The organism is Levilactobacillus lanxiensis (assembly GCF_016861655.1).
In the GTDB taxonomy this organism is placed as follows: domain Bacteria; phylum Bacillota; class Bacilli; order Lactobacillales; family Lactobacillaceae; genus Levilactobacillus; species Levilactobacillus lanxiensis.
On sequence record NZ_BOLN01000003.1, the window covers coordinates 1 to 115343 of the forward strand.

General features: G+C 49.9%; 99 protein-coding genes (1 of these 99 running past the window's edge). 59 read left to right on the forward strand and 40 right to left on the reverse strand.

The annotated features are described in order from the left end of the window. Positions 1-159: 159 nt before the first annotated feature. Complete coding sequence (locus JUF22_RS04090) at positions 160-582, reverse strand: helix-turn-helix domain-containing protein (protein WP_203643701.1); 423 nt, start codon at positions 580-582, stop codon at positions 160-162. Next, positions 583-954, reverse strand: coding sequence for a hypothetical protein (locus tag JUF22_RS04095; RefSeq protein ID WP_236000712.1), 372 nt, complete (start codon positions 952-954; stop codon positions 583-585). It abuts the gene before it with no gap. Positions 955-1222: 268 nt separating this feature from the next. On the opposite strand from JUF22_RS04095, the gene JUF22_RS04100 reads away from it, so the two are divergent. Next, positions 1223-2335: an AAA family ATPase gene (locus JUF22_RS04100; RefSeq protein ID WP_203643703.1), complete on the forward strand. Its 1113-nt coding sequence runs from the start codon at positions 1223-1225 to the stop codon at positions 2333-2335. Between the two features lie 67 nt (positions 2336-2402). Here JUF22_RS04100 and JUF22_RS04105 read toward each other — a convergent pair whose 3' ends face one another. Beyond that, positions 2403-3161, reverse strand: a complete 759-nt coding sequence (locus JUF22_RS04105) for an NADPH-dependent oxidoreductase (protein ID WP_203643705.1) — start codon at positions 3159-3161, stop codon at positions 2403-2405. After that, complete coding sequence (gene nrdI, locus JUF22_RS04110) at positions 3158-3628, reverse strand: class Ib ribonucleoside-diphosphate reductase assembly flavoprotein NrdI (protein WP_203643707.1); 471 nt, start codon at positions 3626-3628, stop codon at positions 3158-3160. The genes JUF22_RS04105 and nrdI overlap by 4 nt, the downstream gene beginning before the upstream one ends. 652 nt (positions 3629-4280) lie before the next feature. On the opposite strand from nrdI, the gene JUF22_RS04115 reads away from it, so the two are divergent. Both JUF22_RS04115 and JUF22_RS04120 read left to right on the forward strand, forming a co-directional pair. Then, the gene (locus tag JUF22_RS04115) at positions 4281-5795 is read left to right on the forward strand and encodes an ABC-F family ATP-binding cassette domain-containing protein (RefSeq protein WP_203643709.1); all 1515 of its coding nucleotides are present in this window, start codon (positions 4281-4283) and stop codon (positions 5793-5795) included. 134 nt (positions 5796-5929) lie between these two features. Beyond that, positions 5930-7363 carry a DHA2 family efflux MFS transporter permease subunit gene (locus JUF22_RS04120; protein ID WP_203643711.1) on the forward strand — a complete coding sequence of 478 codons (1434 nt, stop codon included), beginning with the start codon at positions 5930-5932 and terminating at the stop codon, positions 7361-7363. A gap of 53 nt (positions 7364-7416) precedes the next feature. Here the strand turns inward: JUF22_RS04120 and JUF22_RS04125 are convergent, their stop codons facing one another. From JUF22_RS04125 to JUF22_RS04135, 3 genes are all read right to left on the reverse strand, one after another. After that, entirely contained in the window at positions 7417-8346 is a 930-nt protein-coding gene (locus JUF22_RS04125) for an AEC family transporter (RefSeq protein ID WP_203643713.1), read from the reverse strand. 723 nt (positions 8347-9069) lie between these two features. Further along, positions 9070-9912, reverse strand: a complete 843-nt coding sequence (locus tag JUF22_RS04130) for an SDR family oxidoreductase (protein ID WP_203643721.1) — start codon at positions 9910-9912, stop codon at positions 9070-9072. A gap of 13 nt (positions 9913-9925) precedes the next feature. Beyond that, complete coding sequence (locus JUF22_RS04135) at positions 9926-10906, reverse strand: zinc-dependent alcohol dehydrogenase (protein WP_203643723.1); 981 nt, start codon at positions 10904-10906, stop codon at positions 9926-9928. A gap of 119 nt (positions 10907-11025) precedes the next feature. Here JUF22_RS04135 and JUF22_RS04140 point away from each other — a divergent pair, with 119 nt between their 5' ends. Continuing rightward, positions 11026-11895 (forward strand): LysR family transcriptional regulator, encoded by an 870-nt coding sequence (locus JUF22_RS04140; protein WP_203643725.1) that lies wholly within the window; start codon positions 11026-11028, stop codon positions 11893-11895. Between the two features lie 42 nt (positions 11896-11937). On the opposite strand, the gene JUF22_RS04145 is transcribed toward JUF22_RS04140, so the two are convergent. Beyond that, positions 11938-13317 carry a hemolysin family protein gene (locus JUF22_RS04145; protein WP_203643727.1) on the reverse strand — a complete coding sequence of 460 codons (1380 nt, stop codon included), beginning with the start codon at positions 13315-13317 and terminating at the stop codon, positions 11938-11940. A gap of 591 nt (positions 13318-13908) precedes the next feature. On the opposite strand from JUF22_RS04145, the gene JUF22_RS04150 reads away from it, so the two are divergent. From JUF22_RS04150 to JUF22_RS04160, 3 genes are all read left to right on the forward strand, one after another. Then, positions 13909-14271: a hypothetical protein gene (locus JUF22_RS04150; RefSeq protein ID WP_203639725.1), complete on the forward strand. Its 363-nt coding sequence runs from the start codon at positions 13909-13911 to the stop codon at positions 14269-14271. A gap of 151 nt (positions 14272-14422) precedes the next feature. Continuing rightward, a complete protein-coding gene (locus JUF22_RS04155) occupies positions 14423-14758 on the forward strand; it encodes a type II toxin-antitoxin system Phd/YefM family antitoxin (RefSeq protein WP_203643729.1) in 336 nt (111 codons plus the stop codon). Further along, positions 14755-15078 carry a type II toxin-antitoxin system RelE family toxin gene (locus JUF22_RS04160; protein WP_236000713.1) on the forward strand — a complete coding sequence of 108 codons (324 nt, stop codon included), beginning with the start codon at positions 14755-14757 and terminating at the stop codon, positions 15076-15078. The genes JUF22_RS04155 and JUF22_RS04160 overlap by 4 nt, the downstream gene beginning before the upstream one ends. Before the next feature lie 490 nt (positions 15079-15568). Here the strand turns inward: JUF22_RS04160 and JUF22_RS04165 are convergent, their stop codons facing one another. Next, positions 15569-15751, reverse strand: coding sequence for a YlcI/YnfO family protein (locus JUF22_RS04165; protein ID WP_203643731.1), 183 nt, complete (start codon positions 15749-15751; stop codon positions 15569-15571). Positions 15752-16031: 280 nt separating this feature from the next. Here JUF22_RS04165 and JUF22_RS04170 point away from each other — a divergent pair, with 280 nt between their 5' ends. The 16 genes from JUF22_RS04170 to yjeM all read left to right on the forward strand — a co-directional run bounded on the left by JUF22_RS04170 (position 16032) and on the right by yjeM (position 31156). Then, positions 16032-16604 carry a hypothetical protein gene (locus JUF22_RS04170; protein WP_203643733.1) on the forward strand — a complete coding sequence of 191 codons (573 nt, stop codon included), beginning with the start codon at positions 16032-16034 and terminating at the stop codon, positions 16602-16604. Between the two features lie 28 nt (positions 16605-16632). Next, on the forward strand, positions 16633-19143 hold the full coding sequence (locus tag JUF22_RS04175; protein WP_203643742.1) for an AAA family ATPase: 2511 nt from the start codon (positions 16633-16635) through the stop codon (positions 19141-19143). A gap of 18 nt (positions 19144-19161) precedes the next feature. Beyond that, entirely contained in the window at positions 19162-19590 is a 429-nt protein-coding gene (locus JUF22_RS04180) for a hypothetical protein (RefSeq protein WP_203643745.1), read from the forward strand. Between the two features lie 172 nt (positions 19591-19762). Beyond that, a complete protein-coding gene (locus tag JUF22_RS04185; protein ID WP_203643747.1) occupies positions 19763-20623 on the forward strand; it encodes a hypothetical protein in 861 nt (286 codons plus the stop codon). Between the two features lie 45 nt (positions 20624-20668). Further along, positions 20669-21190: a hypothetical protein gene (locus JUF22_RS04190; protein ID WP_203643749.1), complete on the forward strand. Its 522-nt coding sequence runs from the start codon at positions 20669-20671 to the stop codon at positions 21188-21190. A gap of 37 nt (positions 21191-21227) precedes the next feature. Next, on the forward strand, positions 21228-21671 hold the full coding sequence (locus tag JUF22_RS04195) for a hypothetical protein (protein ID WP_203643751.1): 444 nt from the start codon (positions 21228-21230) through the stop codon (positions 21669-21671). Positions 21672-21682: 11 nt separating this feature from the next. Further along, positions 21683-22198, forward strand: coding sequence for a hypothetical protein (locus JUF22_RS04200; RefSeq protein WP_203643753.1), 516 nt, complete (start codon positions 21683-21685; stop codon positions 22196-22198). A gap of 147 nt (positions 22199-22345) precedes the next feature. Beyond that, on the forward strand, positions 22346-23407 hold the full coding sequence (locus tag JUF22_RS04205; RefSeq protein ID WP_203643754.1) for a hypothetical protein: 1062 nt from the start codon (positions 22346-22348) through the stop codon (positions 23405-23407). A gap of 94 nt (positions 23408-23501) precedes the next feature. Next, positions 23502-23966, forward strand: coding sequence for a hypothetical protein (locus tag JUF22_RS04210; protein ID WP_203643756.1), 465 nt, complete (start codon positions 23502-23504; stop codon positions 23964-23966). A gap of 27 nt (positions 23967-23993) precedes the next feature. Continuing rightward, complete coding sequence (locus tag JUF22_RS04215) at positions 23994-24557, forward strand: hypothetical protein (RefSeq protein WP_203643758.1); 564 nt, start codon at positions 23994-23996, stop codon at positions 24555-24557. Between the two features lie 46 nt (positions 24558-24603). Next, positions 24604-25983, forward strand: a complete 1380-nt coding sequence (locus JUF22_RS04220; protein WP_203643760.1) for a zinc metalloprotease — start codon at positions 24604-24606, stop codon at positions 25981-25983. An 18-nt stretch (positions 25984-26001) separates the two neighbouring features. Next, the gene (locus JUF22_RS04225; RefSeq protein WP_203643762.1) at positions 26002-26364 is read left to right on the forward strand and encodes a hypothetical protein; all 363 of its coding nucleotides are present in this window, start codon (positions 26002-26004) and stop codon (positions 26362-26364) included. 70 nt (positions 26365-26434) lie between these two features. After that, complete coding sequence (locus tag JUF22_RS04230) at positions 26435-27004, forward strand: hypothetical protein (RefSeq protein WP_203643764.1); 570 nt, start codon at positions 26435-26437, stop codon at positions 27002-27004. Between the two features lie 71 nt (positions 27005-27075). Continuing rightward, positions 27076-28818, forward strand: coding sequence for a putative glycosyltransferase family protein (locus tag JUF22_RS04235; RefSeq protein ID WP_203643766.1), 1743 nt, complete (start codon positions 27076-27078; stop codon positions 28816-28818). Positions 28819-29027: 209 nt separating this feature from the next. Beyond that, positions 29028-29453, forward strand: a complete 426-nt coding sequence (locus JUF22_RS04240; protein WP_203643768.1) for an Hsp20/alpha crystallin family protein — start codon at positions 29028-29030, stop codon at positions 29451-29453. Positions 29454-29662: 209 nt separating this feature from the next. Continuing rightward, a complete protein-coding gene (gene yjeM / locus JUF22_RS04245; protein WP_203643770.1) occupies positions 29663-31156 on the forward strand; it encodes a glutamate/gamma-aminobutyrate family transporter YjeM in 1494 nt (497 codons plus the stop codon). A 665-nt stretch (positions 31157-31821) separates the two neighbouring features. Here the strand turns inward: yjeM and JUF22_RS04250 are convergent. Further along, positions 31822-32673 (reverse strand): aldo/keto reductase, encoded by an 852-nt coding sequence (locus JUF22_RS04250; protein ID WP_203643778.1) that lies wholly within the window; start codon positions 32671-32673, stop codon positions 31822-31824. A 111-nt stretch (positions 32674-32784) separates the two neighbouring features. Then, positions 32785-33006 carry a hypothetical protein gene (locus JUF22_RS04255; RefSeq protein ID WP_203644347.1) on the reverse strand — a complete coding sequence of 74 codons (222 nt, stop codon included), beginning with the start codon at positions 33004-33006 and terminating at the stop codon, positions 32785-32787. 565 nt (positions 33007-33571) lie between these two features. Between JUF22_RS04255 and JUF22_RS04260 the strand changes: the two genes are divergently transcribed. The 3 genes from JUF22_RS04260 (at position 33572) to mazE (ending at position 36877) form a co-directional block, all read left to right on the forward strand. Further along, entirely contained in the window at positions 33572-35917 is a 2346-nt protein-coding gene (locus JUF22_RS04260; protein ID WP_203643780.1) for a cation-translocating P-type ATPase, read from the forward strand. 89 nt (positions 35918-36006) lie between these two features. Next, positions 36007-36531 carry a DUF1836 domain-containing protein gene (locus JUF22_RS04265; protein ID WP_125765267.1) on the forward strand — a complete coding sequence of 175 codons (525 nt, stop codon included), beginning with the start codon at positions 36007-36009 and terminating at the stop codon, positions 36529-36531. Positions 36532-36640: 109 nt separating this feature from the next. Then, positions 36641-36877 (forward strand): type II toxin-antitoxin system PemI/MazE family antitoxin, encoded by a 237-nt coding sequence (gene mazE, locus JUF22_RS04270; RefSeq protein WP_203643782.1) that lies wholly within the window; start codon positions 36641-36643, stop codon positions 36875-36877. 126 nt (positions 36878-37003) lie between these two features. Here the strand turns inward: mazE and JUF22_RS04275 are convergent, their stop codons facing one another. Further along, complete coding sequence (locus tag JUF22_RS04275; protein ID WP_203643784.1) at positions 37004-38797, reverse strand: glycerophosphoryl diester phosphodiesterase membrane domain-containing protein; 1794 nt, start codon at positions 38795-38797, stop codon at positions 37004-37006. Positions 38798-39802: 1005 nt separating this feature from the next. Here JUF22_RS04275 and adhE point away from each other — a divergent pair. The 6 genes from adhE (at position 39803) to JUF22_RS04305 (ending at position 47705) form a co-directional block, all read left to right on the forward strand. Next, on the forward strand, positions 39803-42421 hold the full coding sequence (gene adhE / locus JUF22_RS04280; RefSeq protein WP_203643786.1) for a bifunctional acetaldehyde-CoA/alcohol dehydrogenase: 2619 nt from the start codon (positions 39803-39805) through the stop codon (positions 42419-42421). Between the two features lie 566 nt (positions 42422-42987). Next, complete coding sequence (gene apf, locus JUF22_RS04285) at positions 42988-43602, forward strand: aggregation-promoting factor (protein ID WP_203643788.1); 615 nt, start codon at positions 42988-42990, stop codon at positions 43600-43602. 759 nt (positions 43603-44361) lie between these two features. Beyond that, the gene (apf, locus tag JUF22_RS04290; protein WP_203643790.1) at positions 44362-44988 is read left to right on the forward strand and encodes an aggregation-promoting factor; all 627 of its coding nucleotides are present in this window, start codon (positions 44362-44364) and stop codon (positions 44986-44988) included. 226 nt (positions 44989-45214) lie between these two features. Continuing rightward, complete coding sequence (locus JUF22_RS04295) at positions 45215-45565, forward strand: aggregation-promoting factor C-terminal-like domain-containing protein (protein ID WP_203643792.1); 351 nt, start codon at positions 45215-45217, stop codon at positions 45563-45565. Positions 45566-45756: 191 nt separating this feature from the next. Continuing rightward, the gene (locus JUF22_RS04300; RefSeq protein ID WP_203643794.1) at positions 45757-46944 is read left to right on the forward strand and encodes an acetate/propionate family kinase; all 1188 of its coding nucleotides are present in this window, start codon (positions 45757-45759) and stop codon (positions 46942-46944) included. Between the two features lie 293 nt (positions 46945-47237). Continuing rightward, positions 47238-47705 (forward strand): hypothetical protein, encoded by a 468-nt coding sequence (locus JUF22_RS04305; protein ID WP_203643796.1) that lies wholly within the window; start codon positions 47238-47240, stop codon positions 47703-47705. 354 nt (positions 47706-48059) lie between these two features. Here JUF22_RS04305 and JUF22_RS04310 read toward each other — a convergent pair whose 3' ends face one another. Both JUF22_RS04310 and JUF22_RS04315 read right to left on the reverse strand, forming a co-directional pair. Then, positions 48060-49682: an ABC transporter permease gene (locus tag JUF22_RS04310; RefSeq protein WP_203643798.1), complete on the reverse strand. Its 1623-nt coding sequence runs from the start codon at positions 49680-49682 to the stop codon at positions 48060-48062. 6 nt (positions 49683-49688) lie between these two features. Continuing rightward, a complete protein-coding gene (locus tag JUF22_RS04315; RefSeq protein WP_203643800.1) occupies positions 49689-50582 on the reverse strand; it encodes an ABC transporter ATP-binding protein in 894 nt (297 codons plus the stop codon). Positions 50583-50800: 218 nt separating this feature from the next. Here JUF22_RS04315 and JUF22_RS04320 point away from each other — a divergent pair, with 218 nt between their 5' ends. The 3 genes from JUF22_RS04320 (at position 50801) to JUF22_RS04330 (ending at position 53616) form a co-directional block, all read left to right on the forward strand. Continuing rightward, the gene (locus tag JUF22_RS04320; protein ID WP_203643802.1) at positions 50801-51436 is read left to right on the forward strand and encodes a TetR/AcrR family transcriptional regulator; all 636 of its coding nucleotides are present in this window, start codon (positions 50801-50803) and stop codon (positions 51434-51436) included. 1 nt (position 51437) lies between these two features. Continuing rightward, positions 51438-52097 (forward strand): HD domain-containing protein, encoded by a 660-nt coding sequence (locus JUF22_RS04325; protein WP_236000714.1) that lies wholly within the window; start codon positions 51438-51440, stop codon positions 52095-52097. A gap of 121 nt (positions 52098-52218) precedes the next feature. Beyond that, the gene (locus JUF22_RS04330) at positions 52219-53616 is read left to right on the forward strand and encodes an MFS transporter (protein WP_203644320.1); all 1398 of its coding nucleotides are present in this window, start codon (positions 52219-52221) and stop codon (positions 53614-53616) included. 48 nt (positions 53617-53664) lie between these two features. Here the strand turns inward: JUF22_RS04330 and JUF22_RS04335 are convergent, their stop codons facing one another. Together JUF22_RS04335 and JUF22_RS04340 are read right to left on the reverse strand one after the other, a co-directional pair. After that, entirely contained in the window at positions 53665-54195 is a 531-nt protein-coding gene (locus JUF22_RS04335; RefSeq protein ID WP_203643804.1) for a DUF3278 domain-containing protein, read from the reverse strand. A gap of 2 nt (positions 54196-54197) precedes the next feature. After that, on the reverse strand, positions 54198-54386 hold the full coding sequence (locus JUF22_RS04340) for a helix-turn-helix transcriptional regulator (RefSeq protein ID WP_203639935.1): 189 nt from the start codon (positions 54384-54386) through the stop codon (positions 54198-54200). 157 nt (positions 54387-54543) lie between these two features. On the opposite strand from JUF22_RS04340, the gene JUF22_RS04345 reads away from it, so the two are divergent. Next, complete coding sequence (locus JUF22_RS04345; protein WP_203643806.1) at positions 54544-55347, forward strand: chitosanase; 804 nt, start codon at positions 54544-54546, stop codon at positions 55345-55347. Between the two features lie 113 nt (positions 55348-55460). Here JUF22_RS04345 and JUF22_RS04350 read toward each other — a convergent pair whose 3' ends face one another. The 8 genes from JUF22_RS04350 to JUF22_RS04385 form a co-directional block, all read right to left on the reverse strand. Further along, on the reverse strand, positions 55461-56312 hold the full coding sequence (locus tag JUF22_RS04350) for a metallophosphoesterase (protein ID WP_203643808.1): 852 nt from the start codon (positions 56310-56312) through the stop codon (positions 55461-55463). 15 nt (positions 56313-56327) lie between these two features. Continuing rightward, positions 56328-57200: a histidinol-phosphatase HisJ gene (gene hisJ / locus JUF22_RS04355; RefSeq protein ID WP_203643810.1), complete on the reverse strand. Its 873-nt coding sequence runs from the start codon at positions 57198-57200 to the stop codon at positions 56328-56330. Beyond that, positions 57190-58227: an ABC transporter ATP-binding protein gene (locus JUF22_RS04360; RefSeq protein WP_203643812.1), complete on the reverse strand. Its 1038-nt coding sequence runs from the start codon at positions 58225-58227 to the stop codon at positions 57190-57192. The genes hisJ and JUF22_RS04360 overlap by 11 nt, the downstream gene beginning before the upstream one ends. Continuing rightward, on the reverse strand, positions 58227-59042 hold the full coding sequence (locus JUF22_RS04365) for an ABC transporter permease (protein WP_203643814.1): 816 nt from the start codon (positions 59040-59042) through the stop codon (positions 58227-58229). The genes JUF22_RS04360 and JUF22_RS04365 overlap by 1 nt, the downstream gene beginning before the upstream one ends. Beyond that, positions 59042-59866 carry an ABC transporter permease gene (locus tag JUF22_RS04370; RefSeq protein ID WP_203643815.1) on the reverse strand — a complete coding sequence of 275 codons (825 nt, stop codon included), beginning with the start codon at positions 59864-59866 and terminating at the stop codon, positions 59042-59044. The genes JUF22_RS04365 and JUF22_RS04370 overlap by 1 nt, the downstream gene beginning before the upstream one ends. Positions 59867-59870: 4 nt before the next feature. Further along, the gene (locus JUF22_RS04375) at positions 59871-60953 is read right to left on the reverse strand and encodes an ABC transporter substrate-binding protein (RefSeq protein ID WP_203643817.1); all 1083 of its coding nucleotides are present in this window, start codon (positions 60951-60953) and stop codon (positions 59871-59873) included. Between the two features lie 313 nt (positions 60954-61266). After that, entirely contained in the window at positions 61267-62070 is an 804-nt protein-coding gene (locus JUF22_RS04380) for a hypothetical protein (protein WP_203643819.1), read from the reverse strand. 3 nt (positions 62071-62073) lie between these two features. Then, a complete protein-coding gene (locus JUF22_RS04385; protein ID WP_203643821.1) occupies positions 62074-62577 on the reverse strand; it encodes an aminoacyl-tRNA deacylase in 504 nt (167 codons plus the stop codon). A gap of 185 nt (positions 62578-62762) precedes the next feature. On the opposite strand from JUF22_RS04385, the gene JUF22_RS04390 reads away from it, so the two are divergent. From JUF22_RS04390 to JUF22_RS04400, 3 genes are all read left to right on the forward strand, one after another. Beyond that, positions 62763-63488, forward strand: a complete 726-nt coding sequence (locus tag JUF22_RS04390; protein WP_125765250.1) for a GntR family transcriptional regulator — start codon at positions 62763-62765, stop codon at positions 63486-63488. Positions 63489-64021: 533 nt separating this feature from the next. Next, on the forward strand, positions 64022-66406 hold the full coding sequence (locus JUF22_RS04395; RefSeq protein WP_203643823.1) for a phosphoketolase family protein: 2385 nt from the start codon (positions 64022-64024) through the stop codon (positions 66404-66406). A 174-nt stretch (positions 66407-66580) separates the two neighbouring features. Next, the gene (locus JUF22_RS04400; RefSeq protein ID WP_203643830.1) at positions 66581-67255 is read left to right on the forward strand and encodes a matrixin family metalloprotease; all 675 of its coding nucleotides are present in this window, start codon (positions 66581-66583) and stop codon (positions 67253-67255) included. A 561-nt stretch (positions 67256-67816) separates the two neighbouring features. Here the strand turns inward: JUF22_RS04400 and greA are convergent. Continuing rightward, a complete protein-coding gene (greA, locus tag JUF22_RS04405; protein WP_203643832.1) occupies positions 67817-68302 on the reverse strand; it encodes a transcription elongation factor GreA in 486 nt (161 codons plus the stop codon). A gap of 731 nt (positions 68303-69033) precedes the next feature. On the opposite strand from greA, the gene JUF22_RS04410 reads away from it, so the two are divergent. The 5 genes from JUF22_RS04410 (at position 69034) to JUF22_RS04430 (ending at position 75039) form a co-directional block, all read left to right on the forward strand. After that, positions 69034-69462, forward strand: a complete 429-nt coding sequence (locus JUF22_RS04410) for a hypothetical protein (RefSeq protein WP_203643834.1) — start codon at positions 69034-69036, stop codon at positions 69460-69462. 508 nt (positions 69463-69970) lie between these two features. Beyond that, positions 69971-70726 carry a response regulator transcription factor gene (locus tag JUF22_RS04415; RefSeq protein WP_203643836.1) on the forward strand — a complete coding sequence of 252 codons (756 nt, stop codon included), beginning with the start codon at positions 69971-69973 and terminating at the stop codon, positions 70724-70726. Between the two features lie 13 nt (positions 70727-70739). Further along, complete coding sequence (locus tag JUF22_RS04420; protein ID WP_236000715.1) at positions 70740-72056, forward strand: GHKL domain-containing protein; 1317 nt, start codon at positions 70740-70742, stop codon at positions 72054-72056. Between the two features lie 4 nt (positions 72057-72060). Further along, entirely contained in the window at positions 72061-73386 is a 1326-nt protein-coding gene (locus tag JUF22_RS04425) for a sensor histidine kinase (protein WP_203643838.1), read from the forward strand. 912 nt (positions 73387-74298) lie between these two features. Next, complete coding sequence (locus tag JUF22_RS04430) at positions 74299-75039, forward strand: glucose 1-dehydrogenase (protein WP_203643840.1); 741 nt, start codon at positions 74299-74301, stop codon at positions 75037-75039. A gap of 495 nt (positions 75040-75534) precedes the next feature. On the opposite strand, the gene JUF22_RS04435 is transcribed toward JUF22_RS04430, so the two are convergent. The 3 genes from JUF22_RS04435 to JUF22_RS04445 form a co-directional block, all read right to left on the reverse strand. Continuing rightward, a complete protein-coding gene (locus JUF22_RS04435; RefSeq protein WP_203643842.1) occupies positions 75535-76425 on the reverse strand; it encodes an RluA family pseudouridine synthase in 891 nt (296 codons plus the stop codon). Between the two features lie 64 nt (positions 76426-76489). Then, positions 76490-76945 carry a universal stress protein gene (locus JUF22_RS04440; protein ID WP_125765236.1) on the reverse strand — a complete coding sequence of 152 codons (456 nt, stop codon included), beginning with the start codon at positions 76943-76945 and terminating at the stop codon, positions 76490-76492. Positions 76946-77111: 166 nt separating this feature from the next. Continuing rightward, a complete protein-coding gene (locus tag JUF22_RS04445) occupies positions 77112-78080 on the reverse strand; it encodes a cation diffusion facilitator family transporter (protein WP_203643844.1) in 969 nt (322 codons plus the stop codon). A 420-nt stretch (positions 78081-78500) separates the two neighbouring features. Between JUF22_RS04445 and JUF22_RS04450 the strand changes: the two genes are divergently transcribed. Then, positions 78501-79178 carry a hypothetical protein gene (locus JUF22_RS04450; protein WP_203643846.1) on the forward strand — a complete coding sequence of 226 codons (678 nt, stop codon included), beginning with the start codon at positions 78501-78503 and terminating at the stop codon, positions 79176-79178. Between the two features lie 19 nt (positions 79179-79197). On the opposite strand, the gene JUF22_RS04455 is transcribed toward JUF22_RS04450, so the two are convergent. From JUF22_RS04455 to JUF22_RS04475, 5 genes are all read right to left on the reverse strand, one after another. Beyond that, entirely contained in the window at positions 79198-81006 is a 1809-nt protein-coding gene (locus tag JUF22_RS04455) for an oligopeptide ABC transporter substrate-binding protein (RefSeq protein WP_203643848.1), read from the reverse strand. Between the two features lie 140 nt (positions 81007-81146). Next, positions 81147-82097, reverse strand: a complete 951-nt coding sequence (locus JUF22_RS04460) for an ABC transporter permease (protein ID WP_203643850.1) — start codon at positions 82095-82097, stop codon at positions 81147-81149. A 14-nt stretch (positions 82098-82111) separates the two neighbouring features. Continuing rightward, entirely contained in the window at positions 82112-83077 is a 966-nt protein-coding gene (locus tag JUF22_RS04465; protein WP_125765231.1) for an ABC transporter permease, read from the reverse strand. Further along, positions 83077-84051, reverse strand: a complete 975-nt coding sequence (locus JUF22_RS04470; protein ID WP_203643852.1) for an ATP-binding cassette domain-containing protein — start codon at positions 84049-84051, stop codon at positions 83077-83079. The genes JUF22_RS04465 and JUF22_RS04470 overlap by 1 nt, the downstream gene beginning before the upstream one ends. Continuing rightward, positions 84048-85061 carry an ABC transporter ATP-binding protein gene (locus JUF22_RS04475; RefSeq protein ID WP_203643854.1) on the reverse strand — a complete coding sequence of 338 codons (1014 nt, stop codon included), beginning with the start codon at positions 85059-85061 and terminating at the stop codon, positions 84048-84050. Before JUF22_RS04475 ends, JUF22_RS04470 begins: the two co-directional genes overlap by 4 nt. A gap of 441 nt (positions 85062-85502) precedes the next feature. Here JUF22_RS04475 and JUF22_RS04480 point away from each other — a divergent pair, with 441 nt between their 5' ends. The 8 genes from JUF22_RS04480 (at position 85503) to JUF22_RS04515 (ending at position 93810) form a co-directional block, all read left to right on the forward strand. Continuing rightward, positions 85503-85967, forward strand: coding sequence for an RrF2 family transcriptional regulator (locus tag JUF22_RS04480; RefSeq protein WP_203643856.1), 465 nt, complete (start codon positions 85503-85505; stop codon positions 85965-85967). A 948-nt stretch (positions 85968-86915) separates the two neighbouring features. Next, the gene (lplA, locus tag JUF22_RS04485) at positions 86916-87929 is read left to right on the forward strand and encodes a lipoate--protein ligase (RefSeq protein WP_203643863.1); all 1014 of its coding nucleotides are present in this window, start codon (positions 86916-86918) and stop codon (positions 87927-87929) included. A gap of 131 nt (positions 87930-88060) precedes the next feature. Beyond that, entirely contained in the window at positions 88061-88483 is a 423-nt protein-coding gene (locus tag JUF22_RS04490; RefSeq protein ID WP_203643865.1) for a hypothetical protein, read from the forward strand. An 11-nt stretch (positions 88484-88494) separates the two neighbouring features. Beyond that, positions 88495-89139, forward strand: a complete 645-nt coding sequence (locus tag JUF22_RS04495) for a hypothetical protein (protein ID WP_236000717.1) — start codon at positions 88495-88497, stop codon at positions 89137-89139. A 376-nt stretch (positions 89140-89515) separates the two neighbouring features. Next, positions 89516-90070: a TetR-like C-terminal domain-containing protein gene (locus tag JUF22_RS04500; protein ID WP_203643867.1), complete on the forward strand. Its 555-nt coding sequence runs from the start codon at positions 89516-89518 to the stop codon at positions 90068-90070. 121 nt (positions 90071-90191) lie between these two features. Continuing rightward, positions 90192-91991: an oleate hydratase gene (locus JUF22_RS04505; protein ID WP_203643869.1), complete on the forward strand. Its 1800-nt coding sequence runs from the start codon at positions 90192-90194 to the stop codon at positions 91989-91991. Positions 91992-92134: 143 nt separating this feature from the next. Further along, positions 92135-92725, forward strand: coding sequence for a TMEM175 family protein (locus JUF22_RS04510; protein WP_203643871.1), 591 nt, complete (start codon positions 92135-92137; stop codon positions 92723-92725). 14 nt (positions 92726-92739) lie between these two features. Beyond that, the gene (locus tag JUF22_RS04515) at positions 92740-93810 is read left to right on the forward strand and encodes a YdcF family protein (protein ID WP_203643873.1); all 1071 of its coding nucleotides are present in this window, start codon (positions 92740-92742) and stop codon (positions 93808-93810) included. A gap of 627 nt (positions 93811-94437) precedes the next feature. Here JUF22_RS04515 and JUF22_RS04520 read toward each other — a convergent pair. The 3 genes from JUF22_RS04520 to JUF22_RS04530 all read right to left on the reverse strand — a co-directional run bounded on the left by JUF22_RS04520 (position 94438) and on the right by JUF22_RS04530 (position 98395). Next, entirely contained in the window at positions 94438-95289 is an 852-nt protein-coding gene (locus JUF22_RS04520) for an SAM-dependent methyltransferase (protein ID WP_203643874.1), read from the reverse strand. A 78-nt stretch (positions 95290-95367) separates the two neighbouring features. Beyond that, complete coding sequence (locus tag JUF22_RS04525; RefSeq protein WP_203643876.1) at positions 95368-95787, reverse strand: helix-turn-helix domain-containing protein; 420 nt, start codon at positions 95785-95787, stop codon at positions 95368-95370. Positions 95788-96586: 799 nt separating this feature from the next. Further along, positions 96587-98395 (reverse strand): M3 family oligoendopeptidase, encoded by a 1809-nt coding sequence (locus tag JUF22_RS04530; RefSeq protein WP_203643878.1) that lies wholly within the window; start codon positions 98393-98395, stop codon positions 96587-96589. Positions 98396-98600: 205 nt separating this feature from the next. On the opposite strand from JUF22_RS04530, the gene JUF22_RS04535 reads away from it, so the two are divergent. From JUF22_RS04535 to rny, 3 genes are all read left to right on the forward strand, one after another. Then, positions 98601-99545, forward strand: coding sequence for an alpha/beta hydrolase (locus JUF22_RS04535; protein WP_203643880.1), 945 nt, complete (start codon positions 98601-98603; stop codon positions 99543-99545). 883 nt (positions 99546-100428) lie between these two features. Further along, on the forward strand, positions 100429-101121 hold the full coding sequence (locus JUF22_RS04540; RefSeq protein WP_203643882.1) for a YoaK family protein: 693 nt from the start codon (positions 100429-100431) through the stop codon (positions 101119-101121). A gap of 100 nt (positions 101122-101221) precedes the next feature. Continuing rightward, entirely contained in the window at positions 101222-102832 is a 1611-nt protein-coding gene (rny, locus tag JUF22_RS04545; protein ID WP_203643890.1) for a ribonuclease Y, read from the forward strand. Positions 102833-103165: 333 nt separating this feature from the next. Here rny and JUF22_RS04550 read toward each other — a convergent pair whose 3' ends face one another. After that, a complete protein-coding gene (locus JUF22_RS04550; RefSeq protein ID WP_203643892.1) occupies positions 103166-104743 on the reverse strand; it encodes a bifunctional metallophosphatase/5'-nucleotidase in 1578 nt (525 codons plus the stop codon). A 1386-nt stretch (positions 104744-106129) separates the two neighbouring features. Continuing rightward, a complete protein-coding gene (locus JUF22_RS04555) occupies positions 106130-108205 on the reverse strand; it encodes a cation:proton antiporter (protein ID WP_203643894.1) in 2076 nt (691 codons plus the stop codon). 538 nt (positions 108206-108743) lie between these two features. Here JUF22_RS04555 and spx point away from each other — a divergent pair. Further along, entirely contained in the window at positions 108744-109142 is a 399-nt protein-coding gene (gene spx, locus JUF22_RS04560; RefSeq protein WP_125765213.1) for a transcriptional regulator Spx, read from the forward strand. Between the two features lie 167 nt (positions 109143-109309). On the opposite strand, the gene JUF22_RS04565 is transcribed toward spx, so the two are convergent. Continuing rightward, a complete protein-coding gene (locus tag JUF22_RS04565; protein WP_203643896.1) occupies positions 109310-109594 on the reverse strand; it encodes an ATP cone domain-containing protein in 285 nt (94 codons plus the stop codon). 181 nt (positions 109595-109775) lie between these two features. Further along, on the reverse strand, positions 109776-110705 hold the full coding sequence (locus JUF22_RS04570) for a ketopantoate reductase family protein (RefSeq protein WP_203643898.1): 930 nt from the start codon (positions 110703-110705) through the stop codon (positions 109776-109778). A gap of 762 nt (positions 110706-111467) precedes the next feature. Between JUF22_RS04570 and JUF22_RS04575 the strand changes: the two genes are divergently transcribed. Beyond that, positions 111468-113438, forward strand: a complete 1971-nt coding sequence (locus tag JUF22_RS04575) for a S9 family peptidase (protein WP_203643900.1) — start codon at positions 111468-111470, stop codon at positions 113436-113438. A gap of 728 nt (positions 113439-114166) precedes the next feature. Beyond that, positions 114167-115343 carry the 5' portion of a polysaccharide biosynthesis protein gene (locus JUF22_RS04580; protein ID WP_203643909.1) on the forward strand. The gene runs 434 nt beyond the window's last position, so the window shows 1177 of its 1611 coding nt (coding positions 1-1177); its start codon is at positions 114167-114169; its stop codon lies beyond the right edge, outside the window.

Here is a 115343-nt window from a genome sequence, read left to right on the forward strand (position 1 = left end):
AAACTGGAATCCTCGTTCTAGCATTGAATATCCTCAAGTTAGTCTCCACCAGGAGAAGACGGCTTGAGAATCAAGAGCATGGAAATAAGGCACGAAACCAAAGTTCGGTTTCGTGCCTTATTTTTGTTCTACAGAGGCTAGTTATGTCACAGCCTCTTTTTACGCACGTTTTTGTTTTTTAGAGACGGCGGTGAAACGTTCTCCCTGAGCCCAACGAAAAAGGTTATCTTGATACTTCGTTTGAATGCGCTCGTTATTTTCAATTTGTGAAACGGTCGAGATACCTAATCCTAAGGTATCTGCGAATTCACGAACGGTTAAGTGAAGCTGTTGCCTAATGTGAACGATTTCCGTCGGGGTTAAAAATTTTTTCCGCTGACGATACGCTTGAAAATCCAGGTGAATATTTTCCATGGGAGAGTTGAAGTCCCCCCATAGCTCGCCGTCCGGGGCTTCCCAGTAATGATGGCGGATGGTCAAGTCGGTGATGTCTTTGACGGTACAAGTTTCCTCTAACCATTTTTCAGTGTAAAGCTCAGTTAATGCCTTTTCAGGATTGAAAAATTTTTGTTGGTTAGGCATTTAGAAGACCTCCTTAGAATTTTGATAGGGGAATTTCAGATTAAATTCAGCGATGTGAAGGGAAATCCACATCACAATGCCATCAGGACGATCTTGAAACTTCAAGTAGCACGGTTGTTTTAAAATAGTTAAACCAAATATCCAAATCGCCCCAGGAATAGGTGGTTGATGGTTGTCCGCTAGAGGTCCGGAAATATAATCCTGCCAGGTAAGCTGGCGATTGATGATATCTAGAACAGGTGTCGCTCCGAGCCCTAACTGAGAAAGTGTGAGTAGATTTTTTTGGGGGTAACTCAATCGCCATTGGGAGCGTCGGTGCTTGATGGTCATGAGAAAAGAGTGAACAGTTTTAGGATCACAAATCTTGGACAAGTGGCCAGCTCCTCAAAATATCTATTTGCTAGAAGTCTAACACGTTTGTATCTCAGGAGAAACAAAAATGGCTTACGATTTTTTTAATGTTGGGGTAGTGCTGCAATTTGGGTACCATTAGAAACCTTATGAAATCGGCATTTTCACAACAATGTTTTTTTTTGAACGACTTATTAAAATCGCAATGACGGATTTACTGATTTGGAGTGAAATTCGTTGTGAAATTGATGAAGTGGCGTAACCTGTTAGAAAAAGGGGAGGTCTCGCCATGCTTATTGCATTCACGCTCCAGAATTTTCGGTCGTACAAGGAAGCTGCTACGCTCTCACTCGCTGATTTGAAATGGGTGGCCCTGTCAGGACTCAACGGTGCTGGGAAAAGTGCTGTGCTCGCAGGCTTAACCCTGTTACAGCAGATGGTGGTGGCCCCCACGGAACAAATTACGGATCGACTGCCCTATCAGCCATTCGCCTTCGACACGACCAGTGATGGCCTTCCCACGCGGTTTGCAGTGACGCTAGAGCGTGGGGGCAGTCGCTATCGGTACGCGCTGAGTTACGATGCCACACGGATTTTGAGCGAGGAGTTAGCGGTTCTCCTGCCGGGTGGTCAGTCACAGCGGCTGTTCTTACGGCAAAATGGCGGCATCGTTTGTGTGCCAGCCGGGCAAAAACAAGCGGCCGCTAACACACGGCCCAACGCGCTCTTTCTACAGACCCTTCAGGCAGCCAATTACCAACCAGCAATCGCCGTTTTCAGCTGGTTTGCGGAAGATTTGGTGGTCCTAGGCGACCGTCCACGGACGGATTTGGTGCTGGATGACTGGCTGATTCCCCAGTTGACACAGTTCTTACACGCCGTGGGCAGCGAAGTGGCAGGTGTGACGCAACGGCAGATGGCCCTTCAGTTTCTGGATGGGTCGCGGTTTACCCGGCCAGACCTGGCTTTGCTCTACGAAAAATACGATGAAGAGGGTGAGGTCGTCGATGTGGCCGAATTCCCGCTGCGTCAGGCCTCAACCGGGACCCAGCAATTAGTGGCTGCCGGGCTAGCTTTCATCATCGCCCAGGTTGCCAAGAATCCGCAAACGGTGATTGCCGATGAGTTTGCAAGCGCCGTCCGGCCAGAGGTGGCGACGGCCCTGTTGGCCCTGGTTGCGGCCGACGTGAACCATAGTCAGTTGCTCTTCTCAACGGGCCACGAGGTCCTGTTAAGTAGCCAGACGGACCCGCAGCAACGGTGTCTAGCGGAGAAAAACTATCGGGGTGAAAGCACCCTGCGCCAAGGCATTCCGGCGATGACGGCGCACCCCACGATTTTTACCCATCAGCGAATTGACGGTGAGACGCTGCGGACGGCGTTTACGACCGATATGGCATGACTTAAAGCTGGACACTAAAAAGGGGGCTGAGAAGGTGTCTCAGTCCCCTTAATTTACAGGATAGTGGTTAGTGGGCAGCTTCCAGGGAAAAGCCTTGCTGGATGAGGGCCACTAAGATTTCTTCACGCTGTTTCGGGTCACGGCTCATTTCGCGGACGATGTGGTGCGTAAACGTTTCATCGCGCTGGTTAGAGCCACGGTCATGATAGTAGGACGTAATCAACTGATCGTAAGTTTTTAAAATTGGATCAGTGGCGACAATCGGTTGATAGGCATTGGTGAAATGAATCAATTCTTTGGGAAGTCGGGGCTTTTGCTCTGGCTTTTCAGCGGGATGCCCCACGGCTAGGCCCAAAACTGGGAAGGTCAGCTCGGGTAAATCGAAAAGTGAGATGACCCGCAACGTATCGTTGAGGATACTCCCCATAACGGTGCTTCCCAGACCCAAGCTTTCACCGGCCGTGACCATGGCCTCGGTGGCAATGGAGGCGTCAAAAATGCCGGCCAGTAGCTTATCCGTGCTGCGAAGATTGATTGCAGTTCGCTCATTTTTGGGGGCCAACTGTTCGTTACGATATTGGTCCGCAACCATCAGGAAGAAGTGCCCCGCCTTTTCTAACCAGTGGTGCCCGGTAATTTCACCCAGGACGGCCAGCTTCTGTGGGTCGGTAACACTGATGATGCTGTATTGCTGGGAAAAGGTGCTGGTTGCGGCGTGTTGCGCGGCGTTGACGAGCGTTTCAACTTCGGCGGCGGTCAGCTTCTCATCGGTAAATTTGCGAATGCTGCGGTGGTCAAGCAGCGTGGTTAATGTCGGGTTGATCATGCTTGAGCCACCTCCCGTGCGCGAGCGACCAGGGCATCGTAGACCCGGGTCTCATCACGGGGAACGCCCCGGAGTTCATAGTTCGCCACGAAGGGTGCGTTAAATTGAGCGGCATATCGTTTAGCCGTTAAGCAATACTGCTCGTTAAAATTACGGTTCCCGCTACCGACGACGCCGATAAGCTGTTGCGCGTTGTGGTTGTAGGCAATGTACTCGCCCATAACGTTGGTCATCAATTCCTTAACGCCATTATCAATACCGTTGCCGCCATTCAGGTAGGTGGGCACGAAACAGAAGTAAGGTTGGGTTTCATCAACAAAGTCGCTGACCTCACTGATTTCCAAGGCGTCAATGGTTGGCAGGCTAGGGTCAGTGGCATGCTGTTGCGCCGCATAGGCGGTCAAATTTGTGACAAAGTTGCGGGTATTTCCCTCGATAGAAATGAATAAAATACGTAAGGGTTGCATAAAGGAGCCTCCGTTCAAAACAGTCTGATTACTCCCAGTGTACTCGAAATGAAGCAGAAATGTTGTGATTTTTTCGTGTGAATTTGGGGTGAGTCTGTATGAGAAGGCGAGGATTGGGCTTAGTTATTTCGAACGAAGATGATTGTGATGGCACAGGTTGGAAAGCATAGGCAATTAAATCGTTATTTATGGATAACCTGCTTATTTGGTTTGATCTAAACAAGTGTCGGCAGCCGGACTGGTGAAAATGAACGCAGTGCGATCAGTGTTAGTGACCAGAGGCGAATCAAAGTGACCAGCTGTGTCGGTGCTCTAGGCTGGGACCGTTCCCCACAGCAGGGCACCTTGAATCCGCCGCCGGAAACGTCAGCAATAGGCAAGGCCAAAAGAAAAACACTTGTCAAAAAATAAGGCCTGTGCTATTCTGTTGGTAATCTAAGAAAGAACGAGGTATTCAGCCGATGCGTAACTAATCAATCCACAAATGTCAGTCAGCTTCACCACCTGCAAGGGGTGGAGTGGGCCTGCAATTGGGATTGATGGTGCATTGACTGAGTTGCCAAACGCAACCAGTGGGCGCCATTTCCGGACGGGAAATGCGGCCACTATTTTTGTGCCCTTCAATCCCTGCTTTCAAAAGGGGGACGACTTTTTGACACAACTTACCTTAAACAATTTAACGAAAACAGTCGCGGGAGAAACGTTATTTACCGCGGAACATTTAACCGCCCAATCTGGTGACCGGGTTGGGATTATTGGCGCTAATGGGACCGGGAAGAGTACGCTGGCCCACATTATTTGTGGCACGGACACGGACTTTACCGGCCAACGGGCCGTGACGGATACAGCCATTTTAGTGCCGCAAATTGCGCCGAACGCGGGTCGTTCTGGTGGGCAAAGCATGCTGGACCGGATTCGTCGAGCGATGGCGCAACGGCCAGAATTGTTGATTCTAGACGAACCATCCGCCAACCTGGATGACGAGCATCAAAGCTGGTTAATTGGCCAGCTGCAACACTTCTCTGGCCTGCTAATCATCATTTCCCATGACCGGGAGCTGTTGGCAGCCGTGGCGACACAAATCTGGTCCCTCGAGGATCATGTGTATACCCAATACAACGGGAGCTTCACCAAGTTTGAAACGTACCGGGAACAGCGGCGAGAGAATGCGCGGAGTCAATATCAAAACGAACAGAATGATCGGCGTAAACTTCGCCTGGCTGTGCAAGCCCGGCACGAAAAGGCCGACCGTATCCGTAAGGGCAGCCGCAGCATGAGCGCCGCGGAACGCGCAAACTCGCAATCGGTTCGTGAACAGAACGCCGGCAAGATGGAGCGTGGGGCCCGCGCCTTACGCGACCGGGCCGAACGGCAGACAACGACGGTCAAGCCTCACGAGACCGCTGCATTGAAGCTGGTGGCCACGGACTTACCGCCCGTTACCGGTAAACGCCTGATTGCGGTGGAAGACCTGCACCTCAAGCGTGGGAAGCACAACCTGTTGCAGCACGCCCGTTTCAGTGTGACGCCTGGCGAACGGGTGGCACTGGCCGGCCCTAATGGCTGTGGCAAGTCGACGTTGATTGAAGCCATTTTGAGTCACGCGCCCAACACCCGCTTAGCGCCCAGCGCGCGGGTCGGATACTTTCATCAGGACATGACGGAGTTGCCCGCGGCGAAGACCGTGTGGCAGGTGATGTCGGCAGCAACCGCGCTCGATGGTAACCGGACGCGTCAGGTGATGGGCGCCTTTGGGTTAACGGCCCGGTTTTACGACCGGCTAGTTGGCGACCTCAGTGGGGGCGAGCAGGTTAAGCTGCAACTGCTAGCCATCCTGGTCAGTACCAGCAACCTGTTGATTCTGGACGAACCCACGAACTATTTAGACTTACCCGCCTTACGGGCACTGGAAGACTATCTGATTGGCTATCCCGGCACTGTCTTGTTCGTGGCGCATGACCAGGAATTCCGGCAACACGTGGCGACACGGACGTTGGTCATGGCAGATCATCAGCTGACGGACCCGGCTAAGACGGCTAAAGGCGTCCCAGCTAGTGATCTACCACGGCTCCAGTTTGAATATGACCAGGCGATGATGGCTCCGGAACTCGATACCCAACGGTTGAAGGAACTCCGAGAGCAGATTGCGGCCATTAAGGGGAAATAGGCTACTTGTTGCGGGGAATTGTCACCGCGAAAAATGAGAATTTAAAAAAATATTAAAAGTTTTACTTACGAAGACGCTTTTTTTCTGGTAGAGTAATCCATTGTGACTATTCGTGAAAGAGAGTGTGAAAACAAATGGATTCAGTTCAAAATGACCAACCAGAAATGGCGAAGCATGCGCGGGTACAGGTTGCCCACCCCATGCTTGCAATTATGGGGATGCTCATTGGGGGATTTGTGGGGATGTTTTCTGAAACATCTTTGAACATTGCCTTACCCCAGTTGATGACGCAGTTAAACGTGTCAACGGCCACGATTCAATGGCTGGTGACCGGATATATGTTAATGGTTGGGGTGGTTCTGCCACTCTCCAGTATTATTACGAAATGGTTTACGACGCGGCAGGTTATCCTGTTTGCTTTGATTGATTTCATCGTCGGGGCGGTTATTTCTGCCTCGGCACCCGGATTTGGCGTCTTGTTATTTGGGCGGATGATCCAAGGGATTGCGACCGGGTTAATCCTACCCCTGATGTTTACGGTGGCGATGCAAATCTTCCCACCTTACAAACTTGGGGCAGCCATGGGAATGGTTGGACTGGTTATCATGTTCGCGCCAGCACTGGGACCGACCCTGGCTGGTTTGATTTTGGGTGTTGCTTCCTGGCGCTGGATTTTCTGGTTATTTGTGCCACTACTGGTGATTGCCTTTATTTTTGCAGTGACCTCACTGAAAAACATTGCTGAAGTCACCCGCCCCAAAGTAGATTTTCTCTCAATTATCCTGTCGACGATTGGTTTTGGGAGCTTGGTTTTGGGGGTTAGCTTTGCGAGTGATCGCGGCTGGGACTCAGGAATTGTGATTGGTGCCTTGGTTCTGGGGATTGTCGTCTTAGCGTGGTATACGCATCGTCAACTAACGGTGGAAAAGCCCATTTTGAATTTGCGGGCATTTGCCATCCCTGGTTTTCGTATTGGGACCATCCTGGTCATGATTGACTTCGGTATCATTCTTTCCGCAATGTATCTATTACCTATGTATATTCAAAAGGGTCTGTTGGTGCCGGTTGCGTTGACGGGGATCATTATGTTCCCAGGTGGTATCGTCAACGCAATCGTTTCGGCTCTTTCTGGGCGGCTGTATGACCACATCGGTGCACGAATTCCCGTCAGAATCGGCTTTATTATTCTGATGATTGGTGCCTTAATGTTAGCCTTAACTTCAACGCATTCAGCCATTTGGTACGTTATCTTGGCTCACGTGACGTTGATGGTTGGGGCACCGTTAGCGATGTCACCATCCCAGACACACGGGTTAAACGCCCTGACCGGCCCAATCGCCGCCGATGGGAGTGCCATCATGAACACCTTTGAGCAGGTCGTTGGGGCCATTGGCACCGCGATTGCTACCAGCTTACTGGGTATCGGCCAAGCCGCTTACCTGGCTAAGGGGACGACCAATGCTGCCGGTGCATTTGTGAATGGGGCCCACTATGGGTTCTACTTCACGTTTATCCTGGCCTTGATTGGTTTCCTGATTGCCTTACGTTTACCAAAGGCAGAACGTTAAATAAACGCTAAATAAAATGGTGTCCGACCAAGCTGGTCAGGCACCATTTTTCATTAGAGAAAATTACTGAGGGCAAAGACTAAGGGAATCGTGCCCATGCACAAAATCGTTGAGAGGCTCATCAGGGTAACGGCCGGCGTGGTATCGCCGTGGGCCTTGAGTGTAAACAGGACCACGTTACCGGCAACCGGGCAGGCGGCCATCAGCACAGTCGTGTAGAGTGGAATCCCGCTGACGCCAAATGCCCGCAAAATTAAAATGTTGGTAATTGGAAATAATATATTGCGTAACAGCAGGGGCCACCAGAGGCGGGGGTCCAGCGTTTGCCGGTTGAGTTTAACCGCGGCTAGGCTGTTCCCAATGACAATCATTGATAGCGGCGTGTTGATGGAGCTGACGTCGGTGATAGTTTGGTTGAGCAGACTTGGCAGGTGGACGGCACTGATGAAGATAATCAGCCCCACAACAATTGCAATGATGTTGGGATTGAGCAGAATTTGGCGCCAATTGACGTGGCGGTCTCCCGGTTGTTTCGGGGTGAAGAGGGCAATCCCGTGCGTCCAACAGAACAGGTTGAAGCCGGCTAGTGAGGCCACAGCGAAGAACACACCGGTGCTGCCAAAGAGGGCGCTGGCCAGTGGCACGCCCATGAAGCCAGCGTTGGAATACACGGATCCGAAGCGCATGATGCGTTGCAGGTTGGTGTCCGCTATCCGTTTGAAGACTAGGTTGGTCACCAGGACCATGACGGCGTATGTCAGAAGAATGCCCAGCATGACCATGGCGAGGGCCTGCAGGCGGCTAGCGGAGAAGCGCTGTTCAAACGCGTTCACGATGAGGCAGGGCGACACGATGTAGAGCAAGATGTTGGTGAGGTCGGTCGCCGTTTGTCCGTGCATGAAGTCGAGTTTGTTCGTCAGCAGGCCGACCGCCATGAGGATGAACATGAGGATGATTTGGTTCGATAGCTGCGCAATATCCACGCGATTAGCTTCCTTTCAGAATGGGGTTGTTGTCAGTGCCTGATCAGGCCGATAAAAATAGTGGATGTGAGTCGGCATTATTTGCCAGTGATGGTTCGGTCAATCAAAAAATTCCGTGCCAGAAATAACGACATACGTTCATCTTCGGCCTAACTAGCCAGCGTGTCAATGATTGCTAGTTAATCCCCTGTCCATTAGTGCTAGAATAAGAGCTAATAGTCAGTGGAAGGCGGAATCAGCGTGACGTTTAATAAAGAATTTTATCGTTCATCGAATTTTTGGGGCGGCATCGTGGCCCTGGTTTTGAGTGGGTGGGGGTTCTCACCTTTGACCGGGAATAGCGTATTTGAGTGGATTATCTCGGGTATTCTAGTCATTGTCGGCGTTTATGAGTTGTCGCGGGGGATGTTTGTCAGCCCTAGTCGGCAGAAAAAGTAGGAGGAGCCATGCAATTTAATCGACGTTTTGTGCATTCATTGGATTTTTGGAGCGGACTCCTGATTATGTTTTTAATGATTTGGAATATCCTGCCATTTCGGCTAACCAGTGTTTTCTGGTGGGTCTGCTTCCTGCTGTTTTGGGGCGGCGTGTTTTACTTTGTTAAGGGGTTAGTGCGGTTGCGGTAAATCAGCGTTGACTAGGCCTGATTCCTGTCAGCGTACATAGTGTGGTAAACAAAAACGTCCCTGCTGCCAAGTTGGCAACGGGGGCGTTTATTTGTGCTTAAGCTTTAACGGCTAAAACCTCATCGACGTATTCGCTAAAGGTTTTCGCTGGCCGACCCATCAGGGCGTTGAAGTCCAGTGGGTTACCCTTATACGGGTGGTTGCCATGATAGGTGGCAATCCGACCGAATTGATCGTTGGCGTGCACGGATGGAAAATCAGGCACCGGAATCAAATTGATTTTGAGCTGTTTCCCGGTCTTGTCACAGATTTCCTGCGCGTACTCGCGGGTCGTTCGGTTGCCCTTAGAGCAGAGATCCAGGGAGCAGGCGTAGTATTCGTCATCACTCAGCAGGACCTTGACGTTGGCGGCTGCGATATCATTAAGACTGATCAGGTTAGAAGGCTGGTCGACCTTGATGAAAGTGGTCAGCACGCCAGTCTCAAAGACGCTGTCGGCACCGGCGGGGAAGTGGCCTTCCAGGTAACCACTGGGCTTGGTAATGGTGTAATTTAGGATTGACCCCATCAGTCGGTCTTCGATTTCGTATTTTTCCCAGTGTTGGGCCAATTCCATGACCGTGTTCAGGCAGGAGGAGAAGACGAAGTGGGTGACGTTGGCCTTTTCGGCGGCACTAATGAGCCGTTCGGCCATGGGAACCATGCCATCGAGGGCGTCTGGCAAAATTAACAGGACCTTGTCGACGCCGGCAACGGCCTGGTCGATGATTTCGTCACGACGCAGGTCACCAATGATGACTTGACTAGCGCCTAGTTTTTTCAAAGCCGCCTCGTTAGCGGGGTCTGGGTCGACTGCCACGACGTCGACGTTGTTTTGAGCCAATAAGGGAATCACCTTTTGACCGATGTGACCAAATGATGCGGTAACTAGTACTTTCATGAGTATTTCCTCCTTAACGCCATTTGAAGATGGGGTTATTAATCGTATTGTCGTGTTTCAGAACCTTACCGTAAAGCATCTTAATGTTTTCGTCGGTTGGGTCGTAAATGGTATCGCTGTGGGCAGGCGCGATAATCTTCTTGGTCGACAGGAGCCACAGGAAGTTCTTGATGGCCTTGCGTTGCCGGTCCATTTCGGTATTCACGAAGTCGCCCAGAATGGTCAGGTTTTTAATGAAAAATTCGCCGTAATTCAACGTTTGTGGATCATTGTTGGCCGTGCAGAAGACGACCTTACCCAGTGGCCGAGCGAGGTGAATGGCCAGGTTCATGCCGGGATTACTACCGGACACGTCCAGCGCCGCATCGACGCCACCGTTCAGTTTACCGATGAGGGCTTCAATGGCTGCCGAATCATTCGGATCAAGAACGATGTCGGCGCCAGCCTTCTTGGCAGCTTGCCGCCGTTGTTCCTGAATATCAAAGGCAACGATGGGATGCAGGCCGTTTGCCTTGGCCGCCTGAATGGCAATTTGGCCCACGACGCCGGCCCCAATGATGGCCACGGACTGGCCTAAACGCAAGTCGGCCTTGTCCAGCGTAAAGAGGGCGGTCATGCCTAAGTTGTAGAAGACGGCATCGTCTAGTTGAACGTCGTCGGGAACCGGGTAGACGGCATTCTCTTCAACGTAAGTGTAGTTGGAGTGGGCGCCGTAGACGGGCGCACCGATGACGCGGTCGCCGGGCTTAAATTTTGTGACGTCTTCGCCAACTGCTTCGACGACACCGGCAGAACTGTATCCGGGGATGAAGGGAAAAGTGGTGCCCAACACAACGTGGGCTTTATCATTCACAAACCAACTGTTTTCACTGCTTTGACTGATCAAAGAATATTGCGTGGCAATCAACACGGTTTTGCCAGTGGGTTCACTGATTTCTTCCTCGTGATACTCCGCAACACCGGCGCTAGGCCAATAAACTGATTTCCGTAACATCTTCGTTGCCTCCCTTAATTTGCTTACAAACCCATTGTAGAAGCGTTTACATTCAAACGGAAATAGCGGATAATTGTGATGAATGATAAGTGAAACTTATAACAAGGTGGTGCCATGAAATGGATTTAGAGTCGTTAAAATACTTCGTTGACGTGGTCGACCTGGAAAATTTTACCCGGGCGGCCGAACGGAATTTTATTTCGCAACCGGCTATTAGTGCCCAAATCAAACAGTTAGAAGAGACGGTCGGGAAGCCACTCTTGGTGCGTGACCACCATCACGTGACGGTCACACCCGCTGGTCAGCAACTCTATCGTGCGGCCCAGCGCATGCTGGCAACGTATCACGGCGCGCTGCTGGATATCTGGCGGGAACAAACGACTGTACCGACGCGGTTGCGGGTCTCCTTCTATATTGCCCAGCAGTTTCAGCCCTACATCAATCAACTGGTGAAATTCCGTGCTGAGTTTCCGAACGTGACCGTCGATTTGGTGGAGCGTGATTCGGAACAGGCGGTGCAGGATGTGCTAACAGGGGCAGCTGACCTGGGATTTGGCATCGTCGACCATTCCGACCGGCAACTCGTCTGGAAGCAGGAGCTAGCGGACCATCTGGTCGTCGTTGGCGGCAAGAGTACGTTAGCGGCATTGCCCCGGCGGGTGACTCTGGATCAGTTGGTGGGGCTGACCTATCTGACGTTGACCAGTGTGCCAGCGACGCAGTTTGGCCAGCTGACGGGGCAGCTCCTGCACGGCCATGATTTTGAAACGACCCAATTGGCGGGGCTGGACCTCTTGTTCACCCAGCTCCAAATGACGCCGACGTTTGCCTTACTGCCTGCCTCACAAGTGCCTAGTAACCTGACTGGGCTGGCAACGCGGGAGCTACAAACGCCGCTCCCCAATGCGATGGGAGTTGGTTGGTGTTACCGGCGGCACCCCTTGGATCCGACAGTGGGGGCATTTCTCGCCTTTGAAAATTTACTGTAAACAAAAAGCCATCACTCAAAACGAGCGATGGTTTCTTTCGTATTACTTATCTTTTTTCTTGTCGTCACTTTCGGTGTCATCCGTCGTGGTGATCTGCTTCTGTGGCGGATTGACCGTGACCTCTAACCAGTTGATGAAGGAGTTCTCGTAATCCAAGATCTTCAAGTCGAAGTTCTTCAGTTGGATGACATCGTTGACCTTGACGTCGGGGTAGTTATCAATGATAAACCCGGCCATCGTAACCGTATCTGAGGCCTCAAAGCCCTTGATATCGGTGTTGAAGTAGCGTTCAAAGTCGTAGGTGGTCATCTTCCCGTTGACCTGGTAAGTGCCATTGGGTTGCTTGAAGATGTACTGGTCGTTGGCGTCATCGATTTCATCGCGGACGGTCCCGAACAGTTCTTCATAAATATCCTTATCCGTAATGATCCCGGACGTCCCACCGTATTCGTCAACCACGACAACGATGGGGGTCCGTTTCTTGATCATTTGTTGGAGGACTTGGGTGATAGGCGTCGTTTCGGGGGTCGTGGAAATGTCGCGAATTAATTTATCGATTCGGACGTGAGAATCCACTTGCTGTTGCCGAATCAAATCATAATTGTAGACGTAACCCAGAATCTTATCCTTATCACCGTCGGCCACGACTGGTAACCGGCTAAAGCGTTCTTGCAGGTAAACGTTCAGGGCTTCCTTGACGTTGGCGGTAATGTCGATGACAACCAGTTGGGTCCGGTCAATCATGATATCTTTGGCCACTTTATCGTTCAGCTCGAACGCCCGTTGCATGTAGATCAAGTCGTTCTTTTCCAGTTCACCACCGGCAACGGCGCTTCTGGAAAGGTTTAAAATTTCAGCTTGGGAAAAGACTTCATCACTTTCGTTGGCCACTTTCAGGCCCATCAATTTGACGACCCCGGAGGCACTGTTGTTCAGTAACCAGACGAACGGGTAGAAGATGACGTGGCAGTAATGTAGGGGTGTCACCACTAACATTAACACCTTCATTGGCATGTCGATGGAAATGTTCTTAGGCACAATTTCTGTGAAGACCACTTCGAGGTACGTCAGTAAAAGGACACCGACAATCACGGCGATGGTGTGGGCCGTTGCGTTGTTCAGGTGGGCGGGCGCAATCCCGCCGAGCAGCAGGTCAACGAAGAACGTTTCCCCGATCCACCCTAAGATGATTCCGGCGAGGGAAACCCCCACTTGAGTCGTTGATAAATATTCATTCAAATTGGTGACCATTTTCATGGCCCGATTCAGCTTGGTCGATGGCTTGTCTCTTTCGGCAATTTTTTCCTCCAGGGCACTAGGCCGGGTTTGGACCAAAGCAAACTCGCAGGCAACAAAGAAAGCTGCAAAAAAGAAGGTAATTAAAATAATAATTAGATTTACAACTATCTGACCGCTATCCACACATCATTCCTCATTTCATATAGTTCTATCTCTTCATTATAGCGCGTCTCACCGCCTTTTCACAGGGGGTGAATTGAAGCAAATTTTACCCTTTATAGCGGTCCGACGCAACCGAACATCGCAAAATAAGTGGAATTTTACCAAAAATTGCGTGGGCCGGGGATTTGGGTGGGGGTGGTGGTTGACAGGCAAAGGGATCAGCGAGGCGTTCTCACTGATTATTCGGCGGGGAAGTCAGTGTTGATGCGGATTCTGGCTAAAAATAGACTGACGAACGAAGTTACTCGTGTGGCTAGGTATTTACATAGAAGAAAAGTGGTGAGTAGAGACAAATACGCCGCGGACTGTTTTGATGGCAGAACCTAGACGTTGGGGTCAGAAAAATAGACGGTGACCACCGCAAACCAGTTTTATTTTTACCATCTCAGAGGTGGTTGCGAACAGTCTACCTCGCATCGAACCGATTAGCGTGAAATTCACCCTGCTGGCGGACCATTTAACCGTCTAACTAACACAAGTCACATGGAATACTTAACGTTTGCCCGAAAAAGGACTAGACTAAAGTCAGAAACATCAAAGGAGATTTTGATTATGGCAGATACACCAAAGGAAGAAACAAAGAAACCGACCGTAGTAATTCCTGACGAGGACGTTGAAAAGGCGTCAAAGTTGGTTCTTGATCCGGGGTATGTGACGAAGAAAGATTTACCAAAGATGGCAGATTTAGAATGGGCGACCGCTTTATCTGATGCTGTAACGAAGCATTTCTTAAACGACGACGAAGACCACGATCCTTACGTCTACTTCGAACAATTTGACTTTGCTGGTGGCGATATTGATTCCATCATCTTTAACATGGACATTATCAAAACGCGTGATGCCGGCTTACACAAGCTGTCAGAAGCGCTCGATGAAAATATCATCGACAACGATGTGCAACAAGAAACTTACTAAATTTAACTTGGAGAGCAACTGGTGTGAGCTGGCTGCTCTTTTTTTATGGCAATGAAACATTTAAAAAACTTTGTTAAGACGGATAAAAGCCATTTTCTTAGGAGGTCTCTGGTGAACATGGTACTATATGCTAAAAGAGAAGGTGCTTGGAATGCAAACGATGAACGTGCCAATCAGTAATATCACTGATTTAAAAAAGTCTCCTAAAAAACTGTTTGATGAAGCGGGCGACAAAAAAACCGGCGTTTATGTTTTTAATCGTGATCAACCGGCGGGGGTTGTTTTTGCAGTGGCAGATTATGAAAAGCTGGTTAATCAAAATGAGGAACTTCAAGAGAAGCTATTTGAAATGGAACAAGATTATCTGGTCTCGCAGCGTTTGCTGAAGCAGGCACAAGCCCCGACACCTTTGGTTGATGATAAAACGGTTCGGGGTTCCGTAGCTGATGAAAAGCCAGTGATTGATGAAAATGATGGTTGGGAATGATGCCGGATAAGACTGAAACATATGCAATTGTCTATTTAGCAGAAGCGCGGAATGACTATCAAAAATTAGACGGTTCCCAGAAAGTCTTTGTCGATAAAGGCTTAAACAGAATTAGAAAGCTCGGGATGCAGGCTGGTCAGCCGTTAGCGGGAAGCTTGATTAATTGCCGTAAGCTAAAGAACCAGCGTATGGGGTTACGAATAGTTTTCAGACAGGCTGATCAAGGAATTCAAATCATTCAAATACTACCCATTGGCAAGCGAGAAGATAAAGCGGTCTATCGTGACGCTGCACAGCGCTTGTCCCAATTTAAAAATTAGTCTCGAGATAATTAGTGAGGGATTTGGAGCAACTGGTGTGAACCGGTTGCTCCTTTTTTGCAAAGATTTTTAAGAATCTGGCTCTTAAATTGTGGGTGAGTCAGTCACTATCCCAAAATGGGCCACGTGGTAGTTAGCTTGCTCAAATTTTGTTTTCATTAGTGAAAAGAATGCAGAATTACGCGAAAGATTTGTCGAAAAAGCCGAAATAATCATCCGCCAAATATTTTTGATTAATGACTTTTTAACAGATTGGCGTTTTTGATAACAGTTCGGCTATTTCCGCGAATTGTAACCTATCCGTTGGGAGTTACTGATTAAGCAAAGACGTATGTAAAAAGCCATCTAGTTTTGATTTAGATGACTTTTTGTCGGAATTACTACACAAGACAAAGATTTAGAATATAAAGCAAAAAAGTGAATCGTAATACATATTGCATTGCTAAATGTATTGCGATATTATTTGTATAAGCCTTTAAACAATTGACTTTCACCTCTTATCTTTATCATCTTCCATATTGTCGAGCGCATATTCACAAGCTTGAATCACAAAGGTTGAAAAGGTGACGTCCTCACCTTCAATCGCGTGTTCAATCTTTTCTACCAGTTCCAGCGGAAACCGAACTGTTTTGTTGACGGTTTCTTTACGATCATGTCGAATCTTGAATGCCATTTGCAATCACCTCCTGGAAGACAAGTTTAAGTAAAAATGTCCCGATAATATGCACTGCATAAAGCACTGCATTTTGTCTTAGATGTGAGGAGGGTTCTTTGAAAGTTGGACTGATTTTTAAGCAGTTAAGGGTCAGTGGATAAGGTCAGTGAATAAAAAGAGGCTGATAGGTCACTGAGAATGGGATAGCTTTGGTGGATTAAGGCGACGATGGTAATTATTGAAATATTTTGAAAGTAATGTCTATACATAGGAATTTGAAATCAGGAGGAATTTAGTTATGGATGATAAGCCAAAGTTTGGGGTCAATAGTGTTAGCGATGATACCAAATCAACCAATGATGAAACAGATACGACGACTGAAAAGGTGACAGCTGAGAATGAGACAGAAACCCAGCAACCGCAGTTCGGTACCCAGGCGGCAGTTAACGAGCCGAAGGACCTAGAACACTACGGACATTATGTGACGCGGGTTTTTAAACTCCAACCGGCATCGTTCTGGATAACTCAGTACATTTTCTCGTTCATTGGTCTACTACTCTTTTCGGGCGGTTTTTCAGCGTCAGCAATGAGTCAGTGGGGTTGGTGGTTCATTTTGGACTTTATCCTCTATCCAGTGACGGTTACCGTCTTCAAGGAAATTGGCGGACTCTTTCATAAAGAACCGGGTGCAGTTGCCCGGATCCTATTTGCGACGCCCAACAATAACTCTGATGAATCAAATGGTTCAATGGTGATGATTTACTGGTTCTTCCGCTTCATTTTTTTCATGGTGAAATGGTTAGGCAGCATCATCATTGGGCCAGTGGGATTAATTTACATGAATCATGAAGCAAAAAAGATGAATCTATAAAACGTGTCGGAGTTAGGAGTGTGGCGATGTGAGAAAGCCGATTTTAGTGGGTAAGGGGTTTGGCAAGCATACCTTTGATGAAGCTGTCAAGATGGTAGAAGCCGGTGGCGTGATCGTTTTTGATCCAGGTACCTATACGAACACCGATGGCTACAATATTCAGAATATTCGGATGAGGGGGGATGGCAAGCAGCCCCAAGACGTGCAAATTAACTCACATTTCAGTGTCGCAGAAAATGGCAAGTTTGAGGTCGAGAATATGCAAATTAATTTCACGGCCAATAACAATGTCATCAACGTTCAAGCAAACGGAGAGTTTATTGCTTCTAGAACGATCTTCAATTTAGACACGACGGGTGACGTTCCAACCATCTGGAACCATAACGGCAGTGTGACATTACTGAGCTCTGAGGTTAGACGAAACAGTACGGATAAATATGAAGCCCTAGATGGTGATGGTGGACATTACTTAGTTAAACAATCAATTGTCGATGGTATTTATGTCTTGAATAGTTATCTTAAGGTTGAAACCAGCCAAATCAACGGAAAAATATGGTTGTCAAATGAGGCTGAACTTGAGGGAACCGACGTGTATTTTGATGGTGCTGTTACAGACAATCCATCCGTTAAAGTCTTTGATGGGTCAAAGCTAATCGTAGAGAGCCTAGTTCTCCAATCTGACAGAACGGATGTCTTTGTTGTTCATGGATTCTTAACTAACCAGAAAAATAATATTCAACCGGAGTCTAAACCAGTAATGGTTGTAGCGATGGATGAACAGTCAGAAGTTAGTGTGCCGGATGCAGAAGTGACGGTGGCGACAACTGACGGTGAAGATGACCAGACAAACTCCTACGAGTCAGCAGTCCCCTACGACGCAGAAACTAATGACGACGCAGAGTCGGAACCAACTGAAGAACCAAAGCCAGTCGTCAAAGCCATTGATCAACTGGATGGCATGATTGGGTTGACCAAGGTGAAGGAAGCCGTTCACCGGTTCATGCGAGTTGCTATCTATAATAAGAAGCGCGAAGAACAGGGCCTGCCCAGTGTCAGTCAGTCTTACCATTCGATTTACCTGGGGAATCCTGGGACTGGGAAAACGACGGTCGCGCGGTTGGTTGCCCGCGTCATGCATGATGAGGGAATTCTTCCCAATGATAGTTATCACGAAGTTGCGCGTCAGGACTTGGTCGCCCAAGTTGTTGGGGGAACGGCCAAGCAGACACAGAAAATTTTGCAGGATTCTTTAGGTGGCGTGCTTTTCATTGATGAAGCCTATACGTTGTACCAAGAGGGTGGCGGGACAAACTGGGGTCAAGAAGCCGTGGATACGATTCTGAAATTTATGGAAGACCACCGCAATGACCTCATGATTATCTTCGCCGGCTATACCAAAGAAATGAAAGATTTCATCAATATGAATCCGGGCTTAGAATCGCGCGCACCAAACGTATTTGATTTCCAGGACTATACGCCCAAAGAAATTAGCACGATTGGGGTCAAGCAACTAGAGAGCAAGCAGTTTAAATTCAACCACGAAGCTTACACGGATGCCGTAGAAACAGCCTACAAGAGTAGTGTTGAGAATAGCAATGGTCGTTGGGTTCGTAACTTTAACGAACAATTGGTTCAAATCGTGGCCAATAACTGTATTGATGACCCTGAGCGCGACGTTACCCTGATTTTGGATGATGATATCCATGAACTGGTTGGCGGGGATGATAACGCTAAGGCTGATAAGGTTCAGGCATTACTAGACCAGCTGGACCAATTAGTTGGGCTGGATGATGTCAAAAGCTACATCCATGACTTGGTCGAACGGGTCGCTGTGGAGCGAAAACTGGCTGACAAGTTGCCGGATTCTAAGAAGCCGACGTATCACATGGTCTTCACGGGAAATCCTGGAACTGGGAAAACAACCGTTGCCCGAATCTTGGCACAATTGTTCTATAACCTGGGAATTTTGGAAAAAGACACGGTCATGGAAGTCAGTCGGGCCGACCTAGTGGGTGCGTACATCGGGCACACGGAAAAGAAAACGCGTACAGCTGTCCGGGATGCATTGGGCGGCGTGTTGTTTGTTGATGAAGCTTACCAGTTAACGGCGCAGAATGGTAATGATTTCGGAAAACAGGCTGTGGAAACTTTGATTACAGAACTGGAAAATAATCGGGATAAATTCATTGCGATTTTTGCCGGGTATACGGATCAAATGGAGACCTTCTTAAGCGCTAATCCTGGCTTACGGTCACGCATTCCACTGACACTGAACTTTAGTGATTATACCCCGGACGAAATTGGTGAAATTGTGTATCGGCGTATTTCTCAGAACTGGAAGATTGATGAGTCATTGTTGAAGCATTTGGTGGCGAATAAGTACCAGGGCTTGCCAGCCAATGAGCAGGCGAATGGGCGTTGGGCCCGGAACTTTACGGACAAGCTCATCAGTAACTACAAGAACTGGTTAGTTGATCACCTGGACCGGCCTGATTTGACCGTGATTCCGGATGAGATTTTGCTTGAAGCGATTCGTTAAAGTGAAGGAGCTAAGCTTATGAAGAAGTTGTTAGCACTGGCTGCGATAAGTCTATCGATTGGCCTGCCACTGGCATTGAATGCGCCAACCACGGCTCATGCAGCCAAGTGGCACCAGGGGACGCCCAAGGTGTTGCGTGGCACTTGGGAACGTAACAAGCGGGCAGGTCAAGGTAAGTACGCGTTTAATGCCAAGCTTGGTGTAAAAATCACTAAGAAGGGTCTTAATTCATATTGGATTGGTGATCCGCTTGTATTGGGAAAGATGAAGTACCGCAAGACTAGTCAACATGTCTACGTTCTTAAAGGAATTGAAATGATAAATTCTTTGAAGCCATACCAGGTCCGAATCAGGCGGGTTGGTAATCGATTGAAGTATCAAGAATATCAATTGATTAAAGGCCATGGTCACTATACCAAGGCCACTGCTTGGTTGCCGAAAAAGTAGACTTAGTAAAAAAGCGTATTAATTCAGCTAGCGAATAAGGGAGTGATTGCGTCCGGACGGCGCAGTTTGGAAATCGCTGGTTGATTTTACATAGTGTATGAGTGGATAACTTGTTGATTATATTTACGAAGTTGTTGGGAATAGTTGAAGCCAATTTTTGGAGGGAATAGTTATGAATAAATTTATCGTAAGAACAGCCTTAACTTCAGTCACTGCGCTGGCCTTATTTGGTGGGGCAGACTTGTTGACCAATGGTAATGTGCCCTTGACACAAACGGTGGTTGCCCAGGCGAAGACGGTTAGTCGGAAGCAATTTTTAAGTGATGTGAATGCCGTTCAAAAAGCTGGGTTGATGTCTACTGATACCATTAAGGGAGAGCTGGGGATTTCAACAATCAAGGCCTTTTTAGCAGATCCATTAGCTGCTTATGGGGAGACAAATCCTGAAACGCCAACGATAGCTGGAGCAGTGCTAGACTATCAGAACTTGAATACACCAGGCTATTTTAGAGATCAGGATGCATTTGATCAAGACTACGCCGCGGTCATGTCTTTATACAACCATTTTAAATCTCGGTTGACGAAGAGTGATCAGATTGCCCTGGATACGTATAAGGGTGATGTAGATGCTGTTAAAAATACTGAGAGAGATAATGATTTTAAGTTAAACGATTTTTGTGAAAACTTCTTCTCGGCTCTTGAAGATTATGATGAAAGTGTCACCAAAGTCCAACCAGCAGCCAAAGCTAACAAGGTTTACAGCGTTAAAGCGCGTAAGCAAGGCAAATACGTTGTGGTAACGGGAAAGGTCACCCATAACCGATTGACCAAGTCAGCATTAGCGAAGACTAAGAAGCTGAACCGGGTGAAAGTCACGTCTTACCGTGGTGCTAAGTACCTGAAGATCAGTAAGAATACGTTCAAGATTAAGCTTTATGCGCCTAAGGCCAAAAGTGTTAAAGCCAATGCCGGTGGACTGAACGGTAGCAAGTACGCCTCTATCACCAAGACTGTTAAAGTGGCGGTTCGTTAGTCAGTGATAGCATATGACGATAAGAACAGGTAAGGAGCGCACACGATGAAACGATTTGTTCTACAAATTGGCTTGGTTTTAGCTAGCCTAGGTTTGGGCGGCGTATTCACTGCGAATATAACGCCAACAGCCCAGGCGGCCACAACGCCCAAAAACATGAAAACCTTCCCCAAGAAAATGCGGGGAACTTGGTACTACCGTGATGGGAACAATAACACTAACAGGATGATCTTTACCAAGCACACCCTGAAGAAAGCTATTTTATATGACGGTAAGGTGCAACGCAAATGGACTTATAGATTGGTTGTAAAGAGTAAGAAAATGGGTGATGTGTACTTGAACAAAAATGGTCACGGTTGGTATACGGTCAGTGTGGCCTACACCGATGCATGGACCGATTACAAGCGCGGCACCTACACAATCAAAGGACATAAGTATGCAGCTCTATACACCGGCGCAGTCAGTGTATTAGACCCTGTGCGGAAGAAGGTATCTTTTGACATGGCCATGCACAAAGACCATGGACGCGCTTATACTAAGAAGGTTTCTATTAAAGGCTTACTTTAGTCAAGTCAGCGATAGGTTTTAATTGGAGGTCATAATCATGAGAAAAGTATTTGCTACAGCAGCCGCCGTTGTGTTGGGCCTGACCCTTGGAGCCGTTGCACAACCACAAACTAGTGCTCAAGCAGCTAAGTATCATCAAGGAATGCCTAAGGTTCTGCGCGGTAAGTGGATCATGCCTAAAAACGAGCGTTGGAAATTATCCAATGAAGATGGGGTTTTAAAGCATTTTAAAATCTCAAACAGTAAATTCATTGTGAAACAACCTGATACGAACGACACGTACTTATCACCACGTTACAAGAAGACTTCTAAGGGGCACTACACGGTCTTAACTCACTACAAAAACATTAGTACCATTGTAAAGGGACGGGTATTCAGGGATAAAAAGAACGTTAAAATGCACTTCGTTCTGAAGAAAGGTCTATTGAGTATTAAAGGTAACAATAGTCTCTCTGGGTTCCATTATCAGCGTGTTAAGTAAGGGGCAAGCACATGAATCGATTAGTGATTAAGGGTGGACTCATTTTAGCCAGTCTAAGCGTTGGTATGGTGGCGATGCAGACGCGCATTTCAACACCTGCTGCGGCCGCTAAAACGGTGACAACGTTTCCTAAGAAGATGCGTGGCACCTGGTATTACCGGGATGCCGAGCACTATCGCTACAAGACGACCTTTACCAAGCGGGCGATGAAACTGACTACTTGGCACTACGGCAAGTCTCAAGGCACGTCGACTTACAAGCTGGTTAAGAGTTTCACAACGAAACATGCGGTAAACCTGACTAGCAATGGTCACGGATGGTACACCGTTTCCTGGACCAACAGTAATATGTGGAAGAGCTACAAGCGCGGTACCTACACCCTCAAAGGTCATAAGTACGCGGCACTGTACACCGGGATGGTCGGTGTGGCGGGACCGATGGGTAAAAAGGCCTCATTTGCTGCGGCCATGCATCAAGACCGGGCCCACGTGTATACCAAGAAGGTTGCCATTAAAGGATTACGTTAAGCAAGACACAAAGAGTTGGTGGATGACAGTCGAGTTGTCCCCAACTTATTTGTGTGAAAGATAAAGCCGCAAAGATAGTGACTCTGGTTTTAGATGACTATTTTTGCGGCTGACATTACCGAATAGAAAAGGATAAGGAGTCATCTTATGAAGAACACACGAGGTCTATCTATTAGTAAGATAGTGGGCCAGCTGCTGATTATTGGCGTTACCTTTGGTGTAGTTGGGGCTGGTTCTGTTGGTAACAAGCATGAAACGGTGGTCGCACAAGCTAAGAGCGCCACTTTCCATAAGGGCGGCCACTTGTGGTATCGCGGTTCAGGGAAACATGGCATGAATGTTGAGGTCATGCCCAAGAAAGTTCACGCCAATAGTCATGGTAGTTATAAGATTCCAAAGAATAAGACAAGCCACTTTCGGTTATACACAGTTACCGGGATGCCGGTAATTCCTGCTAAGAAGACAGGCTATGCTGCCCCTGCATTTACTGGTCAGTGGGATCAGATTACCACGGGTGCTTGGGGAAATGATCAAGACTTTAAGCACTTACCTAAGATTATTCAAAAGTTTTGGGGTAAACGCTATATGGCAACGTCTCGAGGGGATACGTTGGTTCAGTATCAAGGGACACCAATCAAGACGTTTAACTTACCGACTGTTCACGGGACTGTGCTCAAGTATCAAACCGATGATGGGTTCGGAGGTAATACGATTGTCGTGCCTTCCAGCCAGGCTGATACAGATCTGACGAAAAACACGGTTCAGCCGCTAGTGACTGCAAAGTCATTTAAATATATGGACAAGCAATCGTTCTACTATACGTGGGGTGTTGCCGATAAGTTACAGAAAATGGCTAAAGGATATCATTATCCGATCATTAATGCTTTCGCGCGAACGCATCCAAAAGGTTTTAAATCATTGTGGCCTAAAAATAGTCAATGGGTTCAAAACAGCAGCGATGGCTTAGCTGATTTATATTATCACGTAGATGAGAAGACACAAACCGTTAAATTTAGCGTTTATCCGGAGAAGCCTGGGCATTATGTTTTTAAGTTTTATATTATGGCAACGGATAGTCGTGGTGAGTTATTAGAAGGCCAATCACCTATTGAACAAATTGGCAAACAAGAAGTGGACATTACCCGTGGAAAAACCACGACTGTTAGTGAAAATCAGTATGACAAATTACTTGATGCTGACAGTTATTGACTGAGTAACGCAGGTTTTTTAACAATTAATCGTTATTTGTGAAGATGCCAGGATAATGAAAATTATTGTGGCGATGTGAAGGGGAGTTAAACACATGAAAAAATTTTGGATAACTTTGACGTTGTTACTGACGATGGTTGGTGGGTTAACGCTGATTAATACTAATCCGGTGACAGCGCAAGCGGTGACGAAGCATTATACGGTCGTTCCAAAGACCTTGCGAGGCCATTGGCGGCATTACGATAAAAAGAAGAAATCCTACGATAAAGTTATTTTTACCAAGTGGGAGGTTAAGAGCCAGACAGCCGGTAAAAAGAACTGGTTTAGTCTATCGGGTAAGACGTTTAAGGTGGCTAAACGAGCTAAAGAGAAACGTCTGTGGCATAGCGACTTATCAGTTACAAAACTTGGTAAGCATCAGACCTATGCTGTAGGTCAGAGTTATACAGATATGTTGGCAAGCTGGCAGCGAGTCAAGCGGAACGGTAAAACTGCATTACGCTGCACACCAGCTTCACCGGCTCAAAAAGTCTCGTCTACTTACTACTATGGCTATTAGTCGTTTGAGAAGACAGGAGGACAAGTCATGAAGCATTTAAAATGGTTCGTACTTATGGTCGCGTTGGTGGGTGGATTATATCTGTTTCCACAAACGGCGTCGGCCAAGGTCTACCACTATAATCCCAAGTCCATTCGCGGGACGTGGTACAACAATACGAACGGGAAAAACTATCGTCAGTATTACATTAAGACACGTGTGACCAAGTATCACGTGTACGTGTCGGATGGGCCTAAAGGGCAAACGCCAGATTATCGTTTTCACACCAAGAAGCACACCTACAGTTTTAATCATGGTAAGAAGAGTCAGCGACTACACGTTTATAAGGTAGAACAAGGATTTTATGAAATTACGGCCGGAAAGGCTAAATACCTCAAGTTCCCATCGCAAAAGTATCATTACAAAAAGATTATTAAATACTGGGTTTTCATCGGCCGCCCAACGTATCACAAGCTACGGGGCAAGAACTACCGGGTCATGGAACAGTTCGTACACAACGCGTCCGCGCCCTATCAACGTTGGTACTCCTACCAATACCCGAAAATCATTAAGTCACCTGGGACGTCATACAGTAACCAGAGGAAGCTTTAAGCGACAGTGATTAGCGAGATTATTCAGTAATGGGAGATGCTTAGAAATGAAACGAAAGACAATTACAACCGTCGGCATCATTACAGCCACGCTATCAGTTGGTTTGGTTACCTTGAACGCTAGTGAAAATACGGGAGCAGCTTTAGCCAAGACTAAGGCTGTGAAAATCGTAAAGACTAAGAAACTGAGTGGAAAAGCTTACCGGGCCAAGAAGGGTTATCTCTATAAGAATAAGCAGTTGACCAAGAAGTCCTGGTCGTTGAAGCATCACCGGAAGACCACATTCTATGCCAAAAAGCAGGTCACTGTGAAGAAGCCTAATGGAAAAAAGGCCATTTACTTCTACGTGGTCACGAAGAACCATCGGACTAAGGGATACGTTTGGCGAGGAAATCTGAAACGGTATGTGGTAAAGAAGTCCAAGAAAGCCACTACAACCAAGAAAGTCGTTGCCAAGCCAACGGTGACCAAGACTGAATTGCAGTCACTGATTAATCAGTCGCCGGATTTAGATCCAACTGGCAAGCTGTTGTCTTTGAGTAAGAAAGACTATCAGACATACGATGACCTTTTTGATACGAATTTTAATTTGACGAACTTTAGTGATACTGGCGTTTTTAAACACCATCAAGCCAAATTATATGTAAAAGATTCCGCAATGAATGCAAGTGTTGCTGTTGCTATTAAGAAATGGAACGATGCACTTGGTAAAACGGTATTTACATTAGGGACACAGGGGAACCATACGATGACGGTCAAGCTGGGTAACAACCAGGAAAACGACCAGGAAGATAATTGGATAGGACTGTATGATAGGAAAACGGTTCTTATCGATCAAACGGACTTTAATGACGTTGATGTTGGCAACTCAAGCACGGCTGACCCAGACTTGAAACAACAATATGAGTCCCTGGGAGATCAAGTAAAGCAGAATAAGGATAAGTATGACGCGCAGAAGGCTAGCATTTCTGCAAGTTACCAATCGCAATTTAGTGAAATAAATCAGAAGGTTAGTCAGGCTACGGCGGCGGAAAGAACGGCTTTGACGGCTCAACGTAAGCAATTAGCGGTACAGAAACGGGCGGCATTGCGAACACTACAGGATGCTTATAGTCAAAAGGATACGGTTTTAAGAAGTCAAAGAAGTAAAGTCTTAAAGCAACTGATTAGTAAGCAGCATACCAACTTTATTGGTGCTGTAATCATGCATGAATTGGGTCATTCGTTAGGATTGGATCATACGCCCTATTTAGCAGATATGCTTTTTGCTAATGGTAACTTACAGGGTAAGTACACGTCGGCCAACGTTAAATATCCTTGGGAGGAATTCAAGGGTCCAGAGGTCAAACAGGGGATAGACACTGGAATCCTGTCGCAACGAGACATTGACCGGGCAAAGCTGACGGAACAGTTAGGATACTGGTAAGTGAAAGGAAGCACGACAATGAAAAAAATGAAATGGTTACTGACTGCGTTACTAATGTTAGGCGTCGCAGTGTTACTAATTAATGCAACCCCAACCACGGCCAATGCGGCTACAGTTAACGGGATGCCTAAAGCGTTGCGGCACGTCTGGATTCGGGGTCGGTATAAAACCAAGATTACGAAATATCATATTTACTGGGCACCTAAGGGCACGCGTTACGTTAGTCAGATTTCGTTTAAAAAGGTTCTCAAGAGCGGCAATAAGTATACCGTTAAGCGGTTGGATTTATTCGAGCAGACCCCGTACTGGATTAAAGGGCACAAGATGTATCACGGCCTACCAGGAGATAGTAATGATCCGGTGACTGTTTGGCATCGGTAATTTCTGAGGGATGGTTGTGAAATACTTAAGCTTTTTTCTTCAAAATAATGAGGTGGAAATTGTGAAACAAATGGTTAAAAAACTATTGCTGACCAGTCTCGCTGTCATGGCAGGATGCTTCTTGATCGTGACGACGGCCTCGGCCAACACGCATACGTACAAGGATAAAACGACGCGTGCCACGGTGACAGTTACCAAGAAGAAAGGCAAGGTCACCGCAATTGTTTATCAGTTGAAAGACACTAGCAAATTCAGCAAGCGTTATCGGAAGCGGACAAAATTTTATACCAAGATGACGATTAAGAAAGGGTCACAGCCCTATTTGATTCGGAAAAATCATAAAGGAACGGTGACTTTCAATCGTAAGATGTCCAAATGGGACTCAAAGTACCCAACGGAACAGACTAATCCAGTGCGTGGGATGACGTCCGATGGAACCACAGCCATTTTTATGAATGTGAGTTATTTTGGCAAGCTGAAGGCCAAAAAATATCACAACGTTGCGGCGCATTTTAGTTGGTGGTGGAATACGCTTCCCGGCTACCTCCCTAAGGATAATCCGGATGGAGATGCAATCGTCTTGAACAATGGCAAAGTGTTGTTTGAAGACTACAAGCTGAGTAAAAAATTACCAGACTAAAAATATAGGTGAAGGGGGTTCAATGGACCCTCTTTTTCTTTGCCAACAGTCACTTAACAAGGAGGATTTCTATGTCAGAGTCACCAGCCCAACATCCGGGACGAACCTGGTTGTGGCAACACGCGTTTCTTTTAATTGTGATTGCGCTGTCTTTTTTAGCGGCGCTACCGCAGCTTACCAGTCACTCGGTTATTCTCGGTGTCGATGGGCTCTTTCACTTTAACCGGTTCTACGACGTTGCCACGCAGCTAAAACAGCTGAATTTCCATTACTTTGTCGCGCCCTATGAGTATCAGGGGATGGGTCGGATGGTCAATGCCATCTATGGGCCGTTTGCCGCGGGATTCAATGGCGCCTTACTTCTGCTGGCAGGTAACTACGTGAAATACCAAGTCCTGTCTCGCGTCGTCCTCAGCGCAGTCGCCGCCGAATGCATGTACGTGGCGCTCCGCCGGTGTCGGGTCACTAACCTGACAGCACAGGCGATTGCCATTCTTTATCCGTTTACTTATCAAATTATTATGTGGAACATCCGTCAGTCCTTCATGAGCTGGGGCGCGGCGTTGATGCCTTTAGGCGTGATCGTTGGGGTACGGATGATTGAAAATCGCGAGCACCCGGTCAACGTTTGGCAGATGGCAATTGTGATGGCGCTGTTAACACAGACCCATTTGATTTCAGCCGCGCAAATTGCACTGATGCTGTTCGTTTACGCGATTATTGCCCTGTTTCGTCTACCAAATCGGCGTGATTTTCTCTTGAAAATTGGGCAGGCCATCCTGCTGTACCTGGTTCTATGTGCCAACGTGATTGCCGGCATGGTAGAAGTCTTTATGGGCAACCGAATCTTGGGCGTCGGTCAGGTCAAAGACCCCAGCAGAAAGGCGTTTAACGTCCTGGTCCTGCATCGCTCACGCTATCTGATTCTGGTGGTGCTGGTCGCCAGTGTGATCATTCTCTTGATTGGTTGGCGCAAATTAAGCTTCTCGACCAAGGTGACGGCGAGTCTCGGTGCTGGCTTCTATGTAATCTCGTCGGTGCTCTTGCCCTGGAATGCCATTTTTCATTTACTGCCAGCCATCAGTTTTATCCAGTTTCCCTCGCGGTTTATGGCGGTGGGGACGGTGCTATTGCTGGTCGCTGATGGTCAATTGCTATCAACGACAATCCTGGGTCGTGGGTGGAATGGCCTGCTGCGACTAGGGATTGCCGGGTTAGGTGTTCTCCTAATTGCCGTCAATGGCTACTCAACCCTGCGGCATACGCAACAACTTTTTGCGGTTCCACGTGCCATTTATCCAGCACGGACGTACTCCGCTAAGGAACTGGAAAACCTGCGGACAGCCTTTAACAGCTCTAATCTCGCTAAGCCATTAACGCTCGCGACTAAATCAACACCGGACTATTTGCCCCTTCAGCCGAACTACAAACCGACTGATAATGTTTTCGCGGCGTATGAGGAACTAGATCACGTGCTTTACCACCGTAATGGTCCGCACCTGTACCAAACGATTGGGCGGCAGACCACAACGCTTCGGTGGACGGGCACGAAAGCCCAGTCATTGACGTTACCAGTCGCCATGTACCGCAACACGCAAGCGACGCTAAACAGGCACGCTTTTCAGTACCGCAACAATCCCAAGCAGACGTTACGTTTGGCAACGGTTCAGAGTCGTGCTGGTCAGAATACGTTTACCTTTCATTATCAGCCGCGCTTGCTTTCCCGGTTGCTGTTGTGGGTTGCGACACTTGGCTGGATAGGGACTTTGGTTTGGTGGTGGCGGTCACGATTGACCAACAGCAAAAAGTTCTGACCTTTTAACCAATCTTTTGACCTTTAATCAAATTAATTGACCTTTCTGCTGATGAGAACTATTATATTTTCAATATAAAAGCCGGTATTAAAGCGATAAGACGAATAAATTAGCACTCTATCATCGTGAGTGCTAATTACTTGCAATCCTGACTAATCCTGACTATTATAGATAATGTAATCAAGCAAAGCAGAAAGGGGTTATTGATTATGACTAATGATGTTATGAACCGGAACTTTGATTTCTTTGATCCAATGAATTTCTTTAACGAAGTGGGGAACCTGGGACGCGACATGTTTAGCGGCGATGGCTCTATGAAGACGGATGTTGTGGAACACGATAAGGACTACGTGGTTACGGCCGAAATGCCTGGCTTCAAGAAGGAAGACATTCACGTCGATTACCGCGACGATACCCTGAGAATTTCTGGGAAGTCCGAGGTCAACCAGTCAGCTAAGGATGACGATGGCCGGATTCTCCGTCAAGAACGTAGCAGTCAAAACGTTGCGCGTTCCTTCTACCTGCCAAGCATTGACTTGGATAACGTTCAAGCCAAGTACGTTGAAGGCGTTCTGACCTTGACGTTGCCAAAGCAAACCAAGGTTGAAGACAATCATAAGATCAGCATCGACTAATTTAATCGACATTAATGAAGCCCACTGGCCACGATTGACGTGGTTGGTGGGCTTTTTGCTGGGTAGCCAATTTCTATGAGAAAAAGCCAACTTATCACACGAAAAATTTAGCCTCCTGTTAGGGAATTACCACGGGAATGTATTGTCTCTCATCTAAAATAAATAAAGCGCCTACAATTGGGCAGTCTATAATAATTGGGGAGACAATAATGGCTGATAATAATAACACTAAAATCACCTTAATGGCCTTAGTCATGATGATCTTTACGACCGTCTTCGGCTTTGCCAACAGTACGGTGGCCTATTTCTTAATGGGTTACTCGTCGATTCTATTTTACTTAGCAGCGGCAATCCTATTCTTTATTCCATTTGCCTTAATGATGGCGGAATATGGGGCCGCCATCAAATCCGACGAAGGGAGTGGGATGTACCAGTGGTTGGACCGCAGTGTGAACTCAGAGTTCGCCTTCATCGGGACCTTCATGTGGTTCGCGTCCTACATCATCTGGTTGGTTTCCACCTCTGCGAAGGTTTGGATTCCCTTTACCACGACCTTCTTCGGGCGTGATCAAACGCAAAACTTCGCCTTCGCCGGCTTAAATGCCACGCAGGTCATCGGGATTCTATCCTGCCTGTGGATGGTGCTGGTGACCTGGGTCTCCATCAAAGGGGTCAAGGGAATCGTGCGGATCACCAGCCTCGGTGGCTTAGCCGTCATGAGCTTAAACGCCATCTTGCTGGTCGTTTCCGGTGTCGTCTTGGCGTTGCAGCACGGTCAGTTTGCACAACCACTGAGCACCTTCTTACATTCACCACATCCCAGCTACCAACAGCCAATGGGCATCATGAGTTTCGCCGTATTTGCCATCTTCGCTTATGGGGGACTGGAAGTCTTGGGGGGCATGGTTGATAAAACCAAGAACCCAGAAAAGACGTTCCCGAAGGCCATTGTCATCTCGGCCGTCGTAATCACGTTGGGCTATGCGATTGGGATTCTTTGCTGGGGAATTAGCACGAACTGGCAAAAGGTGCTGTCCGACCCAACCACGAACATGGGAAACATTAGTTACGTTATGATGCGGAATCTGGGGGATACCTTGGGTGAAGCCATGGGCCTGAGCGCTGCCACGAGTACCACGATTGGTCTGTGGTTCGCCCGTTACACTGGTTTGGGCATGTTCTTAGCCTACTCTGGGGCCTTCTTCACGTTGACCTATTCACCGCTGAAGACGCTGATCATGGGGACGCCAAAGTCCATGTGGCCGAAGAAGTTTACCAAATTGAACGATAACGACATGCCAAGCTACGCCATGATGTTGCAATGTGCCGTCGTTATCGTCATCATTCTGGTGGCCTCCTTTGCCTCGAGCGATGCCTCAGCCTTCTACAATATTTTGACGCTGATGGCGAACGTTTCCATGACGTTGCCATACCTGTTCCTGGTCTACGCCTTTCCAAAATTCAAGCACAACCGCGACATCGTCAAGCCATTTGAAGTCTACAAATCACCGGCCTGGACGACCGTCATCAGTTGGGTCGTCTTCCTCGTGGTCTTGGGGGCCAACGTCTTCACGCTGCTCCAACCAATCTTGGAAAATGGCGACGTTCAAAGTACGATTTGGATGCTGGTTGGGCCAATCCTGTTCGGCCTAATGGGTGTCATCTGGTACCAAGTCCGTAAACACAAACAAGCGGAGAACTAAGTTAGTTTGTGCTGGTCGCCACTGGCCGCCAGGAACTCCGTCTGCTGTGGGGACCGCCTCCAGCCAAGGAGCGGTCTTCCGGCTCGCTTTGAAGCCGCGAAAGGCACGCGTCTCCAAAGTCGTCCCATGCTGTAGGTCGGCCAAAAACGCCAACCAACACCATCGACACAGCTGACTCCGTTCCTGGCTGCCTGCAGCTGATAAGGTGTGCTAAAGGCACCGCTAGTTTATCTTTACGGACTCGTTATGCTAAGGTTTGTGGCACGGGTTAAAACTTAAAAGTGTAAAAGAAAATGCAATCAACGTCCTCATCAATTGAGAACGCTGATTGCATTTTTAGCATACATGATTAAGTCGCCACCGAAGCGCTACTAGGTTTAAACGCGTGTGAGCCGCAGGGTTGGTGAAAATGGATCGGTTGTGGGAGTGACCAGAGGCGAGCCAAGGCGACCAGCTGTGTCGATGGTCTTAACTGAGCGATTTTCTCAGTTTAGAGCATGGGACAACCTTTGAGACCGCACCTCAGGCTCAAAGTTGAGGTGGAAGCCCGCTTCTCAGGCTGGAACCGGCCCCACAGCAGGGCTCCTTGAGCTCACCGCCGGGAACGGACGCAACACGGCCCAGTTTTCACCAGCCCGGAGGCGCAGCACCCACGCAGTTTAACCCTAGTACTGCTTGCCGGTTTCGTAGACGATTTCGGGTTCGTTCCCCGTCCGCTCATTCTTATTCAGAATGTCGATCATGGTCATTTCGTCAATGTCTAAGTCGAAATCAAAGATATCGGCGTTTTCCTTGATGCGGTCGGGATGGGTGGACTTGGGAATCGTCACCAATTCGTGTTGGAGTTCCCACCGCAAAACGATTTGGGCGACGGACTTGTTGTGGTGCTTGGCCATCTTGGTCAGCATTGGGTTGTCTAAAACCACGCGCCGGCCTAATGGGCTCCAGGCTTCCGTGACGATTTTCTTTTCTTGGTCGTAGTCGAACAGTGCCTGTTGGTTTAAGTAAGGGTGGTATTCCACCTGATTAACGACGGGCATTTCCTTGGCCTGGGTGGCGAGCAACTCCAGGTGGGCAATGGTGTAGTTGGAGACCCCGATGGATTTGACCTTGCCGTCAGCCTTCAGTTGTTCCATGGCCTTCCAGGTGTCAAAGAAGTGTTCACGAACGGGCCAGTGAACCAGTAAGAGGTCCAAGTAATCAGTCTGTAAACGTTTGAGTGAGCCTTCCACGGCCTTCATCGTCCGGTCGTAACCCTGAACGACTTCGGCGACCTTGCTGGTCAGGAAAAAGCCTTCACGGGGCAAGCCAAGTTGGTGCAGGGTGGGGCCGAGGATGTCCTCGTTGCGGTAGAGCATTGCCGTGTCAAACATGCGGTAACCGGCGTTCCAGGCCGCGTCAATCGACTGGTTCATGGTTTCTTGATCGCCGATTTTGTAGGTCCCAAACCCCATGACCGGCATGCGGTTGCCATCGGCCAGTTTGAGTGTATCCGTAATCTTGGTGGGTGGTGTCATAAAATAGTTCCTCCTTGACGGCAGATACCGTCAGTCATTGTTGGTGTGAGGCACTGGGCCAGACACGCGTATACCTTCCATTTTAGGCTATCTAACGCTAAATGACAACGCTTACTGCTGGCGGTGAAAGACGTCGTACAGATTGATACTAGCTTCCAATAACATCCCAAACGTCATGAGCCACATGGCCAGCATATCTTGGTGGGCTAACATACAGCCAAGCAGGATAATGTAGAGAATAAATAGAATAACCGCTGATGATTTGTGATTCAAAATATTACTCCCTTTGAAGAATTTAAGTAAAAATGCGTTAACGAATGCTACCAATTTCATTGTAGTCTTCCCCGGCACAAAAGGTTACTATCGTTCCCATTAGAAATGCTTGCGTTTCTCTAAAAGATTGCGTAGAACTGAACGAATTAGGCGCCTGAACCCCCTAATTTCTAGTACAATGAAGGTGTATTCGTAAACGCGTGTGAGTGCCTTCGGGTCGGTGAAAATGAGCCGGTACGCGGTGGGCGCCCGGCTGGAGCCAAAGAGCGGTCTCCAGCCTTACTTTGAGCCGGAAATCGCGTCTCAAAGATAGCAGTTATCTAAGCGGCAAATCCGCTAAGATAACTCCCACGGCTGAGCTCATTTTCACCGACCCTGCGGCTGACACTGGTTTAGCCCGTAGAGTCGTTCAGCCAGCTGTGATGAAACAGAAAATATGTGTCCTTGTTAGTAGTCAGGGATACGGTGATAGCAAGTGGGCACCACTAAGAATTTATGATTTCTCGGAATACGTAAACGTAGAAGTAAGTGCAAAAGATTGTGCGCCCACAGCGTTCCGGTCTATTTTCACCGGCCTGGAGACGCCAAAGAACGAGTAACCCAAAGAAAGGGAGGTTGCGGGGAAATGACCACAACAGAACGTTATGAAACGCCGTTAGATCAAGGATTAACGGCGGATGAAGTTGCGCAGCGGGTGGCTGCTGGTCAGCAGAATGACCCCTTACCCCCGCTGACCCGAAGTGTGAAACAAATCTTTCGGGATAATCTATTAACCCTCTTTAATTTAATCAACGTACTGCTGGGAGCCTTAGTCTTGGTTACCGGCAGCTATAAAAATCTCCTCTTCTTGGGCGTTGTCGTGGTCAACACCGGAATCGGTATTTTCCAAGAAATCCGGTCCAAACGGCAAGTCGACAAGCTGGCACTCCTGTCTGAGGGCACGATTGATGTGCTGCGGGATGGGCAACTGACGGCGCGGCACCAGGATGACATCGTGAGTGACGACCTGCTCGAACTCCACCGCGGGGACCAGATTCCTGTCGATGGCCTGATTCGGGAGACCGCTGGACTAGAGGTCGATGAATCCCAAATTACTGGGGAGTCCACGCCAATTTTAAAGGCGACGGGCGACTCGTTGATTTCCGGCAGTGTCCTCCTCGGGGGCCGTGCCATGGTGCAGGCCACCACGGTCGGTCACGGTAGCTTTGTGAAACAGTTGGCGCATTCGGCCAAGCAAAAGCGGCGGAGTGCCAGTCAGTTGCTCATCATTATTAATCGTATTATTAAAGTATTGACGTTTGCCATTATCCCTTTGGGGGCGGCCTTATTCGTGTCCGCCATGTTGCGGGGACAGAGCCAGAACCGCGCCATCCTGGGAACTGTCGCCTCAATGGTCGGCATGATTCCGGAGGGCTTGGTCCTATTGACCTCGGTAGCGCTCGCGGCCGGGGCCTTCACCCTGGGGCGTCACAACGTGTTGGTGCGGGAATTACCCGCCATCGAGGCGCTGGCCAGGGTCGACGTGCTGTGTTTGGACAAGACCGGGACCATCACCAATGGCCAACTACAGCTTGACCGGGTGGAACCGCTGGCCAATGTGCCAGCAGCAGACCTCCAAACGCGGTTGGCTCAGCTAGTGGCAGCGACCGGCGACGATAACGAAACGGCGCAGGCGGTCCAGCAGGCGTACGGCTCACCAGAAGTCGCGGCGCAGGATGTCTTACCGTTCTCCTCCGGGCGTAAATGGAGTGGGGCGGTCATTGACGGCCACGCAACGCTCATGGGCGCACCGGAATTCATTTTCGACACGGTGCCCAGTGACGTCCAGCAACGTATTCAGAGCCTGGCGGCTGAGGGCTACCGGGTCCTGTTACTGGCGGAAGCGGAACAGCTCACGACGCCCAAGCCAACGAAACCGCGGGCCATCGGGCTGATTTTGATTACCGATGAACTGCGGCCGCGTGCCAAGGATACGTTCGGTTTCTTTGCCAATCAGGACGTGGCCTTGAAGGTCATTTCCGGGGACAATCCCGTGACGGTGGCCAGTATTGCCGGCCGGGCGGGCATCGCGGGGGCCCAACAATTGGTCGATATGAGCCAGGTGGGCGCCAACCCAGACTATGCCCAACTTGTGGCCGACTATAATGTGTTTGGTCGGGTCACGCCGCAACAAAAGGAACAGCTGATCAAGGCCTACCAGGAAGCCGGGCACACGGTCGCCATGACCGGTGACGGGGTCAACGACCTGTTGGCGCTACGTCAGGCCGACTGCAGCATTGCCATGGCCTCCGGGAGTGAAGCCACTAAGAGTCTGGCCGACTTTGTCCTGGTCAACTCGAACTTTGACGCCATGATCAACGTCTTAAATGAAGGTCGCCGGGTCATCAACAACATTGAGCGGGTGGCCTCGCTGTTCCTGATCAAGACCATGTACTCGGTCGCGCTCACGCTGATTTTCATCTTCATGAGTCGCAGCTACCCGTTTGAACCAATTCAGCTGACGCCCATTTCCTCCCTAATGGTGGGGATTCCCACGTTCTTCCTGGCCCTGCAGCCCAACTACGCGCGGATTGCCGGCCGCTTTATGAAGCAAGTTATGGAAATTGCGGCGCCGGCAGCCATCTGCGTGGTCGGCTACATCCTGGTCATTATGGCGATTGGCACGCAATTTCATCTGAGTTTTGCGACGACCTCCACGTTGAGCGTGTTGATCACGGGGCTGATCAGTCTCAATGCCCTGGTCATGGTCGCACGCCCGCTGAACCGATTCAAGGTCGGTCTGGTCGCGTTGATGGCGGGGTTGTTTGCGGTCATCTTCATCTTCTTTGGCCCCATCTTCTCGCTGGTCAGCCTGTTGAATTGGCAATTAGCGCTGATTTACCTGCCCCTGATGATTAGTGTGATTCCAGTGTTCATCCTGGTTCAGGACGGACTGGGGCACCGAATTCTCAGTAAGATTCGTTGGCGCTAGATGAATTGTCGTTTTTAGCCTTTAGCTAGTCACTAAGACTAGATTATATGTTATAATCGGAACTAGAAACGGAAGGGTAGGGAAAAGACATGGCTGATTTTAATCAATATACGCGGTGGGAACACCAGATGCACGGAGTTAAATTACCTCGGTGGGACGATTTACCCAAGTTTGACCTCTATATGGACCAGGTAACGGCGCTGATCAATGATGTTTTGGGCCCCTTGGGTGTCGACACGATTACCCCGGCGATGATCAATAATTACGTGAAGCATAACGTGATTTTGGCCCCCGTCAAGAAGAAGTATCAGACCATGCAGCTGACCGATATTTTAATGATCAGCCTCCTGAAGCCCATGTTCCAAACGGATACGGTCCGTTCGGGGATCGACCAGATTACGGCGGGTGATTACCCCAAGCAGGCCTATGACAACTTCATTGACAGCCTGGAAGACCGGCTCCACCATTTAGGTGAGGACCAGGTTCAACCGGCAGCCAAGGATTTGAACGAAAAACTCATGCAGGTTGCCGTCGACGCGGTCGTTGCGCGCCTGCAATCAGAAAAGCTGCTACATCTCATCAAGCGACCTTTACGAAAAATTGAAAAGAAATAATCAAAAAATGCCATCCTGGATATTAGTGGGATGGCATTTTTATAGCTGAGCATGAAAATTGTCTTTCATTGCCATGACAGATATGATGACTGAAACGGAGGTGGTAGGCATGATTGTAGAAGCTCAAAAGCAGGGGGATTCACTTATGGTACCGATTCCAGCCGGTATTGATGTCCAGGAAGAAACCGAATTTGATGTTGTCCAGGAAAAGAGTGGCGTCATTTCTTTAGTTCCGGTACATGAGAACTTTTTTGCGCAAAGGCCCGAATATGATTTACGTGCGGAAATTGCGAAATTGAAGCTTGGTGATAATGGCCAATCAGTGGGAAAGGAAAATACCTGGTAATTTTTCAAGACAGATGATTCAGTCCGGTGTGATCCAGAATTGCATTCAAGGTATTGAAGCTAGTAATGAATAAAACCACCAAGCATCAGGAGAATTCCTGGCTACTTGGCGGTTTTAGCATTCAGTCTATTGCGTCTGCGTCTCCAACGACAAATCATTCATAAACGTCAAAAGCAAGTTGGCGTAGCTCGGATGATCCGTATTGTCCTTGATTTCCTGTTGAATCAGCGACAGGTTGTTGGTGATGACGCCGTTGACGCCCATGAACATCATCTGGTCCAAATTGGTGATGGTATCAATATCCCAAGCATAAACCTTCTTGTGTTCATGAGCGGCCTGATCGATAAAGGTATCGTTCAGGGTCGTCGATTCCATGGTGTAGGCGTTGGCCCGAGTCTGTGGGAACGTCAGGTTGTAGGGCATGATGTAGCTGACAAACAGCTGCGGGTGCTCTTTTTTCAGCCGGTTCATAATTTTGTAACTCAGTGTGTGAACCTGCTCATGGTTTGCCATAATTCGTGACCCAAATTGCCGGTAGAAGCGTTCGGGGAGGTCCTTGGTGTCGGCCCCGCCCGTCTTGATTTCGATCAGCAGTTTCTGGTGATGGGCAATAGCCGTGTTCAGGTAATGATTGAAGCTCGGAATCTTCGCCTGGTAGCCATTTTCCGTGACCGTGATCTGAGTCAATTGCTTCAGCGTCAGTTTGGAGACGGATTTCTTAATATTAGCGAGCGCCTTCAGATTGGCGTCGTGCATGACCACAAACTGATGATCCTTAGTCATGCGGACGTCCATTTCCACGTAGTCGGGCCGCTCCTTGCTGGTCTTGACCATGGCGGGAATCGTGTTCTGCACGCCGTTGCCGTTATCGACACCCCGGTGGGCAATCGTCAGCGGCTTGCTCATGGCGAGACCGTTTAGATAAATCAGGTTGAACCCGACCAGAGCGGCACTGATGACGACCAAACCGCTCGTAATCAACAGGCGCGTCCGGAACTTAGTCTTCGCCGGTTCGCGGAAGCTAAACAGGGACAGCGGCGTGCGGCGATGGGCCTCGTGACTGCTGAGGATGACCATCATGAACAGTACGGTGGCGTAGCAGACGATAAACTCCGTAATGACCTCCATCAAAAAGAGGTTCACGGTGGCCGCAACTAGTCCGAAGCTGGTCTTGTCGAAGAGCACTTGTCCGATATAAAGTGCGGCATAGATGACAAAGACGGCCGCACTGACCAGGGCCAGCGTCACAATAATTTTGCTAAAGTAGTTCCAAAAGTTGCGGCGCGTCTGTTGCCAGCTGAGGCGAATGGCCTCACGGCTGTGGTAGTGGTCGATCATCATCAGGGGCAACACGGCAATCAACCGAATCCCCAGGTAGGCAGCGGCAACGTAGAAGATGCCTAGCAGAACCGTCCACACGGGATTTTCCATTAAATAACTAATGATAAATGCCGGAATCTTGGCCTTGTTGAGTAGTGGCGTGGTAAATAGTTCGCTCCCAAACGGGATGATGACGATGAAGTACCCAATAAAGAAGAGAAATGTGCTAGGGGAGGCGCCGGCAATGCTGCGGACGGTGTCGCTCAGTAGTGCGCGCGTGGAATCCGGTCGCCCGGTCCGGATATTGGTGATTCCCAACAATAGATAGGCGAATTGCCAGTAAATTAGGGTGACCACCGCCAACAGGATCAGCAGGAGACCAATAATGGCCAGGGGATGCTTCAGCGTGATGGCGGCGATATTGGTGTAAGACACGTAAGGGACGTGCTGCCATTTCAACAGTGCTGCGGTCAGCCAGGTAAAGGCCGGCACCGCTAAGTAGCTAATGACCAGGTTGGTGATAAAGACTAGGGTGACGTAGCTGCCCCAGTGTTGGAAAAAATGGCGGGTTGATTCTCGCCAGAACTGCCATGCCTGCACAGTCCTCAACTCCTCTCAATAACAAATATTATGTATTGCTTTGAACCTGTGAAATTGTGGTGCCGTCGCCTCCGGGGCGGGGAAAATAGGTCGTGACGCTGTGGGGAGGACGCCTGAAGCCTGAGAAGCGGTCTTCAGACTTGCTTTGAGCCGCCAAAGGCGCGTCTCAAAGTCACCATTTCCTGAGGTTCCCTCAGGAAATCCCACGGCTGAACCTATTTTCCCCGCCCCTGCGGCTGACACAGTGACTCTGATTGTACGGTGGTGATATTTGTTTCTGGTCGTTTTCTGGTTTTGTTTCTCCAGTATGGTGTTGATTTGAAACGCTGTGGGTAAGACGCCCCGAGCCAAAGGGCGGTCTCGGGACTTGCTTTGAGCCGCCAAGAGCGCGTCTCAAAGTCACCATTTCCTGAGGTTCCCTCAGGAAATCCCATGGCTGAGCCCATTTCTGGCGCCCCTGCGGCTGACACGGTGACTCTGATTGTACGGTGGTGGTATTTGTTCCTGGTCGTTTTCTGGTTTTGTTTCTACCAACGGGTTGCTGGCTTGAGACACTGTGAGATGTGATTAAAACGTCATTACTGCCATTCTACATATAGTCAGTCGGCAAACAATTATTCCCTTAAACGGCTTCCATATCTACTACTTTAGCATAATCTCTAGAGAACAACCGGAGAAAATAGTTGGTTACTTCAGGGTATTTCAGCTAGTGGGGGATGCGGGGAGGGAGAGCGGGCTAATTTAGGTGGTTTTCATAAAAATCATGAAAACAAAACAGTTAGATAGTGATCTAATTCACAGACTTATTTAACCAGAATTTTCTTTTGTAAGTTTGTATGCGCTTTCATTCTTGACGAGCCTAACCCCTGTCACTAATGGGTTAACTAGCTAAACAAATTAATTGTGATATTTTTAACAAAAAGGGCTTGCGTAATTTTAAAATCATGATATGATATATCTCGTGAAGAAGTTAACAAGGATGTTTTCAAAAATGGAGGCATAAGAATGTTAAAAGACGTGAAAGAGAAAACTACTACTAAAAATCAAGAAAGCACTGAAACCGTTGATCAAATGATCGACCGGCTCACTGCTAAAGCCCACGATGCTTTATGTGCTATGGACAGTTTCGACCAAGAAAAGGTTGACCACATCGTCCACCAAATGGCCATCGCTGGCCTGGACCACCACATGGAGTTGGCTAAGGCTGCCTTCGACGAAACCGGTCGGGGTGTTATGGAAGACAAAGCCATCAAGAACATGTTCGCTACTGAAGAAATTTGGCACTCGATTAAAAAAGATAAGACGGTCGGCATCATTAAAGATGACCACGAACGTCAACTGATTACTGTCGCTGAACCACTGGGGATCTTGGCCGGGGTTACCCCCGTTACCAACCCAACGTCCACGACGCTGTTCAAGTCATTGATCGCTGTGAAGACGCGGAACCCAATCATTTTCGCCTTCCACCCACAAGCCCAAAAGTCATCCGTGATGGCCGCTAAAGTCGTTCGCGACGCTGCCATCGCTGCTGGGGCCCCAGAGGGTGTGATTTCCTGGATTGAAACGCCAAGTATCGAAGCGACGACTGCTTTGATGAACCACCCAATGGTTGCCAGTGTTCTAGCTACCGGTGGTCCTGGCATGGTCAAGGCCGCTTACTCAACCGGTAAGCCAGCCTTAGGGGTTGGTCCTGGTAATGGTCCAGCTTACATCGAAAAGACTGCCAACATCAAGCGGGCCGTCTACGACATCGTCTTATCCAAGACGTTTGATAACGGGATGGTTTGTGCTTCTGAAAATAGTGCCGTCATCGATCACGAAATCTACGCGGAAACGAAGAAAGAAATGCAAGACCGCGGCGTCTTCTTCATTAAGAAGAGCGACGAAAAGGCCTTGGCCGACGCAATGTTCAAGCCTGAAGGCGGCGTTAAGGGACCTATTCCTGGGATGTCTGCGCAAAAGATCGCTGACATTGCCGGTATCAAAGTTCCTGCTGGCACTAAGGTTTTAGCTGCTGAAATCACGGGCGTGGGACCTAAATTCCCATTATCACAAGAAAAATTGAGTCCAATGATTTCTGTTTACAAGGCTACCAGCAAGGAAAACGCCTTTGATCTCTGTGACCAATTGCTCCACTTCGGTGGGCTGGGCCATACGGCTGCCATTCACACCATGGATGACGATTTAGCGACCGAATTTGGGATTAAGATGAAGGCCAGCCGGGTTCTGGTTAACACGCCATCCGCCATTGGTGGGATTGGGAACCTCTACAACGAAATGGTCCCTTCATTAACGTTAGGTACTGGTTCATGGGGTAAGAACTCCGTGTCCCATAACGTTTCCTCATTTGACCTGTTGAACATCAAAACGATTGCAAAGCGGCGAAATAATATGCAGTGGATTAAATTACCTCGAGTTTACTTTGAAAAGACGTCCGTTCGTTACCTCGACGACATGCCTGGCATCAAGCGTGTCTTCCTCGTGACCGACCCAGCCATGGTTGAATTGGGTTACGTTGACACGGTTCTGAACGAATTGAAGCGCCAACCAAATGGCATCGAATACTCGCTGTTCTCTGACGTTGAACCTGACCCAACGACTGACACCGTCAACCGTGGGGTTACGCAGATGCGGATGTTCAAGCCAGATACCATCGTGGCTTTAGGTGGGGGCTCCGCAATGGATGCCGCCAAGAACATGTGGTTATTCTACGAAGACCCATCCGCAAGCTTCTTCGGCGCCAAGCAGAAATTCTTGGACATCCGGAAGCGGGCTTACAAGTTTAACAAGCCACACAAGGCGCAATTCGTTGCGATTCCAACGACTTCAGGGACTGGTTCTGAAGTGACACCATTCTCTGTCATCACCGATTCCAAGACCCACGTGAAGTACCCATTGGCCGACTACGCTTTGACGCCAGACGTTGCCATTGTGGACTCACAATTTATCGAAACGGTGCCTAAGAAGACGGTTGCTTACTCTGGACTGGATGTTCTGACCCACGCCATCGAATCCTATGTGTCAAACATGGCGTCCGATTACACTCGTCCATGGTCATTGCAAGCAATCAAGTTAGTCATGGATAACCTGACCAACTCTTACAACGGCGATATTACCGCCCGCGAAGAAATGCATAACGCCTCAACGTTAGCCGGGATGGCCTTTGCGAACGCCTTCCTCGGGGTCGACCACTCTATCGCCCACAAACTGGGTGGGGAATTCGGTCTGCCTCATGGGTTAGCCATTGCCATCACCTTGCCACACGTTATCCGGTACAACTTCCAAGAACCAACGAAGCTGACCATGTGGCCTAAGTACGAATACTTCCGGGCTGACGAAGACTACGCACAAATCGCGCGTTACCTTGGCTTGCCAGGAACGACCAAGGAAGAACTGAAGGAAGCCTTAGTCAAGAAGATCATCGACTTGGCGCACTCAGTTGACGTGACCTTGAGCTTGAAGGCGAACGGCGTGGACAAGGCCCACTTCGATAAGGCTGTCGACAAATTAGCCGAACTGGCCTTCGAAGACCAATGCACGACCGCTAACCCACGGGAACCACTGGTTTCTGAACTGAAGCAAATTATGATTGATGAATACGACGGGAAGAACGTTGAAAAATAACAGTTGAAATTCTTGTCGGTAATTTGAAAAATCCGCTTGGCCTGAGGGCTGAGCGGATTTTTTGTACTTGGCAAAAGGTGTGATCAATCGGCAGAACTTTCCGCTTAATTGATCGGTTTCTACTATAATATAACAAAATTTATTTAACCGGTTAGTGGTGGAAATTTATGATTGATGATCGGGTTATTTTAAGTGGCTGGCCAAAATATTGGGAGATTTAGGACGGCTGGGATAGTTCAAAACGACGGATTTTACTTAACTGTTAATAAGCAGAACTATGAAAATGGCCGCAAATGGACCGAAATTTCATCAAATTTTCATGAAAACAGGCAAAAAAAACGCGATTTTAGGTGCAAAAAGCACTCAAATACCGACCTCGTTTCGCCTCATCTGGGCAAAAACAGGGGCAAAAAAGCGGTTTATGTGACAGCAGAGTTACAAATATTACGGAATGTCATACTGTAATATTTTTCTTAATGCTGGCGTAACGTAACGCCAATCTAACTGACACAACCATCAGTTATTCTAATAGCCGTTAAGCAAACAAAGGAGGACGTTCATTTATTATGAATATCAAAAAAGCTTTAGTTAATACTTTGGGTACGGTTGCCATTGTCGGTGCCGGCATCTTCGCCACTAACGTAACGGCCAACGCCGATACGAATGTTACGGTCAAGCAGGGGGATTCTGTTTGGTCATTAGCCAACAAGTACGACTCATCCGTTAACGCTATCGAAAGTGCTAACAGTTTGAGCAACAGCAACTTGATCTACGTTGGCCAAACGCTGAGCGTGCCTTCAAGTCAACAAGCTACCACGACTACTACTAATAACGTTGCTAGCCAAAACACGACTACGACTGCTAACCAAACTAGCCAATCCACGACTAGCCAAAGCAGCCAAGCAACCACGAACACCCAAACTAGCAGCAACAAGAATGCTTCAACGGGTGTGTCTGGTTCAGAAGCCAGTGCTAAGGCTTGGATCGCCAACAAGGAATCTGGCGGTTCATACTCAGCAACTAACGGCCAATACGTTGGTAAGTACCAACTGAGCTCTTCCTACTTGAACGGTGACTACTCAGCCGCCAACCAAGAAAAGGTTGCCAACTCATACGTATCTTCCCGTTACGGCTCATGGTCAGCTGCGCAAGCCTTCTGGCAAGCAAACGGCTGGTACTAAACTAGAAATAGCTTAGATAAGCCAACAAATTAACGTTTAAATTCAAGTGGCGCCCACAGATGCAGGTCTGTGGGCGCTTTTTTTAGAGTGCGGAGCGGGGCGGTTAGGCTCTGAGCATTAGGGAGTAAAAGGGTTTCTGTTCGGCAGTCGCCGGACAGGAGCCCTTTTACTTTCTAAGCGCAGGGGCCTGCCCCGCGTAGCACGTTTCAGAGGCTGCCAGTCTCGGGATAGATCCGTGGAGAACCAGTCAAACGGTCTAAAGCAAGTCAGATTGAACGAAAGTCCAGACCTAAATTCCTGCCTAACACTATGTGGTGTCAGCAATCATCAATAGTCCTGGTGAAAATCATTTCTAATTAGTATAGAAGAAATGATGATTAACCATACGACAACAATCATTTTTTAACGTGGATCAAAGGCAGTCCACAACGACTGCTTCGCCATTATTAACGGCAATTTCAAACAAAAGCCCAAATTTAACAACAACATTTCTGAGCTCCAGACAATCTCAACCGCTAAGTTCAAGCAAATCAGAATCGTTACCCCGTTCGTAGCCGTCACACGACCGCAACGTAAGGACCGTAAACCCGGTTAATGTTGCAACGGGATTAACCACGTTACGGTTTGTCATTTAAGCCGGTTTTTCTTAATGTGGGCGTAACTTAGGAACAATGGGTATGTAACCTCCGCGGGTTATGATAGGTCTCGTTAAGTAATTGATAGACAGATTCACTAATCAAAAGGAGGACATTCATTTTTATGAATATCAAAAAAGTTTTAGTATCTACTTTAGGAACTGCAGCCGTATTAGGTGCCGGGTTATTTGCTGGTACCACTTCCGCTAACGCCGACGTCCGGGTAACGGTGAAGTCGGGAGACACGGTTGCCAAGATTGCTAACCAGTACAAATCTAGCGTCTCCTCAATCGAAAAAGCCAACAACTTAAAGAACGTTAACTTGATTTACGTGGGTGAATCCTTAGAAATCCCTGACGCCACTAGCACCACGACGTCAACGACTAGTGCCGCTACCACCACGCCTAGCCAATCCACGACGGCAACCAGCAACACGACTAACAATACCGCTTCAACCAGCAACTACAGTAGCCAAGCCACCACTGGAACGACCAGCAGCGCTTCTACGGCCACTTCAACGACGTCCACCTCTGGCTCTTCAGCTAAGGCTTGGATTGCTAACAAGGAGTCTGGTGGCTCTTACACGGCATCTAACGGTAACTACTACGGAAAGTACCAATTGAGCAAATCTTACCTGAACGGGGACTACTCAGCCGCCAACCAGGAAAAGGTTGCCAACTCTTACGTTACCTCCCGTTACGGTTCATGGGCCGCTGCCAAGTCCTTCTGGCAAGCAAACGGTTGGTACTAAACCCAACTTGGTTCGGTCAACTAAATAAATAATGCAGAAAACGACGGTGCAGTGCCTTTGACTGACCGTCGTTTTTTCGTGGTCCCACCGGGCTTAAACGACAATATATTACACCAGACGGGCTAAAGTGGGGTGGGTCGTTACAGGTTTGTAACATTTAGACAACGGGGCTGTAACTTAAGAACGTTATGATATTCTTAACAAATTCGTTAAGGAGGGTGTTCAGTTGAAACTTAAAACTCTATTCATGGTTATCGTGATGGTCGTTTCACTGGCCCTTCCTAGCGTTTCATCCGTTATCACCTCAACAACAACTGCCGAAGCCAGCGTGACTTACGTTTCCAACTTATCCAAGAAGGAACAACGCGCTAAGGCCTGGATTGCCGTTAAGGAATCCGGCGGCAACTACCGCGCCCGCAACGGCCGGTACTACGGCAAATACCAACTCACCATTTCCATGCTGAAGGGTGACTACAGCAAGGCCAACCAGGAAAAGACCGCTGACCGCTATGCCCACAACCGTTATGGCTCATGGACGCAGGCCAAGCATCACTGGTTAGGCTACGGCTGGTTCTAAAACTTAAACTTAAACTTAAACGAATCCTACTGACAATTGTCGGTGGGATTTTTTGTTGGTTGGGTTTTCAAGAAGGGCGTTTTGCAAATCATGTCTAAAAATTCTCACAGAAAGTCATTCTTTTCTTGAAAGCGGTTACAGAATCATTTAAACTGGGAAGTAACCGAGAAAATGATTGGGAGGATCGACTCATGGCAAAAACATTGGCAATTAACGCAGGTAGCTCAACTTTGAAGTGGAAGCTCTTTTCCATGCCGGAAGAGACTGTTATCGCATCAGGAATGGTAGATCGGTTGAATTTACCGGGCTCCATTTTCAAGGTCAAACTGCCCGATGGCACTAAGAAAACGGAAACACAGGATAACATTACGAACAAGCTGGCGGCAGCGATGGTGCTGACGCGGTTGAAGTCTTACGGGATTGTGAAGCACCTGAGTGAAATCACCGGTGTGGGTCATCGTATCGTAGCCGGCGGGGAAGTCTTCAAGGACTCCGCTGTGATCACGCCCGTCGTCTTGAAGCAGATCAAGGAGCTGAAGGATTATGCACCACTGCATAACCCGGTTCAGGCTTACTACATCGAGGTCTTCCAACAATTATTGCCGGAAGCCAAGCAGGTCGCCGTTTTTGACACGTCCCTGTACACGGATATGCCAGCGGTCAATTATATGTACAGCATTCCTTATGAATATTACGAAAAATTCGGGGCCCGGAAGTACGGGGCTCACGGGACCAGTCACCGTTACGTGGCGCACCGAACGGCTGAAATCTTAGGCAAACCGTTAGCCGACCTGAAAATGATTACCTTGCACTTGGGATCAGGGTCCTCCATTACCGCCTTTAAGGACGGCCATGCGCTGGATACTTCCATGGGCTTCACGCCATTAGCTGGGGTCATGATGGGGACACGGTCCGGGGACATCGACCCATCGTTGGTGGCCTTCTTAGCTGAAAAGCTTCACAAGACCATGCCAGAAATGATCGACATTTTGAACCATAAGTCGGGTCTACTGGGGATTTCTGAGCTGTCACCCGACCAACGGGACCTGGAACAGACCCAGGATGAACGACCAAAGTCTAAGCTGGCCTTGGATATGTTCGTGGACCGGGTTGTCAGCTACGTCGGCAGTTACATTGCTGAATTAGGTGGCGTAGATGCCATCGTCTTCACGGCCGGTTCCGGTGAGAACGGCGTGGACATGCGGCAAGCCGTTGCTGATAAATTAAACTACTTTGGCATTGCTATCGACCCTGCCAAGAACGATTTCCGTGGGGAAGAACACATTGTTAGTCCAGACGGCGCCAAGGTTAAGACGCTGGTCGTGCCAACGAACGAAGAATTAATGATCGTCCGTGACGTGGAGCGATTAACAAAATAAATTAGATTGCGAGGAGGTCCGGGAATTTTTCCTGGGCCTCTTTTAGTTGTCGGCACTTAGAAAGTTGGCAATCAGGAGCGTAAATCAAGGCAACTATACCGTATCAAACTGATGTTAATGGCACCTTAAGTAGGGGGGCTTAACGTTTTCTTGACCACTATGACAATCAGGTAAAGACCGTGTCATTTTGTCATCTGGCGGGCGATTCCTTAACCGAGCGGTAACGATTTGCTAATGCCGTTGAGATGTCTCGGCGGTAAGCTGAGGTCGTTAAATAAGGGAGGAACCATTTGATGATTAAGAAAGTTATCTTGACGACCATTAGCTTCGCCGCTGTGTTAGCAGCCGGTATCGGTTTTTCCAGCGTCACGGCTAGTGCCAACACCTATCGTGGCACTGCGGCCAGTTATCAGTATCAACCGCAGACCAGTACGTACAGTCAGACTACACCAGTCAAGAATACCAGTGTTGCCAAAGCTATTAATACGAGTAGTACGGCTGCCACCATCAGCGTGGCCCAATTTGAAAGTCAGGGCGTCGTTTATTTGAACGGCAATAAATGGACCTACTATTCGGGTAGTTTAACGGCCGATGGCACCAGCATTAGCGCGAACGGGTTAGATCCGAACGGTTATCGGGTTGTCGCAGCACCTGCCAACGTGGCGTTTGGTACGAAAATCATGACGCCACTTGGTATGGGCGTCGTGCATGACCGCGGGACGGCCATCACGGGCAACCATTACGATGTGGTGATTCAGTAATTTAATTATGGCTAAACTTAACCGCACCACTTCTGTTAGGAGAAGGGTGCGGTTTTGTTTACGTCTAAATGGCTGGGGGAGCCAACGTATTCTTAGCATACCTGATGTTTTGCCGAATTGCGAGAAATATCTAATGAAAATGGTTGGCTTGTTATGGGTTAACTGCTCAAACTAAAATCCATGGGAGCTGAACATCACTTAACATTGCAAAATTAATTTTGAAATATAGATAACATTATTGATGGTTAATACTTGCTATTTGATTGGGAGACGGGTAAGCTGGTGAAACCAAGTTGGTTGTCCCTGTTAGCCAAACAAAAACCACCAGCCGTGACGGACTAGTGGTTAGAAAATTTAACTCATGTGTAGATCCCGCCGTCGGTAACCTTGCCAGCCGATAATCACCAGGGCAATGGCTAAAACGACCATCCAACTAAACGTGGTCCAGTTGACGTCGTGCATGGGCACCCGGGGCATCCAACCGGTCGGGGTCACGTTCTGAACCCAATCGGGTAGCTTCAGGAGACTTCCCATGTAGACGCTGATAAAGCCCAGAGCCAGGTAGGCCCAACTGATGGCTTTTAATCGTGGCCAGCAGCCAACTAAGAGAACGGCTAGGCCGAGGAAAACCCCAATTTCAGGCAACTGGGCCGCGACGCCTTGCCAGAATTCGCTGGCGCTGATGCCATCCTTCACGTGGGTCAGACTGGCGTCGCCCATGACCACGATGCCACCCAGGCCACCAATAAAGGCGAGGGTGCTGGTCACAAATGCCGTGCCCACGTAGCTAAAGAGCAAGTGCGTGCGACTGAGTGGCCGCGCGTACAATGCCTCCAGCCAGCCACGAGTCTCATCACTGTGGACCTTGAGAATCAGTTGCATGCCAGGGATGGTGGCCACGGCAGCCATGACGATTGACAGGAGTGACGTAAAGCTCAACAGAATTTTGTGGTTGGCCTCGTGGACCATGGCCGCGCCGAAGACCTGTTGCATGGTCGGATTAGTTTTAAGAATGTCGCCAATCGTGTTGAAGACGGTTCCGTAAGCCACCCCAAAGATGATAACCGCAACAATCCAAGCGATGATGACGTTACGTTGTCGCCGCCAAACCAGCGTTGCGGGTCCCCGGAGAAATGCGGAGGCCTCGCGTCGGCCAGGACGGGTCGTTAGGGCACCGGCGCCCAGATCCCGGCGATTGTTTGCCATGAATGCGAAAACAAGTAGAATTACCGCGAGGCCTAGACTTAACCAGATGGGGGACCAGTGCGGATTGTTGTAGGGTGCGAGTTTTTCGACCCACCCCAGTGGCGACCACCAGGTTAATTTAGGCCGCTGAACATCCGTGATCATCCGTGCCAAGTAGCTGATACCAAATAGGGTGTAGGCCAGCCCAGTCGCACTGGCCGAGTGGTCGGCTAATTGCGCCATCAGGAGTCCCAGAATTCCAAATAAGAGGCCCGTGGTGGCCAGTCCCATCCCAATCAGCCAGTTACCCTCGGTAGTGGCGCCAGGCATGTTAGCGGCGCTGAGACCGATGCTGTAGAGAACACCTAGGACGCCGTTGATGATAACGAGCTCGCTAGCCGCTGCGGCCAATGGTGAGAGTGTCCCAACCGCGTGGGCGCGCACCAATTCGGTGATGCCCAGGTCTTCTTCGGCCCGAGTCGCGTGGACGCTAAGGGCGAGGTTCATAACGACCTGAATCAAGGCCATAAATAAGAGCATTTCGTTTGCAAAGATTTCAGCGGTCGTGACCTTACCTGTAAAGGAGAAGGCCCCAAACATGGCAACGATTCCGGGACTGGCGAGGGTGCCTTTGATGGCATCAATCTCGCTAGGTGTCCCGTAGATATCTTCAAATTTCCAGGCAACGCTGGCCATTAAGGCCGCCAAGAGAATGAGCCACATGAGAATTCGGAACCGATCCCGCCGGAAATTCAGGCGAATCAGTTGACCGGTACGTCCAAAGCGCGTCATGGTGGGTCACTCCTTTCCCGTGTAGTAGTGCATGAAGAGGTCTTCCAACGTTGGCGGCGTACTCTGTAGCGCCACGACTTGGTGTTGGGCCAGTGTGCTCATGACTGAACTGAGGTGTTCATCTTCAACGGAAAATTGCCATTCGTGCGGGGCATGACCAGCAGTAACGCCGTGAACACCGGCGAGGGTGGTGACATCAAAGTCATCACCCAACGTGACGGTGACCATGGTCCGAGTCAGGTGGCGCATTTCTGCGAGACTACCAGACTCAATGATTTGGCCTTCACGGATAATCCCAATCCGGTCACACATGCGTTCCACTTCGGAAAGAATATGGCTGGAAAGCAAGACAGCCTTGCCCCGCGCTTTGAGGTCCATGACGGCATCTTGGAAGATGCGTTCATTCAAGGGGTCCAGTCCGGAGGTCGGTTCATCAAAGATGTAGAAATCAGCTTCTTGGGAGAAGGCCGCAATCAAAGCGACTTTCTGCCGGTTACCCTTGGAGTAGGTGCGTGCCTTCTTAGTTGGGTCCAGACCGAACTGTTTAATGAGGTCGTCGGTCTTGGCGGAATGTGCGGTGCCGTTCATTTTAAGAAGGAGATCAATGATTTCGCCACCGGTTAAATTGGGCCAGAGATACACGTCGCCGGGGACGTAGGCCAGTCGTTGATGAATCGCAACGCTATCGGTCCAGACATTTTGGCCGAAGATGGTGGCCGTCCCGCCGGAAGCGCGAATGATGCCGAGCAGGACCCGAATAGTCGTGGATTTCCCCGCGCCATTTGGCCCAATAAAACCAAAGACCTCGCCAGGACGCACCTCAAAGGTGATGTCCTTTAAGGCTTGGAAGTGGCCGAATTTCTTCTGCAGATGGTTAATTTGAAGTACAGGATTTGTCATAAGTAATCCCCTCCTCACAGTTTTAAAATCGTTTACATCGTAAGCCCTCGGTTAGGCAAAGTCAACGAAAAAGTGAACTTTTATACTAAAATAGTTCACTAAAATTAAATTCTTTCCTAAAATGCGGTATGATAAAATAAATAACGAGTAGCGTTGTCGATGATTCGTGCTGTAGCATTAGCAACGAATGCGACAAGCGGACGAGGGTGGTGACAGGCATGGCAACGAATCAAGAGCGGAAAACTCGCCAACGACAAGGCATCTTGGACGCTGGTATCAAATTATTCACGCATGACGGGTTTAAAGCGACTCACGTGACGACGGTCGCTGAAGCGGCGGGCGTCTCTCAGGTCACGCTGTATAAGTATTTTCCGAGCAAATTAGCTTTGGGTCACCAGGTCGTCATCGAGATGATCAATCAGGGTTATGCGAGCTTTCAAAAGTTAATTGATGACGCGCAGGTCCCATTTCCTGAGATTATCAAGGCCATGATCACGAATAAGGTTCGGCTGAGCGATGGGATTCATCCCGATTTTTATCAGTTTGTTCTGGCCGAGATGCAAGGGAAAAACGGCAGCGATGTGGTGCGGCAAGCCTACGAAGATGGTGAGCAAAAGTTTTGGGGTGCCGTGATAGCGCGGGGCCGAGTCGGTGGCATCATTAGCCCCGATATCTCCGATGAAGCGCTGTTGATCTACCTCCGCATGTACGTGTCCTACTTCAGTACAGCCGATATTCCACCGGCCACGTATCAACGGTTGGTTAATCAATTAATGCATTTATTTTTCTACGGATTTGCGGGGACACCAGCAGTGACACCACCGGATTCACAAGCGAACAAGGAGGACGATTAAGTTGACAGAGACCACAGTTTTAGCAGCGGTTCGACAATTTTCACAATCGAAAATGGGGGATGATGAGACCGGTCACGGCTTTGACCATATTCAACGAGTCGTCGGCCTGGCTGACCGCATCAGTCAATCCTATCCGGCTGCCGACCACCTCGAAACGTTGACCGCGGCCTATTTACACGATGTTATCGATGAAAAGCTGGTCGACAACACCGCAGTGGCCAGTGAGGAAGTTCGGCAGTTCTTAATCGACCAAGGTTTTACGTCGGTCCAGGTTGACGCTATTTTCTTAATCATGGACAACATGTCCTACCATAAAACCCTGGATGGCACGGCAAAACCGTTGCCGTTAGAAGGTCAAATCGTGCAGGATGCGGATCGATTGGATGCCATTGGCGCCATCGGCATCTCCCGGGCAATTTACTTTGGCGGGCACTTTGGTGAAAAGATTTATGATCCGGCCGTGAAACCACGGACCGAAATGACCCACGCCGAGTATCGTAACTTAGACAATGAAACCATCATCAATCACTTTTACGAGAAGTTATTAACCTTAAAGGACCTGATGAATACGACGGCCGCCAAGCAGTTAGCCGAGCACCGCCAACAGGTCATGCTCGATTTTCTAGCCGAGTATAAAGCCGAATGGAACGCGGAAGCTTAGGCCACCGCGTTTTTATTTTGCTGTGAAACCGGTTTAATCTAAATTTAGCGGTGCATTTTACCCGAAAAATGCGTATGATTGAAAGTAATGCTAAATTTAGAGAGAAGAGATTGATTTGCAAATGACAGCTCAGTCCGAGAAGGTACCACGGGGCAACCTCATTGCGATTTTTGCGATTGCCCTGATGGCCTTCCTGGGAATTCTGGTGGAAACGTCGATGAACGTGGCCTTTCCTACCCTGATGAAACAAATGCACGTGTCCCTGAATACCGTGCAATGGATTACGACCGGCTACCTGTTAACGGTGGCGTTACTGATGATTACATCGGCCTTTTTAAAGCAACGATTTAAAAATAAACAGTTATTCGTGGCCGCCGCTTTGGCGTTTATTTTAGGCGATTTAATTTGTGCGCTCGCAACTAACTTTCCGATTTTGTTGATTGGCCGCTTGATTCAAGCGGGTTGCGCCGGGCTAGCAATTCCCCTGATGTTTAACATCGTCGTCGAAAGTGTGCCCCGGTCGCGACTGGGATTTTACATGGGGATGGCCGGTCTGATTCTGATGATTGCGCCTGCCAGTGGACCCACGTTTGGGGGCATCATGGTTTACCTGGCCAATTGGCGGATGATTTTTTGGTCCACAATGCCGGTGGAACTGATTATCCTGTTGCTGGGGGTCGGGGCCATCAAGCAGTACGCGCCAGTCAAGCCGGTTAAATTCAACTGGGGACAATTCTGCTTGCTTGCGATTGCCTTCATTAGTTTTACCTTAGGACTGAACAGCGTGTCGACCGCGGGGGCGCTCAGCTGGGAGTTCCTGGGTGGCGTTGGCTTGGCAATTGTGGCCATCTGGGGCTACATCGTGCTGGCCAAACACAGTAGTCGCCAACTGTTAAAACTGGAAATTTTCAAGAATCTGGTCTTTACCTACAGCTTCTTCGCCTACTTTACCCTGCAATTTTGTAATATCGGCATCAACTTTGCGCTACCAAACTACGCCCAAATTGTGGTGGGCGCTACTTCCTTAATTGGGGGGCTGATGCTGTTGCCAGGGAGCTTGGTTACAGCAATCCTCCAGCCGTGGTTCGGTCATCTGTTGGACGAACACGGTGCCCGCTTACCAATTTTGATGGGGAGTACGTTGTTTACGATTGCGGCCCTGGTCTTCATGGCGTTTGGCCAACATCTGAGCGTGGTGCTGATTGCCATCATGTACGTCGTCTTCAGTGTCGGGCGGTCGATGGCGTTTAGTAACACGCTGACGAACGGACTGAAGGAAGTCGACATGAGTCAACGGGCCGATGCCAACGCGATTTATAACACGGGGCAACAGTTTGCCGGGTCAATCGGGACCACAATTTTGGCGGCGCTGATGTCGTCGGTCAAGGTCAGTGGTATGTCATACGCCCACGAGACGGCGCTTGGAAGCCAGTTGGCCTTTGGACTGATCTTCGTGTTAAGTCTCATTAACTTTGGCTTTTACTTCATTGTCTTTCGTTATCAAAAAAATGATAAATAACCACAAGCAGGGCCATGACGGTTGTCATGACCCTGTTTTCTCGTGGACTTATTGTTGTTTTTTCAAACGAACCCAGTAGGTGAGTCCCATAATGATGCCGAAGAAAATCCCGCTGATAATGGCGCCCGAAATGTTGGCGAACGAAACAAGTTCCTGAGTAAATAGGCGGCCATCGAAGAAGGTACCGAGAAAGGCTTGTTCCAGGTACATGAAGACAGCGAAGTAAATGGCTAACCCCAGTGAGACCCATAAGATATGCTTCCGCGCGGCCGGCAGGTCCTGAACGCTGACTTCGTGGTCCGTCAGGTGGGCCCGACGACTGGCGGCTATCAGGTAGGGACAGATGACAATCGTAATGAATGCGACGTCAAAACCGGCGAGGCCAATTAGGGCCATGTAAGCCGATTGCGTTTGCCATAGCAACGCGATGACCGGCCCCAACAATAGCACCGGTAAGCACATGAAAAAGGCGTTGGTCCCAATCCGGTTGACCTCCTGTCGTTTGTATTCATCAAAGTCCCCGGTAATATTGAAAAAGTGTTTAACAAGCTTATCACGTAAATTTTCCCCGTTTACCATGATTATGCCTCCCAGAATAGGTGATTGAGATCCGTGTGGAGGGCCTTGGCGAGCCGCAAGCACAGATCGAGTGATGGATTATACTTATCGTTTTCGACTAGATTAATGGTTTGGCGGGCAACCGCAACTTTTTGGGCCAATTCAAATTGCGTTAAGCCAGCTTGCTTACGATAGTCTTTGACCCGATTCACGCGGGCACCTCCTTTGAAATGTCAGATATATATGACATCTTTAGGATACAAAGGCAGTGATAAAATGTCAAATATAAATGACTTTTTGGTGGCAAAATCGGTCGGGATTCGGTAAGCTAGGAGGGAATAAGACTAGTGAATCGGGGAGCTATGAGACATGAAAATGAAGTGGGTTTTACGGGGAACGTTATTGGTGTTACTGGCCAGTAGCCTGGTAGGGTGTGCGGCTAAGACGCCGGGATATCAGGCCAAACGGACAATTAAAACTGGTCAGCTGCGGGCGACAACCTTTGCATTAGTTGCTAGCGCAGAGAATTCGACTACCGATTACCAGCGGCAATATGGGTACATCGAAGATATTGGGGATGGCCGCGGTTATACCGCTGGCATCATTGGGTTCACGTCCGCTACGGGTGACCTGCGGCAGGTGGTTCAGCGCTATAGTCGCCTGCAGACGCACCATAATGGATTGAAACGGTATTTGCCAGCGTTGCGGCGGGTAAATGGAACAGCCTCCCATGCTGGACTGGGTCCCAAATTTGTAAAGGCTTGGCGCCGGGCAGCGAAGGACCCCCAAATGGCGCGGGCCCAGGATGCCATTTTGAATCGGCAATACCTCAAGCCAGTCTTACGAGCGGCGAAGCAAGATAATCTAAGTCCACTCGGGCAGTATATTTATTACGATGCCATCGTCGTCCATGGCCCGGGTGCGGACCGTAATAGTTTTGGCGGTATTCGCCGGCGGGCACAAAAGTTAGCCAAGACCCCGCGGCAAGGTGGCAATCAAGCCCAGTATCTGCGGGCCTTTCTGAAGGTTCGGACGGGTGTGATGCGAGAAGAAAAGGCGCATAAGGATCTCTCTCGGTTAAACGTGCAGCGTCGATTCATTAAAGATGAGAATTATCAGTTGAAACGGCCGCTGCATTGGCAGATGTATGGGGATTCGTATCGCTTGAGATAAACAAAAGCTCTGACCACCGTTGTTGGTGATCAGGGCTTTTTAGCTTGTAGCATGAATTAGATAAAAAGCCCGCAATCCTCTGTTTGTAGAGGTTGCGGGCTTTTGTTGGTTATTTAGAAGGTGATAATTTGAGTCGTATAGCTATCGGGAGTCAGCGTGATTAGACGTGCACCGCGAGCTAGTGAACCATAGGTGTTGTAGCCGGTGACGTTGCCATAATTCAGACCGATGTCCCGGTAATTGGCTGTGAAATTGTTGTCGTGGTCGTGTCCGGCAAAGAGTGCTTTGACATTCTGAGCTTGAAGCAGGTTGTAAAAAAGCCCGGAGTTGGTGATGGGTGAGCAGACCGGTTCCCCCTGGACGCCGGTTAGGATGTTTTGACCAGCCAGCGTATATTCCGGTAGGGGAATATGGAGAAAGCCCAGATCACAGCGTTTGACTGTGTGAGCGTACGGTAATCGATTGAACCAGTCAATTTGAGCTGGCTCGATGGCGGCGTACTGCTCGGCGTTGGGCCAATGGGAGTACGCCCCGCTATCCCACACGTAGAGAACGTGCGCTAGTTGGTCTTCGCGCAGGACTTCAAGCGTGTAACTTTCGCGGTCGTCTACCGTCATAGCATAGTGTTTATCTGCAGGATGGGCCAGTTTGGATTCAAGTTCTCGTAAGGCTGATCGACTAGTCGTGCCTTCCGTATCGTGGTTGCCGTAAGTAATGGCCACGGGGGTAGCCACGCGGTTAAGAACATCATAAAGCGCCGTCAGCGTTTCTTCTGGGTGTTGGGCTTCAGTTCCCCACAGGAGATCACCCGTAATCATAATCAAGTCAAAGTCGTGTGCTTGGAGGAGCTCATCAATGGCAGTAAGGGTCTTTTCGCTAGCGGCATTCAGTGGCGTATTTCCCAAGTGAATATCAGTTAACTGGCAGATTCGAAAGGGAGCTTGGGTCGTTGTGGTGAGTTGCATCCGTTAGACTCCTTTCTAAGCGTTGAAGTGATTTTCTAGATAGGTGTTATATCCTTGGCCGACAGCAGCTACGCTATGAGCGTCGGCGCCGAAGACCAGAGGGATTTGTTTAGTTTGTGCTACCTGAACCCACGGCAAGGTAGGTGTAAATTCAGTCTGGGTAGGGCGAAACAGGCCAGCAAAATTACAGTCGAGTAACTCGTTATGGTCTGCAATGGTCGTTAACAGTTTCATTAAACGCCGGTCGGTTGTCTCATCGGCCCAAACTGTTCTTGCGGGAAAGGTATTGCGCCACTTGCGATACAACATGATGTGGCCGTAGCGTGAGGGCTTGTTGGGCACCTGCCAATCAACAGCGGCCTGTAGTCGTTCCAGATAAGCGTTCGCAACAGCGAGGGGCGAACCATAGGCCGCAACGACCCCATTCTTGAAGTCGGCGGCGGTATCGTCAATGGCCCGCAATCCCTGAGGGGTGGGGAGAAAGTGGACGGATAAAATCGCGTCATCAATCTGAGCCCCATATTGGGCTAGTTGCGTCGCTGTCCAGTCAGCGAATTCCGGAAAAAAATCGAATTCAAAGCCGACTAGGATCTTTAACTGTGAGCGGTAGGTCTCCTTTAGCCGGGCCATTTTTTCGAGGTAGGCAGGCAGCTCAACCTGGCCAAATGAGGCAGTATATACGGCGTGTCGTGAACCAATGGGATGTTGATAAAAGGCTGGTGGTAAGGGGAAATGCTCGGTAATGCTGTAGGTCTTGAACCCCTGGACGATGGCTGCTTGAATGTAGTCTTCGACGTCCTCGCCGGAACCGTGAGGACAAAATTCCGTGTGGTTGTGTCCGCTCCAGGTGCGACGGTCAATGTCCTGGAGTGCTGTTTTACTCAGCATAGGTGGTACCCACTTGGTGGATCAGTAAGGGATTTACAAACAGGGTTAAGGGAACATTGGTGGACAGGGGGCGCATAAAGTTTAGTTCTTCAACCTTGAGGACCATGCCGCTGTCGGTTAGAAATTGGTAGCGGACCCGGTCGCCCAGCATGGTCAATGACGTGATTTTACCTGCAAGTGCAACACTATGGGGAACTTGAATTTGAGAAATTAACTCAGGTCGAATGACGTAGTGTTCAGCGACTGCGAGGGGATGATTACCAGCTGTAGTGATTCCTAGCCGTTGCAACTGTTGACCCGTTAAGAGATTGTGATTGCCAATAAATTCAGCCATGAAAACGTTATCCGGTTGGGCATAGATGGCCATGGGCGATCCTTGTTGCTGAACACAGCCTTCATTCATCACGATAATATCGTCTGAAATAGCCATGGCCTCTCCTTGATCGTGGGTAACGAATAGCATGGTAATTCCCAATTTTTGCTGGTATTCTCGAATTTGTTCCCGTAAGCTAACACGAATCTTAGCATCCAGGGCGCTAAGAGGTTCATCCAACAATAATAATTTGGGCTTGAGTACCATGGCCCGGGCAATCGCAACCCGTTGCTTCTGGCCCCCCGAGAGTTGGTCAGGGTAGGCATCCCGTTTGTCGGTGAGTCCCACGGTCTTGAGCATGGCGGCAACCGCTTCGCGAATCTCGGTGGGAGCTTGCTTTTGTACCCGTAGCCCGTAAGCAACGTTATCGAAGATCGTCATGTTGGGAAACAGGGCATAGGATTGGAAGACCATCCCGATGTTACGCTGGTTAGCCGCTTGGTCTTGAATCTCTTGATTATCTAAGAGAATTTTCCCATTAACATGCTGATTGAGCCCAGCAATAGCGCGTAAAACGGTGGTTTTTCCACTTCCACTGGGGCCCAGAAACGTGGTCAACGTGTTACGACGAACCTTGAAAGACATATCCTTGATGACTTCATTGCCAGAAAGTGTGATATCGAGGTGCTGAATTTGGAGAAAATCTGCTTGCATTAGTTGTGAGTCCCTTTCTGACTGGATTGGTCGTGTTTGGCGTAGTGGCGCATGATGACAATCAAAATTAAGGATACCAGGGCTAAAAAGATAAAGTAGATGGTTGTGAGTACACTACTAGCTTGACCATTACTCTGCATTAGCCGGTACATATAAATTTTGAGCGTTTCAAAGTTGCCACCTAACAGAATGTTCGTGAGCACGTACTCCCCAAAGGCACTGGTAAAGGTTAGAAGCATGGCAATCAAGATTCCAGCACGAATATTGGGTAGAATCACCTTAATAAAGGCTTTGAGGGGAGAATCGCCGAGAACCAGAGCTTGTTCAAACATAGCCCGAAAGTCCTGGCCAATGAAGGCGTTGTCGAGGGCTTGATAAGTGAGTGGCAAGCTGAGCAACGAAATTGCTAAGACTAGGATCAAAAGTTTGGGAATTGGTAGGTCAGCGTACAGCTGAATGAGACCTGTGACCAGAATAATGCCAGGAATGGTGAAGGGCAGGACGGTCACGAAACGCAGATGTGACTTTACCCGAGCATCGTAGACGTTGGCGTAGAAAACCACGGGTAAAAAGCAAATTTGGGCAATTACAGTGGTCAGTAAGCCTAATCCCAGCGAGCGTAGGAGAGATGATGTGAAATCGGCATTGGTGATCAACTGACTGTACCATTTCAGCGTGAAGCCACTGGGTAGAATCGTTTTTACCCAGGAGGTTGAAAAGGAATAAATCAGGGTGACCACGATGGGCGTAACCAGGTAAAGGAACAGGGCGGTCATAATGCCTCGAGCCCAGTAAGTGCTTGTTTTATGATACATTAGGCAGCCACCTCGCGCTTACTACGGGTGACCCGGTTTCCTAGCCAAACTAGGGCCGTCATTACCAGAGCAAAGAGAGTGGCAAACGTACAAGCAAGTGGAATATTTGCGGTTAAGCCACCGTCAATCAAAGTCCCAATCAAGGTTGGAATCGTGACGATACTATTACCGGTTAAAGCAAAAGTTGTTTCGTAAGTTCCCATCGCATTTGCAAAGAGGAGAATCAAGACTTCAATGATGTTGGGGAAAATAATGGGTAGAATCACCTTCTTGAAGAAAAAGAAGGGGGATGCGCCTAGAACGGCGGAAATCTCGCGCCATTCGGGGTTGAGTTCTTCAAAAACGGGGAACAAAAATAAGATTCCCAAGGGAACTTCGAAGAAGGTGTAAGCCAAGGTGGTGCCGCTCAAAGAATAAATCTCAAAGAAACGGGGCAGGTGGAGCGCTGTCGTCAGAGCCTGCCAGATGCCGGCATTACCGAAAAGAATGATTAACGAGAAGGCCAGGGGAACCCCGGCAAAACTAGCCGACATGTTAAATAAGGAAATAAACATGTTCTTGGTCGACGGGGATAAGTGGGTTAAAGACCAGGCGCCAACGATGGCAATCAATAAGGAGAATACTGACGTAATCAGTGCGATGCCTAAACTGTTGCGAATGGCTTCGCTGTAGTAATGGTTGGTAAAGACTTGGCGATAGTTATCGAGACTAAAGCCAGCGTCGCCTCCTTGAAAACTGGCGACGATCATCACACTAATCGGTAACAGAAGGACCAGGACGACCAACAGACTCAGCGGGAAAAAGACTTTTAGTCGGGTTGTCATGTGACTACTTCGCCCCGAGAACGTCGTTTTGCCATTGTTGTCCTAGCTTAACGGTCGCCTTGTTCCAAACGTCATTACTCTTCACGTGGAAGATCTTCTTGTAATCGCTTTGAGGTAATAGCTTCTTCTTCACATCTGCTGGTAGCTTGACACTGCTTCGAATAGGCCGGGCGTAACCCTTAGCTAAGTTAATTTGACCTTGGTCGGACAAAATAAAGGCCCGGGCTAACTTGGCGGCGTTGGGGTGAGCGGCGTTTTTGTTAATGATTTCCGTGTACCCGCTGGTGACGGTGCCATCGGTAGGTACCGTGATCTTGAAACGTTTTTCATTAACTTGGTGTGCGTAGTTGAGGGCGTTGAAGTCCCACATCACAGCAACTTGAATTTCACCTTTTTGAAGGTTCTGAACAGTGGCGTCGACGGTTGAGAGGCGTTTCTTGGCGTGCAGCTTGGCAAAGTATTTCAAGCCGGGTTCCACGTTGTCTTCACTACCGCCATTTGCGTAAGCGGCGGTTAACACGGCGTATTGCGCCTGAGCCGCAGTAGCGACGTCACCTAGAGATACTTTGTATTTGCCACTGGCTAAATCAGCCCAGGACTTAGGCGCATCAGCGGCTTTCACATTTTTGGTGTCGGTGATAAAGACCATCGAGCCAGAGTAGCCGGCAGAGTAGTAGCCCTTTTTATCTTTGGCCCAGTCCGGAATTTCCTTCCAGTACTTGGTCTTGTAGGGTGTCACCAGTTTCTGCTGAACGGCAGTAGGGGCCACGTTTAAACCGATATCGCCAATGTCGGGAGAGTCACTAGATTTGGCACGTTTGAACTTTTGGAGTTCTTGGGCACTAGACATGTCAGTATCAACGTGTGAAATGCTATATTTGCTCTTGATGTCCTTCCAGGTGCCAATCCAGTTGGCCCAGGTATCTGGCATACCCACGGAAGCAATTTTGCCTTCCTTCTTGGCTTGTTTCTCAATCGTTTCCCAATTATCGGATGTTCCTGCGGCATTTTGGGTTGAGCACCCAGCTAACGTGGCGGTCAACGTTAAGGCGGCTGCAGCAATAGCTAAATTGCGTTTGTTTAACATGAAAATCAACACTTCCTCTTCTATTAGGTACTAGCCGTATATTAGCGAACTCGTGTAAAGTGCTTGCAAAATTGCCGTATTATTTTTGTAAATGGTATATTTATTTAATTATGTAAACGTTCACTGCCCACGCAATTAACCAGTGGGGATTTCAGCGTGGTTATTGCGCTTAAGTCAGGTAAGAATTTGGGAAGGATTACAGTCACGTTTAACATGTCCAGGTCACTAAAGCCAGTGAATCCATCAAGCAAAAATCACATTTTTAAATTCCCAAGAAACACGAAAAAACCGTGGCCAAGACGACCACGGTTTCCTAATGATCTTTAATTTGTAAGGCCAAACGAACCAGCAGGTTGGTCAGCAGTGAAATCAGCAGCGCGTAGCCCAACACCAGCGCCAACAAGATAATGACACCGGTCAAAAACGTGAGAAAGCCACTGGCGACGTTTAGCAGGGTGAGGCCCACCGTTAGAATCACGATGATGGTCACGAAGCCAATCAAGCCAATCCGGGAGTTCGCGAAGTCGGCGGCACTTAAATCAAAACCACCGATGCTCAGGTTGAGTGATAACAGTACCATGATGGTCCACCGAATCCAGGGATGATCATCGCCACCTAGAGCACCCAGAAAGCCCGACCAGTCCAGGTTGAACGGGTCGGCAATCAAGGTTAACATGCCCTGAAACCAACTGGGAATCAGAAGAGCCGTCAAGCCCAACAAGACCGCCGCGCAGCCGAAGATGGGGGCAATTCCAATAAATAAATTACCGGTGACCTGGTACCAATTACGCTGATTCCAAGTGTGATTGACGTAGCCCAACGCCAGGTCGGGTTGACCGTCCGTGCCTCGGCGATTGGGATGCGGCCGTTTGAGCAGCCGGACCTTATCGATTCGGTGACCAAACACTACGGCCGTCACCAGGTGGCTGAGTTCATGAAAGAAAATACCGATGAACCCCAAGTACAGTTCGCTGTTTACGCCAAACCCATTGGCCAAAAAGGCCTTGGTATTGCGGTTTAGAAATGTTAGCAGCGTGACAAAGATAAAGGGAATCACCAATAGATCCAGGCCGACGATCCCCAAGTTCTTGAAAATGAGGACCAGGTCCGTATTCATCGCTTACTCCAGCAAGTCGGTGAACGTGCCGTGAACCAGCGTGGCGAGCGCCGTGGCATCAACTTCAACCGACCGACCAATCTGACCGGAAGAAACGAGAATTTGCCCTTGTTCCTGGGCGGTGTTATCGAAATAAATTGGGAAGTGGTTCTTTTCCCAAATCCCAACCGGGGTGTTGGCCCCGTGCTCGTACCCGGTCGTCTTGACCAAGTCCTTCAGCGGCACCATGTCGACCTTCTTGTTTCCAGAAACCTTGGCTAACTTTTTTTCATCTAGGTGTTCATCGATGGGAAGCACACCAACCACTGGCCCGGTCGTGGGACCGCTCAGCACCAGCGTTTTGTAGATGTGATGCTCGTCAACGTCCTCGTGATCGACGTCTAATTGGGCGACGTCGCCCTGGGTGTGGGTCGCGAACTCGAATTGTTTGTAGGCGACTTTGTTCTTATCTAAAATCTGTTCAACTAACGTCTTATGCAGGCGTTTACCTTTTTTCTTTTTGGACATGGGACTCACCTTTCAAAATTTTATTAATAAATTGGACCGCACTTTAAAAATAAATGGACCGGTTGTTTTTCTATAAAAGAAGACACCGCCACCAAAACCTGTTATACTCTATCAAAGAGAATACCTGTTGAGCGGTTGCGCTCAGCGTACAGTGACGTCTAGTTGAAGAGTTATGAGGAGATATCATGGCAGATTTAGTCTATCGACAAGTGATGCGGGACTTAAAACATCGTATCCATCAAAATGAATTTCCCAATAAACGGCTGCCGGACGAGCGGAGCCTCAGCGAAGCTTACGGTGTGAGCCGTAGCTCGGTGAAGCGAGCACTCAGTATTCTGGCGAACCAGGGACTGATTTTTAAAAAGCGTGGTTCGGGAACCTTCATTAACCCATTATATATGAAAAACCAAACAATTTTTCAATATGAGGGGTCAAATTTAGGAATTACTGATAGTATGAAATCAGCAGGGAACACACCGGGCATTCGGTTGCTCAATTTTAACGTGGTTCCTGCCAGCAAGGAAATCCAACAGGACCTGTTCCTCGAGGAGGGCGACTTCGTTTATGAAATCAAGCGGCTACGGCTGTTTGACGACAAGCCGTTCATGATTGAAACGGGTTACATTCCCATTAAAATTGCGCCGAACCTGACGCAGGCAACAGTGTCGGACTCCATTTTTAATTACCTGGAAAGCCAGGACAAGGTTGTGACCAAGTCCTTCATGTCAATCCAGGCGCAGCCATCAACGGCCGAAGATCAGGAGTTGTTGCAGCTGAAGCCGGTAGAACCCGTGGGTATCATGGAAGGCATCTTCTTCCTGGATGACGGGACGCCGTTTGAAGTGTCCAACATGCGATTACACTATCAGTATTTGAACTATAACACCTTTGTTTCCCTAGATGAAGAATAACGTTCGCTATGGGGTAAATAGGGTTGTTGAATCGCCTCCGGGCTGGTGAAAATGGCCGTGGACGCGGTGGGCGGACGCCTAAAGCCAAAGGGCGGTCTTTAGGCTTACTTTGCGCCTCTGAGAAACGAGTCTCAAAGATACCAATTACCTAAATGGTTAGCGCCATCAAGGTAATTCCCACGGCTGAGCCATTTTCGCCAGCCCTGCGGTTAACACGAGTTTAGACCGTAGGCGACGATGTTCTTGGTGGGCACTAGCAGTAAAGTTAATATGTTTTTGTTATAAGTCTGAGACAAGATGTCTTGGACTTTTTATTTTGTCCGGGTCCAATTTCTCGTTATTTGCGCAGTTTTGGTCCACGTTTTATCCAAATTGATACGGTCCAATTGTCGAAAAGGTTGACTTTTATAAAAAACAGCCTATGATAGAGGCTGTAAAAAGCATCCCGGTAGTCATTACGAGATAAATTTTACGCGTTTTCTAACCATTAGATAACGATGTCGTTACGAATTCACAGAAGGAGTGTTAATTACATGGCAAATGCAGACTTCGATTCCAAGTCCTACTTGGAAGGCGTTGACAAGTATTGGCGTGCAGCAAATTACCTGTCAGTTGGTCAGTTATTTTTGCGTGACAACCCATTATTGAAGCGTGATTTAACCTCTGACGATGTAAAGATTAAACCAATTGGTCACTGGGGGACGATTGTTTCTCAAAACTTTATCTATGCTCACTTAAACCGGGCTATTTTAAAGTATGACTTGAACATGTTCTATATTGAAGGTTCAGGTCACGGTGGCCAAGTGATGGTTTCTAACTCATATCTTGATGGTAGTTACAGTGAAATTTATCCAAACATTTCTCAAGACGAAGCTGGATTGAAGCGTTTATTCAAGCAATTCTCCTTCCCAGGTGGTGTGGCTTCTCACGCTGCTCCTGAGACACCAGGTTCTATCCATGAAGGTGGGGAACTCGGTTACAGCCTTTCTCATGGGACCGGGGCTATCCTCGACAACCCAGACGTCATTGCCGCCGTTGAAATCGGTGATGGTGAAGCTGAAACTGGTCCATTGGCCACTTCATGGTTCTCAGACAAGTTTATTAACCCAATCAAAGATGGTGCGGTATTACCAATCATCAACATGAACGGGTTCAAGATTTCTAACCCAACTATCCTGTCACGGATGTCCGACGAAGACTTGACCAAGTACTTCGAAGGTATGGGCTGGGATCCACACTTTGTTGAAATTGACGAAAACGAAAAAGACTTCACGCGGGTTCACGAAGACATGGCTAAGACTATGGATACGGTCATTGGCAAGATCAAGGCTATCCAAAAGCATGCTCGTGAAAACAACGACGATTCATTGCCTAACTGGCCAATGATCATCTTCCGTTCCCCTAAGGGCTGGACTGGTCCTAAGGCCGATTTGGATGGTAACCCAATCGAAGGCTCCTTCCGTGCCCACCAAGTGCCAATTCCTGTTGCCGCTGGCGACATGGAACACGCTGACATGTTGGTCAACTGGTTGAAGTCTTACAAGCCAGAGGAACTCTTCAACGAAGACGGTTCTGTTAAGCAAGAAATCCGTGACATGGCACCTAAGGGTGAACAACGGATGGCCATGAACCCAATCACGAATGGTGGGATCAAGCCAGAACCTTTGAAGCTCCCAGACTACAAGAAGTACGCCGTTGACACCACTAAACGCGGTAAGACGATTGCGCAAGACATGTTAGTTTGGTCAGATTATCTGGCTGACGTCATGAAGTTGAACCCGAATAACTTCCGGGGCTTTGGTCCTGATGAAACGAAGTCCAACCGGTTGTACGCTGCCCTGGATTACGGGAAGCGTCAATGGATGGAAGACATTCATGAACCAAACGATGAAAACATGGCCCACGAAGGCCGGATCATTGATTCACAACTTTCCGAACACCAAGCTGAAGGTTGGTTGGAAGGTTACGTTTTGACTGGTCGTCATGGTTTCTTCGCGACCTACGAATCCTTCGGTCGGGTCGTTGACTCTATGTTGACGCAACACATGAAGTGGTTACGCAAGGCCGTTGAACAAGACTGGCGCAATGATTACCCATCATTGAACTTCGTTGACACCTCGACTGTCTTCCAGCAAGACCACAACGGGTACACCCACCAAGATCCAGGTATGCTGACCCACTTGGCTGAAAAGAAGCCTGAATTTATCCGTGAATACCTGCCAGCCGATGCTAACACCTTGTTGGCTGTTGGTAAAGTGGCCTTCCAGAGCCGCAACAAGATCAACCTTATTGTGACGTCTAAGCACCCACGTCCACAATGGTTCTCCATTGACGAAGCCACAAACTTGGTTAACAATGGTTTAGGCTACGTTGACTGGGCTTCAACTGATCAAGGTCAAGAACCTGACATTGTCTTCGCTGCTGCTGGGACTGAACCAACTTGGGAATCATTAGCCGCAATTTCATTGTTGCACGACGAATTCCCTGAAATGAAGATCCGCTTCATTAACGTGGTTGATCTTTTGAAGTTGCGTTCACCTAAGTTGGACCCACGGGGGATTTCTGACGAAGAATTCGACCGTCTGTTCACGACTGACAAGCCCGTTATCTTTGCCTTCCATGGCTTTGAAGGCTTGATCAAGGATCTCTTCTTCGACCGTCACAACCACAACGTTCACGTTCATGGTTACCGTGAAAATGGTGACATTACGACACCATTTGACATGCGGGTCTTGAACCAATTGGACCGTTATGACTTGGCCAAGGAAGCCGTCAGCGACATTAAAGCATACGCTGTTAAGGGCGCCTACTTTATCCAACGCATGGACGACATGGTTGCTAAGCACACGGCTTACATTCGTGAGGTCGGGACTGACTTGCCAGAAGTTAACAACTGGCAATGGAAGCCACTGAAGTAATTTAAAATTGTTTGATGAGGCACCTACCTGGTCCATTTGGACTGGGCGGGTGCCTTTTTTGGTGAGACGCTATGATTCCAGAAAGTAGTGTGGTATAACTGGTTAATGGCATAACTGGTCACGGTGGGGAATCATGGTCCGTGGTCAAAATAGAAGCGGATAGGGGACGACGGCATGCGTCGAGGTCGGATTTTAGTATTAGGCGTATTAGTGGGGTTATTGTTAATCGGGTTTGGGTATCGGAGTGGGCGGTTACCACAATTAACCGCCGCCATTGATCAGATTCGGAGCGGCAGTGTACTTGGATCGCCGCAGGACCCAACGATTACGCACGCGGCATCCGTGAAGGTGCCTAAGGACGCCACGCCTATCGTGGATATCGTGCAGGGCGTAGGGTTGTCGAAAACGTATTACTACCGGTTCAGCGACCAGCTGCCGGCGGATGGCAAACAAGTTTTTGCTGATGCCGTCCAGGTCTATAATCAGACGGGGATCGTACATTTAGTTGAAAATTCTGGCTGGTCGGGCGCGGGGCATAACCAGATTACCTTTTCTGTGTATCACAAAAAGATGGCCAAACAGGCCGCAACGGTGGAGCTGGGTCACGGGGGTCCCGAGATTATTCAGACGAATGATGGCTGGGGGACCAACAGCGAAAATCATGCGGAGGCTAGCCTTAACGGCGATTACGCAGCGGCTTATACGGACGCCGTGGCCGTTCATGAACTGGGACACGCGTTGGGCTTAGACCACAGTAAGTCGCGCAAGTCGGTGATGTATCCCATTGCCCACGGTCAAACCCGGTTATCACGCGGGGACTTGAAGAGCTTGAAGCTGATTTATCAGTAAAAAATGGCGGGGTATTTGTTGGTAAACCTTGGGTGAACATGGTAGACTATAGCCATCAGAAAAGGCCCGTGTCTGTTAAACACGGACCTAGTCTGTGAAAGCTAGCCGTTGAGACAACGGTAACTGATCAAGATTGACTCATGGAGCGAGTCTTCCCTAACCTGCTAAAGTTAGAGGGAAGGCTTATTTTTTATGATCTTGATTATCATGCCAAACCTGGTAGAGAAACGCTACCAAGGCCAACATGAACGATAACCATGTAACCATTCTGGGTGTCCTTTGCGTGATTTTTGAATCATGTCAATCTCCCCTTCCAAAAAACAGAGGGTCGTTGCGACTGAGCCAAAGGTAACCAGTGCCGTTCTCCCAACTCCTACTGAGCCTAATAGTAACAGAGTTTAGGAAATAATCTGTCTAGACCGACTTGAAAACGACAAATTTGGCATAAGGATATTTGTAATTGGAAAAGTACCGTGGCAGGTTAGTTTCAGGGGCAAAGTAAAAAACGCAACGGTCTGTCGCGCTAGGCGGCCGATTCGGTGCGTTTAACATGGTATACTACTAATGGGATGAGGGATGCTCAAGGTCGACGGCAACGATTTGCACGTCGTAACTGGCGTTGGGTGCCTGAATCGTGACCGTTTCGCCGGGATGATGTCCCAGCAGGGCCTTGCCCAACGGCGACACCCGAGTGATTTTTCCTGCCTCAAGGTCGGCTTCTTGGGTGCCAACCAGTTGGTAAACGGCCTGGTCATCGTCGTCCATAAAGGTCACGGTGACCCACTTGCCGAGCTCGACCCGGTCGTTAGCGGCGGGGTTGACGACCTTGGCATACTGGAGCTGCTTGTTGAAGAACCGTAACTGACTTTCTAGGTGGCGTAGGTCCCGTTTAGCGGCGGAATATTCCGCGTTTTCTGAAAGGTCTCCGTGCGCCCGGGCTTCGGCTAGAATCGCAATCTTTTCGGGACGGTCGGCTTCGAGGGCCGCGATTTTTGTTTGCAGCTCTTGGTAGCCGGCTGCTGTGATGGGGTTAAAGTCTCCTGCCATCGTATCACCTCAATTTACATATTTATTTGTTGCGGGTTGTCCGCGCTGCTGGCCTGGTGAAAACTGGGTCTGACCGCGGTGGTTTTCGTTCCCGACGGCAGATTCAAAGTGCCTGGCTATGGGGTCGGTTCCAGACTGAAAGGCGGTCTTCCACCTCGATTTTGAGCCAAAGAGCGGTCTCAAAAGTCGCCCCGTGGGCTAGGCTGGGGAAACGCGTCCCAGCCAAGACCACCGACACAGCCGGTCACTTTGATCTGCCTCTGGTCACTAACAACGACCTAGTTGGGCCCAGTTTTCCCAGGCTGGTATCTGAGACTGGTTTAGCTTGTCAATGAATCGTGTTCGACGGGGCTTGTCTGCTTAATTAGCGCAATTTCCTGTGAAGCGAATCAATGAGTACGATCAGTTAGTCGAGAACACAAATAGTAAAATGGAACATGGTTAAGTCAGTTGAATAGTTGGCCAGTCTTAGCGACCAGAGGCGGGCCAGGGTGCCCAGCTGTGTCGGTGGACTTAGCTGAGTGATTTTCTCAGGTTAGCCCACGGGACAACCTTTGAGACCGGTTCTCAGGCTCAAAGTTGAGGTGGAAGACCGCTCCTCAGGCTGGAACCGGCCCCATAGCAGGGCACCCTGAGCCCGCCGCCGGGAGCGGCGTGGTCTATTCATTGCCAACCAGCCAACCGCAGTTCCATTTTAACGAACGATTTGGAAAAAGAAAAGGAGTCACCTCATGAAATTATTCGTACAGTATTGGGTCAAACAAACCGGAATCGGTCTGATTTTTACCCTGATCTTTATGTTACTCGGGCACCTCAACTATGCACAGTGGCGCCTGATACCGGGGCTATCGATTGCCGACTGGTACTTTCTGGTCTGCCTGCTGTGCTTTGCCTTCGCCAAGTGGGTCATCCTTGAAGATAACCGGGATGTGAAGGCGCCCACGATTCGTCGTCGGCGGAAGCGGGGACTGAAGAAGGCCAGTGATGACACGGCCTCCGTTTATGAAAAAATGGCCAAGCCAGCGCGCGCCCCACGGCTTCAGGCGGCCCCGAAGACAACACTGAAATGGTACTGGTTAGTCCTGCTAGATATCGTGCTTGCCTTCACGAGCCCACTGATTTTAGGGGGATTTATCACTTATTCACTACGGCACAATTGAATTGTGTGATTTTTTCAAGCTTTAACGTGCGTTAAATGACGTTTTTGCGACTTCCCCCCTTATTGAGGGGTTTCATGTTAAAGTAGTAACAGTTGGAAGAGGTCAGTTTTACGGCAACTGATTTTGCCAGTCAATCGGTTAAAGTATACGTGAATAACGGGTTAACATGATTGAGGGGCATCCACTGGTTATCTAATCAGATATTGTCGGCCTGACAGTGCGTCAGAATGAGTTGTCACTTAGGTTAATGGCGTTTTGAAGATTTGACCAATGTGCTGAAGAGTAAGTAGTGGTTATCGGAGGCCTAAGGGACACAAGTAGTTAGAACTTGGGGGAGTGCTAATTTGCCGACTGGAATTAAATAATCCACTTAGAAGAGGGCTACCAGGACTGGTGGTTCTTTTTTATGCCTAGAAGGCACCGCAAAACGATTGCAAACAAGTCAATTTCAAGGTACATTAGTGGGTAATAGGTACTGTGCAAGACTAGTTGAAAGGGTGTGATAGTTGTGTTGGCCGTTTATCTTTGTGAAGACAATCCTGAACAGTTGAAACATTATACGGATGTGGTTCAGCGTTACATGATGATCAATGATTACGACATGCAGGTCGTCTGTGCGACAGCGAGTCCAGCAGAGTTGTTGCATCAGTTGACGATTGACCCGCCGGAGTACGCGCTATTTTTCTTAGATATTGAGTTCCCCGCCGAACAAATGTCGGGGTTAGAGACCGCCATTGCCATTCGAAAACAATTGGGATTCGCTGAAATCGTCTTTGTGACGACCCACTCGGAAATGGCTTTGTTAACGTTTGAGCGGAAGGTGGAGCCAATGGACTTCATCGTGAAGGACCTTGGGCGCGAGCAGATCGACCAGAAACTCCGAGAAAATATCGATTACGGGTATGAGCGCTATACCAATTACTTAAGCAATACGGAAAATCTGTTTAGCTACACGATTGGTGGCCGGAATTTCAGCCTACCGATGGGTGATGTTTACTTCGTGGCGACCGCGGAGACACCACACAAGGTCACGGTTCACGCTGCCAGCCAGCTGGTTGAGTTTCCGGGGTTTTTGAAGGATATTGCGGATCAGTACCCGGAACTTTATCGAACGGACAAGAGTTTTTTGGTGAACTTGGCTAATGTGAGCGGGGTCGACGAGGCTAATCGCCAACTGCTTTTCCCTAATGGGGACCGAACGGATGTGGCGACCCGGCGTTTTCATGAGGTCAAAACGCTGGTGCAGAAACATCTGAAGGCTTGAAAGGGTGACAGGCGTGCACGTCTTTGACACACATTTTTGGATAAACTTGGTGCTGGCCGTGACCATGCAGTGGTTCATCACGCTCTGGATTGGGGTCATTCGGCCACAAAACTGGAAACTGCCTCTCAAATGGATTGGATGGGGCCTGATTCCCGCCGTCATCGGGGAATCCTGGGCCCTGATTCTGCCGCCGCTGAGCGCGCTCCTATACTTAATGCACCACCGGCCACGAATGACGGTAATCTTTGTCAACGCGACCATCGTGATTTACTTAGTCGTGGTACTAGTAAACGACGTGGTGCGGGCCGTCACGATTGAATTGTTTGGTTTTGCCACGAGTCAAATGCCGCTGGTGATTGCTTGTCGTCTCATTTTTCAATTGGTCATCTACAGTTTATTTTCGATTGCCGTGACGGGGATGCGCCTGCAACCGGGGAACTTGGAACGGCTGGCCTTTAATCGCAAGGAACAGGTGACGGTCATGTCCTTGCTGGTCAGCCTGGGTGTTCTGGCGCAATTGTCCTCAACTATCATTCACCGGCTGGCCATTACCCACGCGATGATGACGTTTGCGCTGAGTGTGGAATTGGTGATGATCCTGTTGATCAGTACCAGCCTGTTTTTCTTCCTGCAAAGCTTTTTCCACCGGCAACGGGTCCGCGCCTTGTACCAGGAAACGTTGCTGCGGACGCGTTATGACCGCCGGATTTCCAATCAAGTCCGGGCCATTCGCGAGTTCAAACAGATTTATCAAAAGCAGATGTTGCGGTTGGGCGACTACTTGGACGCCAAGGATTACCAAGGGTTAACGGCCTATTATCAAACGCTGAATTCGCGTTGGCAGGCGACCAGCCACCTGGCGGGCATCGAAGAGGAGGGGCTGCAGCGACTCAACGACCCCGCTCTAAAGAGTCTGCTCTTCCAGAAAATATTGGTCGCACAGAATCGGGGCCTGTCACTGCGGCTTGAAGTGCCGACCGTTATTCGTAGTCTACCCATGGACAGCGTGCTACTGTTGCGGGTGATGGGGATTCTGTTAGACAACGCCATTGAAGCCGGCGCCGTTGCTGGGCGGACGGCTATTTATTGTGCTGTGCTGGATTATCCCGATTCCGTTGAGCTAGCGGTGGCCAATCCCGTGTCGACCACGACGCCGCCGAAGATTAATGAATTTATGACAGCGGGGTACACGACCAAGGGTGAGGGCCACGGTCAGGGCCTGAACACAGTTCGAGAAATTGTCGATGAGACGCCTAACGCGGCCCTGCAGATTGCTTTGAAACGCGGCATGCTGTATCTGACGCTAATTTTAACGAAGCCGGGGAGGTGAGCACGTGATTACGGTGAGTCAATTGAGCCTGGGGCTGGCGGACTACTCGATGAGCTTCTGGTTCGTCCTGTTTCAATACTACTGGTTTCCGCAATTGTTGCCGATGAAGCATACGTCGTTGTACTGTGCACTGATTGCGGCGGCTTACACGGCGGTTGACCTGCTAAATCCCTTCACGGCGCACAGTACACTCCTTGGGGCGTTGCCGGTCATCTTGCTGTTAGGATTTGAATTCGCCGTGATGGGGTTCCGGCACCAATGGCAGTATCTGCCGGCGTTTATCGACATGACCATGTTGGCCTACCTGTTGATTGAATTCATTGATATGATGATGATTGCCGGTGCGATTGCCTTGACTGGGAAGGTGTTTGCCGCTAGTTTCTGGGGAACTTTGATTGAGCTGGTCATTAATAATATTATTTTTGCTGTGATTGGTTCCGGTCTGTGGCTGACCAGAGCGCCGATGGAAAATCTGATTCAAGACATCGTGGGGCGCTCAATGGAATACCTGTTTCTGGCTTTCATGTCGGTGCTGGGCGTGATTTACATTTTATTCGAGTATTCCTTACAATCCCTGCAAGACTCGGAATCCTACCTGGTTTTTCTAGGCGGCATCGCGGGCACCCTGGTGGTTGGCCTGTCGTTGAGCACGTACATGCTGATGCAGACCCACTTACAAACGGAGCACACACGATTTCAGACAGATCAACGAAAATTTCGAGAGCAGTACACGACGGAATTGAGCCGGCAAATGGGGGCGGTCCGTAAGTTTAATCATGACTACCAAAACATGTTGCTGGGCTTAGGGGGCTACCTCGCGGATCAGGATTACGATGGGTTTCGGCAGCTGTATATCGACATTCGTTCGGGCTGGGAGACCAGCAATGCCGCGGATCTGACGATTGAGGACCTGGCTAACGTGCCGAGTGCGGCGCTTCGGTATCAGCTTTATCATAATTATTTATTAGCGCAGCAGCAGGGGGTCCAGCTCTTCGTCAAGGTGCCCGAACCCCTCACGGCGACCGTGACGACGCTAAAAGATATGGGACGAATCGTGGATGCAGCCTTGCCACCGATTTTACCCGTTTTGGGGCAGCTTCAGCCAGCCATCGTGACGTTCGAGCTGAAGGAAACGGCAAAGGAGCTTCGCTGGTCGCTGACCTTCCCAGTGCCTGGGGAGGCCCAACTGGATGGGCATACCCGAATTACTGCTGATAAAGGAGTATTAGATTTTTCTAATGCCCACAAGTTGTTGCCGGCTAAAGCAGTACTGACTTTGCAGATGAAACTTCATTGGGGCCAATTAAGTGTGGCCCTGCCGAAGGACTAGACGAAGTAACCGGGGCCTTGGAGTATTCACAAAATCAGCATGCAAAATCGTTTACAGAATGGTTTCGTTCGAATAAACTAATTGTCTGAAAACGCTTGCATTTCTACACCCATCTGATATACTAGGTCTTGTAATACCAATCAATCTTTCAGGGAAGTCGAAAAATAAAGTGATTTTGCGGGTTCTCGACATTGTGAAATTACTCTCAATCTTTACGATTAGGAGAAACTTCGCTGCACAATTAGTTTTAACTAACTAAAAGTGATTTGAATTGCTCAATACTACATATTGAGATTATGGCTGATTTGAGTGACAGCGTTATCCTGACTACAAACTGTGATTATGTTGAATGCTCTAATGATGCTAGTGGGAGTCGGAGAGTGGTTACTCCGGCTTTTTTTGTTGTATAAAAGAGTGCGGAGCGAGCCGCTTAGACTCTGAGCATTAACGTGGCTAAGGGAATATCCCCGGGCTTGGGATATTTTCTTAGCCGGGTTAAGCGCAGGAGTCTGGCTCGTGTAGCACGTTTCGGAGGATGCCAGGACCGGGAAAGTTTGGCGAGAGCCAGTCAACCGATCCAAACCAAAATACATACCATAAGCCCAGCGTTATTTCCTTAACATGGTTAACACTAATCGGCCAAATGTAAAATTAAGAACCCACCCAAAACAAAGTAACTACCCACACCAATAAAAGCGCAATCCAGTAAACACCCAAAGTACTGGTGACCATTTGGCACCAACCGCAACTTCCAGTCGTCAAAGCGGGAAAGTAATTTAACTGCCAATACAATCACACCTTTTACAGCACTATCCAATCAAAATTAAAGCGCTTTCGCTAGTGCACGCAATCTCTTCGGTATAGACTGTGGCTGTTTCAATCAGTTCATTATACAAGAGAAGAGGAAATGTTATGAGTCGTTTAGCAGGTAAAGTTGCGATTGTTACTGGTGGCGTCAAGGGAATTGGGTTAGCTTCGGCGAAAGCCTTTGCGCGTGAAGGTGCCAAGGTCGTCATCACGGACATCGACGATAAGGGCAGTGAAGAAGCCTTAAAGGAAATTGGTCAGGATCAGGCCATCTTTGTGAAGCAGAACGTTGCCAAGGAAGCGGATTGGGAACCCGTTTTCGCCGCTGCGGAGGAAAAATTTGGTGCGGTCAACATCTTGATGAATAACGCCGGGATTTTACACTTTGATAGCGCTGAGGACATTGAAGAAGCCGATTGGCACCGCGTTCTCTCAGTCGACCTTGATGGCGTCATGTTTGGTGTCAAGCACGGCATTGCCCACATGAAGGCTAAGGGCGGGTCCATCATCAACTTGTCATCCATTGCCGGTTTGATTGGAATCTCAAACCTATTTGCTTACAACGCAGCCAAGGGTGGCGTGCGCATGTTAAATAAATCCGCAGCGCTCTACTGCGCAGAAAAAGGGTACGCTATCCGGGTCAACTCGATTCACCCCGGCTACGTTCACACGCCAATGGTCGACGCCTACCCAGAAATGCGGAAATCGTTGGAAGACTTACACCCCATGAAGCGGTTAGCCCAACCCAATGAAATTGCCAACATGGCACTGTATCTAGCCTCAGACGAGTCCTCCTTCTCAACGGGAGCTGAATTCGTCGTCGATGGCGGGTACACGGCGCAATAAAATTGTTGTAAGGTGGGTCATCTTGTTACCCGGTGTGTTTAGTTGGGTTAGAACTAGCGTTAGCCGCAAGGCTGGTGGAAATGGACTCAGCCGTGGGAATTGCCTTAGCGGCGGGCTTTGCCACTTAGGCAATTGATATCTTTGAGACGCTTGAGCGGCTCAAAGTAAGCGCGGAGACCGTACTTTGGCTCCGGGCGTTCGCCCACAGCGTTCCGGTCCATTTCCACCAGCCTGGAGGCGCTGTCGTACAGAAATCTAACCCAAATTAAAAGTGTTACTGGACTCCGCATAGTCCGGTAACACTTTTTTGATGCTAAAGTAGGTTAAGAATTCCCCAGATCAATAAGATGGCTAACAAGAGCAATAAAATAATCAGAGAAACGCGTGGTAGCCAACGCATCGAATCCCCCCTAAGCCGCTCAACTGACACCAGTATAACAATAAAAATGGTTAACGGTTGCAATCGTCTAAATCGTCCAAATTTTGACGATAACGCTAATCTTGATGGAATTGGTCAAAATCAGCAGGTACGGGGGCCGTTACGGTCGTTTCACCCTGATCGAGGGTAAATGGTTGGGGGAATCCCAAACGCCAACAGTGAAGCCGTAAGCGGTCTTTGCTAGGCGGCCCGTATAGTGGGTCCCCAATCAGCGGATGTCCCGCTGCGGCCAGGTGTACACGTAGCTGATGCGTGCGGCCGGTTTCTAACCAAAGTTTGACGAGCGTGACGTTGGCTCGGTGTTCGAGGACTTCATAATGGGTAACCGCGGACTGAGCATGAACGCCGTTAACTAGGCGTTTGCGTTTATCCTCAGGGTCGCGTCCAATGGGGTCCGTGAAGGTGCCACTGCCAATCAGCTGACCATGTACCCAAGCCAGATAGGTCCGGTGAACGCGTTTTTCAGCAATGTTTCTCACCATAATCGGGACAACGGCGGGCGTTTTCGTCATTAGGAGGGCCCCGGTGGTTTCCTGATCCAATCGGCTTAGGATGTAGGGCCCGGGGGCGTCTGGTCCTAAATAGGCGGCGACGTGGTTCAAGGTCGTGCCGCGTTCCCAAGGTAGATTGGGATGGGTCTTACTGCCACGGGTCTTATTGACGACAAGAAGGTCAGCCGTTTCGTAGAGCACACTGACGGTCGCGGCGCTGTCGGGCCACACGTCGGGAAAGGGTTCCTTAAAGTCCGTGGGCACAAACGTTAGCGTGACGGTCTCGCCGCCATTTACCAGCTGGTTCATCGAGCGGTACAAGCCGTTGACCAGGACACGTTGGTGAATGCGTAGGTCGTGTATCAGGTGGCTAGGCAGGAGCCAGGCTGTCAGTAATTTCCGTAGCGGTTGTGCGGGTTGCGTGGCAGGAAGGGTAATTTTGTAGGACCAGTGCATAGCGAACTCCTTTCGACAAAAATAAGGCCGGGAACCAGTCCCGACCTTACGTTGATGGTCAAATTTACTTGATATTTTCAGGCTTGACGATCAGCACGTCGCAGATTGCGGAACGGCTGACGTAGTTGGTCACGGAGCCGACCATTAAGCGTTCAACGGCTGTCAGACCAGTTGAGCCGATCACAATCAATTCTGACTTATGGTCAGCAGGGAATTCCCGCGCAATAACGGGCTTGGGATTCCCAAACCGCACGTGAATGCTGACGTCGGGAACACCGGCATCAATCGCCTGTTGCTTCAAGGCGTCGAGCCGATCCTGAACGTCTTGGGAAAGCTTGTAGATGACGTCGCCACTAACGGCACCGCCATAGGTATCGCTAAATTGGTTCACTTCGAGCACGTTTAAAATGTCTAAGTGGGTCTTGTTGCGCTTAGCGACTTCGATTGCTTTTTCTAAGACTGGTTGGGTTGCCTTGGAACCGTCAACGGGAACCAGAATGTTCTTGTATTGTTGTAACATATGGAATGCCACCCCTTCACGAGTCATGTTAAAACTTTACCTTAACTATATCATTTATTGCCGAGAGTGTAAGCATTTTATTCCTGAAAGTGCTCTTGAAAAGTGATGAAAAGGCCGTGAGGTGGGCGCGTTTGCAGAAAGTAAAAAAATCTGACGGAGCGGGTCGTTAGAGCCGATTAGCCGGAACAACCATCAATGCTGTCGCGGCGACGTTAAACCGCTGTTTCATTAAAATGTTAATTTCGCGGGTCAATTCGTAAATTGTTGTGGCCGTCATCTGGGGATTCACAGCGATAGTGACGCTGACCATAATCAAATTGCCATCGTAGTAAGCCTTGAGGAAGACAACGGACTGGACGTCGGGCATCTGGGCAATTTGGGTGCGGTAGGCTTTTTCTAAGGTGGGGTCAAAGTAGTCGACTAAATTCAGCGCACTGTTGCGAAAAATTTTTACGCCAGTCCAAAGGATGTAGAGACCCAAAATCAGACTGGCAACGCCGTCAATCCAGGTAGCATGGAGCCAAGCGATGCCGAGAATCGTCAGGACCGTCACGAGACTGGTCAGTGCGTCGGTCCAGGAATCACGGGCAGCGGCTGCAAGAGCGGAATTGCTGAGCACGTGTGCCCAATGGTGATTGGTCGCCCAGAGCCCCAGCAGAATCAGACTGGAGATCCCCGCACCAACAGCGGTAAGGCCAGCTTCCAGATGATAGGTCGGCCGTTGAATCAGGATCATGGCGGCCTGGTAGACGACGTCCGCAGCAATCACGACCATCACGAGTCCCGCAATCAGCGTATAGATGGTTTCGAAGCGAAAGCGCGACTGCTGAATGCGTGGGCCAATCGCGTGTTGTTCTTCGGGAGAAATGGGGGCGCCCCACATGTCATCGTCATCCGTTTTGGCCGCGATGTACAGGCCGGTCATTAACAAACCGGTAGAGAAAATTCCAGACAAGTTGTTGAACGCATCGGCACGCAAGACTTGTGAGTGGCCAATCTGGGCGCAAAAGTATTCCACCAAGAAGAGTCCCAGGTAGGCGGCAACGTTCGTCCAGAGGTGATGGTGGGCCCGTCGAAGATTGTTGACGGCTGCTTGTTGAACCTGTTCCCAGTCGTGGGAGTGAACGGCATTCATGACAATCACCTTCTTTTTGAAATTGGCGCTTAGTATCACCCAAAGCAGGTGCTGAGGCAAGTTAAATTAGGTTGTTAGGGAACCCGATAAACCAAGCATAATGAAATAAATATGGGGACAAGTAAAGTCGCCTGATTTTAAGTGACCAAAGATAAGGTTAGCGGGCTTTATTAAGTACAACAATCGTTATAAACGCTGTCAGAACAAGCTTTCAGCCCTTGGCAAACGAGCGTGAATCACGTATAGTCGCCCCTAGTAAGAGAGACGAGATTGAGGGGGGAATGACCGATGACGGGAGGATCAGAGTTGGCGTGGACCGACGCGATTTGGACCTTTGTGAAGGTCGGCCTGTTGCTGATTTTTCTAAGCGGCATGGTCTGGCAGTTTCGCCACCGACGCAAGTAAAAAGGGGATGCAGGAATGCTGAGAAGAGAAATATGGCAATACACGGGACAGCACTATCTACGGCTGTGGGTTCTGGTGACGGCTTTACTACTGACATTGGTAGCAGCGGGCTTTCAGCTTAAGTATCATGTGGCAGCCTTGGGTGGCTTAGATACGCTGGCGGTGATGTTGCCTGGCCTAATTTTGAGTACGACGCTCAGTAACCGGGAAGCATCATTGTTACCAGTGACGCGCTTAAGTTTGGTCGCGTTGATCAGTGCTGGGTATTTGGTCTTGTTGGGTGGTGGGCTATTTCTATTGCTGCAATTACCCTGGACCAATCCTCTGACGGTAGACACGGCAACGATGACGTCTCTGGCATATGGCGGGGCCAAGGCGTTACGGGGATTGGGGGTCATCTGGTTACTCCTAGTGAGTGTCGGGACCCTACAATTGATTGTGGGGCTGTATTTTCGCCGGCTACCTAGCATTGTCCCATGTATCGTTCCAATTTTGGGGCTGATCACTCACGGTATTCTCTCCCTGACGGCAGTGCCGTGGAGTTATTCTGGCGTCTTTGCCATGGAATTTATGGTCATGCTGCCGTTTCTGACGATTGCGGGAACGGGCAGCCTGGTGGCAGTCTACCTGTATCTGGTGGCACACAAAAACCGCCGAATCCCGAAAGATTCGACGGTTCATCTGAGCGAATAGCCCAACTGATTCTAGAAGATTACTTTAAGCTTGAAGAAGTCAAACTCAAACTGCTCCAGAACTCGTTGTTCTTAGGACTCATGTCAAAGCCCTTAACCCGCTTGTTCACTGGACCCCAGTTGTAGGAGAAGGAACCAGGAGCAACGGCAGCTTGTTCGTTCATGTATTCTTGCCAGTTCTTGAAGGCCTTGGTCCGGTAAGCATCGTTCCAAGCCTGGTTGTTGTTCATCTTGTTCATGAGTTCAGTGTTCTTCTTAGAAACGAAGTGACCCATGTTGTAGGTTGCGTCTTCGCCGTACAGTTGTGTAGGGGTTGGTTCTGATGATAAGCCCCAAGCAGCGGCGTAAACGTCAATCTTGCTTTGCTTTGGTGATTGTAACGTGGAGTAGAAGCTGTTCATTTCCATCGTCTTACCACCAGTGAATTGCACGTCCAAGCCAACCTTGTGCCATTGTTGCAGGTAGTCTTGGTATTCAGCAGCTTGAGCTGAGGTCCCAGTCATGGCACCGAAGTAGATGGTTAACTTCTTGCCATTAGGATCTGAACGCCACTTGCTACCGTTACGCTTCTTGTAACCGGCGTCAGTCAGCAACTTGTTAGCTTTCTTGATGTTCAGTGGGTAACCCTTGGCACTGGCGTCGTAGTACTTATCGAAGATTGGTGGAATCAAGGTGTTGGCACGCCAAGTAACCCCGTAACCAAACTTCTTCGTAACGGCATCCAAGTTCAAGGCGTACATCATAGCTTGACGTAAGCTCTTGTTAGCCATCTTGCTGTTCTTGTCCATGATGTTCTTTTGTGACTTCGTGTCGTAGTGACCAACGTTGAAACCAAAGTAATCGTAGGAAAGGGCAGGTTGACCAACTAACTTGTAGTTCTTCGTGTTCTTCAATTGCTTGTAGTCGGTCCCATGCATAACGGAACCAGGAACCGTGAAGTCATACTTGCCAGATTGGATGGCCTTGTCGATGTTGTTAGAAGAAACCACGTTGATGCTGATATGCTTGATTTGTGGCGTCTTGCCGTAGTAGTACTTGTTTGGTGACCAAGTGGTTGATTCACCTTCAACGACCTTATCCAGCTTGTAAGCACCCGTAAAGAGTGGATCTTTCCGGACTTGGCTGGAGGAAGCTAACTTAGCAATTGAGACGTTCTTGATGTATTCGTAAGGTTCAACAGTGCTCCAGATGAAGGAGTTCCCAGAGTACTTCATGGCTGGGGTCACGCTGTCTAAGTGAATGACAGCAGTCCGGCCCTTTTGACCGTCGGGATAGGTGATCCCAGAAATGGTCTTGGACTTACCAGTATGGTAGGCAGCCATCCCTTTGATGTGGTTGAAGTCAGCAGAGTATTGTTGAGAAGTTGTCTTTGGATTAGCGATAACTTCGTAGGCGTACTCGATATCCTTAGCGGTAACCTTGGAACCGTTAGACCACTTAGCATCGCTCCGTAACGTAATCGTGACAGTCTTAGCTTTTCGGTTGATCTTTTGGTTAGCCAGCCCACCATCAACGATCTTGTAGTTCTTGTCGACTTTCCAAAGATCGTTGGAGCCACCAGGTGCGAAGACGTCGGCATCTTCAGAGTTGGTAGCTAAGACGGGATCAGAGATTCCTTGGAATGGTGAGTCGTTTGGTTCTGCGACCTTCAATGTACTGTTCTTCGTGGCGGTCTTGTCGGTTGCTTTCGTGTTGTTATAAGCTGGTGAGAGCTTAACAGAAGCAGTCGTCCCGCTCTTGCTGGATGAACTCTTGTTGCTGGAACATGCAGCGAGGCTAACAGTCGCTAAGACTGCCATCGCTGACAATGCGAGTTTTTTCTTATCCATGCTATGTTTCCCCCTTGTTTTTAAAATCCTCATTTTAACGCCAATTGGTTCCCCTCAGAATCAATCGGTAAAGCGGTAACGCAACAGACGAACGTGTGACATTGAGTGGCACCATCTCCTCAAATGGGTTTAAATTTCATCTAGTCGGCGGCACCTTGTCGTTGCGAAGCATCCGCAGCACGACGAAGAACTTGACCGACGTAGCTAATTGATAAACAAAGAATGATAATTTCTAACGCAGCGGGTAACCAAGTCCACCAGTATTGGGTGATGTTGTTAGGGTCGTTAGCGTTAGCAATCATGGTCCCTAGGGAAGGCGTCTGGCTTGGTAGCCCGAAGCCCAGGTAGGAAAGACCCGTTTCAACCCCGATGTTTTCGGCGAAGGATAACGTACAGTCAACGATAATCAATGACGAGATGTTCGGCATGATTTCGCGGAAGATAATCTTCCAGTGATTGGTCCCAGAAGTTCTAGAAGCAGAGACGTAATCCTTTTCCGATTCGGCTAAGGTCCGTGAACGAATCAGCCGTGACGTGCCTTCCCAGTAGAAGATGGAGAAAATCAACGTCAAAGTGACGGAGTTGTAGTGGGGGATGATGGTTACCAGAACAATGATCATCATGGTCATAGGTAACATCATCATGAAGTCGTAAACCCGTTGCATGCCCCAGTCGATGTAACCGTTGAAGTAACCGGAAATCAAGCCCCAGCAAATCCCAAAGGTGGAGGAGATGACGGTCAACCCAATGGCAATCCCGATAGAGTTACGGGAGCCCACAATCAACTGCTTGGCAACGGAACGACCACCAGAGTCAGCACCCAACCAGTACTCCGGTGTAAACGGCTGGTTGAAGTAACCCATGATGTTTGTCTCCATCATTTTAGGGGTGTTGATAAATAAGGCCCCAATCATAACGAAGAGAATGAAACCAACAATAATGAAGAGTGCAGCCATAGCCGGTTTGTCGGCCTTGAATTCGCTCCAAATAATTTTAGCCGTGGAAGGCGTGGCTTCAGCCTGCGCTTCCTGTGTTAAACGGGCCAAATCAGCTGCGGAAACGTCTGAGTGTTGTTCAAAATTTTCTGCCATTCTGTTTAGCCTCCTTATTCAATCCGAATTCGTGGATCGACAATACTCAAGATAATGTCTGACAACAACGTTCCAATTAAGTTTAGAATCCCGTAAATGAGGACTAACGCGGTGATAACCGTGTAGTCCCGGTAACTGATCGAGTTCACGAACAACAGGCCCATCCCGGGGTAAGAGAAGACGGTTTCGGTAAAGATGGAACCGTTTAGTAACCCGGTAATGGAGTAGCCAGCGAACGCGGCGATAGGTAACAGGGAATTTCTGAAAATGTGGTGACGGTAGATATCCTTGCTAGGAACCCCTTTGGAACGTGCAGTCCGCACGTAGTCAGAGCCCTTAGCGTCAATCACTTCGGAACGCAAGTACTGGACGATGTTAACGGTCCCGAACAAGGCCCCTAAGATACCTGGCAAGAGGATGTGGTAGAATCGACTCCCAATTGTCTGTAGCCAGCCACTCCCACTCGCTTCGGCCGAAATCGACCCGGTCGTTGGGAACCAACCAAAGACGTAACCGAAGATCCAAATCCCAATAACTAAGATAACGAAGAAGGGGATGCAGTAGGTCACGTAGGTGTAGACCCGGATGATGGTATCAGGTAATTTACCTTCATGCCGACCGGCGAAGACACCCATTGGTAAGGCAAATGCGTAAGTTAAGATCATGGTGAAGAGGGCCAACCACAAGGTGTTACCGGCCCGACCAGCAATCAAACGGGTTACGGGTTCTTGGTATTGATAACTGTTCCCTAAATTACCATGGAACAAGTGGACGACCCATTGCCAATATTGTTGGTACCAAGGGTCATACAATCCATTGATCTTCATCAAATGGTGAATCTGTTGGGGGTCAGCCTTAGGGTTGATCGACCCGGTAAATGGGTCACCAGGCATCGCCTTGGCGAGGAGGAAGACCAGGATACTTAGGATAATGACTTCTGGAATCATAATTAAGAAACGACGGAGAATTGTTTTCCACATTAGGCCTGCACCTCCCCTTCCTGGCTGGCAAGTTGTTTGGCGATGTTTTCAGGTAAGGCCACCGCATGGGTGGGGCTGACCTGAATCAACGGGAAGGCTTCACCGTTTTCGTCATAGTATTTGCTTTGCTGTTCTTGGTAGATTTTTTCAACGGCCAAACGGGAAGCACGGTGAGCCGCCCGTTGGTTAACGTTTGTTTCGGGGATGGCAGCCAGTAGCCGTTTCGTGTAGATATGTAACGGGTGGTTGTAGATATCCTCTCGCGTGCCAATTTCAACTAAGCGACCGCGGTTCATGATGGCAATGTTATTGCACATGTGCCGAACAACCCCCAAGTCATGGGAGATAAACAGGTAGGAAATCCCAAATTCACGTTGAATCTTTTTCATAAAGTTTAAAACTTGTGCTTGAACGGAAAGGTCCAAGGCTGAAACAGGTTCGTCAGCGATGATTAACTTGGGGTTCGTGGCGACGGCCCGAGCAACCCCAATCCGTTGCCGTTGCCCACCAGAGAACTGGTGAGGGTATTTGTACAGTGCATCGGCATCCAGCCCAACAATATCAAGCAATTGAAGAACACGTAATTTTTCATCGTCCTTGCTGAGGTGTTCGAAGTTACGGAGCGGTTCAGCAATGATGTCTTCAATTCGTTTCCGGGGATTCAAACTGGAAAGGGAATCTTGGAAAATCATTTGGACGTCTTGGTTGTAGTCCAACTTAGTACGGTTGGCTTTCTTGGTGATGTCAACACCCTTGTACATAATGGAACCACTCGTGACTTTTTCCAGGCCAACGACTGATTTACCAGTCGTTGATTTACCGGAACCAGATTCACCAACCAAACCGTAAGTTTCCCCGGCTTCAATGTTGAAGGTGATGCCATCAACGGCCCGGACGGAATCGGTGATACGATTCCAGAAGCCGGTCCGAATCGGGTAGTGGACTTTCAGATCTTTGATTTCAACTAAGCTCATACGGTCACGCTCCCCTTCTCATCTGGAAATGAAAATTCTTTGTAGCAGGTGCAACGAACTTCGTGGCCCGGTGCAACTTCATGCATGCTAGGATTTTCTTCGTGGGCACTCGCTGGCACCCAAGGAATCCGTGGGGCAAAGCGGTCGCCAGTGCTAGGCATCTTCTGAAGGGAAGGGACATTGCCCTTGATGACGTAGAGGTCATCGTTTTCGTTGTCTCGCTGAGGCATTGACCGCAGGAGAGAACGCGTGTAGGGATGCTCTGGTGTGTTGAAGACTTGTTCCGCGGTACCTTCTTCAACGATTTGGCCCGCGTACATGACAGCGACTCTGTCGGCCGTTTCAGCCACGACACCCAAGTCATGAGTGATGAGGATGATGCCCGCGTGGTTTTCCTTTTGAATATCGCGGAGAACGTCCAGAATCTGTGCTTGGATGGTCACGTCTAAGGCGGTCGTTGGTTCGTCGGCAATGATTAAGTCTGGCTTGCAGGCAATGGCAATCGCGATGATGACCCGTTGCCGCATCCCACCGGAAAGTTCATGAGGAAATTGATGAGCAGTTCGCTTGGGGTTTACAATCCCAACTTCATCGAGCAGTTGTAAAACACGTTCGTGCTTTTCTTCCTTAGATAAGGAAGTATGGTAATCCATAACTTCACTAATCTGATCTTCAACGCGCTTCAGTGGGTTCAAAGCGGATAATGGGTCTTGGAAGATCATCCCAATCTTAGCGCCTCGGAAGTCATTGTACCCATCATCATCAAGATTAAGAAGGTTGGTACCTTCAAAATCAATTTCGCCAGAAATTTTTGTTTCGGCTGGGTCATGCAGACCCATGATTGTGGTGGCTAACGTACTTTTGCCACAGCCTGATTCACCAACGATGGCGAGAATCTCGTCATGGTGGACTTGGAGGTTAATGTGGGAGATGGCGTCGTAGAATTGGCCATTAATCTTGAAAGCCGTGCTGACGTCTTTGATGTTCAAAAAGTTTGATGCGGTTTCCACGGAAATCCCTCCCCAATGTAGTGATTCTAATATATCTCTCATTTTTGAATAAAGCCCGGTGAATAAACGTCTTTTCGTATTCAATTCGGTCCTTAACAATAATTGTGTTTGATTATAGTTAATCAAATTCTCATTTACAACCCCAAATTTAAATAATGCGGCCATTAAATCTTCATAGAATCCTCACAAACTTTGTTATATCAATCATCGCAGACTATTCATAAAATGATAAAAAATTTAACCTAAAACCAAATAGTTGGATAATCTTCCTACCAAACCATTAATTAACAGGATTAACCTATGCACTCTTCTGAAAAATTATGCATGTATATTCTGAATGAGAAAGTTCTTAGCATTTTGGTTTATACCTTCATACCACTTCACAAGGTGTGGTATGATACCAGTAATAACTACAGAATTTTTGAAAGCGATGGCTGAACGATGAGATTAGACTTTTCTGTTGCAGTCCACAGCTTGCTTTACCTGGACGAAAATCGTCCCCGAAAAATTGCGAGCCGGGAGTTGGCAACATCCTTACAATTGAATGCGGTCATGATTCGAAATATCCTGTCCGTTTTGCACAAGCAGGGCTATATTGAGGGCTCTGTTGGTAAGAACGGGGGATATCAACTGATTCGTGATCTTGCCGAAATCAACGTGGGTGAGCTGTACGATCTGACGATTCCGCCGACCATCAGCTATGCGCGGTTTATTACGGGCGACTCCAAGGGGACAAAGGCCACTGACAACACGGATATCTCTGCGAACATTTCGCAGACATTGACGGACCTGTTTACCTTGGCTGACGAAGATTATCGCAAATTCTATCATCAATTTACGATGACCGATCTGAAGGAAGACCTACACCAGCACGGTTTCTTCCGCAAGCTGATTAACCACGACTAGGGCTTTAATTAGTAAGCAGATTGCTGCCCTTTGGTAAGCAAAGCAGGTATAATATAGATGTAGATAAGAAATGGCGGTCACGGCCACCATTAATGTCGTCGGAAATCGCCCGGGGTGAACCTGGACGATTTTTTAGTATAAGAGTGTGGAGCAGGGCGGTTAGCTGGCGAGCATTAACGGCGTAACGGGAATGACCCCGAACCTGGGTCGTTTTCGTTTCGGTGTTAAGCGGAACCGGCTGCCCTGCGGAACACGTTTCAGAGACCGCCAGATTAGGGATATAGCGGCGAGAGCCAATCAAACGTACTAAGTAGATGTAGTCAGCAACGTAAAGCCGGGCAGAAGTTCTTAGGCTTTTTAAGCGCAGGGACCTGGTTGGTGGAACACGTTTCGGAGGCTGCCAGTTCAAGGATATAGTGGCGAGAGCCAGTCAAATGCTCTAAGCAAATAGAAAAGTCTTTACCTGGGTCGTTACCGTTACGGTGTTAAGCGGAACCAGCTGCCCTGCGGAACACGTTTCAGAGGCCGCCAGATTAGGAATACAGTGGCGAGAGCCAATCAAACGCACTAAGCAAATGCAGTCAGTAACCGCAGAGCCGGGCAGGAGTTCCGGGCCTTTCTAAGCGCAGGGACCTGCCTCACGGAACACGTTTCGGAGGCCGCCAGCTCAGGGATACAGCAGCGAGAGAAAATCAAACGCACCAAGCAAACACAGTCAAAAATCCCAACCAACCATCTTTCACCAACGCAATGTCACCGAAAAAAGTTCGTGAAATTCCCGTCCAATCAGGGATTATCAGCGCAACTAGCGACAAATTTTCAAAAATCCTTTCCACTTTGTAAGCTAAATTGTAATCGGTTACAACTCGTGCTATGATTTAAAGTAACCGGGAAAGTTACCGTATGGGGCTGGTCCGGGTTGGTTAATTTGAAAGGGGTTTTTAGGTTATGTATTGGTATGCCATGAAATCACACGATATTCGTCAGAATTTAGCAACGGAACAATACTTGATGAACAACAAAAAGTTCGATGAACCTTTAGTTTTGTTCTACTATGAAGGACCTTGCATCATCGTTGGTCGTAACCAAAACACACTGGAAGAGATCAACCAAAAGTACGTTGAAGAAAACAACATCACGGTTACCCGTCGGTTATCGGGTGGCGGTGCTGTTTACCAAGACCTCGGGAACCTTTGCTTTAGCTTCGTGGTTGATAGCGATAGCGAAGAATTCGGGGACTTCAAGTCCTTCGTTCAACCCGTCGTCGATGCTTTACATGAAATGGGCGCTACGACTGCCGAAGTTTCTGGCCGGAATGACATTTTAGTCGACGGCAAGAAGTTCTCCGGTAACGCGATGTACTCGCACAGCGGCAAGACCTTCTCCCACGGCACCTTGATGTTGGACGTGGACCAAGACGTGATTGCGCATGCCTTGAACGTCCCAGCCGACAAGATGAAGTCTAAGGGCATCAAGTCCGTTCGTTCACGGGTCACGAACTTAAAGCCTTACTTAGCCCCTGAATATCAAAACTTAACGGTCCCAGAATTCCGTGACACCTTATTAAAGGAACTGTTCCACGTGGATAACCTGGATGCCATCAAAGACAAAGAAGTCGTTATCGAAGACAGCGAAAAGGCTGCCATCGAAAAGATTTACAAAGACTACTACAGCAACTGGGATTGGGTTTACGGCAATTCTCCAGAATTTACGGTTAAGAAGCGTCAACACTTTACGGCCGGCACGATTGATGCTCGGTTGTTAGTTGAAAACGGGAAGATCAAGAACATCAAGTTCTACGGTGACTTCTTCGGTCCTTCTGACGCAACGGAATTGGCTGACAAGTTAGCCGGCGTCCGTTACGACCGTGAAAACGTCGGACAGGTTTTGAACAGCGTCAACACGCAACTCTACTTCAATGGCATTGATACCAAAGATGTTTTGGACTTGCTGGTTGATTAGATTCCCGTTAGTTTTCGGCGATTAGCTGATTTTCCGCCGGGAATAAGTTAGAATAGAATGGAATTGACTAAGACGTGGTCGGTTTGACTGCGTCTTTTATTTTAGGAATTTATTGAGGAGTTTATTTTAAAATGAAAGATCGTAACGTGATTGCCTGGGCCATCATTTCCATGGTCGGCTTTATTGCTTTAAATTTTCTAATGTCCCGGCCCTTCGTTGACTCGCCCAACGTGCAAATGACCATGGCAGAGTTCTGGCACACAACGCTGATTGCGTTCGTGCTCTACGCTGTGCCAATCGTGTTAGCCGCGCTGAACTGGAAGCCGTCCTTTTACTTCATGGGGCTGGTCATCGCACTGTACACGTTGTCACCGGTTAGTGTGATCATTAACATGTGGATGGACAGCGGCGCCAGCATCATGATTAAGATGTTGATGTCAGCGTTTGGCTTGGCATTAATCGTTGCAAACGGCTACTGGCTGGTCCTGGCATTACGGTTACGGCTCCGGCAACAAAAAATTGCGGACGCCAAGCGATTCGCTGCGAAAAAATAGAGGTGTAAGGCATGAAACGAGAAATTCAAGCATTTATTGACGCGGTCGAAGCCGATGAAATTCAACATTTCACGGCGGACACCACCGAAAAAGACTTTTTCAAGGATCCGGATGGCCTCATGGCACCCTTAGCGGCCTTCATCCGTGAACAAATTGGTCAGGATCAACTGGCCCAAGCCACGCTCAACGTGACCGACACGGACGTCTCCGTGCGACTGGAGATGAGTGTGATCAATTTGCCAATGCAAGATAGTAAAACTATTGGTAAAATTATGGAAACCACTGATGAAGCCGACCTGAACGTGTACGCCGTTATCGAAACGCCAGATATCAACGTTTCTGGGCTACGCATCGACGCCTTGGCGCCTGCCACGACTTACGTGGAGCAGGCCAAGGTCGCTGACCAAAGCCTCCATGACTGGTTGGGCCTTCAGATTGAAAAGCTCCAGGCAGCGGCAACCAACGAAGCCGCTACCGACGTACCAAATGCGGACGTCACTAAACCGGCAGCTAAGAAAACGACGACTAAAAAGCCAGCCGCTAAAAAGACCACGCGCAAGACAACCACGAAGCGCACGACCACTGCCAAGAAGCCCGCAACCAAGCGGACTACGACGAAGCGGGCAACGACGCGGAAGACCGCGACTAAGAAGTAGCCTTGTCTTTTGCGACTAAGTGTGCTAATATAGCTTCTATGCGATGAGTCGAGAAATCACGCGTCCCTTGCTTGCAAGGAGCGTCCGCACAAGCGGCTAGGTGAATTTGTCAGCAGGGCACATATGTCACCGTATTGTGACGTGTCTGATCTTGAGGGAATGTGGATTCCGAGACGGATCCGTTCGGGAGACCGAACGCTGTGTGAAAAACGTCCAATCAGTCTTGTACTGGTTGGGCGTTTTTTTTGCGCTAAATTTGTGAAGTCAAATTACTTTGGTTTACAGACCATTCTGCCCAGTTAGTGACTTCCCCCTTGAATTCGTTAAGGGGGGCTTGCTATACTTAGCCCAGCACATTGGTGAGGGGCACTGACATATGGCAAAGAATACGAAACAAGAATTGTCGGCGGCACTGTTGACGCAGCTCCGGACAACGCCGGTTGATAAGATTACCATCAAATCCATCGTGACGGCCTGTGACCTGACGCGGCAGACCTTTTACAACCATTTCAGCGACATTTACGAACTGGTTGAGTGGACCGCCAAGCAGGCGACCGCCGAATCACTGCAAAACGTGGCGGACTATGACAATTGGCAACAGGGATTCTGTAACGTGATGACCACGATTAAGGAGAATCGTTATCTGGTGCAGAACACCTACGAGTCAGCCTACTGTGACCTTTTAGAAAAATACATATATACGGTGCTGTACCAGTACATCATCGCCGTGGTTGAGCGCCAGGCGACGGGGATGCGAGTCGCTCAGAAGCACAAGGATTTCATCGCCCATTTCTACAGTCTGGCCTTTATCGCGCTCATTTTTGAGTGGGTCAAGGATGGGATGCAAGAGGACCCAGCCGACATCGTCGAACAAACGGGCGTGCTGGTGCAGGGGGATTTTCAGAAGGCCTTACAGAACTATGCCGAGTAATTGACAAAATTGGGGAGCTGTCAAAATTTTGACGGTTCTCTTTTTTTGTCAATTGTCTTGTTGGCGGGTGGGCCTTATCTTAAAGACAAGCACCTAATCCCAAACAAAGAAGGTCATCTTCATGAATATCTATCAGACGATGTATCATCCACTCAAACCCGCTGGCATCGACGACCGTCGGGCCAACATTGTTGGTGGTGGGATTGCTGGGTTAGCCACCGCGGTCTTTCTTATTGACGACGCGCAGATGCCTGCCCAAAACGTCACCATTTATGAAAAGAAACCGGTGATGGGCGGTTCCATGGACGGTACCAAGGGTAATCAAGGTTATCTGTGCCGGGCCGAACGGGAGCTGGAACCCTACATGGAATGTTTGTGGTACCTGTGCAGCAAGATTCCATCGCTCGAGAATCCCGGGCGCACGGTGCTAGATGACGTGGTCGACTTCAACCGCGATGAACCCATTCACAGCGAGGCACGGGTCATCGTGAACCAGGGTGAGATCGACAGTCATTACCATGATTATAAAATGAAACCCGAATACGCGGCCGCCATGGAAACGATTATCAATTCCACGGAGGAAGAATTGGCCAACAAGCGGATCGATGAATTTTTCGACAAGGATTTCTTTAAAACCAATTTCTGGACCTGCTTCCACAGTCAATTAGCCTTCAAACACTACCACAGTGCCATTGAATGCCGGCGTTATTGGCAACGGTTCACCTTCATTTCCCGGCACGAATACCTGGAAGGGTTTGTCCACACCAAATACAACGAATACGATGCCATCATTTTACCAATCGAACGCTGGCTGATCGACCAGGGAGTCCACTTTGAAAACAACTTCAACGTGACCGACCTCGGCTTCTCCGATGCCAACAACACGGTCGATGAAATTATCGCGACTCAAAATGGCAGCGCTGCCAACGTGGCTGTGCAACGCCAGGACCTGGTCTTCGTCACCACGGGGTCCATCAGTGAAAACAGTACCTTCGGCGACAATCACACGGTGGCCGAAACCAACCGCGACACGCAGGACATGGGGACGTTTACCATCTGGCAGAACCTGGCCAAGAAGGACGCCAAGTTTGGTCATCCCGAGAAGTTCCTGGGACAGATCGACCAGACCAAGTGGATTTCCTTCTTCCCAACGGTCAAGAACTATCCGGAATTCTTCAAGCGCATCGAGGAACTCTCTGGCAGTCCAGCCGGGACCGGTGGCCTCATGACGTTCAAGGATTCCAACTGGGATCTTTCCTTTGAAATTCACCATAAGCCATTCTTCCCTTACCAAGCCGATGATGAAGAAGTGGGTTGGGGTTACGGCCTGTACGGCGAAAATGAAGGGAATTATATTAAGAAACGCATGTGGGACTGCACCGGCGATGAAATTTTGACGGAACTGCTGTACCACTTGGGCATGTTAGACATCAAGGACGAGGTACTGGCCCACACCTATATGTCGACGACCATGATGCCGTACTGTACCAGTCAGTTCATGCCACGGCAAGCCGGCGACCGGCCACTGGGTGTTCCAGCAGGCTGCACCAACCTTGGCCTGCTCGGGCAGTTCGTGGAAATTGACGATGACGTGGTCTTCACGGTTGAAACCTCCGTTCGGACCGGGTTAGAAGCCGTTTACAAGCTGCTCAACTTTGATAAACGGCCAATCGAGGTCAACCCGTCACGTTACGACGTCCGCTACCTGCTGCAACGGATCAAGCGGTTCCAAGGCATCACCGGTGACGTGACCGCCGCCGATTTGCCACAGGTTGATCCGGCCCAATTACCAGCACTGACGGCTAAGCTGTTGAAGCTGGTCAACGCCGTCCCACCGTACTATCAGATGTACCTGGGTCGCGACCAAACTATCCCCCAAAAGGCCGCGGTGTTGCATCCCAAGGCCCCGCACAGTAAGTAAAAACACACCTCCGCTGTAGATGCTGTGCGGTCCTGTCTGAAAGTCGTCCCTTGTGGACGGCTTTTTTGTCGAGAAAGCCAAGCCCCGACTAGTGCAGAATTGTGCTATCCTAAAACTATCTTGAATTTTGAGGGGACTTACAAATGGATAAAGGACGGGTGGCGGCCTTCACGGATGCCGTGGTGGCCATTGTGTTAACGATTATGGTGTTGGAGTTCAAAACGCCAGAGGAGCCGACGTTTGCGGCGTTGGCCAGTGAGTGGAGCTATTTTGTGGCTTACTTGATTAGTTTCTTGTTTATTGGCGTGGCTTGGTACAATCATCACTACATGTTTGCGCTGACCAAGCGGGTGACCAAGAGTCTTTACTGGGTCAACAATCTCTGGATTTTGGTGATGGCGATGCTGCCGGTGTCCACGGCCTGGGCCGGACGATTTATCATGGACGTGCAGCCGGAACTATTTTACTTCATCATCTTTACGTGCTGGACGCTGGTCTACGCCGCGCTATCTTACACGGTGATGCGGGTCAATCGGAAACGGCATCCCGAGGTTGCGCGGAAAATTCGGTGTATGCCGGCCTACCGAGTTCACGTCAGTGTGTGGTTTTGGCTAGTTTGGGTCATCGTACTGGGCCTGATTTTTGTTTGGCCGCCAATCTCACTGCTTTTTACCTTAGCTGATCTTAGCATGATGGCGATTCGCACGTCGGATGATAGCGACAAATTGTTTTAGAGGGGTTTAACGACATGCAAGACGAATTATTTAATATTCCGGCCTATTTTTATTTGGGTTGGCTGATTCCGCTGTTCTTTGGCGGGGTCTTTACCATTAGTTACCGGATTGAAAAACGCCGACTGGGCAATGGTATTTGGTTTTCGCTCTTTTTCTATTCGTTTTTGGCGTTACTGGCAATGACGATTCTGGGGACCAATAATAAATGGCTGATTGTCATCAGTCTGGCCTTATTCGTGATTCTCCTGCTCCTGATCGGGGTAGTTTTTGCCCTCCAAGCCTTCCTGTTGCTGTGGAATGCTTGGATCGTTTGGAAACGGGAGAGCCACACGTTGGCCAACATGCTGACGCTGTTTCTGGGTATCGCCATTTTATTGGCACCATTTCTGACATCACTGATGACGCGCTATCTGCCCGTGCCAGTGGCCTCAGGCATCAGTCTCTTTGCCGCGATGGTGATTTTCTACGTCTTATTCTGGTTCTACAATTATCTGACGATGCTGGTGATTTATCAATTTAATCATCCCCGGTATAAGCAGGATTATTTAATCGTGCTGGGAGCGGGCCTGTTAAATGGCAACGAGGTCTCCCCGCTGTTGGGCCAACGAATCAATCGCGCTTTGAAATTTTACCGCAAGCAATTGCGTAAGATTGGCCAAGGTCCCGTGATTATTTTCTCCGGCGGTCAGGGTGGCGACGAAACGGTTCCCGAGGGTGTGGCCATGCGTCAATATGCCATTGACCATGGCTTGCCACCTGAACAGGCGATTGCCGAGGATCAGTCGAAGACCACCTACGAGAATATGGTCTTTTCCAAGAAAATTATTGCCGACCGGGGGACTGTTCAGCCCCGGGTGACCTTCGTGACCAACGGCTACCATACGTTCCGTGCGGGGATGATTGCTCGCAAGGCTGGTCTCAAGGCCAACGGGATTGGCGCACACACCGCGAAGTTCTTCCTGCCCAACGCCATTTTGCGTGAGTACATTGCGATTTTCGTGGGGAATAAGCGCTGGCATACGGTGGCGGTGGGGCTGATGTTGGTGTTGACGCTGGTTCTCACCTGGGCCGAATACCACGGGTGAAAATATGACCAGGTTGCGGTGGGGGTCGTTCCCGGCGGTGGATTCAAAGTGCCCTGCTGTGGGGCACGGTTCCGGCCTGAGAGGCGGTCCGGCACCTCGCCTTTGAGCCAAAGAGCGGTCTCAAAGGTCGTCCCGTGGTCTAGGTTGGGACAGAACCCCAACCAAGTCCACCGACACAGCTGGTCACTTTGATCCACCTCTGGTCACTGACACTGACCGCGCTGGTTCATTTTCACCAGGAATTCAGTGGACGTTTGCCCCGGCATGGGGGGATTTCTGTGTGGGGTAGCGTCATTCAAAACAGATAGGCAGAAGATTCTCAAAAATTAGCCTACAAAAATATCGACCAGTCCAAATTGGACCAGTCGATATTTTTTTATTCATCGCGATGTGCTTGGTAACTGGCAAATGCTGCGTAGCCGAGTGCGACTAGCAGGATGCTCCCCAAACCGTAAAACAAAATATTCCCCAATGCTACCATGACAGCGTTCCTCTCTGTGTGACTTAACTTGTCATATCATAGCAAAACTTCATGGTAGGGTAAATAGTCTGAGGGGCAATGTAATATTACAATTTGTGAAATCGCGTTAACCCAGAATTGTTATCCCGGAAAGGTACTGGGTTCGCCTATTTGACCAAATAAACGTGGTCCTGAACTAGGTCAATTTGGGTATAGTGGCGGTTCAGGTCACGCGATTCCTTATTCTCTAACAAGTGGGCATGGTTCCAGAAGTCTTCGGACCCGGTGGCGCCGTGGGGTTCGCCCAGAACGACGAAGTCCACGTCCTTGTCCGTGGCGCGAATTGCCTGCAACAGGTCCCAATCCAGCGGTAAGCCGTCTGGTGACCAGGACATGACGACCACGCCGACCTGGTCCTGGTATTTCTGCCAGGCATCCGTGGCGGACAGGGCCTCAATCGCAGTCAGGGGATGACGGCCGGTTTCATTTTCCACGGTCCACGCCTGACTATCCGTGGCATACACGGTCTTGTGCGCGTCACGCAGGCCCTTTGAAATGTAGCCGTTACCCGCCATGACTTCCAGCACGGCCCGGTTACCGACAAACTTGGCCAGGTCACTCACGAAGGGGGCCGGTGTATAGGCCCACATGCCGTAGTGCGTTTCCAAATAATCCCGGAAGGAGCGCAAATCGTGGTCTAACTTTGGCAGCGCGTCGGACAGCGCGTTCCAAATTTTATCGCCGGTCGCGTCGCCAGCCGGGTAACGGGTATTGAGCTTTTGGAAAATCTGATCCTGACTGTCATCAGGCAGTTGAAGCAAGGGCATCTGTTGGGGCAGGTCGCCCGCTGCCAACATTTTATCCGCTAAGAGCACGTTACTGATTAAAATCTTAATGGATGGGTAGTCATTAAATTGGTGATAATAGGCCGTCATGCGTTCAATGTAGCTGGTTTTCCGTTCGCTCAGTGGGGCGTGACGGACTTTTTTCTTGAGTTTTTGCATTTTCTTGGGATTCACTAGTGAGGTCCTTTCTGGTGCCTAACACCGATAGAAAAGGCCGGCTGATTAGCGTTCGCTGACCAACCGACCCGATAATTAATGGTCGTCTAAATGAAGATCCAATTCTTCTTGCTGGTTCGGTTCCGGCGTGGTGGCGCGGTTTTCACGGCCATGCAGGTAACCGTCGATCAACTGGTAAATTTCGTAGCGGTCACGGCCACTTAACAGTTCGCTGTTGAAGCTCAACTGCTTACCGGACAGGAAGAGGCGGCCGAGGTCGTATTCATCTCGTTCGGCTTTCCCCGTTAAGTAGTCCATGGTCACGTCAAAATACTCCGCAAGCTTCCGGACTTCCAGGAAGGAAGGGGTCCGAATGCCCCGTTCCCAGTTGCCAATTTGTGACGCTGTGTTGGCATGCTCTTCCGGTTCGCCCGCTTGCGCATTGAGCGCCGTTGCCAGTTGTTCTAGTGTAATGTGTTGGCCTCTGCGCAAGGCCCGCAGTCGTTCTGAAAACATCCAACTCACCCGTTTCTTTCCAGTTTATGATAACTCTCATTATACCACTCTCTGTGGTTTTTAAGGGAAACTTGTCTGACTGGGTTAGGTCGTTGTTGGCCGCCTCCGGGCTGGTGAAAACTGGGTCTGGCCGCGTCCGTTCCCGGCGGCGCGCTCAAGATGCTCTGCTGTGGGGCCGGTTCCAGCCTGTGGAGCGGGCTTCCACCTCAACTTTGAGCCTGAGTAGCGGTCTCAAAGGTTGTCCCGTGGGCTAGGCTGAGAAAATACCTCAGCCAAGGCCACCGACACAGCCGGGCATCTTGGCTCGCCTCTGGTCACTCCTGCGGCCGGCCCAGTTTTCCCAGCCCTGCGGCTGACAGCGACGTAACCCCGTCAGGCAAGTGTTCTGCTGTTTTTTGTGAGCTGGCAGGTTGATTTGACTGGTGGTTGCGTTCCCGGCGGCGCGCTCAAGATGCCCTGCTGTGGGGCCGGTTCCAGCCTGAGAAGCGGGCTTCCACCTCAACTTTGAGCCTGAGTAGCGGTCTCAAAGGTTGTCCCGTGGGCTAGGCTGAGAAAATACCTCAGCCAAGGCCACCGACACAGCCGGGCATCTTGGCTTGCCTCTGGTCACTCCTGCGACCGGCCCAGTTTTCCCAGTCCTGCGGCTTACGGCGGCGTAACCCCATCCGGCAAGCGTTCTGCTGGTTTTTGTGAGCTGGCAGATTGCTTTCACTCTCATTTGTCGTGCAGGCGATAGTTTTGACCCACTAGATACTTGGCGACTAAATTTTGCTTTCAATAACTAATTCAATTCAAGCTCTTACTTCACCAACGGGTCCGTCAAACGCATGAACTCTGCGACGTCGCGCTTGATTAGCTTGACGCCGGCTTGCCAGAAGTCTGGTTGGGTCAGGTCGACACCTAAGTGCTTTTGGGCCAGTTCTTCGCTGGTCATGTTGGCCGTGTCCCGCAGTAGCGCGATGTAGTGGTCTTCGAAGTTGCCTTCCTGTTGGGCCTTGGCGTAGATGCCCAGGCTGAACAGGTAGCCGAAGACGTAGGGGAAGTTGTAGAAAGCCGGTTCGTCGATGTAGAAATGCAGCTTGCTGGCCCACAGGTGTGGCGAGTAGGTCGACAGGTCGTGACCGAAGGCTTCCTTTTGGGCGTTGAGCATCAGTTCGTTCAACTCGGCTGGCGTGACCAGTTTTTGTTGGCGTAACTGATAGAAGCGCGTTTCAAACAGGTAACGGGCACGGATGTTTAGGAACATCGCAACCGGGTTATCCATCTTGGCGTTCAACAGGGCAATCTTTTCGGCGTCGGTCTTGGCCGCCTTAACGTTGGCGTCGGCGACAATCAGTTCACCAAAGGTCGAGGCCGTTTCCGCCACGTTCATCGCGTAATCCTGGCGGAGCTGGGGCAGGTCGTCGATGACGCTGGAGTGAAAGGCGTGGCCGAGTTCATGAGCCAGGGTGGCCACGTCGTTCGGTGAGCCGGTGAAGGTCATGAAGATGCGGGACTCGTGGGTCTCTGGGGCACTTTCCATCCAGCCACCGGGAGCCTTGCCGGCACGGTCTTCGGCTTCGATCCAGTTATTTTCAAACGCACGTTGGGCCAGCGCTGCCATTTTCGGGGAGAACTCGCCGTAGTGTTTGATAATGAAGGCCGCCGCCTCGTCAAAGGTGAAATGGTGTTCGGCACTGCCGGGCAGGTTGAGTGGGGCTTCCACGTCCTGCCAGCCGGCGTGCTTTTTGCCTAACAAGGCCGCTTTACGGTCGAGGTAGTCCAGTAAAAATTGCTTGTTGTCGTCCACAACCTGCCACATGGTGTTCAGGGTCGCCGCACTCATCCGGTTATCCTTTAACGGTTCGCGAAGAAAATCAGTGGTGCCATGAGCGGCGTATTCGGTCAACCGGAAGCCGGCCAAATGGTTCAGCGTGTCGGCAAAGAGCTGTTCCTTGTCCGTCCAGGCTTGTTCCCAAGCTGGGAGGAGGGCCGCCCGGTAATCGGGGTCGGCGTTGCCCAGCAGATTGTTGTCGGCTTGCCCGGCTGACAGCGTCGTCGGGTTACCGTCGGCATCGTGAAACGGCACGTTAACGGTCGAGACCAGGGAGTCGTAATGACTGCTCCAAGCGGCCTTGCCGTCGAGGTTCAAGCGGCTGATCAAGGCCTCGGTCTTGTCGTCGAGCAATTCCTTGCCATCGTCGCGCATTTCTTTTAAGTTAAACGCGATGGGTTTCAGGTCGGGAGTGGCTAACATGGCCGTGAAATTGGCGTCGGGCACTTGGACCAACACCTTTTTCAACTTGCCACTAACGTTTTCCGCCTGGTTGGCTAGGCCGCGGAGTTCGGCCTCCATGGGTGCCACGTCGGGGTTCGCGCTGTCCGCAGAACCGACCGCCATGATGAACAGGCCGGCTTGGCCAATGGATGCGCTAATTTCCTGTAGTTGCGTGATGAGTTTAACAAATTGTTGGTACTGGGGTGCATCGCTCGCAGCGTCCCAGCGGTCCAAGAGATCGCCCAACGACGCAATGGCCGTCTTGGTTTCGGTCAATTTCGTTTTCAGTTGGGTGGAGTTGATACCACCCGCAAACAGTGAGTCTAAATCCCAATTTAACGCATATTTCATGGCGAGGCCTCCTTATGTAAGTTGTGACCATTATAGCAAACTTCAAAACGATTGCGCTCACCGAAAGAACTTCGTATACTTACCAGAGGGAGAAATCTGGCAGCGGGCCGCGACCCACCAGTTACTGGCGGTCGGCTGGCAGGCGCTATTGCGGGGAAAGTTACCCGCAGCGCGTTGAGAATTGAGAAATTGGGAGGAAATGAACGTGAGTAAACGACTAAAGGGGTGGCTGATTGCCCTCGTGGTACTAGTAGTGCTGGTATGTGGCGGTTTAGTCGGTGCCAGCCTGTACTTCTACAACATGACGGTGGCCAGCGGCAAGAAGGCGTTTGTGGCAACGAGCACCAAGCTGAAACGCACGGATCCGATGTACGACGCGAAAAAATGGTATCAGACCGTGCCCAAGCAACGGTGGACCGAAAAGGCTGCCGGCGCCAATTTAAACTTAGTGGCGGACTATGTGCCAGCCGCCAAGACGACCAAGAAGACGGTCGTGCTGGTTCACGGCTTCGGGTCTGACAAGGAAGCCATGGGCGGGTACGTTGCCATGTTCCATAAATTAGGGTATAACACGCTGATTCCCGACACCCGTGGGCAGGGTCAAAGCCAGGGGAAGGTCATCAGCTACGGGTATTACGAAAGCAAGGACTATTTGAAATGGGTCAACCAGGTCATTGCCAAGCAAGGCCAACAGTCCCAAGTCGTCCTGTTCGGGGTGTCCATGGGGGGCGCTACGACCATGATGACCAGTGGCTTGAAAACGCCGAGCCAGCTGAAGGCCTACATTGAAGATTGTGGGTACACGGATGCCCAGGCGGAAATCACGTATCAGGCCAAGCAGATGTACAACATTCCGTACTGGCCGTTGGTGCCAATGACCAGCACCGTGGCGCGGATCAAGGCGGGGTTCCATTTCAAGGACGCCAACGCCTTAGCTGCGGTCAAACGGAATCACAAACCAATGCTGTTCATTCACGGCGGCGCGGATACCTTTGTGCCAACGCGGATGGTCTACCAGGTTTACCGCGCGGATGCCGGGCCGAAGGAGCTGTTGGTGGTGCCGGGGGCCAAGCATGCGGCAGCGCTGTCGCACGCCCCCGCCCTTTACACCAAGACAGTCAAAGCCTACCTGGCAAAATACATTCACTAGGCCTGGTTACGCTGGTCGTTGATGGCGCCTCCGGGCTGGTGAAAACTGGGCCGTGGCGCGTTCGTTCCCGGCGGCGAGCTCAAGGTGCCCTGCTGTGGGGCCGGTTACAGCCTGAGAAGCGGGCTTTCACCTCAACTTTGAGCCAAAGAGCGGTCTCAAAGGTTGTCCCATGGGCTAGGCTGGGAGAATACCCCAGCCAAGGCCATCGACACAGCTGGTCGCCTTGGCTCGCCTCTGGTCACTGCCACGACTGGCCCATTTTCACCAGCCCTGCGGCTAACGTTAGTGTAACCGGCCGTGAAGGTGGTTTGCCGGTGGGATTAGCTGTTGTTGGTGTGGGGCAAACGGGTTGAATGTATTTGTTATGAATTAAAAGTTTGCGAGTGGACTGGGTTACCCGTATGTTGGGTGCTTGGTCCACTTTTTATGTAGCGAAAAATAATGGGTCTAATCATCCCCAGACAACTGGCCAGGGCGTTATAATTGACGTTGTAAATGGATTCTTTAAGCACTAACAACTTTGCTCTAAGACGAGTGAAAGAAAAAGAATAAGTCGCTTGCTAACGGGAAACAGCCTGTCAGCACCAAGCGATAGTGAAAATACGGGTACCACAGTGAGTGACCAGAGGTGGGTCAAAATGCCCGGTTGTGTCGATGGTCTTGGCTAGGGTTCTTGCCTAGCCTAGTCCATGGGGCGACCTTTGAGACCGCCCTATGGCTCAAAGTCGAGGTGGAAGCCCGCCCTATAGGCTGGAACCGACCCCACAACAGGGCGTTTTGAACCCGCCGCCGGGAACGGACAGCAACCACAACCTAAACGTATTTTCACTATCCTTGAGCTGACAAAGGGCGTTAACCCAAGCAAGCGGAAGGAGATGATTGGATGGAGCCGGAAGTTTCGCACCAATATCGGCCCGTCACCGAAACCATTCTGACGCTGGGGGCGACCCTGGTCATGGGGATGATCGATGCGGACACCTTTCTGAATCATGGCGCCGTTTTCGTTAGTGCCCAGACCGGGAACCTGGTTGTGTTTGTCGTGAAACTCGTCGAACATGGCTGGGGCGCCGCCTGGGTCAACGTGCCCGTTTGGATTGGCTACTTCCTGGGGTGTTTTGGCGCGCAGGGGCTAACGGAACACTTGGGCAAGGCCAACAAGCGCCAGCAGATGCGATGGCTGATGCTACTGGACGTGGTAGCGTATATGTTACTGGCCAGCCTGCAGCACGTCATGCCAACGATGTGGCTGATTTTTCTACTGGGTATCATGGCCGGCTATGAGCTGACCGTTTTCCGTCAGGTCGGCGGTATCGGCATCAACAACGGCATCATGACCGGGAATACGAAAAATTTAGCCACCAATGCCTACCGCGCCTGGTTTGACGGCGACAAGGCTGCCCGTGCCAAGCAAAATAGATTGGCGTTAGTTCTGCTAACGTTTATCCTCGGCTGTGCCGTGGGTGCCCGTTTGGCCAACCTGACGCCACTGGGTGTACTGTGGATTGCCTCCGCTTTAAAATTAATTTTATTGGCGTGGCTCTTTGTTCCCGCCGCGATGGAGAAACCGGACGCATGATTGGTTTGGGTTGTGGCCGCAAATAGCGTATAATTAACGAGATAAGTGACCAACCCACCCGGCGCCTCGTCGGGACTGAAAACTAAGGAGCACGAATAAATTGTTAATCACAGGACTCGTTATCGGTTTCCTGCTGATTGGGCTGGTAGCCGGCTATCTGGTGCGCCAGCATAAACATCGTCAGGAACTTCTGGCGGTGCAGGAACAGGCCCGAGACATCATTGCTCAGGCCAACGCACAGACCCAGCAGCGCGTACAAAAGCTGCACGAAAAGAGTCGGCGCGAGACCTTAGCCTATCAGCAGTCAGTTAAAGATGAACTAACCGAACAAAAAAGTGACATTGCCGTTAGAGAACAGCGTCGTCAGCAGCGTGAACAACTGTTAGGCCAAATGGCCGTGCGGTTGGATGATCAAACCGCGATGCTCGATGAACGCAGCCAAGCCAACCGTGACCAGCGTCAAGCCATTCATGGATTGAAGGATCAAGCCACAGAGCTGAGCACCAAGCGTGACGATACGTTGGCAGAACGGGCGGGGATGGACGAGAAGGCCGCCCAAGACCACGTCATCCAACACACCGAAGAAGAATTGACCCGCGACCGTGACGTGGAGGTCAAGGCGTTGAATGATAACGCCGTGGCCAACGCCGAGAAGTGGGCCAAGGACGTCGTGTTATCCGCGACCGAAAGTGGGCCGCAAGACTTGCCGAAGGAACACATGGAACACACGGTGACCGTGCCCAACGGCGAGATTCGCAGTAAGATCATCGGCCGCGATGGCCAGCATATCCGCTTGCTGGAAACGCTGACTGGGACGGACCTGATTTTTGTGCCGGATGACAACACCACGTTGTTCATCAGTACGCATGACCCGATTCGTCGGGAAGTGGCCCGGGTGGCGCTCACCAATTTGGTCGCCAGCCGCCGAATTTCCGCCAACCAGATCGAAACGCAAGTTGAAAATGCCCAACGGGACGTCAACCACAGCTTATGGGAGACCGGGGAACAGACCGTCAGCTTGCTACACGTGGGTTGGATGCACCCCGATTTGATGAAACTGATCGGTCGGCTCAAGTACCGGACCAGCTACGGCCAAAATGTCCTCTTGCACTCGATCGAAGTGGCCCAGTTAACTGGCGCCATGGCCGCACGGTTGGGGTACAATACCCGTTTAGCACGGCGGGCCGGCCTGCTCCATGACTTGGGAAAGGCCATCGACCACGAAGTCGAAGGCACCCACGTGGAAATCGGGACGGAATTTGCCCAGAAATATGGTGAAGAAGACGTGGTCATCAACGCGATTGCTGCGCACCATGGTGACGTCGAGAAGACCTCACCACTGTCCGACCTGGTTGCCGCGGCCGACGCCGTTTCCGGTGCCCGGCCTGGTGCCCGGAGTGAATCCGTTGAAGATTACATCAACCGTCTGCGGGCGTTGGAGAAGATTGCCAACGACCAAGAGGGTGTGGCCGAAAGCTATGCCATCCAAGCTGGTCGTGAGTTGCGGATCATCGTGAAACCCAAGGAATTGGACGACACGGCCGCAGCCAACCTGACCCAGGAAGTGGCCAAGCAGATTGAGGCGACGTTGACTTACCCAGGTAAGATCAAGGTCACCACGATTCGCAAGTCCACGGCGGTCGAGTACGTCGGTGACGAAAAGAAAAAGGCCAAAAAGAAGAAAAAGAAAAAGGCCGCTAGCGCTAGTTAGTTGCCAAAGAAAAAGGGTTATCCGTAGCCAACCACGATGGTGGTGGCGTACGGGTAACCCTTTTTGTATGTAGCGTGTTTTGAAATAATTAATGAGAACGAGCGCAATCACTGACATCGGCGCACAGCGGGGTGAGCCAGTGTCAGCCGTGAGGGCGGTGCAAATGCGCTCAGCCGTGGGAGTTGCCTTAGCGGTTTACCACTTAGGCAACTGATAGCTTTGAGACGCGTTTTTTGTGGCTCAAAGTAAGCGCGGAGACCGGCCTTTGGCTCCAGGCGTTCGTCCACAGCGTCACGGCTCATTTGCACCGCCCGGTAAGGCGCAATTGGAGCGCTATCCCCGAGGTTCGTTGATGATGGTGAAGTTGGCGTTGGCCGTGGCGTCGATAGTGGGGTGTTCCTGCAGATAATCCGCAATGATTTCACTCATCGCACCCTGACTCTCGGCAATGATCTTGTCGGCGCCAAACATGGCGTAGTGGCCGCCACCGACTGCGCGGTATTGGTTGAGCACGATGCGCAGGGATTGGTCCGGCGTCACGGGTTGACCGTGGTAGGTCAGCCGTTCCACACGTTGACCAGCGGGGTTCGCCACGTTCAACGTGTAATCGATGCCTTCGTACATATCGTAATTATATTGCCGGTGTTTCGGGTGGATAAAGGCCGGGTTCACAATGATCTGACCGTCCTTCACACTAAAGTAGCGCGCACTGACCTCTAAGGCCGCCCGCAAGTCTGCTCCGGTAATTTTCAGGAGGGACAGGCCGTTCGGATACACGTAATTGGTCATGATATTGCGCATGGTGATGGGGTTTTCAAAGCCACGGGCCTCGTTGTTAAAGAGGGCGGTAGCGGAAATATCCGCGCCCATCGTTGCCATTTGGACCTTTTGAATAAATTCAATGTAGGGGGTCTCGTGAATCCGCGCGTCAAACGGGTCGTCAAAGGTCATGTCGCCCTTGATGTGGCCGAGCGGTTGGTCCAACCAGTGGCCGACGGCATCGTTTAAGCCATTCGCAGCGGCCAGGACTTTTTTGTCGAGCGGGGCTTCCTGAGCGGAGACCAATTCAGAGTCGTGCTGGGTCACCGTGACCTTGCCCGCAGCGTCGCGGTCGAGGTCCAGGGTAATCTTACCCACGGCTTGCCCCCGAAAACCGGGTTGGGTCGTGGGAATATCAAAGACGTCGGTGGCGAGCTGGCGATGTTGATGGCCAGTGACCAAAGCATCGATGCCCGGAATGGCCTCTAGAATGTGGTAGGCTTCGTTTTCGCCGACATGAATGTCATTGGGCTGACCAGTGGTTAAATCGCGCTCAAAGCCACCGTGGTAGCACACAACGACCACGTCAGCCTGTTCCCGGATAATGGGGACGTATTTCTTGGCGGCGATAAAGGCCGACTCGAACTGCAGACCACTGATGTTGGTGGCCTTTTCCCATTTGTAAACGGCTTGGGTGGTCAGACCCAGCACGCCAATTTTAATGCCGTCTTTTTCGATGATCTTGTATGGTTGGCCGTATTCGGGGTCGCCGTTTTTATCCAAAATGTTGGCGCAAAGAATCGTGCGTTTGGCATCTCGAATGGCGGCCTGTAGGTAAGCCTGACCATAATTAAATTCATGATTGCCGAGAATTCCGCAGTCATAATCAATCTGGTTATAAATGTTGAGCAGGGGCTGCGGGTCGCGGTCGGGCTGGACGCGCGCCACGTAGTAGGCCAACGGGGATCCCTCAAGGAAATCGCCATTTTCAATGGTCACAACGGGTCCCTGTTCCTTGGCAGCGGCTTGCTCGCGGGCGATGACCGTGGCCGCGCGGGCCAGGCCAAACCCCTGGTGGCTCCCCTTTTTCACGTAGTTCGTAGGGAAGACGTACCCGTGGGTATCACTTGTCGATAAAATTGTCAGCTTCATTAATTGTCACCCTCCAATAGGAAGTCTGGCTGGCCACGGGTCACGTAGACCAGTTGCTGGCAGACCGTTCGCGAAAAGACGCCGAAATCTTTAACGTGTTAAAGAAATTATAAGCTAGTTTGGGTTGCGTGTAAATTTTAGCTGGCTAAAATCGTAAATTTTTCCAATTTTCTCCCGCCGAAACGATTTGCAGGGGGCTGAATTTGGTGGTTGTCATCGCCTCCGGGAGGGTGAAAACTGAGCCGTGACGCTGTGGGCGCACGTCTGGAGACGAAGGGCGGTCTCCAGACTTACTTTGAGCCGCAGACCGCGTCTCAAAGATAGCAGTTACCTAAGCGGGAAACCCGCTAAGGTAACTCCCACGGCTGAGCTCATTTTCACCCTCCCTGCGGCTGAGACTGGTTTGGGGCCCGCCCCCTGCAAAACATTTCGTGGTGTTTGTCCGTATTCTGAGACTGCCAACTGGGGAGGGGTAGCCGGTTAAATAAGGACGACGCGCTGTCACTTGAATTGGGTCCAGAGCAGTTTTCGGGTAACAAAAAACGGCGGCCAGACCTTAATCGTCTGCGTCGTCGCTTTGAGAATAACGTATCTTACGTTTGGAGTGGGCTGGTTGCAGTAGCAGTGCCGCCCGTTTTTTACTTGGAGGAGTAAAATTGGTAACTTATTCGTTTGTTTAGTCGTAAGTTATGCAATTACTATACCAACAATTTGTGAAGAAAATGTGACGGAAATATTACAAAGAGGCCAGGACCACCGGAATCAGCATGAAAACAAACGTCAAAGCCTATGATACCGGGATAGACCAGTGCGAAATGAGAAAAGGCAAAACGAAAGCAAACCCCGTCACTTTCCCATTTGAATTTCACAAGCGATGGCAATACCAATGTATATTGAACGGCATCGAGAAATTAAATTACTTATTCAGGAATATTCTTGGGAAAATTGACAAGGGACTGACTTAAAATTGTGGTCATGGTAAAAAACAATTTTAAGTGCAGAACGACTGCGGTCTAAAACGATGTAAGCCGCAGGGCGGGTGCAAACGGGCTAGCACGGCCAGTGTCAGTGACCAGAGGCGGATCAAAGTGCCCAGCTGTGTCGGTGGTCTTGGCTGGCGTTTGAAATTCAGACGTTCATAAAAACTGAAACGGTATAGTGCAAAACGAATTGCGGTCTAAACTAGTGTAAGCCGCAGGGCGGGTGCAAATGGGCTAAGCCGTGGGAGTTGCCTTAGCGGTTTACCGCTTAGGCAACTGCTATCTTTGAGACTCGGTTTATGAGGCTCAAAGTAAGTCTGGAGACCGCTCTTCGGCTCCAGACGTGCGCCCACAGCGTCACGGCCCATTTTCACCCGCCCGGAGGCGATGGTAACACACAAAGAGTTTAGTCTGCAGCTGAGCTTTCTTGCATGTAGAGCATCTGGTCCGTCGACACCTGCTGGTACATCTCTTCAGCCAGCGCAGGCGAAACTTCCTTAGCACTCCGACGTTGCCGAATATAAGTGTATTCATACTGGAAGGCCTGGATGAATAATTCGTTTTGCTGGTCGCTGATTTCCTTGGAGGCGAAGCGCCGGTGCCGGGCATTGTAGTAGTTCCGCACGGCGTTGACTTCTGTTTGGTTGTCGACGCTGGAAATGTCCGTCAGGTAAGCGATGACGTCGTTGTACACGTCCTGTTCAATCTTGAGGTAGTTTTCCCGCCGGCGCTCATCGGCCGCGGAATCGCGGCGGCGACGGAAGCGACGTGGTTGGCGTTCCTGTTTGATGCGTTCGGCGCGTAACCGTTCTTGTTCCGCCGTTTGCGGATGTTGTTTCAACCACTTTTCCTGTTGCGCAATTCGCTGTTCACGGTGGCGGCGACGGCTAAAGACATGGGTCAGACGGTGCCAGACGAAGCGAATCCACAGCGTGGAATTGACGAAGGGGTTGTTGTGACTCATTTGCGATTTCATCAGGAGAATCCGCACGTAACGGTTGGCAAATCCTTGGGAAATGGTGCCGTTGTCGGCGAGTGCTTGGACGGTGTTCACTTCAATCTGAGTCGCGTGATTGAGAATTTCACTCATTTTCTGTCGGTCGGGACGTTCCGTGGTTGCTTGGCTGTTTAGCGTTTCAATCACGGCCTGCGTGGCACTAGGGGTATCCGGATTTTCTTGCGCTAAGCGTTCCGTTGCGTAGGCCACCAAGGCTTTACGTTCACGCAGGGCCTCGGCTGGGTCGACGGCCACTTCCTTATTTGGCAGTAGCATTGGCATGATGAAGGTGGGCACGAGCAAACTCAAAATGATGACGACGGCCGCAATGAAAATCATGGAGTTTCGGAACGGGAAGGCGTGGCCGTTTAACGTGAGTGGTAGCGAGAAGGCCATGGCTAACGTAATGGTTCCGTGCACACCAGAGAGGGCACCAATGAGGGCGTTGTGCCGGCGGTCCTTATTTTCCGAACGAATCAGGGCCCAGTCGAAACGAATCCACAGGTAACGTAGCGCCAGCATCACCACGTAGAGGATGACGGCCAGGAGCACGTAGGTGGGAATGGATTTGGTGCTGTCTCGTTGAATATTTACCCAGACGGTTGGCAGCGAAACGCCCAGCAGGACGAAGACGAAGCCGTTTAAAATGCTGGTGAGAATGTGCCAGGTAGAACGCGAAACCAGTTGGAGCTGGGTACTGGATAGGCGCAGTTGGTCGGTCGATATACTGAACATCAAGCCGGCAGCGACGACCGCTAAGATACCGGATAAGCCAATGTGTTCAGCGGCTAAATAGATAACGAAGGGGACTAAAATGTCATATGGGACGATGACACTGGAGGAGTCCATCCCGCCGCGGACCAGGTAGACCCGCAGCCAGACGGCAATCACCCCGAGAATCAAGCCAATCAGGAGTCCCCCGAAGAAGACGATAAGGAAATGTTTGATTCCACCACCCAGGGAGAATTTCCCAGTGGTAAAGGCGGTCAGGGCCAGGCTGAAGGCAACCAAGCCAGAAGCATCGTTGAACAGCGACTCCCGTTCCAACATGCCCATGACTCGCTCGGGTACGGCCATATTGGCGGTGATGGAACCCACAGCAACGGCATCCGTTGGCGTCACGATGGCGGCCAGCGCAAAGGCTAGTGCTAACGGCAGGGTACTGAGGACAGCGTGACTGAGGTAGCCTAGGAGGACGACGGTCAGGATGGCCAGTACCACGGCCATGGACATCACGGAGCCCATATTTTTCCGGAGCTCACCGGCGTTGGCATTGCGGCCGTCGTAGAACATTAACGGCGCAATAATCAGGAGCATGAAGACTTCAGGCTCGAGGATAAAATGATGATACAGAGGCACTAACGAGAGTAAGCCCCCCACAAAGATTTGGTAGAATGCCTGCGGTATGGCCGGAAAATAAGGGTAGATCGTATTGGCCACAATCGTCGCAAGGACTAGAAGCAGGACGGCATAGAAGATTTCCAAGTGAATCCCTCCAAATGAATAGAATCGTTGGTTCTTATTTTACGCCACTCGGTCCAGAAATAATGGAATAATTGTCTGGGAGTTTGGAAAAACTAATGTTTAACCAATTTCCAGCGAATGGCTAGGCGGTCTAAAGCGATTAAATTGTGCAATATGAATAATAATGCTGATGAAATGAATATACATACAATTAGGCGAAAAAGATACGCCCGGTAGGTATGTTCGTAAAAGTCCGTAACCTATCGGTGGATAATTGGTTGACTTGCAAAACTTTGTGCCCCCGTTACAGGCCGATATTTCGGGAATTCGCCCAGTTTATCACAAAGTAACGGGGGTGAACGGAAATGGTTGGGAATCCCAACCAACCCACTAAAAAATGTCGCCCCTTATTTAGAAAGTTTCCAAAAAAGGTTGATTATTCATTCAATTGTGGTAACATATAAGTTGGTTCTACTAGATAGTTCGATAAATTGTTTAGGTGAACTTTGTTATGTTGTCTGTTATCGTTACTCAATCCAACGATAAGGAAGTGCTGAATATGATTAATTTGTACATTGCACCAAGTAGCGCATCCAGTCGGAAAGCACGCGCTTGGCTTAAGGGACATGATATTGCTTTCAGTGAACGTAATATCAAGTCTAAGCCATTGAATGCTGCCGAAGTTAAACAGATTCTACGTTTAACTGAAAACGGAAGTGAAGACATTATCTCCACGCGATCCAACGTGTTTAAGGAACTGCACGTTGATTTGGACAGTTTATCAGTTAGCCAATTAGTTGATCTCGTTGTGAAGTACCCCGATTTGATCAAGCGCCCCATCATCTTTGATGACAAGCGGCTTGAAGTGGGTTACAACGAAGAAGAGATTCGGCGGTTCTTGCCACGGGATGTTCGGACCGCAGAACTCCATCACTTGGAATCACAATTAAGCTCATAGAATGGATCGATCAGTTCTCGGGGGAGTGCTGGTCGGTTTTTTATTGAAATGATTATAAACCACGTTCCGTTGGTCGAGTCTCAAGGCCGGCGAAAAAATGTGGGACGAAAAGAAAAGCTGACTCGGAAATCCTTGCGATTTCTTGGTCAGCTTTTTTGTCGTTGAAATTAGTGACTCGCTTTTAAATAGCTTTGGGCCATATGTGCGTATCCCAGTTGTTCCAAGGTTTCCACGATGGTAGCGGTAATGGTTCCGGTGGCCACCACGTCAAAACCAGCCAATTGGGCGACGATTAAGCTCTCTACCCGGTGCACAACGGTTGGGTCGTTGGTCAGGCTAGTGAGGGCTGTATGGATCTTTTTGGAATTGAACGGAGCGTGTTTACCGTCCGGGGTTTCCACGGTAAGACCGCTTGGGTCCATCGTCGTTTGTGATCTTCTGATAACGTCCATCGTCTCTTGCCCTCCTAGGTTTGCTGGCACTTCAGGTGGTCGGTTATCACCAACTTGAAAAATGCCCGTACACCCATCTTACGATGAATCCAGCAAAAAAACAACTAGATATGGGGGTAAAAATTCGCTTAATTCTACATATGGTAGTAAAACCACAGAGCGTGGTCAGCCGTTTTTTCCGTTAGATGCCTTTAAGGGTTTCCTGGGCGTGAATCGCTTGGGCCAGGATGGCGTTTGTCGGTGCCGGCACGTTGAGTTGGGCGCCTAATTTAGCGACGTAGCCGTTGAGAAAATCAATTTCGGTTGGCCGCCGATTGGCCATGTCTTGATGCATGGACGGGTAGTGCCCGCCATTGGTTTCCGGTGAAAATTGGGCGGCAATCAGGTCCGTTACGTCCGCGGCACTGAACTGAATTTTAGCCGCGTCGGCCACGGCTTGAAATTCGTTGAGCACGGCATCGTTTAGCGTCCGCCAGTTTGGCAGTGTACCAAACTCGCCGATATTGCAGTCGAACAGGGTGCAGTAGGTGTTGAGCACGCTGTTCAGACCGGCCTTTTTCCAGATGGCGGCCATGACGTTGGCGGCTTCACTGGCATGCAGGCCAGCACCGTTCAACGTGTCCAGGACGGCTGGCAAATTTGGAAAGGCGTCCGGCACGACGGCCTGCAGAGAAATACTCCCGGTCCCCGTCACCTTGATGTGGCCGGGACCCGTCATGCCAGAGGACCAAACCGTTGTGCCGACCACGATTTGGGCCTTGGGCACGTGCCGTTCAATGGTTTCGACGTTGCCGATTCCGTTAGCCAGCGTCAACACGGCCGGCTGATTGCTGAGAACATCGCCGAGATCTTGCAGCATCTGGTCCATCTGCATGGCCTTGGTAAACAGAATCACGAGGTCAAAGTGGTCAGTTACGTCCTGTGGTGCCATGGCCGTCATGGGATAGACGTGGTCAGTCCCGTCATCGGTGGTCACAATCAGCCCGTCGCGGTTAATCGCCGCCACGTGGTCGGCCCAGTTATCAATCAGGGTCACTTGGTTACCGGCGGCCTGTAGCTTCACGCCAAACCGACTACCCATCGCCCCAGCACCGGCAATCGCAATTTTCATGGAAAACACGCTCCTTGGTTATCAGTAAATTTATGTTGGAACCACTGGCAATTAAGTTAACCAATCAATGTGGCACCAACATATAATGGATAACTTTAGTTTAGCAGTTTTCCGAGGTTTTGTGGTGTGAAGGAGACGCTGGGGAAGAAAGAGGGGACGGTGTGTGGGGAGCTGGCGGTTTTGAAGATAAGGGAATTTAGAGATGTTAATTTCAGCGGTTGTTGGGGGTCAAATCGGTCTTGGTTCCAGAAATAGTAGAACTCAGTCAGCTCAGACGTCAGTGATTAAAGGCAGAGTGCAAAAAGGCTGTCAATTCAAACTATCGTTGCGGGTCAAACCAGTGTAAGCCGCAAGGATGGTGAAAATGAGCCAGCGTGGCCAGTGTGAGTGACCAGAGGCGGATCAAAGTGCCCAGCTGTGTTGGTGGTCTTGGCTGGCGTTTTGTGCCAGCCTAGCCCACGGGACGATCTTTGAGACCGGTTTTCAGGCTCAAAGTCGAGGTGGAAGCCCGGTCTTCAGGCTGGAACCGACCCCATAGCAGGGCACTTTGAATCCGCCGTCGGGAACGACAGGACAGGCCCACAGCGTCACGGCCCATTTTCACCATCCCGGAGGCGAGGACAACGAAAGTTTAACGGCAACAGAAGTTTTACCCGCAAACGAGTAGATTGGTAATTGACATCCGCCGGGCACTAGGCTAACATGAAAATCAATCATTAAATGAGAAAATAATGAGAAAATTTATAATTAGGAGCGATGCGTATGCCAAAAGGTGTCAGTGCACAAGATCTTTTCAAATTAAAATCGGTGGCTCAGCCGTTAGCCGCTGCCGGCCAAGTCTTTTTCGTTGAAAATAGTATTGATGAGGCTGCCAATGATTATCGCGCGCAGCTCAAGCGTGTTGACGCCGCTGGTCATACTCAGACGGTCGGGTCCAATGGCAAGCTCAACGTGCAGCCGGCAGTCGCTGGTGCGCAGCTCTTTTACGCGGCAACAGTTGGTGACGCGAAGGCCCAACTTTTCCAAGTAGCTTTAGCGGGTGGCGAGGCCAAGTTGGTCACCACGACCACACCTGATGAGGCCGTGAATACGGTTATCGCGTCAGCGGATGGCACTAGTGTCTTCTTTAAAACAACAGAAACGGCTGAACAGCCCAAGTTACCAAGTCCCCAAGCCTTCCCGCAAACGCGGCACGTGGACAAGCTCATCAACAAGGCCGATGGCTATGGCTGGTTGCCACTAGATGTGACCTACCGCTTACGCCGACTGGAAGTCGCCACCGGTGAAGTGACTGAAGTTTGCCAACAAGGCTTCGATTTTAGTTTGACCTCCGTCAGCGATGATGGCCGCTACGTCACGGTTTTACAGGACGATGATCCCGCCGACGAACGGAATTTTGCGCATGGTGCCTATAGTTTGGATACCCAGACCGGCGCAACGGTTGACTTGACCGCTAGTCTCGCCCACGGGCATTTTGAGGACGCCACGTTCGCGCCCGATGGGGTTCACGTGGCCTTGATCGGTGACGATGGCCAGGCTGGCCGGCATACCGTGGCGACCCTGTACCTGGGCAATCGTGAAACCGGTGAATTAACCGACGTGACGCCGGACTTACAAGCCGACCTGGCGCCTGAATTTGCCGGCGACTTCGTCCAACAGGCTGGCGGTAAATTGGTTCGTTGGCTCAGTGCCGACCAGTTTGTCTTCGCCGCTTGCTTCCACGCCCACAGTCAACTCTACGTGGGGGATGCCAATGGCGTGAAATTGGTGGATGACACCGCGCGTCAGATTGTGGACTTCACCGTGGTCGATGAACAGACCGTTGCGTTGGCCGTGTCCTACCAAGACAAGCCGAGTGAATTGGTGACGTTAAACGTGGCGACCGGTCAAGAGACCGTCAATTACGATCCCAACGCCGCTTACGAAGATACGCATGAATTTGCCCATCCACAGCACTTTGACTTCGAATCCGAAGATGGTCAAGCGCTAGAAGGCTGGTATTTACCAGCGCAAACGACGGCGCCTAAGGAACCCGTCCTGTTGTACGTTCATGGGGGGCCGCACGCCAACTATGGCGAGACCTTCTTTTATGAATTTCAAGTGCACGCCAGTCGTGGCTTCGGTGTGGTCTTCTTCAATCCCCGCGGATCAACCAGTTACGGGCAGGCGTTTGAAAGCAACGTGAATGGCCACTACGGCGAGGATGATTTCAACGATGTGATGACCGGCCTCGACGTGGCACTCGAGAAGTTTCCGCAATTAGATGCCGACCGACAATACATTGCCGGCGGTTCCTATGGGGGTTTCATGACGACCTGGGCTGTGGGGCATACCAAGCGCTTCGCCGCCGCGGTTTCCCAACGGGCCGTCACCAACTGGATCAGCTTATTTGGGACCAGTGATATCGGTTTTTACTTTAACCCAGAAGAACTGGACGTCGACCTCTTTGCTGAGGGCGGGGCGGAATCTTACTGGAAACAGTCGCCGCTGGCCTACGCGCAAAACGTCACGACGCCAATTCGCTTGCTCCACGGAGAGTGGGATATGCGGTGCCCAATCAGCCAATCGGAAGAATTCTTCACCGCGGTCAAACGCAATGGGGTCGACGCCGACATGGTCCGCTACCCACAAAGCTTCCACGGCATCTCCCGTGGTGGCCTGCCAAACTTACGGGTCCAACGGCTGGACGACATGACCGAATGGTTCACCGCGCATCCATCCGTTCAAAAATAAGCGGGATTGCGGATGATTGGTCACCTGCGGCTTCCAGGGTTCCACCTGCTGTGGGGCCGGTTCCAGCCGAAGGGCGGGCTTCCACCTCGCTTGGAAGCCACGAAAAGCGCGTGTCTCCCAAGTCGTCCCATGCTGTAAACGACCAAAGAACAGTCGTTAACACCATCGACACAGCTGGCTCCACCCTGGTTTCCTCCGGTTAAGATTGATTGTTATTTAGATAATTATTTGTTCAGAAAGGCGTCACCACGGATTCGTCTGTGGTGGCGCCTTTTAAAGTACGATGATTCACTGTGATGGTAGTCAGTCGAATTAAGCAGCCAATCGATGTCTACGAGCCAGACGGGTGTTCAGCCGCCAGACTAGTGAAAATAATTTCGCAAGAGTTAGTGACCAGAGGTGGGTCAAAGTGACCAGCTGTGTCGACGGTCTTGACTGAGTGGACTGCTCAGTCTAGAGCGTGGACCGACCTTGGAGACTCGCGAACTTTAGCGAGGCTTCAAGGCGAGGCGGAAGACCGCTCCTTAGGCTGGAGCCGGGTCCCACAGCAGGGCACTTTGAACCCACCGCCGGGAACGGAATCCAGCGAACATTTTCACCAATCCAGCAGGGCTGACAACCCAGTTTGGCCCGTACCAGGTGGATTGGTTATGTACAGCCGGGGATGAGAGGCGTATCCTAGCAGGTGATGCTTTTTTCTTAGAATTGAATTGGTGAGTGCACTATATATGGATAAAAAAATAATTTCAGGATCGTTTTGGCTCTCGTTTGGGAGCATTTTTTCACGGGTGCTGGGGGTTGTTTACCTGATTCCCTGGTTGGCGATGATTGGGTCGCCCGCGCACCAAACCGTGGCTCAGGCGCTGTTTAACACAGCCTACACGCCCTATGCGTTGTTCATTGCGTTAGGAACCGCGGGTTTTCCGTCGGCGATTGCCCGGCGAGTCGCGTTCTTCAATGGTGAGGACAGCTTCATTAACTCCAAACACATTGCGTTTGCCGGGTTCGGCTTCATGGTGATTTCCGGGATCATCTGTGGGGGCCTGCTGTACGGGCTCGCGCCGGTGCTAGCTGCCAACAGTCCCGTGAGTTCGGTGGCCAATGCTACGGTAGCGATTCGCTGTCTGGTACCGGCAATCGTGATTTTACCCTCGATGAGTATTTTGCGGGGCTGGTTCCAAGGAAATGGGGACCTCAAACCGTTTGGGATTTCACAGCTGTGGGAACAGTTCATCCGAATCATCGTGATTTTGGGTGGCACCTACCTGCTGATCGAAGTCTGGCACCAGAGTTACGTTCAGGCCGTCTTCATCAGTGTCGCCGCGGCGTTTGTCGGTGCGATTGCCAGTTACCTGTATCTGCTGGGCCACCTCTGGCGCCAACGGGGCACGTATCGACAGTTAACGGCGCAGAGCCAGACCGGGAAGCAACATGCTGCTGGTCAGCTGTTAAAAATGATTGGCTACGAATCGATTCCCTTTGTGATTGTCGGGTCTGGGATTACCCTCAGTCAATTAGTGGATCAGTTGTTCTTTAAGCAAATTATGCAGGGCCTGCTTCACCAGTCGGCGGCGATGACCCAGTATGTGTTCACGATTTTCTCGGCCAACCCCAACAAGATCACCACGGTGATTGTTTCGTTGGCGATGGCGGTGGCGGAAACGTCCTTGCCGCTGTTGGCCGGTAAACTCGGGAACATTAAAGAAAACCGTCCACAAATTGGGGCGCTGTTAACGAATAATTTTCAGCTGTTAACGTTTGTGCTGTTACCACTAGTGATTTTGGTCAGTGTCTTTGCCTACCCAACCTACGGCATCTTCTTTAACTTCGATGGGGCCGGGGCCACGTACCTGGTCGCCAACGTTTGGCAGAGCCTGGTGTTAGGGCTGGCGTTGGACCTCTTGA

What these genes read in the sequence shown, in the direction of transcription:
- mazE (WP_203643782.1), top strand. Translation starts at nt 36,641, where the DNA reads ATGATTGTAGAAGCTCAAAAGCAGGGGGATTCACTTATGGTACCGATT.
- JUF22_RS04185 (WP_203643747.1), top strand. Translation starts at nt 19,763, where the DNA reads ATGAATAAATTTATCGTAAGAACAGCCTTAACTTCAGTCACTGCGCTG.
- JUF22_RS04300 (WP_203643794.1), top strand. Translation starts at nt 45,757, where the DNA reads ATGGCAAAAACATTGGCAATTAACGCAGGTAGCTCAACTTTGAAGTGG.
- JUF22_RS04120 (WP_203643711.1), top strand. Translation starts at nt 5,930, where the DNA reads ATGGATTCAGTTCAAAATGACCAACCAGAAATGGCGAAGCATGCGCGG.
- JUF22_RS04385 (WP_203643821.1), bottom strand. Translation starts at nt 62,577, where the DNA reads ATGTCCAAAAAGAAAAAAGGTAAACGCCTGCATAAGACGTTAGTTGAA.
- JUF22_RS04105 (WP_203643705.1), bottom strand. Translation starts at nt 3,161, where the DNA reads ATGATCAACCCGACATTAACCACGCTGCTTGACCACCGCAGCATTCGC.
- JUF22_RS04235 (WP_203643766.1), top strand. Translation starts at nt 27,076, where the DNA reads ATGTCAGAGTCACCAGCCCAACATCCGGGACGAACCTGGTTGTGGCAA.
- JUF22_RS04335 (WP_203643804.1), bottom strand. Translation starts at nt 54,195, where the DNA reads ATGGTAAACGGGGAAAATTTACGTGATAAGCTTGTTAAACACTTTTTC.
- JUF22_RS04310 (WP_203643798.1), bottom strand. Translation starts at nt 49,682, where the DNA reads ATGACGCGCTTTGGACGTACCGGTCAACTGATTCGCCTGAATTTCCGG.
- JUF22_RS04480 (WP_203643856.1), top strand. Translation starts at nt 85,503, where the DNA reads ATGAGATTAGACTTTTCTGTTGCAGTCCACAGCTTGCTTTACCTGGAC.
- JUF22_RS04135 (WP_203643723.1), bottom strand. Translation starts at nt 10,906, where the DNA reads ATGTTACGGAAATCAGTTTATTGGCCTAGCGCCGGTGTTGCGGAGTAT.
- JUF22_RS04130 (WP_203643721.1), bottom strand. Translation starts at nt 9,912, where the DNA reads ATGAAAGTACTAGTTACCGCATCATTTGGTCACATCGGTCAAAAGGTG.
- JUF22_RS04220 (WP_203643760.1), top strand. Translation starts at nt 24,604, where the DNA reads ATGAAACGAAAGACAATTACAACCGTCGGCATCATTACAGCCACGCTA.
- JUF22_RS04460 (WP_203643850.1), bottom strand. Translation starts at nt 82,097, where the DNA reads ATGGCAGAAAATTTTGAACAACACTCAGACGTTTCCGCAGCTGATTTG.
- JUF22_RS04435 (WP_203643842.1), bottom strand. Translation starts at nt 76,425, where the DNA reads ATGCACTGGTCCTACAAAATTACCCTTCCTGCCACGCAACCCGCACAA.
- JUF22_RS04345 (WP_203643806.1), top strand. Translation starts at nt 54,544, where the DNA reads ATGAAAATGAAGTGGGTTTTACGGGGAACGTTATTGGTGTTACTGGCC.
- JUF22_RS04570 (WP_203643898.1), bottom strand. Translation starts at nt 110,705, where the DNA reads ATGAAAATTGCGATTGCCGGTGCTGGGGCGATGGGTAGTCGGTTTGGC.
- JUF22_RS04375 (WP_203643817.1), bottom strand. Translation starts at nt 60,953, where the DNA reads ATGTTAAACAAACGCAATTTAGCTATTGCTGCAGCCGCCTTAACGTTG.
- JUF22_RS04505 (WP_203643869.1), top strand. Translation starts at nt 90,192, where the DNA reads ATGAATATCTATCAGACGATGTATCATCCACTCAAACCCGCTGGCATC.
- JUF22_RS04195 (WP_203643751.1), top strand. Translation starts at nt 21,228, where the DNA reads ATGAGAAAAGTATTTGCTACAGCAGCCGCCGTTGTGTTGGGCCTGACC.
- JUF22_RS04320 (WP_203643802.1), top strand. Translation starts at nt 50,801, where the DNA reads ATGGCAACGAATCAAGAGCGGAAAACTCGCCAACGACAAGGCATCTTG.
- spx (WP_125765213.1), top strand. Translation starts at nt 108,744, where the DNA reads ATGATTAATTTGTACATTGCACCAAGTAGCGCATCCAGTCGGAAAGCA.
- JUF22_RS04410 (WP_203643834.1), top strand. Translation starts at nt 69,034, where the DNA reads ATGAAATTATTCGTACAGTATTGGGTCAAACAAACCGGAATCGGTCTG.
- JUF22_RS04470 (WP_203643852.1), bottom strand. Translation starts at nt 84,051, where the DNA reads ATGAGCTTAGTTGAAATCAAAGATCTGAAAGTCCACTACCCGATTCGG.
- JUF22_RS04100 (WP_203643703.1), top strand. Translation starts at nt 1,223, where the DNA reads ATGCTTATTGCATTCACGCTCCAGAATTTTCGGTCGTACAAGGAAGCT.
- JUF22_RS04525 (WP_203643876.1), bottom strand. Translation starts at nt 95,787, where the DNA reads ATGTTTTCAGAACGACTGCGGGCCTTGCGCAGAGGCCAACACATTACA.
- JUF22_RS04225 (WP_203643762.1), top strand. Translation starts at nt 26,002, where the DNA reads ATGAAAAAAATGAAATGGTTACTGACTGCGTTACTAATGTTAGGCGTC.
- JUF22_RS04390 (WP_125765250.1), top strand. Translation starts at nt 62,763, where the DNA reads ATGGCAGATTTAGTCTATCGACAAGTGATGCGGGACTTAAAACATCGT.
- JUF22_RS04165 (WP_203643731.1), bottom strand. Translation starts at nt 15,751, where the DNA reads ATGGCATTCAAGATTCGACATGATCGTAAAGAAACCGTCAACAAAACA.
- JUF22_RS04565 (WP_203643896.1), bottom strand. Translation starts at nt 109,594, where the DNA reads ATGGACGTTATCAGAAGATCACAAACGACGATGGACCCAAGCGGTCTT.
- JUF22_RS04150 (WP_203639725.1), top strand. Translation starts at nt 13,909, where the DNA reads ATGGCAGATACACCAAAGGAAGAAACAAAGAAACCGACCGTAGTAATT.
- JUF22_RS04305 (WP_203643796.1), top strand. Translation starts at nt 47,238, where the DNA reads ATGATTAAGAAAGTTATCTTGACGACCATTAGCTTCGCCGCTGTGTTA.
- JUF22_RS04240 (WP_203643768.1), top strand. Translation starts at nt 29,028, where the DNA reads ATGACTAATGATGTTATGAACCGGAACTTTGATTTCTTTGATCCAATG.
- JUF22_RS04190 (WP_203643749.1), top strand. Translation starts at nt 20,669, where the DNA reads ATGAAACGATTTGTTCTACAAATTGGCTTGGTTTTAGCTAGCCTAGGT.
- JUF22_RS04540 (WP_203643882.1), top strand. Translation starts at nt 100,429, where the DNA reads ATGGAGCCGGAAGTTTCGCACCAATATCGGCCCGTCACCGAAACCATT.
- lplA (WP_203643863.1), top strand. Translation starts at nt 86,916, where the DNA reads ATGTATTGGTATGCCATGAAATCACACGATATTCGTCAGAATTTAGCA.
- JUF22_RS04160 (WP_236000713.1), top strand. Translation starts at nt 14,755, where the DNA reads ATGATGCCGGATAAGACTGAAACATATGCAATTGTCTATTTAGCAGAA.
- apf (WP_203643788.1), top strand. Translation starts at nt 42,988, where the DNA reads ATGAATATCAAAAAAGCTTTAGTTAATACTTTGGGTACGGTTGCCATT.
- JUF22_RS04265 (WP_125765267.1), top strand. Translation starts at nt 36,007, where the DNA reads ATGGCTGATTTTAATCAATATACGCGGTGGGAACACCAGATGCACGGA.
- JUF22_RS04090 (WP_203643701.1), bottom strand. Translation starts at nt 582, where the DNA reads ATGCCTAACCAACAAAAATTTTTCAATCCTGAAAAGGCATTAACTGAG.
- JUF22_RS04395 (WP_203643823.1), top strand. Translation starts at nt 64,022, where the DNA reads ATGGCAAATGCAGACTTCGATTCCAAGTCCTACTTGGAAGGCGTTGAC.
- JUF22_RS04495 (WP_236000717.1), top strand. Translation starts at nt 88,495, where the DNA reads ATGAAACGAGAAATTCAAGCATTTATTGACGCGGTCGAAGCCGATGAA.
- JUF22_RS04465 (WP_125765231.1), bottom strand. Translation starts at nt 83,077, where the DNA reads ATGTGGAAAACAATTCTCCGTCGTTTCTTAATTATGATTCCAGAAGTC.
- JUF22_RS04350 (WP_203643808.1), bottom strand. Translation starts at nt 56,312, where the DNA reads ATGCAACTCACCACAACGACCCAAGCTCCCTTTCGAATCTGCCAGTTA.
- JUF22_RS04445 (WP_203643844.1), bottom strand. Translation starts at nt 78,080, where the DNA reads ATGAATGCCGTTCACTCCCACGACTGGGAACAGGTTCAACAAGCAGCC.
- JUF22_RS04530 (WP_203643878.1), bottom strand. Translation starts at nt 98,395, where the DNA reads ATGAAATATGCGTTAAATTGGGATTTAGACTCACTGTTTGCGGGTGGT.
- apf (WP_203643790.1), top strand. Translation starts at nt 44,362, where the DNA reads ATGAATATCAAAAAAGTTTTAGTATCTACTTTAGGAACTGCAGCCGTA.
- JUF22_RS04200 (WP_203643753.1), top strand. Translation starts at nt 21,683, where the DNA reads ATGAATCGATTAGTGATTAAGGGTGGACTCATTTTAGCCAGTCTAAGC.
- JUF22_RS04170 (WP_203643733.1), top strand. Translation starts at nt 16,032, where the DNA reads ATGGATGATAAGCCAAAGTTTGGGGTCAATAGTGTTAGCGATGATACC.
- JUF22_RS04250 (WP_203643778.1), bottom strand. Translation starts at nt 32,673, where the DNA reads ATGACACCACCCACCAAGATTACGGATACACTCAAACTGGCCGATGGC.
- JUF22_RS04500 (WP_203643867.1), top strand. Translation starts at nt 89,516, where the DNA reads ATGGCAAAGAATACGAAACAAGAATTGTCGGCGGCACTGTTGACGCAG.
- JUF22_RS04550 (WP_203643892.1), bottom strand. Translation starts at nt 104,743, where the DNA reads ATGAAGCTGACAATTTTATCGACAAGTGATACCCACGGGTACGTCTTC.
- JUF22_RS04140 (WP_203643725.1), top strand. Translation starts at nt 11,026, where the DNA reads ATGGATTTAGAGTCGTTAAAATACTTCGTTGACGTGGTCGACCTGGAA.
- JUF22_RS04490 (WP_203643865.1), top strand. Translation starts at nt 88,061, where the DNA reads ATGAAAGATCGTAACGTGATTGCCTGGGCCATCATTTCCATGGTCGGC.
- JUF22_RS04370 (WP_203643815.1), bottom strand. Translation starts at nt 59,866, where the DNA reads ATGACAACCCGACTAAAAGTCTTTTTCCCGCTGAGTCTGTTGGTCGTC.
- JUF22_RS04215 (WP_203643758.1), top strand. Translation starts at nt 23,994, where the DNA reads ATGAAGCATTTAAAATGGTTCGTACTTATGGTCGCGTTGGTGGGTGGA.
- JUF22_RS04155 (WP_203643729.1), top strand. Translation starts at nt 14,423, where the DNA reads ATGCAAACGATGAACGTGCCAATCAGTAATATCACTGATTTAAAAAAG.
- JUF22_RS04260 (WP_203643780.1), top strand. Translation starts at nt 33,572, where the DNA reads ATGACCACAACAGAACGTTATGAAACGCCGTTAGATCAAGGATTAACG.
- JUF22_RS04450 (WP_203643846.1), top strand. Translation starts at nt 78,501, where the DNA reads ATGCTGAGAAGAGAAATATGGCAATACACGGGACAGCACTATCTACGG.
- yjeM (WP_203643770.1), top strand. Translation starts at nt 29,663, where the DNA reads ATGGCTGATAATAATAACACTAAAATCACCTTAATGGCCTTAGTCATG.
- JUF22_RS04510 (WP_203643871.1), top strand. Translation starts at nt 92,135, where the DNA reads ATGGATAAAGGACGGGTGGCGGCCTTCACGGATGCCGTGGTGGCCATT.
- JUF22_RS04360 (WP_203643812.1), bottom strand. Translation starts at nt 58,227, where the DNA reads ATGCAAGCAGATTTTCTCCAAATTCAGCACCTCGATATCACACTTTCT.
- JUF22_RS04430 (WP_203643840.1), top strand. Translation starts at nt 74,299, where the DNA reads ATGAGTCGTTTAGCAGGTAAAGTTGCGATTGTTACTGGTGGCGTCAAG.
- JUF22_RS04255 (WP_203644347.1), bottom strand. Translation starts at nt 33,006, where the DNA reads ATGAAATTGGTAGCATTCGTTAACGCATTTTTACTTAAATTCTTCAAA.
- adhE (WP_203643786.1), top strand. Translation starts at nt 39,803, where the DNA reads ATGTTAAAAGACGTGAAAGAGAAAACTACTACTAAAAATCAAGAAAGC.
- JUF22_RS04210 (WP_203643756.1), top strand. Translation starts at nt 23,502, where the DNA reads ATGAAAAAATTTTGGATAACTTTGACGTTGTTACTGACGATGGTTGGT.
- JUF22_RS04230 (WP_203643764.1), top strand. Translation starts at nt 26,435, where the DNA reads ATGGTTAAAAAACTATTGCTGACCAGTCTCGCTGTCATGGCAGGATGC.
- JUF22_RS04440 (WP_125765236.1), bottom strand. Translation starts at nt 76,945, where the DNA reads ATGTTACAACAATACAAGAACATTCTGGTTCCCGTTGACGGTTCCAAG.
- JUF22_RS04365 (WP_203643814.1), bottom strand. Translation starts at nt 59,042, where the DNA reads ATGTATCATAAAACAAGCACTTACTGGGCTCGAGGCATTATGACCGCC.
- nrdI (WP_203643707.1), bottom strand. Translation starts at nt 3,628, where the DNA reads ATGCAACCCTTACGTATTTTATTCATTTCTATCGAGGGAAATACCCGC.
- JUF22_RS04205 (WP_203643754.1), top strand. Translation starts at nt 22,346, where the DNA reads ATGAAGAACACACGAGGTCTATCTATTAGTAAGATAGTGGGCCAGCTG.
- JUF22_RS04400 (WP_203643830.1), top strand. Translation starts at nt 66,581, where the DNA reads ATGCGTCGAGGTCGGATTTTAGTATTAGGCGTATTAGTGGGGTTATTG.
- JUF22_RS04180 (WP_203643745.1), top strand. Translation starts at nt 19,162, where the DNA reads ATGAAGAAGTTGTTAGCACTGGCTGCGATAAGTCTATCGATTGGCCTG.
- JUF22_RS04455 (WP_203643848.1), bottom strand. Translation starts at nt 81,006, where the DNA reads ATGGATAAGAAAAAACTCGCATTGTCAGCGATGGCAGTCTTAGCGACT.
- JUF22_RS04315 (WP_203643800.1), bottom strand. Translation starts at nt 50,582, where the DNA reads ATGACAAATCCTGTACTTCAAATTAACCATCTGCAGAAGAAATTCGGC.
- JUF22_RS04380 (WP_203643819.1), bottom strand. Translation starts at nt 62,070, where the DNA reads ATGAATACGGACCTGGTCCTCATTTTCAAGAACTTGGGGATCGTCGGC.
- JUF22_RS04330 (WP_203644320.1), top strand. Translation starts at nt 52,219, where the DNA reads ATGACAGCTCAGTCCGAGAAGGTACCACGGGGCAACCTCATTGCGATT.
- JUF22_RS04515 (WP_203643873.1), top strand. Translation starts at nt 92,740, where the DNA reads ATGCAAGACGAATTATTTAATATTCCGGCCTATTTTTATTTGGGTTGG.
- greA (WP_203643832.1), bottom strand. Translation starts at nt 68,302, where the DNA reads ATGGCAGGAGACTTTAACCCCATCACAGCAGCCGGCTACCAAGAGCTG.
- hisJ (WP_203643810.1), bottom strand. Translation starts at nt 57,200, where the DNA reads ATGCTGAGTAAAACAGCACTCCAGGACATTGACCGTCGCACCTGGAGC.
- JUF22_RS04575 (WP_203643900.1), top strand. Translation starts at nt 111,468, where the DNA reads ATGCCAAAAGGTGTCAGTGCACAAGATCTTTTCAAATTAAAATCGGTG.